The sequence below is a fragment of the Glycomyces tritici genome (assembly GCF_030403505.1).
Window position 1 is genome coordinate 284,962 of the sequence record NZ_JAUEMJ010000002.1, and the last position, 112,976, is coordinate 397,937.

Consider the following 112,976-nt stretch of genomic DNA (forward strand, 5'->3'; position numbering starts at 1 on the left):
CTTCGGCGAAGGCGTACCGGTCGAGGTCGGCGAGGGCGGGGCCGCGCCAGAGCGCGAGGGCGGCTTCGGCGCTCGCGCGGGCAGCGGCGGGCCGGTCCTCTCTGGATGCGGCTTCAGTGCGTGCGGCGAGTCGCTCGAAGTCCTCGATGTCGGTGGCGGCGGCGAGTCGGTAGCCGCCGTGGCCGCTTTCGAGGCGGTCGCCGAGGAGGCCGCGCAGTCGCGACAGCTGCGTGTGGAGGGCGCCGCCGGCATTGGCGGGCGGGTCCTCGGGCCAGACGGCGCCGATGAGCGCGGCGGCCGGGACCGGGCCGCGTTCGAGCGCGAGGCGGGCGAGGAGGGCGCGCTGGCGGCCGGCGGGGACCGGGACCTCGGCCCCGTCCTCGTCGAGCACTCGCAACGGTCCCAGCAGCTCCACTCGCATGCGGTCTATCTTGCCGCCCTTGCGAGGGCCGGGGCGACCCGGTCGGCGACGCCGCCTCCTGGACTCCCTAATGGAATCTGCTACTTGCATGAACAGGTTGTCACGGCATATCAGGGCCTTATCAGTGCATTTCTGTCAAGTTCCCGACTGATCGAACATACGGCCCGATCGCGCACGTACTGTCGTTCCCAAAACCCCGAAACAGTACGACCCCATGTGAGGTGCGGTGTCCGCCATGGCGATCAGTATCGATCACAAACACGATGCGCTGCCCCGCACCGCCGAGTCATGCGACCCGGAAGGAGAGCCCCCCATGAGTCCTGGCCCCGCCGGCGCGCACATCGCCGGCTACTGCGTCGAGTTCCGGCTCGAGACCCGGGACAACGGGACCCAGGTCCTCCTCGCCCACGACCCGGACGGCGTGGCCGCCGCCGTCGCCACGATCGTGGCGGCCGACCTGCTCCAGGTCGCGACCGCGCTCGTGCGCGACCGGCCCGGCTACGAACCCGGCGGCAGGCCCGACCACGGCCTCAAGATCATCGCGGACAAAGCCGCGGAGATCGGGGCCCTGGCCTACTTCGGGCCGGGCGGCGAGGACTACGGCCCCGGCGCCTGGGTCACCTTCTCGAGCGAACCACAGGCCCCGCACCTGCGGCTCTACCGCGACATGGACACGGCGAGCACGTTCCCGCCCGATGCGCACATCGCGTTGAGCACGCTGGCGCGCGCGGTGGAGGACTTCCGGGCCACGGGCGGCCTGCGCCCGTCCGGATGCATGTGGCGGCCCAGCACGGTGTGGTGACGCCGGTGTGGCGAGGGCCCTTGTGGCATTGACCGCCTGGCGGGATCGCGGCCCGGTACCGAGCCCGCCTCTGGATAGTCTTTGCTGTCATGAGCACCAGTGACGCCGTGACCGTGCGGTTCGCGCACGTCGGGGACGCGCCTGCGGCCAGCGCGATCCTCGACCACTACATCGCCGAGTCGACCAGCAACTTCCGCACGGAGCCGTACGCGCCCGGGGAGTGGGCGGAGCAGTTCGCGGCCAATGCGGACCGCTTCCCCTACCTCGTCGCGGAGTCCGGCGGGGCCGTGGCCGGGCTGGCGTACGCGAGCCCGTGGCGGCCGAAGCAGGCGTACGCGTGGACCGCCGAGTCGACGGTGTACGTCTCGCCCGACCACCAGGGCCGGGGCGTCGGCTCGCTCCTGTACGGGGATTTGCTCAAACGCCTTGAGCAGCAGGGTTTCCGCAGTGTCATGGCCCAGATCTCGCAGCCGAACCCCGGCAGTGAGGCGCTGCACGCCCGCTTCGGCTTCGAGCTGCTGGGCAGCATCCGCGACGCCGGGTTCAAGCACGGCTCCTGGGTCGGCGTGGGCATCTGGCAGAAGATCCTGGCCGAGCCGGAGCGCCCGCCCGCGCCGACGGCGCCCACGGTTCGCTAGGGCTCGGTGCGCGGTCGGCGGCGCTGAGGTTCCAATGAACCTCTAATCGTTCTCGCGTGGAATACAGAGGCCCCGTCCCTAATCTTCGGTGCAGGGGAAAGAAACCTCCTGAGGGGTGACGAGCCGCAAGGCGAGTCGAATCCAATTGATGGGTGTGGGGTAGTGATCGGGCCCGGAGCGGAAGCTCCGGGCCCGATCGCATTGCCGTGCGCTGACGGTGCTGCTTAGCGAACGCCGTAGAGGTGCTCGAGGGCGAGCTGGTCGAGGTGCTCGAAGGCCATGCCCTTGGCGGCGAGGCCTTCGACGTCGACCTTGACGTCCTTGAGGTCGGCCCAGGTCTCGCCTTCGGCGAGGGTGGGGGTCGCGAGCTCGGCGACGCGGGCGGCCGCGAGGGCCTCCTGGACCTCGGGGTCGGCGCGGAAGGCGCGGACCTTGGCCTGCAGGATCTTGTAGTTGCGCATGCAGGCGGCGGCCGAGACCCACACGCCGTTGTCGTCTTCGACGCGCGGGGGCTTGTAGTCGAAGTGGATGGGTCCGGTGTACTGGCCCTTGGCGATGCCCTCTTCGACGGCGTCGACGACCCAGAAGGCCCCGCCGACGTTGCCGGCGCCGAAGCGCAGGTCCTGGTCGAAGCGCGGGCCGGTCTGGCCGTTGAGGTCGATGTGGTAGAGCTTGCCGTGCCACATGGCCTGGCGGATGCCGGCGGCGAAGTCGAGGCCGGCCATCTCCTCGTGCCCGATCTCGGGGTTGATGCCGACCAGTTCGGGGCGCTCGAGTTCGTTGATGAACGCGAGGGCGTGGCCGAGGGTCGGGAGGAGGATGTTGCCGCGGGGCTCGTTCGGCTTGGGCTCGATGGCGAAGCGGATGTCGTAGCCCTGCTCGGTGACGTAGTCGCCGAGGGTGTCGAAGGCTTCCTTCATGCGGGCCATGGCGGACTGGACGTCCTTGGAGCCGCCGAACTCGGCGCCTTCGCGGCCGCCCCAGGCGACGTAGATCTCGGCGCCGAGTTCGGCGGCGAGGTCGATGTTGCGCATGACCTTCGCGATGGCGTAGCGGCGCACGTCGCGGTCGTTGTGGGTGAAGCCGCCGTCTTTGAAGATCGGGTGGCTGAAGAGGTTGGTGGTCGCGGTGGTGACCTTGAGGCCGGTCTCGTCGAGGGCCTTGCGGAACGCGCCGACCTTGGCGTCGCGCTCGGCTTCGGAGTCGTCGAAGCCGAACAGGTCGTTGTCGTGGAAGTTGACGCCGTAGGCGCCGAGCTCGGCGAGCTTGCGCACGGCGCGGTCGGCGGCCATGGCCTCGCGGGTGGCCGAGCCGAAGACGTCCTGAGCCGCCCAGCCGACCGTCCAGATGCCGAAGGAGAACTTGTCCTCAGGCACCGGTGCGTAATTGTCGGTCATGATCAGTCCTTTTCTCATTGGTGTGCGGCCCAGGACGAGGTCTCGTCCCTCAGGCTCGCGTACTGCTCGGACACGTTTGCGGCGGCCGTGCCGGTGAGCCGCGCGGTGTCGCCTGTCTGCCACTGCGGCGGGGTCGGCGTGCCGTGGAGGGCCCAGGCCGCCTGCTTGGCGGCCCCGAGGGCCACGTATTCGGCCGAGGGCGGGACCTCGACGTCGACGCCGAAGACACTCGGGGCGATGCGGCGCACGGCCTCGGAGGCGGAGGAGCCGCCGATGAGGAGGACGCGCTTGGCCGTGAGCCCCTGGGCGGCCATGGCGGCGAGGCCGTCGGCCTGGGCCGAGAGCATGCCTTCGACGGCGGCGCGGGCGAGGTCCTCGCGGGTCGACGCCGTGGTGAGCCCGCTGAGGACTCCGGTCGCGTTGGGGCGCTTGGGGGTCCGTTCGCCGTCGAGGTAGGGCAGGAGGGTGAGTCCTCCGGCGCCGGGGGCGGCGGCGAGCGCGAGCCGGTCGAACTCGGCGTGGTCGACGCCGAGGAGGGACCGGAAGGTGTCGAGGACGCGGGCGGCGTTGAGGGTGCAGACGAGCGGCAGGAAGCGGCCGGTGGCGTCGGCGAACCCGGCCACGAGCCCGGAGGCGTCGGCGGCGGGGACGTCGGAGACGCCGAAGACGGTGCCCGAGGTGCCGAGCGAGACGACCACGTCGCCGGGGCCGAGGCCCAGGCCGAGGGCGGCGCCGGCGTTGTCGCCGGTGCCCGGGGCGACCTTGGCGCCGGAGGCGGTGCGGCCGACGATCTCGTTCGGTGCGGCGACGCGCGGTAGGGCGAGGTCGCGGCCGAAGGCCTGGACGAGCCGGTCCCGCAGGTAGCCGCCCGTGCCGGGCGACCAGTAGCCGGTGCCGGAGGCGTCCGAGCGGTCGGTGGTCGCGTCGGCGGCGGTGGCCCCGCGGAGCTTCATGGTGAGCCAGTCGTGCGGCAGCATCACCGAAACTGTTTTCGCCGCGTTTTCAGGCTCGTTCTCGGCGAGCCAGGCGAGCTTCGTGGCGGTGAAGGAGGCCGCGAGGACCAGGCCGGTGTCGGCGGCCCAGGCCTCGGGGCCGCCGTGCTCGGCGGTGAGCCGCTCGGCCTGCGGGGCCGAGCGGGTGTCGTTCCACAGCAGTGCGGGGCGTACGACCTGGTCGTTCGCGTCGAGGGCGACCATGCCGTGCTGCTGCCCGGCGACGGCTACGGCCTCGGCGCGGTCCAGCAGGCCTTTGCCGGCCTCCTGGAGCGCCTCCCACCAGGCTTCGGGCGGGCACTCGGTCCCGTCCGGGTGGGAGGCGCGACCGGAGTCGACGATCTCGCCGGTCTCGGCTTCGACCAACAACACTTTCGTCGACTGCGTCGATGAGTCGACTCCGGCCACCAGGGTCATCTAGGTACGCTCCAGCTCCACGTTCGCGGGCTTGCCCGCAACATCCATGACGCTCACATTAGCGATATCCGCCGGCCCTGTCGACACCAGGGTCACAACAGTTTCTGAAACTGTTTCAACGGTCACGACGGTGTCGCCGTCGACGTCGCTGATCACGATGCCGCGGTCGGGGGTGCCCCACACCTCGAGCGTGATCGCCTCGAACGCGCCGTCGGCGATGGTCACGTCCGCGGCGATGCGCGGGATGATCGCGCCGTAGCGCACGAACACCGGGAAGGTCTCCAGGCCGTGCTTCGTGTCGATGTAGCGCCCGCCCTCGTGGACCTCCTTGGTCCAGAAGTCGATCCACCGGCCCTCGGGCAGGTACACCTTGCGCTCGCCCGACGGGTCGTTCACCGGGGCGACGAGGAGGTCCTTGCCGAAGCGGTACTCCTGGTCGGCGTTCCACGCGACCGGGTCGGAGGGGTTGTCCACATTGAGCGCGCGCAGCACCGGCTCGCCGGTGCGCGAGGCGTGCACGGCCGCCGAGTAGAGGTACGGCATCAGCGAGTACCGCAGCCGCAGCGACTCGACCGCGAGGCGCTCGGCCTCCTCCGAGAACTCCCACAGCTCGCGGGTCGTGGTCCCGTGGTAGCGCAGCAGCGGCGAGAGCGCGCCGAACTGGGCCCACCGGATGTACAGGTCGTCCGTCGGCGTGCCGTTGAAGCCGCCGGTGTCGTGCGACCAGAACGGGACGCCCGACAGGCCGTGCGAGAGGCCGCCGCGGATGGTGCCGCCCAGGCCCGCCCAGGTGGTCTGGACGTCGCCCGACCACTGCGCGGAGTGGCGCTGCCCGCCGAGGAACGACGAGCGGGCCCACACGAGCTCGTGCCCGTTGACCTCGCGGGTCACCTCGACCACCGCGTCGTTGTAGAGCAGGGTGTACACGTTGTGCAGCTCGGTGCCGCTCATGCCGTTGTGCGCCACCGCGTCAGCGGGCACGCCCTCGGCGAAGTCGGTCTTGTACAGGGCCGCGCCCGCCTGCAGCGGGCCGCGCAGCAGGTCCTTCCACCACGCGACCGCGTCGGGGTTGGTGAAGTCGACGATGCCGCTGGCCTGGTGCGAGCCGTGCCAGACGTCCGCCACGTAGGTCTCGCCCTTGGCGTTCTTCAGGAAGTAGCCGCGCTCGTCGCCCTCGGTGAAGACCGGCGACAGGGCCGAGATGTAGGAGTTCATCCACAGGCAGACCTTGAAGCCCTGCTCGGCCAGCTCGGCCAGCATCCGCTCCGGGTTCGGGAAGTTCTCCCGGTCCCACTGCATGTCGGACCAGTGCGGCTCGTGCTGCCAGAACGTGTCCAGGTGCAGCACGTCGCACGGGATGCCGCGCTCGCGGATCTTCTTGGCCCGCTCCATGACCCGCTCCTCGGAGTCCACGAAGAAGCCCGAGGAGATCCAGGTGCCGAAGGCCCACTTCGGAGGCAGCGACGGGCGGGAGGTGAGGCCGTCGAACCGGTCGAGGACCTCGACCGGGGTGCCGCCGAGCACGAAGTACTCGAGGGCGTCGTCGGGCACGATGAACTCGACGGCCGCGTGCGTCTGCTGCGCCATGTCGAACTCGACGGGCGCGCCGGAGTTGACGACGATCCCGTAGCCGCGGTCGGAGACGTAGATCGGGGCGTTCTTGTACATGCGGATCGACTCGGAGCCGAACGCGTCGAAGTTCCACATCAGCGGGCGCTGGCCGCGGGCGTTCAGCGGCGCGAAGCGCTCGCCGAACCCGGCGAAGGCCTCGTCCGGTGCGGCGGTGAACGACTCGTGGAACGCGACCGGCCGGCCGTCCACGAGGGACCGCCCGAACGGCAGGGTGCGCAGGCGCCCGGAGATGTCCTCCTCGCCCGCGTTCTGGGCGACGAGGGTCTTCCCCGCGGCGTCGGTGTACTTCAGGGACCAGGTGCCGAGGGTGGCGACGGCGCGCACGGAGCCGGCGTCCACGACGACCGTGTCGTCCTCGACCGAGACCTTCGCGTCGGCGTAGTCGCCGGCGTGGACCAGCTCGATGATCTTCTCGACGGCGGGGCGGGCGGCGGGGTCGGCGGACAGGCGGGCGCGCACGACGCCTTCGGCGACGGCACTGATGCCGATGTACAGCTCCTCCCCCGCACTCGTCTTGGCCTTCAGGAGCACGGAGGCGGGGCCGGTCTCGGCCACCTCGGCGCTGGTGACGGCCGACAGACCCTGCTCGCCGTCGGCTCGCTGGGGAAGCTCCGGGGGGTCGGCGACGAAGAATTCGCGGGCGACCAGCGGCGGGCGATAAGGCATTCGATGCTCCTGCCTGTTGAGGGAATGTACGACAGTGCGGGCCGGGTGGGGCGGCACGACGCTCATTAGTTTATCGACTATCCGAACAAATTGCGACCGGGGGCGACGAGATTCCGCGGGCCGCTTCGGCAGGCCCCCGAGCGCCCCGCATTCCACACCGGCGCCGCCCGGTGCGCCGAGTCGCCCACGCCGCGGGCGCGGGAAAGCTACCCTGGGCGGTGCGACCGCCCGAAAGCTCACGTCGCGCACCGCGTTCACGAGCCCAGTCCGATGCGAGGTACCGAGATGTCCACCGTCCGCTCCAGCCTTTCCGACGAGAACCGCGATACCACCGCGAAGGCCCTCCAGGGGGCGCTCGTCGACCTCATCGACCTCTCCCTCATCGGGAAGCAGGCGCACTGGAACGTCTACGGCAAGAACTTCCGCTCGCTCCACCTCCAGCTCGACGAGATCGTCGTGTCCGCGCGCAACGCCACCGACCTCGTCGCCGAGCGGGCCATCGCCATCGGCGTCAGCGCCGACGGCCGCGCGGCCACGGTCGCGGAGACCTCCTCGGTGCCGAAGATCCACGACGGCCAGATCAGCGACAACGAGGTCGTCTCGCTGTTCATCGAGGCCTACACCGCGATCATCGCCAACATGCGCGAGCGCATCGAGGTCACCGAGTCGGCCGACCCGGTCACCCAGGACCTCCTCATCGGCGTCACCGCCGAGCTCGAGAAGCAGAGCTGGATGTTCCAGGCCGAACTCGCCTAGGGCACCGCGAACGCGCGGCCGGGGCCGGGCGGAGCGGCTGATTCGCGAGCGCGGCGATGCCGCGCCCACCAGCTGCTCCGCCCGGCCCCGGCCTGTGCGAAGAGATCGGTCTAGGCGGGTGTGCAGGTCACCGCGGGCACCGACGCGGTCGAGCCGTCGGCCTTGGTGATGTTGAAACCGAACGTGGTCGACTGGCCGGCCGCGAGCGAGCCGTTGTAGCTCTCGTTCGAGCCGCTCACCGTCGCCCCCGTCAGCGTTCCCCTGACGCTCCAGGCGTTGGAGATGCGCTCCGAGCCCGGCCAGGTCCACGTCACCTTCCAGCCGCTCAGGTTCTGATTGGCCTTGACGGTGGCCGAGTACGTCGCTCCGGTGTTCCACGGGCTCGAGACGCTCAGCGTCACGGTGCAGCCCGAGCCGGGCGGCGGCGAGGTGGTCGTCGCCGGGTCCGAGGTGGCCGGGGTCGTGGTCGGGTTGCCGGTGCCGTCGCCGCCGAGCGCGTTCAGCACGGCGGTGTAGGCGGGCTTCTTCGAGTAGTCGTCGTTGTAGAGCAGCGGCGCCCCGGTGCCGGGGAAGGTGCCGGGCACCCACGAGTCGCCGTCGCGCAGGCCCCAGACGGTGACGCCGGAGCAGTCGACGAGCTCGGCGCACATCTCGACCACCCGCTGGTAGTCGTTCGCCTGCTGCTGCAGCTCGCTGCTGTCGGCCGGCAGGTTGATGCGGATGTCGAGCTCGGTGATGCGGACCTTCAGGCCGAGGTCCACGAAGCGCTGCAGGTTCGCCTCCATGGTGGAGGGCACCTGGCCGAGGATGAGGTGCGACTGGAAGCCGACGCCGTCCAGGATGTTCTGCGACTTCAGGCCCTGCGCGAGCCGGTAGATCGTGTCGGACTTGGCGTTGTCGGCCTCGATCGAGTAGTCGTTGATGTAGAGGTCGGCGTTCGGGTCGGCCGCGCGGGCGGTCTGGAACGCGGTGGTGATGTACCCCTCGCCCATGGTGCGCAGCCAGAACGAGTCGCGCATGGCGCCGTTGTTGTCGCTGACGACCTCGTTCACGACGTCCCAGGAGTCGACCCGGCCCTCGTAGCGGTTCGCCACGGTGTTGATGTGGTCGACCATGGCGGAGCGCATGGCCGTCGCGTTGAGGCTCTGCACCCAGTTCGGGGTCTGGGCGTGCCAGACGAAGGTGTGGCCGTGCACGGACTGGCCGTTGTCCTCGGCGAAGTCCACGATCGAGTCGGCCTGGGAGAACGTGTAGTTGCCGTCCGAGGGCTCGGTGGCGTCCCACTTCATCGCGTTCTCGGCGGTGAGCGAGTTGAACTCGCTGGCGACGGTGTTGCGGTACTGCGCGTTGCTCTGGAGCCTGTTGGCGTCGACCGCGACGCCGATGTCCTTGCCGATGGCGTCGGCGGCGCCGCGGAGCGTGGTGGCCTGGGCGCCCGCGAACTGCGTCGAGAGCCCGATGCCGAGGGCCGCGGTCGCGACGGTGACGGCCCCCGCGATCACCGCCCGACGGCGTTGACGGGTAAGCAGCACAGAAATCTCCTCAAGGTGGTGCCGCGCCGTGAGGGAACGAGGCTGTTCAAAGGGTGGTCCGCGCCGGAGCGAAGCGCTCCCAGCGAGGTGAGGCCCAGCCTAGCGAATGCATAGATGGCGGTCAATACTGAGAAAGATCGATGCTTGCGGCAACGGAGCGGGACCCCTCCCGGTGGGCCGCGATTAGCGTGACCGGCATGGCATCCGAAGAAGCACCACCGCCGAGCGAACGAACGCCCATGGCAGTGATCCTCGCCCTCACGCTGCTGGGACTGTTGGCGCTCCTGTGGCTCTCACCGACGGTCGACTACTGGTCCGAGATCGGGTACTACATCGAATCCGGCCAAGACCCGGTGTACCCCTTGGGCGTCGCAATCCTCTACACCTTGGCCACGACCGCCGCCGCGGTCGCGTTCTTCGGCTATCTCAAGCGCCGCTTCTGGGGCCGCGTGACCGGCATCGTCGTCGGCGGCGTCGGTCTCCTCGGCACGATCGCGACGCTGGGCAGCGTTGACGCCACGGCGGGCATCGTCGTACTCGGCCTGTTCGCCGCGGTCATCGGGCTGCTGTGCACGGCCCAGGCCAACGCCTGGTGCCCGCGGCCGAGCAGAAGGGCGCGGACCTGACGGCCCGCGCCCCACTGCATTGCTCGGCTATTTGGCGACGATCGAGACCATCTTGCCCGCCACCACGATGACCTTCTTGACGTCCTTGCCCGCCAGGTTCGCGGCGACCTTCTCCTCGGCCAGCGCGGCGGCCTTCACGGCCTCCTCGTCGGCGCCCGCGGCGACCTCGATGCGGCCGCGCACCTTGCCGTTGATCTGCACCGGGTACGTGACGGTGTCCTCGACCAGGTGGCGCTCGTCGGCGACCGGGAAGTCCACATAGGCGATGCCGCCTTCATGGCCCAGGCGCTCCCACAGCTCCTCGGCGATGTGCGGGGCGACCGGCGCGACCATGGCGACCAGGGCCTCGGCGGCCTCGCGCGGGACCGGGTTCAGGCCGGTCAGGTGGTTGTTCAGCGTGATCAGCTTGGCGACGGCGGTGTTCATGCGCAGGTGCTCGTAGTCCTCGCGGACGCCGGCGATGGCCTTGTGCAGCTCGCGCATCGTGGCCGGTTCGGGCGCGTCGTCGCCGACGCTGACCTTGCCGGTCTCCTCGTCGACGATGTTGCGCCACAGGCGCTGCAGGAACCGCTGCGAGCCGACGATGGCGCGGGTCTCCCAGGGCTTGGACTCGGCCAGGGGGCCCATGGACATCTCGTAGACGCGGAAGGTGTCCGCGCCGTACTCGGCGCAGATGCCGTCGGGGGTGACGACGTTCTTCAGGGACTTGCCGATCTTGCCGTACTCGCGGTTGACCCGCTGCCCGTTGAAGAAGTACTCGCCGTCGACCTCTTCGACCTCCTCGGCCGGGACGTACACGCCGCGGTCGTCGGTGTAGGCGTAGGCCTGGATGTAGCCCTGGTTGAACAGGCGGCGGAACGGCTCGCGGCTGGAGACGTGGCCCAGGTCGAACAGGACCTTCTGCCAGAAGCGGGCGTACAGCAGGTGCAGGACGGCGTGCTCGACGCCGCCGATGTACAGGTCGACGCCGCCGACGTCCTCGGCGTCCTGCGGGCCCATCCAGTAGGACTCGTTGGCGGGTTCGGCCAGCTTCGCGGCCGACCCGGGGTCGGTGTAGCGCAGTTCGTACCAGGAGGAGCCGGCCCAGTTGGGCATGGTGTTCAGCTCGCGGGTGTAGGTCTTGGGCCCGTCGCCCAGGTCCAGTTCGACCTCGACCCAGTCCTTGGCGCGGCCCAGGGGCGGCTCGGGGGCGGAGTCGGCGTCCTCGGGGTCGAAGGTCTTGGGCGAGAAGTCGTCCAGTTGGGGCAGTTCGACGGGCAGGTGCTCCTCGCTCAGGGCGACGGGCAGGCCGGTCTCGTCGTAGACGATCGGGAAGGGCTCGCCCCAGTAGCGCTGGCGGCTGAACAGCCAGTCGCGCAGGCGGAAGGTGGTGGCGCCTTCGCCGCGCCCGTGCTCGACCAGCCAGTCGATCATGCGGGCCTTGGCCTCGGCGACGCGCAGGCCGTCCAGGAAGCCGGAGTTGACGGCGGTGCCGTCGGCGGTGAAGGCGCTCTCGCGGTCCCACTCCCCCTCACCGGCGACGACCTGGACGATCGGGATGTCGAAGGCCTGGGCGAACGCGAAGTCGCGCTCGTCGTGGGCGGGGACGGCCATGATCGCGCCGGTGCCGTAGCCGGCCAGGACGTAGTCGGCGATGAAGACCGGCACGTTCTCGCCGTTGACGGGGTTCGTGGCGTAGCCGCCGGTGAAGACGCCGGTCTTCTCCTTGGCGTCGGCCTGGCGCTCCACGTCGGTCTTGGCCGCGGCCTGGGCGCGGTAGGCGCTGATGGCCCCGGCCGGGGTGTCGTGGCCGCCGGTCCAGGAGTCGGGGACGCCGGCGGGCCAGGACTCGGCGGTCAGGGACTCGACCAGGGGGTGCTCGGGGGCCAGGACCATGTAGGTGGCGCCGAACAGGGTGTCGGGGCGGGTGGTGAAGACGCGGATGTCCCCGGCGTAGGTGCCGAAGTCCACGTAGGCGCCGATGGACTTGCCGATCCAGTTGCGCTGCATCGACTTCAGGGACTCGGTCCAGTCCAGTCCGTCCAGGTCGGACAGCAGCCGGTCGGCGTAGGCGGTGATGCGCATCATCCACTGCTTCAGGGTGCGCGTGTAGACCGGGAAGTTGCCGCGCTCGGAGCGGCCCTCGGAGGTGACCTCCTCATTGGACAGCACGGTGCCCAGGCCGGGGCACCAGTTCACGGGGGCCTCGGTGACGTAGGCCAGGCGGTGGCCGTCGATGACGCGGCGGCGCTCGACCGCGCCCAGCTCCGACCAGGGGCGGCCGTCGGGGGTCTCGCGCTCACCGGACTCGAACGCGGCGATCAGCTCGTCGATCGGGCGGGCCCGGTCGGCCTCGGTGTCGTACCAGGAGTTGAAGATCTGCAGGAAGATCCACTGCGTCCACTTGAAGTAGTCGGGGTCGGTGGTGGCGAACTCGCGGCGCTTGTCGTAGCCCATGCCCAGGATGCGCAGCTGCTCGCGGTACCGCTCGATGTTCTCGGCGGTGATCTCGGCGGGCTGGCGGCCGGTGGCGATCGCGTACTGCTCGGTGGGCAGGCCGAACGCGTCGAAGCCCAGGGGGTGCAGCACGTTGTACCCGGCCATGCGCAGGTAGCGCGAGTAGGCGTCGGTGGCGATGTAGCCCAGCGGGTGGCCCACGTGCAGCCCGGCCCCGGAGGGGTAGGGGAACATGTCCATCACGAACTTCTTGGGCGCCCCGGCGCGCGGGTGGCCCGGCTCGGCCAGGTCCCCGGTCGGGTTGGGGGCGCGGAAGGTCTGCTCAGCGTCCCAGCGCTCCTGCCAGCGCGGTTCGATCCGGTTGGCCAGTTCGGCGTCGTAGCGGTGTGCGGGTTCGGTCATGGCTCGTCCTGTGGTCCTGTGGTGGCTCTGGGTTCGGGCTGCGTTTCCGGGTACTGACCCTAGACAGCAAAAAACCCCTGGCATGCAGGGGTGGCCGTGTCGGTTCTCTCCAACACGGCTATCTAAGGAGCGCGAAACGCCGGGACATGCGTTCAGTGTAGCGGAGGGCCGTCCCGATGGCGCGTGACATAGGCGCTGGGCGCGTCCGAGTAGGATGGCGGACAGGCGACCGTAACGCGGAACGGTGTGTCAGGTCGCCCTTTCCACAGACTTTGTCCCGGGAGGACCATTGACCTTCGAGTCGTCCCCAGGCCAGCCGCCTCAGGCCCCGGCGCCGCTCTCTCCCCAGGAGTTCAAGGCGACGGCCGAGGGCATCCTGACGAACGTCGAGTGGGTGATCGAGGGCAAGTCCCACACGATCAAGCTCGCGATCGCGGTGATGCTCGCGGAAGGCCACCTGCTGCTGGAGGACGTGCCGGGGGTCGGCAAGACCCAGCTGGCGAAGGCCCTGGCCCGCTCGGTCGACTGCTCGGTGCGGCGCATCCAGTTCACGCCGGACCTCCTGCCCTCCGACGTGACGGGCGTGAGCATCTTCGACCCGGAGAAGCGCGACTTCGTGTTCAAGCCGGGCGCGATCTTCGGGAACCTGATCCTCGGCGACGAGATCAACCGCGCCAGCCCCAAGACGCAGGCCGCGCTCCTGGAGTGCATGGAGGAGCGGCAGGTCACGGTCGACGGGAACACGTACAAGCTGCGCAGCCCGTTCATGGTCATCGCCACCCAGAACCCGGTGGAGATGGAGGGCACCTACCCGCTGCCCGAGGCGCAGCGCGACCGGTTCGCCGCGCGCCTGGCGATCGGGTACCCGGACGTCAACGCGGAGCTGGCGCTGCTGGACCGCCGCGAGGAGTACAACCCGCTCGACGCGCTCCGCCCGGTGGCGGACGCGGAGATGATCGTGCGGATGATCGCCGCGGCCCGCGCGGTGCACCTGGCCCCGGAGCTGAAGCGGTACGTGGTCGACCTGGTGACGGCCACGCGTTCGAACGCGCAGGTCCGGTTGGGTGCGAGCCCGCGTGCGACGCTGCAGCTGCTGCGGTGCACGCAGGTGCTCGCGGCGATGGACGGGCGTGACTTCGCGCTGCCGGACGACGTGCAGCAGCTGGCCGTGCCGGTGCTCGCGCACCGGCTCATCCCCACCACGGAGACGACGATGGGCGGCGGCGACACGAAGGCGATAGTCTCCGACATCCTTCGGCACGTCCCGGTGGTGTCCCACCCGGGGAGGTACTAGGCGTGGAGCTCACCGGGCGCGGCAAGACGCTGCTGGCGGTGAGCGTGGTCGTCGGCCTCGTCGCCTTGCTGGTGGGCGAGGGCGACCTGCTGCGCGCGGCGCTGCTGGCGCTCATCGCGCCGCTGGGCGGGCTGGTCATGCTGCGGTGGTCGCGCCCCTCGCTCGAGTCGAACCGGGTGCTCAACCCGCCGCAGGTCGAGGCGGGGCAGCCCACGCAGGTGCGCCTGGGCATCCAGAACACCGGCCGGGGCCGCCCGCCGGCGCTGATGCTGGAGGACCGCATCCCCTACCGGCTCGGGAACCGCCCGCGCCTGGTCCTGGAGCGGCTCGCGCCGGGCGCGCGGAGCGTCGTGAACTACACGATCACGCCCGGGACGCGCGGCGCGTACGAGCTGGGGCCGCTGACGGTGCGGACCTCGGACCCGTTCGGGCTGGCCGTCTCGGTGCAGGAGTTCCCGCTGACGACCGAGCTCATCGTGACCCCGCGCATCCAGCCGCTGCGCAGCCTGCTGCTGCCCGGCGGGGCCGGGATGTCCTCCGGGGAGTCCGCGGCGCACGCGGTCGCGATCACCGGCAACGACGACATCGCCGTGCGGGAGTACCGCCACGGGGACGACATGCGGCGCGTGCACTGGAAGGCCAGCGCCCACCGGGGCCAGCTCATGGTGCGCCGCGAGGAGCAGCCGTGGGAGAACAACGCGGCGCTCCTGCTCGACGTGCGCCGCGGCGCGCACCGCGGGGAGCTCTCGAGCTTCGAGTGGATGGTGGACGCGGCCGCGTCGGCGACGGTGCGGCTCTCGCGCGACGGGATCGACCCGTGGCTGATCACCGCGCACCGCGACTTCGAATGCCGCCAAGGCGATTACAGCCAGGCGATGCGCTACCTGGCGACGGTGGCCGCCGCCCCGGAGGCCCCGATCGCGCACCTGGTCGAGAAGGCGCAGCGGTCGCGGTCGGTCTCCGGGATCGTCGCGTTCCTGGGCCACCTGAGCGCCGAGGAGGCCGCCTCGCTGGGGCGGCTCGCCAAGCGCGGCGGGGCGTGCACGGCGCTCGTGGTCGACCCGGTGCGGTGGATCCCGAAGGCGCCCTCGAGCCGGCCCGACCCGCGCGAGCGGGCGTTCGCCGAGCAGCACGTCGCGGCCGTCTCGGCCCTGTCGAACGCGGGCTGGCAGGTGATCCCGGTGGTCGCCGGGACCGAGCTGCGCCGGGTGTGGACCCGCCTGGGCGCGTGGAGGACTCTCACATGAGCGGACAGCGGCACGCCACGATGGTCGCGGCGGCCACCCTGGCCTTGACGCTGACGCCGCTCATCGGCATCTTCGACGGCGTCGGGTGGGCGTTCCCGGTGCTGCTCACCATCGCGGTGATCGCCACCTGCGGGTCGCTCATGCGCGCGGCCGGGCGGGGGCAGGGCCTCCAGACCATCGCCATGTGCGCCGGGCTCCTGATCGTGCTCACCGCCGGGTTCGGCGGCGGCACCGGACTCCTGTTCGTCATCCCGCTGCCCGCCACGTTCGAGCACTTCGGCATGCTCGCGAACGAGGGTATCGCGGGGATCGTCACGAACACCCCGCCCGTGCCCGCCGAGGGCGGCATCCTGTTCCTCACCCTGCTCGGGATCGGGCTCGTCGCGATCCTGCACGACATGTTCGTGGTCGGCCTGCGGACCCCGGCGCTCGCGGGCCTGACGCTGCTCACCATGTACCTGGTGCCGGTCTCGGTCGCGCCGGACGCGACGGCGTGGTTCTGGTTCATCCTCCCGGCCGTCTCGTACCTGTGGCTCCTCGCGGACGACAACCTGCGGCGCGTCTCGGCGTTCGGCCACCGCTTCACCGGCTCGGGGCAGCTCGTGTCGCAGCGGTTCCCGTCCCCGATGGCCCGCACGGCCCGCTGGTCGGCGGTCGGGTTCATCGTGGTCACGCTCGTGTCCCTGACCGTGGTGCCCACCAACACCTCCGGGTTCATCGACCGGGTCGCCGAGGACTTCGAGGGCGGCGGCGACGCCGGGCTGGGCGACGTCAACCCGTGGGCGCAGCTGTCGGGTTCGCTCAACCGGCCCGAGGAGGTCGACGTCCTCCGCGTCTCGACCGACGACCCGAACCCGCGCTACATGCGGATGCACGTCCTCGACGAGCTCACCTCTGACGGCTTCGGCCCCAACGACTACGAAGGCGAGGACTCGCTCGGCGACCTGGGCTCCGGCGGGGAGGTGTACACCGCCGAGGTCGAGAACCTCGCCTTGGAGGCGCCGGTGCTGCCCGTCTACGGGAACCCGGCGAGCGTCGACGTCGACGGCGACTGGGCCGTCGACGAGGACACCGGCGTCATCATCGGCGACGGCTCCGACATGGGCGACGTCGAGTCGTACTCGTTCTCGTTCACCGACCCGGCGCCCGACGCCGCGACGCTCGCGAACGCCGGCGGCATGGACCCCGGCGACGCGCGGTGGCAGGACAACACCCGGCACCCGAACGTCCCCGAGATGACCGAGATCGTCGACCGGGAGCTCGGCGACGCCACGACGGTCCACGAGAAGGTCCTCGCGACCCTCGACTACCTGTCGGTCGCCAACGGTTTCCGGTACTCCCTCCAGACCACCGACGCGGGCAACGAGGAGGCCATCCTCGACTTCCTGGAGTCCCAGCAGGGCTACTGCCAGCAGTACGCGGCCGCGATGGCGTGGATGCTGCGCGAGGCCGACGTCGCCGCGCGCGTCGTCATCGGCATGTCCCAGGGCCGCCGCGACGGCTCCGAATGGGTCCTCAGCAGCCACGACTACCACGCGTGGGTCGAGGTGTACTACGAAGGGCCCGGCTGGGTCACGTTCGACCCGACCCCGTCCGCGGGCGTGCCCGGCGCGGTCACGTTCCCGTGGGCGACCGAACCGGCGCCCGAGGACGAGCAGACCCAGGACCCGGGCGCGACGACCGACCCGTCCGCCGCGCCCAGCGAAGCGCCCAGCAGCGCCGCGCCCGATGCGACCGCGGGCGTCGAGACGCCCACCGGCGGCCCCACCGCGCACGCCGGCGACGCCGGCCCGGGCGGCGGCCTCGCCTTCAACCCGCTGTGGCTGCCCCTCCTGCCGCTGGCGGCCCTCCCGTTCGTCCCTGCGGTGTGGCGCAGGCTCCTGCGCCGCTCGCGGCTCGACCCCGCGCGGCTCACCGCGAAGACCGCGTGGGACGAGGTGCTCGACCTCGCCCTCGACTACGGCGTGGGCGTCAGCGACTCGCTGACCCCCCGGCAGGCCGCCGGGGTCCTCGGCCAGGCCGCCCCCGGCGCCCGCGACGCGGCCACGGCCCTCGGTGCGGCCATGGCCCGCCACCGGTACTCCACGCAGGGAGTGGACCCGGCCGGGCTCGCCGACGCCGTGCGCGACCTCCACGCCGAACTGGACAAGCGCGCCGAGCCGCGCCGCCGCTACCGGGCCGTGTTCTGGCCCGCGTCGCTCCTGGCGCGGATCAGCGCGAAGCAGGCCGAGGAGAGCGCCCGCCTGGCCCGGCGCTCCGCCCGCGCCACCGACAGGATGCGGTCGGCGGTGCGGCGGCCGCGACGTTCGAACAGCCGCAAGGACCGGTCTGTCACAGGTCGCCCTTAGGGTGGCGTACATGTACAGACGCGGCGCTGCGAGCGACGGTGCACTCACCGATGGTGCATCGAACGCCGAAGGCTTCACCCAGCCGACCCTCGACAGCCTGGGGACCCCGCTCGCCGAGGTGACCTTCTGCGTCGTCGACCTCGAGACCACCGGCCTGGCCGCGGACGCGTGCGGCATCACCGAGATCGGCGCGGTCAAGGTCAAGGGCGGCGAGGTCATCGGCGAGTTCGGGACCCTCGTCAACCCCGGCGAGTCCATCGACCCGCGCGTCACCCGCCTCACGGGCATCACGGACGCGATGGTCGCCGACGCCCCCGGCATCGAGGCGGTCCTCCCCTCGTTCCTGGAGTTCGCGCGCGGGGCCACCCTCGTCGCCCACAACGCGGGCTTCGACATCGGGTTCCTGCGCCACGCCTGCGAGCTCACCGACACGCGCTGGCCCCGCCCGCCCGTGGTCGACACCGTGGTCCTGGCCCGGCGCCTCACCGAGAAGAGCGAGGTCCCCAACCGCCGCCTCGCCACCCTCGCGCGGCTCTTCGGCTCGCCGGTCACCCCGAACCACCGGGCCCTGGACGACGCCCGCGCCACCGTCACCGTGCTCCACGGCCTCATCGAACGCGCCTCCGGGCACGGCGTGACCACCGACGCGGAGCTCGCCGAGTTCTGCCGCGCCATCCCCTCCGAGCTGCAGCGCCGCAAGAAGCACCTGGCCGACGGCCTCCCGCACGCCCCGGGCGTCTACATCTTCCGCGACGCGGACGACCGGGCGCTCTACATCGGCGTCTCCGTGGACGTAGCGGCCCGCGTCCGCAGCTACTTCTCGGCCGCCGAGCAGCGCCGCCGCCTGCGCGACATGCTCGCCTCCGCCGAGCGCGTCGAGGTCGTCGAGTGCGCCCACCGGCTCGAGGCCGGGATCGCGGAACTGCGGCTCATCTCCGGCGGCAAGCCGCCCTACAACCGGGCCGCGAAGTTCCCCGAGCACCGGTCCTGGGTGCGCCTGTCCGACGAGCCCTACCCGCGCCTGCAGATCTCCCGCAACCCGCCCGGCCCGGGCACGCCCCGGCTCGGCCCGACCTCGGGCACGCAGGCGCAGGCGGCGATCGGCGCGATCGAGGCGGCGCTGCCGATCCGCTCGTGCCGGACCCGCTTGTCCCCCAAGCGGATGTCGCCCTCGTGCGTGCTCGGCGAGATCGGCAGGTGCGTCGAGCCGTGCCGTCACAGCGTGAGCGTCGAGGAGTACACGGCCGTCGCCGATCGCGCCGCCCGCGCCATGGACGGCGACCCGTCCCCCATCGCCGCGGCCGTCACCGAGCGCCTCGCCGAGCTCGCCGCGGCCGAGCGCTTCGAGGCCGCCGCCGAACGCCGGGACGAACTCGGCGCCTACCTCCAGCTCGCCGCGGCCACGCACCGCACCAGGAGCCTCGTGGCCGCCGGGGAGATCGTGGCCGCGGGCCGGGCCAAGGGCGGCGGCTGGGAGATCGCCGTGATCCGCCACGGCCTGCTCGCCGGGGCCGCCCGCACCCCGCCCCGGGCCGATCCGATGCCGCACATCGCGAAACTGCGCGAGACCTCCCGCGTCGTCGACCCGGTCGAGGACGTCGCCGACGCCGCCCACGCCGCCGAGACCCGGCTCCTCCTGGAATGGCTCGCCCGCCCCGACGTCCGGCTCGTCATGGTCGAGCGCCCCTGGGCGAGCCGCCTCGACGGGGCCGAGCGCTGGAGCGGCGCGATCCCCCACGACCCGTCCGCGTGGCGCCGCGGGAACGGCGAACGCTGAACCGCACTCGTCTTCCCCGGCGTGTCACACCCTTCCGGCATCATCGAAACCGGGGGCGGTCCAGCGCCGACACACCCGACCCCGGGGGCCGCAGCCTTCCACATGCTGAGATCCCGCCTCGAACCCTCCGCTGTCCCAACGCAACCCACCGTGCCAGCCTCCGGGACCGCCCCAACCCGGCGAATCGGACGTGAGTCGTCTCGCATCCATTTGCGGCGCTTGAGGTTTCCACCGGCAGGCCCGCGCGGGTACTGTGTGTCATCCGCCGGTGGCGGCGGCCCAGCCGAAATCCGACAGTGTCTAGTGTCGATTCTCTCCAAGAATCGTTGTACATCTAGAATGCGGTCAACCTTGGGCATCGGAGGCTTTCATGTTGCGCGCATTGCTTTCCGCTACTCGATCTGCCAAACCTGACGATCCGTGGGACCTCGCGGGCAAAGTGGCGCAGCTCGAAGCCGCCCACCGTGCCCATTACGAGCAGCCCGACATGCTCCTGGTCCGCCGCGCCTACCGCATCGCCGAGCAGATGCACCGCGGGCAGGCCCGCCGCTCGGGCGAGCCCTACATCACCCACCCGATCGCGGTCTCCACCATCCTCGCCGAACTCGGCGTCGACACCGCCACCATCGCGGCCGGGCTCCTCCACGACACGGTCGAGGACACCAGCTACTCCCTCGAGGCGCTCCGCGGCGACTTCGGCGACGAGATCGCCGTGATGGTCGACGGCGTCACCAAGCTCGACAAGATCCACCTCGGGTCGGCCGCCGAGGCCGAGACGTTCCGCAAGCTCGTGCTCACCGCCGGGCGCGACATCCGCGTCATGGTCATCAAGCTCGCCGACCGCCTCCACAACATGCGGACCATCAAGTTCAAGAAGCGCCCCAGCCAGATCCGCATCGCCGAGGCCACCAAGGACGTCCTCATCCCCCTCGCCGACCGCCTCGGCCTCTACGTGATCAAGCGCGAGCTCGAGGACATCGTCCTGGAGACCCTCGAACCGGAGGTCTTCCAGGCCATCCGCGAGCACCTCGGCTCCGACACCGACCGCAACCGCCAGGTCGCCGTCATCGCCCCCCAGGTCCGCCGGGCCCTGCGCGAGTTCAAGGTCGCCGCCCGCCTCCTGGACCGTCCCCGGCACCCGTACTCGATCTACCGCGAGATGCAGAAGCACCCCGGCACCGGCCCGGCCGACCCGCCGCGCATGGTCATCGTCGTCGAGGGCCCCGCCACCGACTGCTACGCCGCGCTCGGGGCGATCCACAAGCTCTGGAAGCCCATCGGCGGCAAGTTCCGCGACCTCATCGCGGCCCGGAAGTTCAACCTGTACCAGTCGATCCACACCGCCGTGGCCGGCCCCGGCGGCACCCCCATCGAGTTCCTCATCCGCACCAAGGAGATGCACGAGACCGCCGAGGTCGGCATCGTCGCCGGCCTGCGCCAGTCCGGCGCCAACCCGGTCGAGATCCAGCTCCCCTGGCTCCAGCGCCTCCTCGAATGGCAGAACGACGTCGCCGACTCCGGCCAGTTCCTCGACTCCCTCCGCTGCGACCTCGCCGACCAGGACATCATCGTCTTCACCCGCGACGGCGGGCAGCTCATGGTCCCCAAGGCCTCCACCCCCGTCGACGTCGCCTACTGCTCCGGCCCCTCCAAGGGCCACCGGCTCATCGCCGCGTACGTCAACGGCGAGATCGCCCCCCTCGCCCAGAGCCTGCGCGACGGCGACACCGTCGAGCTCGTCCTCACCAACGAGCAGCCCTACGGCCCCTCGAAGCAGTGGCTCGACCACGCCAAGACCCCCGAGGCCCAGCTCCACATCAACGACTGGTTCGGGTCCATGGAGGACATCGACTCCACCGGGGAACTCCCGATCATCCCCATGCAGCGCTTCGAGGACGAACTGAAGGCCGGAAAGAACCGCCTGTGGCGGTCCCTGATCGCCCGCGGGCGCGGACTGTCAGGGGAGCAACCGCTCCACGGCGTCGCCTCGTCTCTGGGCTTCCCAGACCTCGACTCGCTCTATCTGGCCCTCGCCCGCGAGAAGCTCGACCCGGACGAGCTCGCCGAGAAGCTCATCACCACCGTCGACCGCTTCTGACCCGGCACCGGACGCAGCGAGAGCGGGGCCGCACCTTCCGGTGCGGCCCCGCTCTTCACTCGTTCGCTAGTGCTTGCCCGACTCGATCTCGTCGCGCCGCTCGGCGCGGCCGTCCTCGGACGGCTCCTCGATCGACTTGAAGAAGCCCTTGTCGGCGGGCGGCAGCGCGCCGATGCGGTTCATCTTCTTCGGGACCACCCAACCGTTGTACTCCAGCTCGGTGTGGCCGTGCTCGTCCGGCTCCGCGAGGGGCTGGTGCACCTCGTAGAAGCGGCCGTTCGGGTCGCGCATCAGGATGCCCGTCTCCAGGCCGTGCGCGAGGACCTCGCGGTCGTGCTGCTGCAGGCCCAGGCAGATCCGGTACGTCACGTAGTACGCGATGATCGGCAGGACCACGAGTCCGATGCGGCCCGCCCAGGTCATGGCGTTCAGGCTGATGTCGAACTTCTCGGCGAACACGTCGTTGCCGCCGGAGATCACGCCGATGATCCAGAAGACCACGACCATGACGCCGAGGCTGGTGCGGCCCGCGTTGTCGCGGGGACGCTGCAGCAGGTTGTGGTGCCCGCGGTCCTTGGTGAACCGCCGCTCCAGCGCCGGGTACAGCAGCGGCAGCACGACCGACAGGCCCATGCCCACGATGCCCGGCCAGAACACCGGCGGCAGCGTGAAGTACGGCGGGATGCGCAGTTCCCATGCGGGGAACAGGCGGATCAGGCCGTCCAGGTACATGACGTAGAAGTCGGGCTGCGAGGCCGAGGACACGACCGAGACCTCGTAGGGGCCGAAGAGCCAGATCGGGTTGATCTGGAACAGGCCCGCCATCGCGCCGAGGACGCCCCAGATGAACAGCATGAAGCCGACCTGCTTCATGACGTAGTTCGGGAACATCCGGAAGCCGACCACGTTGTGCTCGGTGCGGCCCGGTCCGGGCCACTGGGTGTGCTTCTGCGCGAACACGAGCCCGATGTGGACCACGATGAGGCCCAGGATCAGCAGCGGGAACACGAACACGTGGATGATGTAGAGCATCGAGATCACGCTCGTGCCCGGGAACTGGCCGCCGAAGAGCGCCGCCGAGGCCCAGGGCCCGATGAACGGGATCGAGACGGTCATGCCCTCCATGATGCGAAGGCCGGTGCCCGAGAGGCCGTCGTCCGGCAGCGAGTAGCCGAAGAAGCCCTCGAAGAAGCCGAGCCAGAACAGCAGGATGCCGATCATCCAGTTCGTCTCGCGCGGCGCGCGGAACGCGCCGGTGAAGAAGATCCGGAGCATGTGGACCAGGATCGACGCCATGAACAGCAGGGTCGACCAGTGGTGCATCTGGCGCATGAACAGGCCGCCGCGCACCTCGAACGAGAGGTCGAGGGCCGAGGCGTAGGCCTGCGACATCTCGACGCCCTGCAGCGGCACGTACGCGCCGTGGTAGGTCACCTCGACCATGGACGGCTCGAAGAACAGCGCCAGGAAGGTGCCCGAGAGCAGCAGGAGGATGAACGAGAACAGCGCGATCTCGCCCAGGAGGAAGGACCAGTGGTCCGGGAACACCTTGTTGAACAGGATCCGGGCCGGACCCGCGAGCTTGAAGCGGTCGTCGAGCTCGCCGCCCGCCTTGGTCAGCAGGCTGTCACTCGTGCCTTTGCGGCGTTTCACTTCTCATCCTCCTCGGGGAGGGACGGGCGGTTCCAGAACGCCGGCCCCGGGGGCACCAGGAAGTCCGACTTCGCGATGAAGAAGCCCTCTTCGTCGACGGTGAACGGCAGCATCGGCAGGTGCCGGGTCGCCGGGCCGAAGACCGGTGCGGCGTTGTCCACCACGTTGAACTGCGACTGGTGGCACGGGCACAGCAGGCGCTGGCTCTGCTGCTCGTAAAGGCTGGTCGGGCAGCCGACGTGGGTGCAGATCTTCGAGTAGGCGACGAAGTTGCCCCACAGCGCGTCGGCGTCCTGGTACATCGGGTACAGGTTCTCGCGCAGGATCGCTGCGTCCGCGTCACGCAGGTGGATCAGCAGGACCGGCGAGGTCGGGTACTTGTTGGTCGCGCCGTGGTCGATGGCCGGGTAGACGGTGATCTGACCGCCGACCGAGACCATGTCCGGGCGCACCATGGCGCCGTCGCGCATCATGAAGCGGACGGGCTCGCCGTCGTTGTGCCGCTCGGCGTTCCAGCCGGTGACGGTGAGCATGTCGCCCGGGTCCTTGATGAGCGCGCCCAGCGGGGCGATCGCGGCCAGGCCGAGCGGCGCGGCGCCCAGGAGGGCGGCCTTCACCAGGAACGGCCGGCGCTTGAGGCCCATGTCCTCGACCATGTTGTCCACGGTGGCCTCGGCGATCTTGCGGTCGTCCGAAGAGGATCCGCCGTCGTGGCGGTCCTGCACCAGCTCCTCGACCGGGAGCAGCTTCTTCGCCCAGGTGAGCACGCCGACTGCGAAGAACAGCAGCGAGAAGCCGAGCGTGGTGCCGAGCACCGGCGTGTACCAGGTCTGGAGGTCGCGCCAGGTGGCGGCGCCCTCGTACTCCCAGGGCCAGAAGATGTACGCCGCCACGAACGCGGTCGCGAACAGCCCCGAGACCAGGAACAGACCGCCGACGATGCGCTCCATGCGCTTCTCGAGCTTGGTCCCCGGCTTGGCGAAGCGCGGCTCGTAGTGAATGATCTCGATGTCGTCGCGACGCAGGCCCTCGGTGTAGACCTCGAAGCGGCTGAGCTTCGGGTTGCTCAGGTCCACCGGTTCGGGCGGGTTGCTGTCGTTGTGGGCACTCACGATTTACCTGCAATCCAGAGCGTGGTCAGCAGGAGCGCGGTCATGCCGACCAGGAAGATGGCCAGTCCTTCGGTGGCCGGTCCGAAACGGCCGAGAGTGAACACCCCGCCCGGGTCCTTGTCGTCGTTCACCAGGTACTGGGCGTAGGCGATGAGCTCGGCCTTCTGCTCAGGGGTGAGCTCGTTGTCGGCGAAGACCGGCATGTTCTGCGGGCCGGTCAGCATCGCCTGGTAGATCTCCTCGTTGCTGACGCCTTCCAGGGACGGCGCGTGCGCGCCCGAGGAGAGGGCGCCGCCGCCGCCGGCGTAGCCGTGGCAGGAGGAGCAGTTCACGCGGTAGAGCTCGCCGCCGGCGGCCACGTCGGCCTCTTCGACCATCGCGTCGAGGTCGTCGGGAGTGCCGGCGCCGCCGCCGAGGTACTCGATGTAGGCACCGAGCCACGCGGCCTCTTCTTCGGTGAAGACCGGGTACTCCGTGCTCGGGGCCTGCGCGCCCTGCGCGGCCATCGGCATGCGGCCGGTGTTCACCTGGAACTCGACGGCCGCGGATCCGACGCCGATGAGGCTCGGTCCGCGCCCTTCGACGCCTTCGCCGTTATCGCCGTGGCAGGAGATGCAGCTGGTGTCGTAGAGCTCCTGGCCCTTGACGGCCTCGGAGTCGATCGCGTTGGACTCGGCCTCCTGCGCGTACAGGCTCGGGGAGAACGCCGAGTAGAGCCCTCCGACGATGACCAGTGCGCCGGTGAACCTGGCCAGCGCGCCGAGGCGCTTGCGCCAGCCTCGCCGGCGTTTCGCTGATGCAGCCACGGTTGTTGCCTCACCTTTATCTAGCTCTCGGACCGGACCGGGCCCGTTGTGGTCCCGGTTCGGCCGGCGGCCGCCTCCGGGGGGCGGCCGTCGCAATTCTCGGATAGGGCTCCGGTGGAACCGGAGCCTGACTTGCTGTGGGTCAGTTCAGGAGCGAACCGGCCGGAGTGTTTCAGTACTGGGCCATCGGAAGGAAGTAGATCACGGCGAACAGCGCGATCCAGACCACGTCGACGAAGTGCCAGTAGTAGGACACCACGATGGACGCGGTGGCCTGGGCCGGGCTGAAGCGTCCCATCGTCGTGCGGATGAGGTAGACGATGAACGCGATGAGGCCGCCGGTGACGTGGAGGCCGTGGAAGCCGGTGGTCAGGAAGAACATCGTCCAGTAGCCGTCGGCCGAGATCGAGTGGCCTTCGGTGACCAGGTTCCGGTACTCGTTCACCTGGCCGAGGACGAAGACGAGTCCCATCACGAACGTGACCGCGAACCAGAGCCGCAGCTTGTAGACGTCGCCCCGCTCAGCGGCGAAGACGCCCAGCTGGCAGGTGACCGACGAGGCCACGAGGATCACGGTGAACACCAGCGCGTACGGGATCTCGAGGTGGTGGTAGCCCTCCTCGTACATCGCGGGCGCGGAGGCCTGGATGGAGAAGTACATCGCGAACAGGCCCGCAAAGAACATCAGTTCGCTGCTCAACCACACGATGGTGCCGACACTGACGACGTTGGGCCGCGTCAGTGAGTGGATACGGCTGGGGTCGATAGTTGCTTCGGCGGCAGTCACGCGCACATTATTACGGCCCGGCGGGCCCAAGCTGCGCATGGGGTGTGTTTTTCGCGCGTGTCGCGCGGTTGTAGGCTCCCAGGCTTCTCACACCGTGTGCCCAGGTCATTCAAGGTTCGGCCAATGTGGGCACTCGGTTCCGGGGAAGTGGCCGCGCCGCTCTTCCCATTTCAGTGTGGCCGGTTTAATATGCGAGGCGTGACTACCTCAACGTCTGAGTACGCGGTCCTGCTGTACAGCCATCGACCCGCGGTCATCGAGCAGATGCGCTCGGCGATCGGCGAGGAGCCGGTGGAGGGGGTGAAGATCGAGTACGCCGTCGCGGGCGAGTACGACGAGGCGGTGGCGCTGATCGACAAGTACGCCGTGGACCTGGTGCTGCTCGACGGCGAGGCGCAGCCCGCCGGCGGACTGGGGATCGCCCGGCAGTTGCGGGACGAGTTCGACGAGCCGCCGCTCCTGGCGGTCGTGGTGGCCCGGGCGGCGGACCGGTGGCTGGCGGCGTGGTCGCGGGCGGATGCGGTGCTCATGTACCCCCTCAATCCCGTGACTACGGGGCAGACGGTAGTAGACTTGCTGGTCAGCCGCGCAGAAGGCGTGGCGCCGGCGCAGCGCGCCGCCTGACCTCCCCCTTTTCAGGAGTCCTTATGTCTAGTGCGACCTGGCCTGACGTCCTCGGGCGCCTTTCCAACGGCGACCACCTCGACGAGGCCAGCGCGGACTGGGCGATGGCCGAGATCATGGCGGGCAACGCCGATCCGGCCCAGTTGGCGGCGTTCGCGGTGCTCCTGCGCTCAAAGGGTGAGACGCCCGAGGAGATCGGGGCGATCGCGGGCCGGATGCTGGCGGAGACCACGCGTCTGGACCTGTCGGACCTGGGCGTCGCGGTGGACATCGTGGGCACCGGGGGCGACGGCTCGAACTCGGTGAACATCTCGACGATGGCGGCGATCGTGGTCGCGGCCGCGGGCGTGCCGGTGATCAAGCACGGGAACCGGTCGGCGTCGTCGAACGTGGGCTCGGCGGATCTGCTCGAGGCGCTGGGCGTGGACCTGGAGGCGACGGCCGAGCGGGTCGAGGCCTCGGTGCGGGAGATCGGCATCGGGTTCTGCTTCGCGCGCACGTTCCACCCCGGGATGCGGCACGCCGGTCCGGTGCGGGCGGCGCTCGGCATTCCGACGGTGTTCAACCTGCTCGGGCCGCTGACGAACCCGGGCCAGCCGGCGGCGGGCCTGATCGGCTGCGCGGACCCGGTGAAGGCACCGCTCATGGCGCAGGTGTTCGCGGCGCGGGGCGCTTCGGTGTTCGTGGTGCGCGGCGACGACGGCCTGGACGAGATCTCGACGTCGGCGACGACCTCGGAGTGGGTCGTGTCGGGCGGGCGGGTCTCGCAGGGTTCGATCGACATCGAGGAGTTCGGCCTGGTGCAGGCCGGGCCGGAGGCGCTGCGCGGCGGCGACATCGTGTTCAACACGAAGGTGGCGCGCGAGGTGTTCGCGGGCGGGAACCGGCCGGTGCGCGACGCGGTGCTCATCAACGCGGCGGCGGCGCTGGCCTCGCGGCAGGGCTTGATCGACGGCGTCGACCTGCACGACGTCAAGACCCGCAAGGGCCTGCTGGAGTCGAACCTCCTCCTCGCCGCGAAGGCCATCGACGACGGCAAGGCGACCGAGCTGATCGAGCGCTGGGCCGAGTTCAGCAAGTCGGCGTGACGCGAGCGGATCCCCTCCGCGAGCGTGAGCCGCTGGGGACCGGAAGTGTCGCGGCCGCTCCGTAGGTCGGCAACGCTGCAGGTCTACGGCTCATGAGCTTCGCCGAGGCCGGGTCCCCGTGACCGCACCTATCGCTTCGGTCGTTTGCGAGACGTCAAGGGCGGGAGGCGCATGGCGCCTCCCGCCCTTTCGCTTGCGCTACGTGTACTTCTTGAGTTCGTCCTCGGAGCCGAGCGAGGTCGGCTTCGACTGCGGCAGTTCGGTTCTGATGAGGATGCAGTTGCACTCCTCGCAGCGGATGACCTCGTCGATCGGGGCGGACTTGATCGGGATCATGTCGGCCGGGGACTTCTCGAGCCGGCAGGAGCCGCAGCGGCGGCCGACGAGTTCGGCGGCGGCGATGGGCTGCTTGGCGTGGAGGCGCTCGTAGAGCTCCACGAGCCGGTCGGGGATGTTGATCGCGAGCGCCTCGCGGGTGGAGGTCGCGTCGGCGGTCTCGGCGTCGATCTCGCCGATCTGGCGGCCGCGGTCGGCCTCGGCGTCGGCCAGGACCTGGCGCGACTCCTCGACCTGGCGGCGGACCTCGCCGAGTTCGGCGTCGAGGACCTCGCGGCGCTCCATGAGCTCGAGCTGGTCGTCCTCGAGGGTGCGCTGGCGGCGGGCGAGGGACTCGAGTTCGCTCTGCAGCCCTTCGAGTTCCTTCGCGGTGGCCGCGCCGGAGGCCATGCGGGTGCGGTCGGATTCGGCGCGCTTGGTGACGAGCTCGACCTCGCGCTCGACGCGTTCGATGTCGCGGTCGAGGTCGGCGAGGTCGCCGGTCAGGTTCGCGGCCTTGTCGGCGAGGGCGCGCTGGCGCTGCACGGCGGTCGCGTAGACCGGGTCGGCGTCGAGCTTCTTGCGGCGCTGGCCCAGCTGGGTGAGCTGGGTGTCGACCGCCTGGAGTTCGAGCAGTCGGCGCTGATCGAAAAGGTCGGCTTTCAACCTAGTTCACCCCGGTTTTCTGGTGGATGGTCCACGGATCGGTGTCGAGGTCGGAGACGAGGACGTCGTCGACCAGACGAGACAGTTGCTCGGCAACGATATCGAGCCACGGTCGCTCGGTGGCCCAGTGGGCGGCGTCGATGAGTGCCGGGCCGCTCCGGGCGAGGTGCTCGCTGGCCGGGTGGTGGCGCAGATCGGCGGTCAGGTAGGCGTTCGCGCCGGCCGCGGCGGCGTCCGCGAGGTAGGAGTCGCCCGCGCCGCCGCAGACGGCCACGGTGCTGATGAGCCGGCCGCCGTCGCCCGCGGCGCGGACGCCGCCGACGGTGGCCGGGAGGGCCGCCACGGCGTGTGCGACCAGTGCGTCGAGGGTGAGCGGTGCGGGGAGGCGGCCGATGCGGCCGATGCCGCGGCCGGTGCCGTGGTGCTCGGCGTCGGCGAGCGGGCGCAGGGGCCTGAGGTCGACGAGGCCGAGCCGTTCGGCGAGGGCGTCGGAGACCCCTGGGTTGGCGACGTCGGCGTTGGTGTGGGCGACGTAGAGGCCCATGCCGGACTCGATGAGGGTGTGGACGAGGTCGCCCTTGTAGTCGGCGGCGGGGTCGAGGCTGGAGACGCCGCGCAGCAGGAGGGGGTGGTGGGCGACGATGAGGTCGCAGTCGTTCTCGATGGCTTCGATGACGGTGGCGGGCACGACGTCGACGACGCACAGGATCCTGCGGACCGAGTTGCCGCCGCGGCCGCAGACGAGCCCGACCCGGTCCCAGTCCTCGGCCCAGTGGCGCGGGTACAGGTCGTCGAGTGCAGCGGTGATCTCGCTGAGCGTGCGCATGCTTGGAGTTTAGGGCGGTGCCCGGAGCTCGAGCAGCGTGGCTCCGGACACCGTTCCACCCTCGGCGAAGCCTGCGGGCCGTGAATGCTCAGTTCAGGGCGCCGACCTCCTCTGCGAGGCGGCGCAGGTCCTGGGCGGGTTCGCCTTTGGTGCGGTGGAGGATCTGGTCGATGAGCTCGATCGCGACCGGGCGGCAGCGGACTTCGGCCGGGGCGTGGCGGTCGGCCGTCACCAGGTGGCGGCTCGCCCGTTCCATGTCCCCCACCTGGACGCACGCCCGCGTCATGTCGAGGTGGTGGTGCGCGCGCCGTTCGGCCACGAGGTCGGCCAGCGCGGCGGGCGGGATGCGGTCGTGGACGGCGAGGGCGTCGGCGCCTTCGCCGAGTTCGACGAACGCGGCGGCGCGGTGGAGCAGGACGTTGGTCGGTCCGAAGGACGTGTAGTAGTAGTTGGCGTCGCGGCCGAGGATGCTGGCGGCGCGGGAGGCGCTGTCGAGCAGGTCGTCGCTGGTGGTGCTGTCGCCGGCGAGCGCGGCGGCCATGGCGCCTTGGAGGAGCAGCGCGCCGTAGACGCTGATCTGGGCGGGCGAGGAGTGCTCGCCGCCGCATTCGGAGATGAGGCCGTGGGCGACTTGGACGTTGAGGTCGAGTGCGGCCTGGTGGCGTCCGAGTGCCCTGAGCGCGTTGGCGACCCGGGTGGTGGCGATGCCGGCGAGGAGCGGGTCGTTGCCGCGGTTGGCGGCGGAGATGGCGCGGTCGGCGGCGAGCCAGGCGAGTTGGGCCTCGCCGAGTTTGCGCAGGACCGTGGAGGCGATCTGGTAGACCTGCGTCATGAGTTCGGCGGCGTCGGCGCTGGTGCCGCCGACGGGCCGGTCCTCGGCGACGGGCGTGTCGCGCAGGAGCTGGATGAGCGAGCGGGCGACGACCGGGTAGTGGCCTTTCTCGAAGGCGAGCCAGCAGTAGTTGACGGCTCCGCGGAGTTCGGGGATCGGGGTGGATTCGATCGGCGCGGCTTCGAGGAAGCGTCCGAGGCGTTCGTAGCGTTCGAGGGATTGGCGGATGGATTCGACCTCGACCTGGTCGAGGCAGCCGCCGAGTCCTGGGCGGCGTTTGGGTTCGCGGCCGAGCAGCTGCCCGGCGTCGATGCTGAGGGCTTCGGCGAGTTCGGTGATGACCGAGTACTTGTCGAGGCGGCGGACGCCGCGTTCGATCTTGTCGACCCAGCTCTTGGACTTGCCGATGCGGTCGGCGAAGACCTGCTGGGACATGCCGCGGCGTTGTCGCCAATAGGCGACGCGCCGCCCCATGGGCTGCGTTTCGGACTCCATGTCAGACCCCACCGTCTATAGGAGTTGGATGCGGATTGTCGGGACGTGCCGTGCTGTTCGGTTGTGGCGGCCGTTCCTCCGGCCGAGAGGTACGGCCGCCGTGTCGGTTCGCCGGCGGTTGTCAGCTGTGCCCGGTTGTCTTGACCCTGCACGACCCGGTCCTCTTCGAGCGGTGCTCTTTGGAGGCTCGGGATTGTCGCCTTTGGCGTTCCGACACTAACTGTTTACCGTCTTTTCCCTTCAGGCACAACGGCCGCCAACTGCCAAGATGACGCTGTGCTCGAAGCCGCTTACAGTCTTGCTCGGTCGCGGAGGCGGTCAGCCGGTTATCTGGGGTTATGCCGGGTTTCGGTCGCTCGAACGCGGGAAATCTGCACATGCAACGTGTCGATTCAAGGCCCTGCATCGTTGTGTCAGATATGAGACACAACAGAGTCATCGCGCGCCGCGAACATCGACGCGCGTTCCGCAGGGCCTTCCTGGCGGCCGCGTTCGCCACCGCGGCGGCGACCGCACTGGGGTACGCGATCGCCTTCTCGCCGCTCGCCGGCTGGGTGACGATGGGCCTCGCGGCCGCCGTCGTCGCGACCGCCTGGGTGGAGTCGCGCGCCGGGCGCGCCGCGACGGCGCCGCCGGTCACCCCCGTCTACTTCATGAAGGAATGAGGCGGGTGCACGGTCAGCGGCGGCCGCACCACCAGGCGGCCGCCGCGTTCCGGTCGGCGATCAGTTGAGGCGGACGACCAGGCACTTGCCGCCCTGGTACACGCCGCCGTCGACGTTGAGCACGAGCCCGTCGCAGTAGCGGCGGGCCTGCGTCACCTGGCTGGGTGCGAGTTCGGTCGTGTCGGGGATCGTGGAGTGGCCGTGCACGAGCTCCTCGCCGCCGAACGAGCGGAGCATCCCGCGCACCCGCGCGGGCCCGTCGGGGCCCATGAACTCGTGGCGGCGGGTCAGCTCCCGGAACAGCTGCCACCACTCCTCCGGCTCGTCGCCGGCCATGATCGTGCGGATCGCCGAGTTCACCGCCTCCTCGCTGCGGCCGTAGCCCAGGTACGACTCGGTGTCGGCGTGCACGAGGAGCACGTTCCCCGCGACGTGGAGCACGCGCCGCGTCTCGAGCCACTTCACCTCGTCGTCGGTGAGGTCGCCCAGCTCGTCTTCGAAGCCGCCGTTGAGGACCCACCAGTGGAGGAACTGGCGGTCCTGGCCGTCGACGTCGGTGAAGGCCACGTCGCCGAAGCGGCGCGAGCCGAGCAGCAGCACCTCGTGGTTGCCGATGAGCGTGTCCACGTGCCCGCCCTCGGCGGCGGCCTGCCCGGCGAGCCGGCGCAGCAGCCGCACGACCGCCACGCCCTCCTCGCCGCGGTCGAAGAGGTCGCCGAGTATCCACAGGCGAGCATCGCCGCCGGTCCACTTGGCGTCCCCGTCCACCAGTCCCCGGCCTCGCAGCGACTCGACGAGCGCGTCGTAATGGCCGTGGATGTCGCTGGCCACGTATAGCGGACTGGTTTCAGACATGGGCTCGATATTAATCCTGCGGGCGACCGTTCGGTGAAGTTGCGGGCCGCTCTGTTCGCGGATCCGGCCGCCCGGCGGGCCGCCGAACGTATCGCGCTTGCCGGACGGCTAGGGCCCGGAATAGGATTCGGCCACCGCCATTCTTTTCGGCGGCACAGCCGTCGTGCCCGACCCACGGGCCCGCCGCCCGCCGCTACTGCCAGCGCCGGTTCGACCGCAGCGAGGAGCCTTCGTGACCGAGAACCCGTTCCTGTCCCCTTCCGACCTCCCCTATCAGCTCCCGCCGTTCGCGGCGGTCGCGACCGAGCACTACCTGCCCGCGTTCGAGCAGGGCATGGCCGAGCAGCTCAAGGCCGTCGACGACATCGTCGCCGACCCGGAGCCGCCGACCTTCGCGAACACCGTGGTGGCCCTGGAGCGGTCCGGTCTCGGCACGCTCAAGCGGGTCGCGCTCGTGTTCTTCAACAAGAACTCCTCGGACACCGACGACGACCTGAACGCGATCGAGTCCGAGATCAGCCCCAAGCTCGCCGCGCACGCGGACAAGATCCTGCTGAACGCGGCGCTGTTCGCGCGCATCGAGGCGGTCTGGGAGCAGCGCGGGCAGCTGGGCCTGGACGAGCAGGACGAGCGGCTGCTGGAGCGGTACCGGACCGAGTTCGTGCGCGGCGGCGCCGCGCTCGACGCGGACGGGAAGGCGCGGCTGTCGGCGATCAACACCGAGCTGGCCGAGCTGGCCTCCAAGTTCAACCAGCAGATCCTCAGCGACATCAACGACTCGGCCGTGCACGTGACCGACCGCGCGGAGCTCGACGGGCTCGGCGAGGACCAGATCGGGGCCGCCGCGTCGGCCGCGAAGGAGCGCGGCCTCGAGGGCTGGCTCATCACGCAGTCGAACTTCTCGCGCCACCCGCTCCTGGAGGACCTGAAGGACCGGGGCCTGCGCGAGCGCCTGTACAAGGCCACGATCGGGCGCGGCGCGGGGAACGCCGAGACGCTGCTGCGGATGGTGCGGCTGCGCGCCGAGAAGGCGCAGCTGCTCGGGTTCGAGCACTTCGCCGCGTACATCGCCGCGGACCAGACGGCCGGGAACGCCGGGGTCATCGCCGAGCGCCTCGCCGGGCTCGCCGAGGCCTCGGTGCGCAACGCGCGCCGGGAGGCCGCGGAGCTGCAGGAGGTCATCGACGGCGACGGCGGCGGCTTCGAGCTGGCGGCCTGGGACTGGTCGTTCTACTCCAAGCAGGTGCGCCAGGCCAAGTTCGGTTTCGACGCCGAAGCGCTGAAGCCGTACCTCGAACTCGACCGGGTCCTCGTCGACGGCGTCTTCCACGCCGCCGAGCAGGAGTTCGGACTGACCTTCGAGGAGCGCAAGGACCTGGAGGGCTACCACCCCGAGGCCCGCGTGTGGGAGGTCTTCGACGACGGTGCGCCGCTGGGCCTGTTCGTGGGCGACTTCTTCACGCGCGACTCGAAGAAGGGCGGCGCGTGGATGAACCCGCTCGTCGTCCAGTCCGAGCTCACGGGCGACAAGCCCGTGGTGGTCAACAACCTCAACATCGTGAAGCCCTCCGACGGACAGCCGGCGCTGGTCACGGTGGACAACGTGACGACGCTGTTCCACGAGTTCGGGCACGCCCTCCACGGGCTGCTCTCGGCCTGCCGCTACCCGAAGACCTCGATGACCTCGACGCCGCGCGACTTCGTCGAGTACCCGTCGCAGGTCAACGAGATGTGGGAGGACTGGCCGGAGGTCACCGCGAACTACATGCGCCACTACGAGACCGGTGAGGCCGCGCCGGCCGAGCTGATCGCGCAGTGGAAGGCGGCCGGGAAGTTCGGCGAGGGCTTCGCCTCGACCGAGTACCTGGGTGCGGCCCTGCTCGACCAGGCCTGGCACCGGCTCACCCCGGACGAGGTGCCGGACGGCGGCGACGACCCGCACGCGGTCGTGGAGGCCTTCGAGCGCAAGGCGCTCGAGGACGCCGGGATCTACATGCCCGAGATCGCCCCGCGCTACCGCTCGGGGTACTTTGCGCACATCTCGATCGGCTACGCCGCCGGGTACTACTCGTACATCTGGTCGGAGATCCTCGACGCCGACACCGTGGAGTGGTTCAAGGAGAACGGCGGCCTGACCCGCGAGAACGGCGACCACTTCCGCGCCACCCTGCTCAGCAAGGGCGGCTCGATCGACCCGATGGAGTCCTACCGCCGCTTCCGCGGCCGGGACGCCGTGATCGACCCGCTGCTGGAGCGACGCGGACTGAAGTAAGCGCACGGTGAAGGGCCCGAAGCGTTCGCTTCGGGCCCTTCGCATTTCCGACTTTTCCGATATGTCCCCCTAGGGGACCCCTGATTTCACACTACGCGACAGGTACGACACTCACCGTTCGCGAGAAGTCTTCACCAACCCGCACGACTACGGGGGAAGTCGTGCGGGTCAGTTGCGCCTAGAACGCCATGGCCTTCTCCCAAGGCGACCGCACCGGGAAGTACGACTCGAGGAAGCGCCGCATCATGTTCGAGCGCTCCTCGGCCTGGCCCTCGGGGAGCCCGGCGTCGTTGATGCAGAACGTGTCGCGGTCGCGGCGCTCCAGGAGCAGCTCCAGCCGCTCGGCCGCGTCGGGCATCCCCAGCTCCACGTAGGCGTCCTGCGCCTCGCCGTGGACCGCGCGGCCGGTGAAGCACGCGTAGTAGTGCTGCAGGGTCACCGTCGAGACGTCAGTGACGTTGCGGAAGGCGCTCTGCGCGGTCCGCGCCAGGTCCTCCCCGAACTCCTTCTCGACCTCGGCGAGCACGCTGCGCTGCAACGGGTACGGCACGTGCTTCATCATCCGCGAGATGGTCCGCCCGAAGGCCCGCTGCAGCAGCGCCCGGTCGTTCTTGAACGCCGCGTTCGGCGGCGAGTCCGCCGTGCTGACCGGGTCCATCCCGATGAACGTCTGCGCCGGGAAGAACCGCGCGATCCCGCTGGGCTCGAAGAACAGGCGCGGGTCGACCGGCTTCCCGACGAACATGTCGTCGTTGAAGTACAGGAAGTGCTCCGAGAGCCCCTCGATGCGGTGCAGCTGCGTCTCGATCGCGTGCGAGTTGAAGGTGGGCAGGCAGTCCGGGTCGTCGAACAGGTCCCGGTGGTCCACCACGGTGATCCCCGGGGCGTCCGCGTCGAGCCAGTGCGGGCGCTGCCGGTCGGTCACCAGGTACACGTGCCGCACCCACGGCGCGTTCAGGTGCAGGGAGCGCAGCGAGAACCGCAGCTCCTCGCGGTCGTGGAAGCGGGCCGCGTTCGCCGACTCGGCGTGGTACGGCGACTGGTCGGCCTCGGCGCGGCGGCGCAGCCACGCGTGGTCGGCGCCGTCCACCCACGTGTACACGACGTCGATCGGGAAGTCGACGAGGTCGAGCCCGGGGCGGGCGAACTCAGGCCGGGTCGAGACGCGCGGGAGGTCGGCGCGGGGGCCGGCCGCCAGTGCCGTGAAGAGGCGCCCGGGTGCTGAGACCCGGGCGCCGTCGTCGCGGACGACGGGACTGATGCGGTTGTGCCTGGGTGCCAGGAGGTGGCCGTCGCCGGTGCCGGTCCAGAACTCGACGTCGCAGCCGCTGTCGGCGCCGAAGAGGAGGTCGCGGCCGGCGTCGGTCCAGAGCCAGGAGGCGCGGACGAGCGGCACGTCGCCCATGTCGGCGCTGCGGGCCCACTGCGGGCGGTCCAGGCCGAGTTCGGACTCGCGGAAGGCCGGTTCGGGCACCGAGAGCCGCCCGCCGGTGGCGTCGCACAGGATCGCGAGCGCGGTGCACGCGCGCTGGCGGTCGGCGGCGTTGACGGCCAGGACGGGGCGGGTGAGGCTGTAACCGGGCACGGCGAAGTGGTCGACGCCGGCGGCGGTGAGGATCGCGGTGACGATCTCGAGGTTGCGGCGCCAGACTTCGAGCGGCGTGGATTCGGCGAGCGTGTAGGCGGGGCGGATCTCGCCCTGGTGGAGGAGGTGGGCGACGTCGAGGTCGCTGAAGTACCCGTACGGTTCGCTGACCTGGGTGCGGGTCTTCGCAGCGGGCGGCTCGACGAGTCGGGGGTCGGCGAGTTCCGCCGCTTCGTCAAACGGGGGAAGGAATTCCGTAGCTCGGGTTGCGATGCGACGGTCATTGTCTGCGAACAAATCGACACCTCCTGACACGTACGGCGTACGCCGTTGCGGGGTGGACCGGGACTGGTACCGGCAGGGTGAAGGCAGGTCGTCGCTGACCACGCCTGAACGTCACGTGGCCGGACATTGACACTGTTACCAACAGTAGGCCACATGCCAGTGACAGAATGGTGTCAGATTCGCTTCCGGTGCGTCAACCGCAACGGGCGCCGCCTGAGGCGACGCCCGTTCACAGATTGAGATCCCTACTCCCCCAAGGGGATTCGAGCAATGTGTTCCCAGGTGTAGGTGGAGGCGCCGTCGGATTGGATGACTCGGACGAGATCCACTCCACTGACGGTGATTTCGGTCCTACCCGGTCGAACGTCGCGGAGCTTGTTCTGGATGGCGCCGCGGCTGGTGTCGGCGTCGACGTCGGCGGACCGGTAGGAGAGCGAGACGTGCCCGGGACCGCCGCAGGGGCGGCCGTAGTCGCCCTCGACGATCTCGTTGACGGCGTCCACGCAGGTGTTCACGAGCCTGCGGAACTCGGTGTCGGGGAAGGTGTCGAGCATGATCGCGCCGGTCGCGGCCAGCGCGGGGCCGATGGTCAGCGGGAAGGCCTTGATCTCGGCGGCCTTCTCGCGGAGCCGGCCGATGAGCTTCTCGCGGGTGGAGTCGTCGATCGATGCGGCGTCGCATTCGACGGAGGCGATGGTGGCGTGGAGCCATTCGAGCGGGACGTGCCGGTCGCCGTCGGCCCGGTCGAGGACGTCGCGGTAGGACTCGGCGACCGCCTTGACCTGGTCGAGATCGGTCAGGTACACGTGGAGTTTGGTCCACCCTGCGGGCCAGCGCTGCCCCGAGTGCGGGGCTTTCGGTCCGGTTGCGGGTGCAGATGTGTTCACTGCTGCATCAATGCCTTAGCGCGATTCAGGTGTGACGGGCGCCCGGACGGGCGCCGTCGGTCGTTTCCACCGGCACGTCGTTTGAAGTACGCGTCCGGGTAGCACCGTTCCGGGAGTCTACCCAGGGGGAGCCACGCCCAATAGACGGTTGTCCGGCGCGTCACGTCGCGGTGTCGGGACCGGGCCGTGCAGGTGCACGACGCGGTCGACGACGCCCTCGGGCAGCGGCCGGTGCGTGATGACGATGGTGGTCTTGCCTTCAAGAGCGGCGGCGGCGGTGCGGAGTACACGTTCGGCGGTGGCGGCGTCCAGGTGCGCGTCGGGTTCGTCGAGGACGAGCACTTCGCGGTCGGCGAGGAGGCATCGGGCGAGGGCGATGCGGCCGCGCTCGCCGCCGGAGACGGCGCGGCCGTGCTCGCCCAGGCGGGTCTGGAGGCCCTCGGGGAGGGCTTCGAGCCAGTCGCGGAGGCCGGCCCAGCGCAGGGCGCGGGCGAGGTCCTCGTCGGCGGCGGAGGGCCTGGCGAGGCGCAGGTTCTCGGCGAGCGTGGTGTCGAAGACGTGGGCGTCCTGGGAGCAGAGTCCGACGGTGCGGCGGAGGTCGTCGCCGTCGTACTCGGCGAGTTCGACGCCGCCGAAGCGGAGGGTCCCCTCGTAGGGCAGGAAGCCCATGAGGGCGGCGGCGAGCGTCGACTTGCCGGAGCCGGACGGGCCCATGACGGCGACGCGCTCGCCGGGCTGGACGGTGAGGTCGAAGCCGTGCAGCGCGGGCGCGTCCGCACCGGGCCAGGTGACGGAGAGCCGCTTGATCTCGATGTACGGCGGGCCGCCGAGCGGGTTCGGTTCGTACTCCATGGGTTCGAGCGGGTCGGGGCGCGGCTCGGGCGCCTGGGTGATCTCCAGGAGGCGCCGGCCGCAGGCCTTGGCGACGGCGGTCTGCTGGGCGGCGGCGGGCAGCGCGAGCACGGGCTCGAACGCGGCGAGCGGGACGAGCGCGACGACGGCGAGCAGGACCCCGTCGAGCGTCCCGGCGGCGACGGCCGGGATGCCGGTGGCGAGTGCGCCGGTGACGGCGGCCGCGAGGGCGAGGAGTCCGGCGGCCTCGCCGAGTCCGGCGGTCCAGGCGATGCGGGCGTGGGCGCGGCGGAGCCGGTCGTCGCCTTCCAGGACGTGCGCCAGGGCCGTGGCGTCGGTGCCGGCGGCGACGAGCTCCTCGCGGCCGTGCAGGAGGGCGCGGACGCCTTCGGTGAGGTCGCCGCGGGCGCTGGCGGTGGTCCGCGCCGCGTACCGGGAGGTCCAGGTCGCGAGTGCCGGCCCGGCGAGTGCGGCGGCGAGCAGGCAGGCGGCGAGGACGGCTCCGGCGGCGGGCAGCAGCGCGGTCTGCAGGACGACCGCGCAGACGGCGACGATGACCGCCGAGGCGAGCGGCAGGGCGCCGCGCAGCCACCGGTCCCCCACGCCGTCGACGTCGTCGATGAGGCGGGCCTGGAGGTCGCCGGAGCGCCACACGGGGACTCCGGCGGGTGCGAGGCGAACGAGCTTGCGCCACACGGCGGTCCGCAGCCGTTCGAGGCCGCGGAAGGCCGCATCGTGCGAGACGAGGCGTTCGGTGTAGCGGAGCACGCCGCGGCTGATGCCGAAGAGCCGCACCGAGGTGATGGCGACCATCAGGTACAGGATCGGCGGCTGCTCCCAGGCGCGCGAGATGAGGTAGCCGGAGACGGCCAGGAGCGCGAGGGCGCTGAGCTGGGCCAGGGCGCCGAGTGTCGCGCCGAGGCCGAGCCTCAGGGCGATCGGGTTGCGTGCGGAGCTCACCAGTCAACCTCTCTGTCGGCGATCGCGCGCACCGCGGGGCGGTGGGAGGCGATCAGCACGGTTCGCTGTGCGCGGTAGGGCGCGAACGAGTCGAGTACGGCCTGTTCGGTGTCGGAGTCGAGGTGCGCGGTCGGCTCGTCGAGGAGGAGCACCGGCGGGTCGAGCAGGTCGACGCGCAGCAGCAGGCGGGCCAGGCCGACCCGGGCGGCCTCCCCGGCGGAGAGCCCGGAGCCGTCGGCGGCGACGGTGCGGGTCGCGGCGGGCGCGTGGGCGGCGGCGATCGCCTTCGCCACAGCCGGGTCCGAAGCGCCGTCCGGGACGGCGAGGCGCACGTTCTCGGCGACCGTGCCGTCGATGAGGACCGGCCGCTGCGGGAGCCACGCGATCGAGCGGCGCACTGCGGCGAGGTCGAGATCGGTCAATGCGGTGTCGTCGAACGCGATCGAGCCGGAGACCGGCTGCCGGAAGCCCACGAGGGCCGCCATGAGGGTCGACTTCCCGGCGCCGGAGCGCGCGGTGAGGACCGTGGTCTGCCCGGCCGGGACCGTCAGGCTCAGTTCCGGCAGCGGCTGGCGGTCCGGGTAGGCGAAGACGGTGCGGCGGAACATGATCGTGGGCGCGCGCCCCAGTGGGGTGCGCATGGTGCGGGACGCGGTGATCGCGGCGGAGCCGTGCTTGCCGGCGGGCCGCTCCGGGGCGCCCGCACGGCCGGACCAGCGCGCCAGTGCCGAAGCGGCCGTCCCGGTCGGCTCCGGTTCGGGCGCGGTCTCGGCGTGCTCGGGGGTGTCGCCGAGGATCGCGAAGACCTGCTCGGCGGCGGCCAGGCCCTCGGCGCTGGCGTGGTAGTGCGCGCCCGCGTTGCGCAGCGGCAGGTACGCCTCGGGGGCGAGGATCAGGACCAGCAGTGCGGTCTTGAGCCCGGCCTCGCCGGTGAGGCCGCCCTCGACCAGGTCGACGCCCACGGTGACGGCCACGAGGGCGACGGAGAGGCTCGCGGCGAGCTCCAGGACGAGCGCCGAGCAGAACGCCACGCGCAGCAGCGACATCGACCGGCGCCGGTACGCGCCGGTGGTGACCTCGATGGCCCCCGCCTGCTTCGAGGCGCGGCCGAAGGCCTTGAGCGTCGGCAGCCCGGCCACGAGGTCCGCGAAGTGGTGCGCGAGATGGGAGGTGGCCTCCCACTGGCGTTCGGCGCGCGAGCGCGTGTACAGGCCGATGAGGATGCCGAACAGCGGGATGAGCGGCAGCGTGAGCAGGACGATGAGCGCGGCGGCCGGGTAGGCGGCGAGCATGACCGCGAGGACGCCGACCGGCACGACCACCGCGAGCACGAGCTGCGGCAGGTAGCGGGCGAAGTAGCCGTCGAGCGCGTCGATCCCGCGCACCAGCAGCGCGGCGGTCGCCCCGGTGTGGCGTTTCCCCGAAGGCAGGCGCATGAGCTGCTCCAGCGCCTGGCGCCGCAGGCCGGACTTGACGCCCGCGCTCGCGCGGTGCGCGGCGGCCTCCTGCACGGAGGCCAGGAGCGCCCGCAGCGCGAGTACGGCGGCGAGCGCGATGAGCTGCGGCGCCAGCGAATCGAGACTGCGGCCGCCGGCGAACGCGCCGGCGATCACGCTCGCGGTGAGCCACGCGCCGGCGACGACGCACGCGGTGCGGGCGACGCCGAGGGCGGCGCAGACGCCGATGAAGACCGCGGCCCCGCGGGCGCGGTGGAGGAGGCGCCGGTCGACGCCTGCGGGTTTGGGTGCGAGGGTCGTCATGCGACCGGAATCCTCTCGACGATGACGCGCTTGCGGAAGACCCAGTAGGTCCACCCCTGGTAGAGCAGGATGAGCGGCAGGAAGATCACGGCGGCCCAGGTCATGATGCCGAGCGTCTTCTGCGTCGCGGCGGCGTTCTCGTGCGTGAGGCTGTTCGCCGCATCCGAAGTGGACGGCAGCACGTTCGGCCACAGGGCGCAGAACAGCGCCGTGGAGGCCAGTGCGATCGTCAGCGCGGTGGCGGCGAACGCCCAGCCGCCGCGGCCGGTGTAGTCGAGCGCCAGGCCCGCCGCCAGCGCGATCACCGCGAGCACGATGAGGACCATGGTGGTCCAGTTCCCGTGCGCGGCCTGCGTCCAGACCAGGAACGCCAGCGCCGGGACCGTGGTGGCGGCCCCGAGCCGCAGGCCCGTGGTGCGGGCCCGCTCGGCGAGGCCGCCGGTGGTGCGCAGGTGCAGGAAGTACGCGCCGTGCGTCGCGAAGAGCAGCAGGGTGGTCAGGCCGCCCAGGAGCGCGTAGCCGTTGAGCAGGCCCCAGATCGAGCCGGTGTAGTCGAAGTTCGCGTCCAGCGGCACGCCGCGCACGAGGTTCGCGACCACGACGCCCCAGCAGAACGCCGGGATCGCCGAGCCGACGATGATGCAGCGGTCCCAGCCCCGCCGCCACCGGTCGGTGTCGCCCTTGCCGCGGTACTCGAAGGCGGTGCCGCGGATGATGAGTCCGATGAGGATCGCGAAGAGCAGCAGGTAGAACCCGGAGAAGAGGCTGGCGTACCAGTGCGGGAACGCGGCGAACATCGCCCCGCCGGCGGTGATGACCCAGACCTCGTTGCCGTCCCAGACCGGGCCGATCGTGTTGATGAGCGCGCGCCGCTCCCGCTCTTCGCGGCCGAGCACCGGCAGCAGCATCCCGACCCCGAAGTCGAAGCCCTCGAGGATGAAGTACCCGGTGAACAGGACCGCGATGGCGATGAACCAGATCGTCGTCAAATCCATGCTGTGCACCCCAGTGTTCTCGGTCGGCGGTCAGTACGCGAAGGCCATCGGCTTGTCGGGGTCGTCGGAGGGGCTGGAGGTCGCCAGCGCGCCCTCCTCGTCCGGCGGTCCCGCCTTGGCGTACTTCAGGAACAGTTTGAGCGCGAGCACCGCCAGGACCAGGTAGACGAGGGTGAAGCCGATGAGCGATGCGGCGACCGTGGGCACGCCGACGCGCGGCGAGACCGCCTCGCTCGTCTCGTAGAGGCTGAACACCACCCACGGCTGGCGGCCCATCTCGGTGAAGATCCAGCCCGCCGAGTTGGCCAGGAACGGAGCCGCGGCCATCCACATCGCCACGGGCCAGAACAGGCGGTGCCGGGGCATCCGGCCGCGGCGCGTGCACCACCAGACGATCACCGCCATGGCGACCGCGAGCATGCCGAAGCCGATCATCGCCCGGAAGGACCAGTACGTGAGCGGGATGTACGGCGCGTACTCCCCCGGCCCGTACAGGGACTGGTACTGGGCGTTGAGGTCGTTGATGCCCTGCACCTCGCCCTGGAACGAGCCGGTGGCGAGGAACGAGAGCAGGCCCGGGATCTCGATGATCGGCGTCCCGTGGCTGCCGTCGAGCGGGCCGATGGTGAGCACGGAGAACGGCGCGTTGTACGTGGTCTGGTAGAGCGCCTCGGCGGCGGCCATCTTCATCGGCTGCGTCGCGGTCATGACCTTGCCGAGCGAGTCGCCCGAGAGGACCAGGCCGATGCCGCCCACGAGGGTGGTGAGGATGCCCAGGCGCATCGCGGGCCGGTGCACGTCCAGGTCGCGGCGGTGCATGAAGTGGTAGCCGGAGACGGCGATGACGATCGTGCCGGCGGTGAGCCAGGAGGCGAAGATCGTGTGCGGGAACGCGGCGAGCGCGACCGGGTTGGTGAGGACGGCGCCGAAGTCGGTGAGCTCGGCGCGTCCGGCGGTCTCGTTGAGCTGGTAGCCGACCGGGTTCTGCATGAACGCGTTGGCGGCGAGGATGAAGTAGGCGCTGGCCAGCCCGCCGATGGCGACGAGCCAGATGGCGGCGAGGTGGAGCCCGGGTTTGAGGCGGTCCCAGCCGAAGATCCACACGCCGATGAACGTCGATTCGAGGAAGAACGCGACGAGCGCCTCGAACGCGAGCGGCGCGCCGAAGACGTCGCCGACGAACCGCGAGTAGGCCGACCAGTTCATGCCGAACTGGAACTCCTGGACGATGCCGGTGACGACGCCCATGGCGATGTTGATGAGGAAGAGCTTGCCCCAGAACTTGGTGGCGCGCAGGTACGCGCTCTTGCCGGTGGTGCGCCACAGGGTCTGGAGGATCGCGACGAGGAGCGAGAGGCCGATGGTGACGGGCACGAAGAGGAAGTGGTAGACGGTCGTGACCCCGAACTGCAGCCGTGCCAGGTCCAGAACGTCCATATCGCCCCAATCGCGCATTGAGTGCCTGAGTGTGATTATCGTGGCAGCTCACCCGGTCCCAGGGGTTGAAACGCGCGAGTGCACGGGTTTTCGAGGCGCCGGTCCGCGAGGGACAATTGCCGGGGCCATCGAACGGGAGGAGTGCTAATGCGGACAGTCGCGGTGCTGGGTGCGGGCAAGATGGGGCAGGCGATCGTGTCGGGCCTGCTGCGGGCCGGCTGGTCGGGCGAGTCGGTGACGGCGACGGCGCGCAGCGCCGAGCGGGCCGCCGAGCTGCGCGAGTCGTACGGGATCCGGGTCGAGCCGAACGCCGAGGCGGTGCGGCACGCCGACGTCGTGGTGGTCGCGGTGAAGCCGCAGGACGCCGGGTCGCTCCTGGAGGAGCTGGCCGGGGTGTTCGACGGCGGCGCGCCCGTCGTGAGCATCTGCGCGGGGCTTCCGGTGGCGTTCTTCGAGAAGCGCCTGCCCGACCAGACGCCGGTGATCCGGGCGATGCCGAACACGCCCGCGCTCGTCGACGAGGCGATGACCGTGCTCTCCCCCGGGACGCATGCGAGTGCGGCCCACCTGGCGGCGGTGGAGGAGCTGTTCAAGCCGCTCGGGCGCACCCTCGTGGTCGACGAGAAGCACCAGGACGCGGTCACGGCGATCTCCGGTTCGGGTCCGGCGTACTTCTACTACCTGGCCGAGGCGATGACCGAGGCGGGCGTCCTCATGGGACTGCCGCGGGCGATCGCGAAGGAGCTGGTGACGCAGACGTCGCTGGGCGCGGCCCGGATGCTGCGCGAGAGCGGCCAGTCGGCGGTGGACCTGCGCGAGGCCGTCGAGTCCCCGGCGGGCACGACGATCAGCGCGGTGCGGCAGTTGGAGAACCACCGGGCGCGGTCGGCGGTGACCGACGCGATCGAGGCCGCGCGGGACCGGGCCAGGGAGATCGCGGAGGAGTATGCGTAACCGGCGGGGCATCTCGGGAAGGACGGGCGCGTGAGCGGGATCAAGCGGGGGACGTTCGCGGAGCTGGACGGCGCGACGGTGTTCGCGCTGGCGCGGCTGCGGCAGGCGGTGTTCGTCGTCGAGCAGGAGTGCGCCTACCCGGACCTGGACGACTACGACCTGGACCCGGAGACCGTGCATTTCTGGGTCGAGGGCGAGGCGCCGACCGAAGCGGTCGCGTGCCTGAGGGTCCTGCGCGATCGCACCGCAGGCGGTGGGGTTGCGGACGGCAAGGGCGCCTGGAAGATCGGCCGGGTCTGCACCGCACCGCCGGCGCGCGGGACCGGCTTGAGCGCCGAGCTGTTCAGCGAAGCACTGGACTTCCTCGGCCCGGAGTCGGAGGTGACCCTCGGCGCGCAGACGTACGCGGCGGGCTTCTACCGCAGGTTCGGGTTCACCGAGGAGGGCGAGGAGTACGACGAGGACGGCATCATGCACATCGAGATGCGCCGCCCCGCAACCTGAGATCAAGCAGATCCGCAATAGCGGACGTATCCCTCCTCAAGCGAGGTCCCGCGAGTCGTCGCCGCGAAGGCGTGCTCGACGCCGGCTCGTAGGGGTCGGTGAGAAGCGTTGCGCTGCTCCCGCCTCGGCCGGCGGCGTGCCCCGGGTGGTCGCCAGGTGCCGTCCACGATGAGCACGGCTTCCTTCGCGAACCCCTCCTGGGGCGCAAGCGCCGGTTTCGGGCCCAGGTCTCCCGCCCTGCTCAACTCGTGACCAGAATGATAATCTGGTCATGAGTTGGCGATGCGGGAGGCGAGCATGACCAAGACCCAGCGAACCGATCTTCGCCAGCGCGCTGACGCACTGCTCGACGCCACCGCGGCACTGCTGACCGCCGGCGGATCGCGCCAGATCCGCATCGAGGAGGTCGCGCGCTGCGCGGGCGTCGGGAAGGGCACGGTCTACCTGCACTGGCAAAGCCGCGACCACCTGCTGCTCGCCGTGGGCGCCCGCGAGGCCGCCGCGATGACCGACGCCGTTGTCGCCGCGATCCGCGCCGACCCCTTCGAAGCCGCACCGCACCGCTACCTGCGGCGGCACTTCCTCGAAGCGATGCGACGGCCGATCCTGCGGTTGATCTTCAGCGCCGACGGCGCCGAACTCGCCGCCTTCGCCGGTCAGCGGCCTCGCTCCGGGCTCGCCGCGACCAAACTGATCACCTCCCGCGACTACCTCACCGCGCTCGCCGACCACGACCTCCTGCGCCCGGGCATCGAGCTGTCCGATGTCGACCACGGACTCCAGGCGGTCGCCTACGGGTTCTTCGCCGCGGGTCCGTTCCTGCCGGAGGACCCGCAAACCGCGCTCGAGCACCGAGCCGGTCAGCTCGCCGAGATCATCCGCCGCTCCTTCGAACCCGATCCGACACCAGCGCCGGACCGCTACGGCGCCGCCGCACCCCGCGTCGTCGACGCGTTCACGCGCCTCGCCGACGAATACCGCCGCACCGCCTACGGCGCAGCGGCCGCCTGAAGCCGTCCACTCCCCTGCGAAAGGCCCACCAGCATGGCCCCCAGCGACATCACCGACCTCCACCACGTCGGCCTCATCGTCCGCGACATGGACGCCGCCCTCACCGCATTCAGGCGATTCGGCTTCAACGTCGGCGCCCCGGCCTACCCCGCGCTCCCCCCGGCCCCGGGCGAGGAGCCCGAACCGGTCGGGGCCGGCAACTCCCACGCCGACTTCCCACGGAACTTCATCGAACTCCTCGCTCGCACCCGAAGAGCGGGAACACCTTCCCTCGGGCGCCAAGCTCGTCCCGCTCCACGTCCCCGACGACCAGCTCGCCGCGACCAGGACGGCGATCCAGCACACGATCGCGGGCCTCGCAGGGCGGCTCGACACCGCCGAGGGCGCTCACATCCTGGTCTTCGCCACCCGCGACGCCGAACAGACCGCGATCCGGCTCGACCAGGCCGGCGTCCGCCACGGCGGAGCCCGCGCCCTGCAGCGGCCCGTCACCACCGCCGAGGGCACCGAACTCGCCCCCATCAAGTTCCTCGAGATCAGCGACGACGATCCGGCCGCACCCCCGAACATGGTCCCCGAGGGCCGCGTCGGTGCCGCCGAAGACGCACCGCACGAACTCCTCGACGCCCAGACCGGCCTCGCCCATCCCAACGGCGCCACCGGTTTGACCGAGTGCGTCCTCTGCGTCGGCGACAGTGACCTCCAGGCCGCCGGCGAACGCTACGAGCGCTACCTGGGTCTGCCCGCGTCGCTGGATCGCTCGACCTCGAGCTTCACGCTCGACTCCAGCCGCCTGACGCTGACCACCCCAGACGGCCTGGCGGCACTGCTGCCGGGCGAACGGCCGCTCACCGCACCGGGCATCAGCGCCTACACCGTCGAAGTCGCCGACCTGGCCGCCGCCGAAGCGCACCTGCGCGCCCAGAACGTCGAATTCGGCCGCTCCGCAGACGGTCGGCCCTTCATTCCCGCCAAGGCCGCCTTCGGCACCGCGCTCGTCTTCCAGCAGTCCCAGGAGACCGCCTGACACTCCACACCGAGATCAGGTTGCGGGAACGCGGCAGGACCGGCGATGCAGCGTAGAGCGCCGATGGGGCTGCCCCTGAGGGACCTCCGGCACCACGGTAGGCCTGGTGCGACACTTCCCCCGGCGTGTCGCTCACGCCTCCGATTGAGAGCCCGGGAGCGGAATCCCGGATCTGTCATTCCGCTCCCGGACGACTTGCCCCCGTTACGCCTCAGGCATCGGCTCGAGCTTGGTCGGGTCGACCACGCCCCAGTAGGCCGCCTTCGCCTGGAGGCGGTCGTCGAAGAACAGCGGCGCCTCGTGCGGGCGCGAGACCGGCCAGCTCCGCAGCCACGAGACCGCGTCGTACAGGCCCCACATCGTCACGGACTCGAGGTCGTCGGCGCGCTCGCGGAGCACTTCGAAGAGCTCCTTGTAGTACCAGCCCTGAGCGATCAAACGCTCGGGCGGCGTCGCCGGGAGGCTCTCGGTCATCTCGTTGGAGACCGAGACGTCGAGCTCGGTGACCGCCTGGAGCACCCGCAGCTCCCTGAACATGTCGATCGACTCGCCCAGCAGGGCCGGGTCGCGCCGGTAGTCCACGTGCGCCTGGTGCCCGATGCCGTCGACCGGCACGCCCTCGCACTTGAGGTGCTGCACCAGGTTGAACATCGCCTCCCGCTTGTCGGGGAACTCGGTGTTGTAGTCGTTGATGAAGAGCTTCACCTTGCGCGGGAAGGCCTTGCGGGCGATCTTGAACGCCTTCTCGATGTACTTGGGGCCGCCGAAGACCTCGTACCAGCGCGAGTGGCGCAGGCCGTCGGACTCCTCGGGGTCGAGCACCTCGTTCACGACGTCCCAGGCCCACACGCGGTCGCCGTAGTGCGCCGCGATCGCCTTGACATGGGTCTCCAGGCGCCGCAGCAGCAGCGTCTGGTGGGCGCGGGTCCTGCGCAGCGGCTCGCCGTCCTCGTCGAGGAACCACCAGGCCGGGGTCTGGTTGTGCCACAGGAGGGTGTGCCCCCAGATCTTCATCCCGTTGGCCTCGGCGAAGTCGACGATCTGGTCGGCCCTGCTGAAGTCGAAGACGCCCTCGGTGGGCTGGATCGCCTCGGGCTTCATCTGATTGCCGGTGGTGACCTGGGCGAAATGCTTCGCCAGGAGTTCGGCGGGCTTGCCGACCACCTCCGGTGGCTCGACGGCGCAGCCGAAGGTGAAGTCGTCGGCGAGGAAGTCCTTGAGCGGCGGCAAGTCTTGGATCTCCGGTTCTGCGATGCGGGTGAGGGTGAAGGCGTCGAGGAGGATCGGGGTGAGGCTGGAGTCGGATTCCACGTAGAACTGCAGCTGGTCGGCGGCCTGGCTGATCGAGTACGTGCCGGAGAACTCGGTCCAGGCGGCGTCGGTGACGGCGGTGTTCCACTTGACGCCCTCGTAGTTCGAGACGCCGCCGACGTCGCGCTGCACGGTGGTGCGCAGGTCGGCGGCGGTCGCGCCTGCGGGCAGGCGCAGGTACACCTTGAGCTGGTAGCGGACGCCGACCTCGATGTGCGGGGTGATGTCGATGGCGGCGCCGTTCCAGGTGGCGGTGCGTCCGTCGATGCCGAGGCAGGGGCTGAGGAGCGGCTCCTCGGAGGTGACGGCGACGGTCGCGTCGCCGCGGCCGAACCAGCCTTCGGTGGTGCCGGAGGAGAAGTCCGTCGAGAGCAGCAGGTCGTCGGCGTGCGCGGGGCTCGCCGCGAGGGTGATGAAGCCGGCCGGGAGGAGTGCCGCACCGCCGGCCGCGGCGGCGGCCGAGAGCACCGTGCGGCGGCTCGCTGCGGGCGTGGAGGAGGTGGTCGTCATTGATGGCGCTCCTTCTGAAACGAGGGGCCGGCCGCTCCATCACGGGGTCGAGGAGCGGCCGGAGACTGCTGCAGATTCCGAAACTCTCGGAAACTTTCATTCAAAGTATTGATATGTTACGATCCTCTCGTCGGGGCTGTCAAGGCGCCGACCCACCACTGTGGCGGAGATGTGAGGGGCTCTGCCGCATTGAAGAAAGGGGACCGGCCGCAAGGCCGGTCCCCTCAAGGTTCTGTTGCGCCCTAAGCGCTCTCAGGCTGCTCGATGAGCGACTGGATGTACAGCGCCTCGCCGATCTTCTCGATGATCTCCAGCTGCGTGTCCAGGTAGTCGATGTGGTGCTCCTCGTCCTCGAGGATGCTCTTGAAGAGGTCCCGCGAGACGTAGTCCTTGACCGACTCCATGTGCTCGATGCCGCGCTTGAGGCGGTCGATCGCCTCCACCTCGATGAGGCGGTCGCACTCGAAGATCTCCTTGACCGACTGGCCGATGCGCAGCGGGAACAGCCGCTGGTAGTTCGGCATGCCGTCCAGGAAGAGAATCCGGTCGGTCAGGACCTCGGCGTGGCGCATCTCGTCGATCGACTCGGACTTGGTGTACTTCGCGAGCTTGGTGTAGCCCCAGTTCTCCTGCATCTTGGCGTGCAGGAAGTACTGGTTGATAGCGGTGAGCTCCGCCGTCAGCTGTTCGTTGAGGAATTCGATGACCTGCTTGTCGCCCTGCATTGCAATCCGTCCTTCGCGGTCCGTCAAGTGCCGGCTCCGTGTCCGACGATCTCAGCCTAGGACCAGGTGGGGGCCCATTTCCAGCCAGGAATGCCTAAAATAGGACAACCTATCCTAACGGAGGACAACCTAAAGCGTCCGTCATTTCCGTAGAATCCGGCGATTGAGGCCGGGCTTGCGAAGACCGCGCTCAGGCCGCTGCGGGCACCGAGGACGTGAAGTAGCTCTCGATCATGTCGACCAGGCGCTCATGGCAGGTGCCGCAGCTCGTGCCGGCGTCGCAGGCCTCGCCGATGGCCTCTTCGGTGTGCGCGCCCGCGGTGATGCAGTCACGGACTTCGTTCTCGTGGACTGCATGGCAGATGCAGGCGTACATGCACCGACCTCCGGGCAGGTAAGGCTTGACTAATGAAGGCATGCCTAACCTACCCTGGGTTTCCGCCGATCGGCAACCCCCGTCCGGAGGATCACCCGGACCCGAACGGGCGACCCGCCCGGTGTCAGCGGACGAGGGTGCCGAGGACCTTCACCGCGTGCTCGATGCCGGCGTCGTCCACGTCGAGGTGGGTGACCATCCGGCCCCAGTCCGGGCCGAGCACGGAGATCAGCACGCCCTGCTCGGCGGCGGCCTTGGCGACCTGTGCGATGTCGCGGACGCGCAGGAGCACGATGTTGGTCTCGACCTGGGCCGCCTCGCAGACCCCGAAGGGCTCGAGCGAGCGCGCCAGGTGCTGCGCGCGGGCGTGATCCTCGGCCAGGCGGTCGATGTGGTTCGCGAGGGCGTAGCGGCCGGCAGCGGCGAGGAACCCGGCCTGGCGCATGCCGCCGCCCAGGCGCTTGCGGATGACGCGGGCGCGTTCGATGCGTTCGGCGTCGGCGATGAGCAGCGAGCCGACGGGCGCGCCGAGGCCCTTGGAGAGGCAGACCGAGACGGTGTCGAAGAGGGCGCCGTATTCGGCGAACGGGACGCCGGTGGCGGCGTGGGCGTTCCAGATGCGGGCGCCGTCGAGGTGGAGCCCCAGGTCGTGGGCGTCGGCGAGGGCCCGCAGCGCGCGCAGCTCATCGATGGGCTGGACGGTGCCGCCGCCCATGTTGTGGGTGTTCTCGACGGCGATCGCGCGGGTGGTCGTCGAATAGGGGTGCGGGCGGTTGATCATCGGCTCGACGAGCGCGGTGTCGAGACGGCCGTTCACCGAGGTCCAGGTGCGGGAGCTGATGCCGCCGAGCGCGGCGGCGGCGCCCATCTCGAAGTTGACGACGTGGGCCTTGACGTCGCAGAGGAGCTCGTCGCCGGGGCGCACGAGCAGCTGCAGGCCGATCTGGTTGGCCATGGAGCCGGTCGGGGTGAAGACCGCGGCCTCCCTGCCGAAGAGCGCGGCGGCCTCGGCTTCGAGGGCGTTGACGGACGGGTCCTCGCCGTACACGTCGTCGCCGACGTCGGCGCTGGTCATGGCTTCGAGCATGGCCGGGGTCGGCCGGGTCACGGTGTCGGAGCGGAGATCGACGATCATGGGACGACCCTACTGCGGCCGGAGTCCGGGACGCGCTCAGCCGGGTTCGCGGACGAGCCCCTCGAGCACCAGGTCGAGCAGGAGGCCTTGGGCGCGTTCGGGTTCCCAGGAGTGGTGGCGGCGCAGGTGCACGTAGGGCCAGCAGACGGTGTTGAAGACGAGGTCGCCCGCCTCCTCGGCGTCGGCCTGGGGCGTGAGCGACCCGTCCGCGGCCCCGTCGAGGATGAGCCGCACGAGCGGGGCGACCACGTCCTCGAACGGCTCGGAGAACAGGCCGGTCTCGTGGAAGGCCGTGTCGAACGCCGACAAGAGCGCGAGGTGGCGGTCGAAGACCCCGCACATCGCCTCGAGCGCCCGGCGAAGCCGCACGCGGCCGGTGCCGGCGGCGGTGAGGACGGGCCACAGCGAGTCGCGGTAGTCGAGGAGGAGGCGCCGGATCAGCTCCCGGCGCAGCTCCTCCTTGCCGCCGACCTGGCGCCACAGGGTCGCGCGGGAGACGCCGGCGCGGTCGGCCACCTCGCCCAAGGTGAGCCGGTCCCAGCCGGTCGAACCGAGCACGTCGGTGGCGGCGGCCAGCAGCTTCTCGTCCATCGTGGTCCTCCCGTGCGCGTCGCGCGCCATCTTCCCATGAAACACCGTGTTGCACCGTCTGGAACGGTCGGTATCATCAGAGCATGTCCCTCCGGAACCACCTCGTCGACACCACCCCCTTGCGGATCAGCCGCGACTTCCGCTGGCTCTACATCGGCCGCACCGGCCTCCTCGTCGGCGCCATGCTCACCGAGACCGCCCTGATCTGGCAGATCTACCAGCTCAGCGGCTCGAACCTGGCCGTGGGCGCGGCCGCCGCCTCCGGCGGCATCGGCATCGTCGCCGGGCTCCTCGTCGGCGGCGTCCTCGCCGACCGCTTCGACCGGCGCCGCATCCTCGTCACCGTGCGCGTGCCCGGGCTCCTGGTCGCACTGGCGCTCTTGGTGAACGCCCTCCAGGACGAGCCGCTGCTGTGGTTCCTGTTCGCGGCCGTCATCGCCGACACGTTCCTCGCCGGCCTCAGCATCCCCGCCTCCTTCGCGGCCGTCCCCTCCCTCGTCGGCCAGGAGAACGTCGCCAGCGCCTCGGCCCTGAACGGCCTCACGGGCCAGCTCGCCGGCGTCGCCGGGCCGGCCCTGGCGGGCGTGGTCATCGCGGCCGGCGGCACCGAGTGGTGCTACGGCCTCAACGTGGTCGGCTTCGTGGTCTTCGCCGTGGCGATGGTATTCGTCGGACCGATGCCGCCCGACCACGGCGGCGAGGACGAGCAGGAGTCGGGCTCGTACTCGCTCAAGGACGCGTTCGCGTTCGTGCGGCGCAACAAGGTCGTGGCCGGGGTGCTGCTCATCGACATCATGCCGATGCTGTTCGCGTACCCCAAGGGCCTGTTCCCGGCGCTCGCGACCGAGCAGTTCCACGGCGGTTCGGTGGCGTTCGGGCTGCTCTCGGCGGCCGCCGGGGTCGGCGCGTTCCTCGCCGCCGCGTTCAGCGGGAAGGTCACGAAGTCCAAGCGGCCCGGCCTCGTCGTGATCATCGCGGCGAGCATGTGGGGTGCGGCGATGGTGGGCTTGGCGCTGTCGCCTTGGCTCGCATTGGGGCTCGTGTTCCTGGCGGTCTCAGGGGCGAGCGACCTCGTCTCGGAGGTGCTGCGGACGGGGCTGCTGCAGAACCACACGCCGGACCGGCTGCGCGGGCGCGTCACGAGCCTGTGGCTGGCTCAGGCGACGGTGTCGCCGGCGCTGGGCAACCTGCAGGCCGGGGCGCTCGCGGGCCCGCTGGGGCTCGGCGGCGCGATCCTGGCGGGCGGCGTCGCGTGCGTCGCCGGTGTGGCGGTCGTGGGCTGGCGGCTCCCGGCGTTCCGGCGCGCGAGCATGGAGGCGCCGCAGCCGGAGGCCGCAGCGGTCTAGCGGGCGCCGCCTAGTACGGGTTGTCGCCGTTGCCGATGCCGAGCACGGGCAGGTACATCCGCTCGCCGTCGGCGGTGAAGCCGTCGTAGACGATGTCGAACAGGTCCTGGATGCCGAAGGCGCGCAAGGCGTCGACCATCATGTGGGCGGCCTGGTTGGTAGCGGTGCGGTCGGTCGAGTTGAAGCTGCGCGACCAGTTCGGCTGGGTGCCGCTGGGGGCGCGGAAGCCCATGCTCGGCAGGTTCGAGAGGCCGGAGCGCCAGGCGCCGCTCACGGCGGCGCTGGCTTCCACGCGCAGGCCGCCGTCGACGAACGCGGCCACGTACCGGGCCGACCAGTCGCCGGTGCGCAGGAGCACGGTGCCGGCGGTGTCGACCACGGGCACGTCGGCGGCCATGTCGGCCAGCAGGGACGAGAGCCGCTCGGTGAACTCGCCCATGTCCTGGCAGGCGGGCTCGGGCGGGCGCTGGCCGGTGCGGGCGTAGGCGGCCCAGCCGGAGACGTCGCCCTTGCCGACGGCGTGCGCTTCGAGCTGCTCGAAGAGTTCGGGCGAGAGCAGGCGGAGGGTGACGCCGCCGTGGAAGCGGCGCAGGTGGAGTTCGAAGATGAGGCCGTCGCGGTACCAGCGGATCCAGGGGCCGCCGTCGCCGCCGCGGATCTCGGGGGCGCCGAGCTCGCTCATCATGGTGCGCAGGACTTCGCGGAAGATGAGGGTGCGGTGCTGCTCGCCTTGGCGGCCGCGTTCGGCCGAGCGCAGGACCATGACCTCGATGGAGTAGAAGTCGGCGCGGCCGGCGACCGGGGTCTGGGGCGGGACGGAGTCGGCGATGGCGTTGCCGGTGTCGTAGCCGGTCTCGGCGCGCCACATGCCGATGTCGACTTCGGCGGAGCGCACCTGCCAGCCGAGGTCGGTCATGGCGCGCTGCAGGTCCGCCTTGTTCCAGCGCCCGAAGTCGGTCTTTCTGGCCCGGCGGAGCAGGTCTACAAGCTGCGCTTCACTGATCCGGTGTGTGCCGAGCATCCGTTACCGTGCCAATCCGTCCGTAGGTGGGGCTGCGGGCGAAGCCCGGCGTGCCACTGCGGTTAGGGTAGCCTTGCCTGCGGTAGCGGGTCGAGAGGTGAGGGTTGGCAGTTGTCCGATACTGTGCGGCAAGACACGCTTGTCAGCCTACTAGGCGGCAGGCGCGGTGCCTTCGACGCCACCGCTCCGGTGGTGGTGTTCATCCTCACTTGGATGATCGCCGGTAACTCGATCGCCTGGGCCGCAGGGGCTTCGCTACTTTCGGCAGGGTTGATCGCATTCGCCCGCTTCAAGCAGCGCCAGAAACCGCGGGCGGTCGTCCTCGGCCTCTTGAGCGTCGCGGTCGCGTGCCTGATCGTCCTCTACACCGGACGCGCGCAGGACATCCTCCTCCCCCGCATCGTCTCCAACGCCGCCAGCGCCCTCGTCTGGGCGGGCTTCATCGTGTTCCGCCGCCCGCTCCTCGGCCTCATCGTCGGCGGCCTCCTGGGCCAGAAGACCCGCTGGCGCCTTGACCCGCACCTCCTCCGCGCCTACAGCGCGGCCTCCTGGGTCTGGGTGGCGATGTACGCGCTCCGCGTGGCGATCCTGACCCCGTTCTGGAACAGCGACGAGGAGCGCCTCGCCGTCGTCGCGGGCGGGGTCGCGCAGGTGGCGCTCTCCTGGCCCCTGCTCGTCCTCTGCCTCATCGTGAGCGGCTGGGTCATCCGCGTGATCCTCCCGAACGACCACCCGGGCATCCGACACCCCGTCGACCCGGCGGCGTCGCCCGCACCGGAGACGACCGCGCCGTAACGCGGTTCCCTTCCGCCCCAACCGAAACGAATTCCGGTCGGTTTTCCGACAGACCGCGTTTCGCTGACCCGCTTTCGTTGTGTGCACCAATACACTCAACTCTATGGAAGACAGGGCACAAGGTCTGTGGAACCCGCTACTCAGCGCTGAGGACCAGGACGCACTCAAGCCGGAGGCGCACGCGGTCTCGTACCCGAAGGGTGCGACGCTGATGAAGATCAACGAGCATTCGGACTACGTGGTCTACCTCCGCTCTGGCCATGTGAAGTCCTGTACACCGGGGACGATCTTCGGCATCCACGGCCCGGGCTCGATGATCGGCGAGCTCGCTCCCCTCACCGGAGAACCCCGGGCCGCCGACCTTGTCGCACTCACCCCCATCGAAGTCCTGCACATCCCCGGCGATGTATTCCTCAAGCTCCTCGAGTCGAATCCGCAGATCCACCTGGCGTTGACGCGACGACTCGCGAAGCGGGTCCGCGAGCTGGGAGAGGCGCAGGAGGAGTCCTTCCTGACGAGCGAACGGCGACTTGCACGGGCGATCCTCAGGATCATGGATTCGGGAATCGGCACCGAGAGCGAGGACGGACTCGTCATCGCCGGATTCACCCAGAGCGACCTCGCCGATCTGGCCCGCATCTCCAGGGAGTCGGTCTCGGCCGTGATGCAGCAGTTCAAAGCGCGCAAGACCATCTCGACCGGGCGTGTCAAGTTCACCGTCCGCGACACCACCGCGATCGAGGCGCTGGCCATGCGTCGGGATCGCTCGCTCATTTAGCACCCGGAACGGACTGATCCGCGATGTCGGACATTGACTTCAACACCCTCGAGCTCCTGGTAGCGGTAGTCAGCGCGGTCGCCGCCGTGGCAGGCGTGGTCATTCAGGTCAAGTCGAGCAGGCTGGACAAGGGCAAGCAGGAGGACCGGACGCTCCCCCGGTCGCCGGGCCACCAGAAGCAACCGACAGATGGGAAACCGCCGCAGTGAGCGTTGTCCACGACGGCTTCGAACTGATCGAACTGCTGCATAGACATGTTCCGTCGGATTTCAATCCCGATGACTTCGTGATCGCCGGGAGCGCCCGCCTGATCGCGCACGGCATCGCACAGCCGTTCACCGACCTCGATCTCCTGGTCCGGCCGGGCAGCAAGACTTGGCAGCGGGCTCTCGAGCTCGCATTCGAGCATGCGTCGGAGTACGAGCACGTACCGCTGAAGACGAGCAGCTATACGGGGGCGAAGATCGCCCTGCTCTACGGCGGGGCGATCGAGGTCTGCGAGACATGGGTGCTTCCTGGAAGCACCGAGGAGCTGCTCGCCGAAGCGGAGGAGATCGACGGGCTGAAATACCTGCCGATGAGGGAGGTCATCGCGTACAAGCTGACGATGAACCGCAAGAAGGACGTCGCCGATCTTGCGGCGATCTGCGGCCGCCCGCTGGCCAGTCACGGGAGATTCCCGATCCTCAGCGAATTGTGAGAAACTGTTGTCCAGCAATCGAGTTCATGGAGATTGTCATGGGAAACCCACCGCCCGAGACGGCCAGGATCGCGCTCGACGAGGTCTACCGGCAGATCGAACATGCGCGGGTCAATGTGTCCCAGGCCGATACGAAGGCGGCGCTCTTGGCCGCAGGGGCCATTCCGATCACCGCACTGCTGCTCGCTGCGCCGTCGTTAACTGAGGGCGTCAACGTCGCCAGCGTCTTCGGGTGGCTGGGTGCGGCGTCCATGCTCTTCGGCATCGCGTTCCTGGGGGCCGCCGTGTGGCCGCGGCTTTCCGGGCGCACCGGGATCAGGTCGGGAGCCCGTCGATCCCCGGACGAGATCGTCGCAGCGACCCTGCTCACCTCGAAAGACCCCGACCAGCAGCTTCTCGATGCGGCCGAAGAACTCTCGATGCTGGCCACGCTGGCACTGGGCAAGTTCCGAAAGGTTCGCACGGCGATGTTCTGCTTCGCCGTCGCGGCGCCGCTCATGGCGGCGGCCGCGATCGGGTTCGCCGTCTCCGGGTGATCCGGTCAGGCGATGAACTCGGTGAGCTTCGCCGTGAAGAGGTCCGGGTACTGAAGGTTCCAGATGTGGCCCGCTTCGGGGATCAAGTCGAGGCGGGCGTCTGGGAGGGTGGCGGCGAGTTCCTCGGCGGGTTTGAGGTTCTCCTTGTCCTTGGTGCCGCACAGCACGAGGGCGGGGGTCTTGAGGTCGGCGAGGCGGGGGCGGAGGTCGAGGGCGCCCAGTTCGGCGAGGCCGGTGACGAACGCCTGCTTGCCGGCTTTGCGGAGGTCTTCGGCCGCTTGGGGTTTGCGCTCGGGGCGGCCGCCGGCGTACATGCCGGACATCAGGGCGGTGATCATGCCGGTGGGCATGAGGCGCATGAGGTTGCGCTGGAGGGCGACGCCGGGGGCGTGGGCGGCGCCGCCTGAAACGACGAGGCCGGCGATCCGGGACGGGTCGTCGAGGGCCGCGAGCATGGCGACGGTGGCGCCGACGGAGATGCCCACGAGGTGGACGGACTCCGGTTCGTGGGCGATGAGGTCGGCGATCGCGAAGGCCGCCGGCTCGAGGCCGAACGGGCCGGGCTCGGCGCCGTGGCCGGGGAGGTCGGGGGCGAGCACCTTGTGGCGCTCGCCGAGCGCCTCGATCTGCGGCCGCCAGGCGCGCGAGCTCGAACCCAGGGCGTGGACGAAGACGATCGTGGACATCAGGGGTTCCTCCGTGGGTGCTGCGGGGTCCCTGTGACAGTAGTCGACGGGTGCGACGTTCACCCTTCGCGAATCACCGCGCACTCACCGGGTTTGAGGGAGAGCATCGGCGCCCATGCCTTGCCGGTGAGGAGGTTGCGGCCGGTGGCCGGGACCTTGGCGGGGTCCTTGCCGTGGTTGATCGCGAAGACGTAGCCGCGGCCGTCCTCATGGGAGCGCCGGACCAGTTCGAGGTCGGCGGGGGCCCCGGGGAAGTCGGGTGCGACGCCGACGCGGTCGAAGAACGGGTCGAGCTCGGTGAGGCGGGTCGCGAGGTACCAGACCTCGCCGCGGCCGAGCTTGCGGCGGAAGACGGCCCCGGTCTCCGGGTAGCCCTTGAAGGAGGCGATCGTCTCGGCGTCCACCGCGTGGGCGACCTCCGACCAGGTCTCGCCGACCCAGCCGTTGTCCAGGTCCGCGGTCTCGCCCTCCCAGATCGGGCGGAACTCCTCGACGCGGACGCCCATGAGGTCCCCCAGCGCTCCGGGGAGGCCGGGGTGGACGCGGTCGTTGCCGTCCACGATGCCCGAGTACGGGCCGACGACGAGGGTGCCGCCGCCTTCGACGTACGCGCGGAGGTTCGCGTCGTCCTCGAGAAGGTACAGGTGCGGTGCGAAGACGTACTCGTAGCCGCTGAGGTCCCATGCGGGGTTCGCGAGGTCGGTGGTGACGCCGCGCCGCCAGAGCGCCGCGTGCCAGCGCCGCAGTTCGGGGTAGGTGTCCATGTCGGCGGACGGCTGGCCGGGGGTCTTGGCGGCCCAGACCGAGTTGAAGTCGAGGAGGATCGCGGCGCGTGCGTCGACGGTGGAGCCCTTGACCTCGGCGAGGTCCTTGAGCCAGGCGCCGAGTTGCTTGACCTCGCGGAAGACCCTGGAGTCGGCGCCGGCGTGGGGCACCATCGCGGCGTGGTAGCGCTCGGTGCCGTAGCGGGAGGCCCGCCACTGGAAGAACATGGCGCCTTCGGAGCCGCGGGCGACGTAGGAGAGCGAGTGGCGGACGAGGTCCCCGGGCCGCTTGGCGAAGCCGCCGCGGCGCCAGGCCGAGGAGTTCGTGGACTGCTCCATGAGGAGCCAGGGGCTGCCGGCGGCGAGGCCGCGGGAGGCGTCGGCGCCGAAGGCGGCCTGGATCGACCACGGGATGCCGTCGGCCTGTTCGGGGATGAGGTAGTGGTCGGTGGCGATGAGGCGGTTCGGTCCGGTCGTGTGCTCGCCCCAGCGGTGGTAGTCGAGGCCGTTGAAGTTGCCGGTGACCATGAGGTTCGTCGTGATGGGCTTGTCGGAGCCGTGCCGCTCGATCGCGTCGGCCTCGGCGCGGAAGAGCTTGAGGAGCGCGTCGGAGCAGAACCGCTGCCAGTCGAGGACCTGGCCGGGATTCGGGGTTTCGGCGCTGGCGCGCGGCGGCATGACCTGGGGCCAGTCGGTGAAGGTCTGGGACCAGAAGGTAGTGCCCCAGGCGCTGTTGAGGCCGTCGAGGTCGCCGTAGCGCTCCCGGAGCCAGTCGCGGAACGCGGCGGCGGAGTCGTCGCAGTAGCAGGAGCGATAGTACTCGTTGCCGACATGCCACATGGCGAGTGCGGGGTGGTTCGCGTAGCGTTCGGCCAGTTTCGCGGCCATCTCGACGACGGCGGCCTGGTAGGCGGGCGCGTTCGGGCAGTATTCGGCGCGGGCGCCGTAGTTGAGCCTGACGCCTTCGGCGTTGACCGGGAGGGTCTCGGGGTGGGCCTGGGAGAACCACGGGGGCGGTGAGGCGGTCGAGGTGGCCAGGTCGGCTTTGATCCCGCCCGCCGCGAGGAGGTCCATGATGGCGTCGAGCCGTTCGAAGTCCCATTCGCCCGGGCCGGGGTTGATGCCGGCCCAGGAGAAGACGTTGACGGTGGCCACGTTGACGCCGGCCTCCCGCATGAGGCGGACGTCCTCGTCCCAGACCTCCCTCGGCCACTGCTCGGGGTTGTAGTCGCCGCCGTAGGCGAGGCCGGGGATCGTGGGGATGATGTCCGTGTTCCGTTGTGCCACAAGTGGTCCTTCGGGTTTTGCCGCAGCGGGGAAGGTTGTCCGCACCGGGGTGACAGCGCTTTCCAAACGGTCTGAAGGATTCTGCCGCCACCGCGCACCGCAAGTCAAGGGCTGCGGGCGGGGAATGTCGGGTTACAGCCGCTCGCGGTGGGCCGGCATGCCGCGCTTGTACGCGTCCCAGAGGCTGCGCATCACGAAGATCTTCTCGTCGAGCTCGTCGTCGGTGGAGAGCACGCGGCCCGAGTACGGGGCCTGGAGCCGCCACGGCTTCTGCTCGGGGTCGAGGAGGTACACGACCGGCACGGTGCGGCTCGCGCGCCTCTCGGCCCGGATGTCGGCGATGTCCGTCCAGGCCGCATAGCGCTCGGTGTACTTCTGGGACGCAACGGCTTTGAGCGGGTGGATGCCGCGCTCGTCGAGCACCACCCCGCGGCCGCGCGCCCCCGCGTAGGCGGCCCCGAGGGCGACGCCGATCGCGAAGAGGAACAGCGCGAGCAGCAGGTAGCGGTACCAGTGCCCGACGGCGAGCATGTACGCGACGGCCGGGACGAGGGCGGCGAACAGCGAGAGGCCGGAGAGGAACAGCGCCCGACCGAGCACCTGGCGCGTCGTCGGACGGAATGTGATCTTGACGGCCACGTTCACCCCCACCAGGCTTGTGCCGCTGCTGTACAGCTGATCGTGCCACGTTCCGCGGGCACGTCAAGCGACAATCCGACAGAAACCGGACCGGCCACTTTGCGTCCCCCGCGCCCGGGTGTGTCAGGCTGGTGCCATGACGAGTTCCGATGCCTCCACCGGACCGATCCTCGGCGGCCCGCGCGGCAGCCGCAGGCTGCGGATCCGCCGCCCGGCGGCGGTCACCGGCGCGGCCTTCGTCGCCTGGCTGACGGTGCTGCCGCTCTCCGTGTCGCTCATCGTCGAACGGCCGTTCCTGGGCGCGTTCTCGGCGGTGGCGGGCCTCGCGCTCATGCTCGTGCCGGTCGCGGTCTCCCTGTGGGCCTGGCGCTCGGGGATCGACGTCACCCGCGAGGGCATCGCGATCCGCGGTCTCTTCAGCAGCCGCACGATCGCCTGGAAGCACATCGACGGGTTCGCCCACGGCCATGAGGGCGTGGCGGCCATATTGGACGATCAGTCCCAGGTCCGCCTCCACCCGCTCAAGCCCGAGAACCTGCCCCAGGTGCTCGCCATCGGCGGCCAGGACCTGCGGACGGGCGATGAGGGCTAGTACCCGTCGCTGACCACGTTCTCCAGCGGCTCCCCCGCCGCGAACCGGCGGATCTGCGGGCCGATGGGCGCGTAGGCGCGGTCCAGGGTGCCGTCCACTGAAGCGCCGGCGTGCGGGGTGATGAGCGCGCCTTCGAGGTCCCACAGCGGGTGGTCCGCCGGGAGCGGCTCGGGGTCGACCACGTCGACGGCGCAGCGCAGCCGCCCGGACGCGACCTCCGCGACCAGAGCGTCCGTATCCACGATCGGGCCGCGCGCGGCGTTGACCAGGAGCGCGCCGTCCTTCATGCGGGACAGGAACTTCGCGTCCACGAGGCCGCGCGTGGCGTCGGTGAGCGGCAGGATCAGGATCACCACGTCGAACTCGGGCAGCAGCGTCTCGACCGCATCGATCGGGTGCACGCCCGGGCGTCCGCGCCGGGCCACCTTCTCGACCTCGACGCCGAGGACGGTGAGCACCTCGGCGACCTTCTCGCCGATGTCGCCCGCGCCCACGACGAGGGCGCGCTTGCCCACGACGGTGGTGGTCCACTCGACCTTCCACTCGTGGCGGGTCTGCTTGCGCGCGAACACGTCGAAGCCGCGCATGGAGGCGATGACCGCGCCGACGGTCCACTCGGCGGTCACGCCGGTGTGCACGCCGCGGGCGTCGCAGAGCAGCACCCCGGGCGGCACGGCCGGCACCCATACCTCGGCCCCGGCGCTCAGGAGCTGGATCGCCTTGAGCGAGGCCATGTCCCGCAGCGGGGTCGTGACCTTCGACTGGGCCAGGAACGGCGGGACCCAGAAGTCGAGCGTCGCCGGATCGGAGGGGTAGTCGCCGCGCCCGTCGTAGACCTCGACCTCGACGCCTTCGGGAAGCGGGCCGAGCAGCGCGCGGCCCTCCTCGTGTGCGATCCAAACCTTCACGGCCACAGCCTATCCTCCCGGTCGACCGCCGTAATCCTATAGGATCTCGCATTCACGTCGAAAGCGGTTAGCCGCGTCCGAATCGGGGAACCGTGGGGCGTGGAAAACAGCGCCGCCGCCCCGTCGGCACCGACCTATACTCTTGGGGCCATGCGCAGGTTGCTCTCGGCCGCGGCGGCCACAGCCGCCGCACTCACGCTCGCCTCATGCTCCTTCGGCGAGCCGCCCGAGCCCGAGTCCGGCGAACCCCCGAACCTCCCCACCCCCAGCGGCGAACCCCAGGAGCAGACCTCGTTCATGGACGTCGTCGCCGAAGACCTCGAAGCCCCCTGGGGCCTCGACTTCCTCCCCGACGGCACCGCGATCGTCGGCGAGCGCGCGACCGGACGCCTCCTCACCATCCCCCTCGCCGAGGACGGCACCGCCGGCGAACCCCAGGAGCTCCGCACCGTCGACATCGCCGACCTCGGCGAAGGCGGCCTCCTCGGACTCGCCGTCTCCCCCGAGTACGACACCGACTCCACGGTGTACGCGTACTACACGACCGCCGCCGACAACCGCATCGCCAAGATCGACACGAGCACCGACGCCGCACCCGAACCGATCCTCACCGGCATCCCCACCGGGCCCGACTACAACGGCGGCGCCCTCGAGTTCGGCCCCGACGGCTTCCTCTACGCCGCCACCGGCGACGGCGGCGACGGCTACAACGCGCAGGACCCGGAGTCCCTGGGCGGCAAGATCCTCCGCATCACCCCCGAAGGCGAGCCCGCCCCCGGCAACCCCGACCCCGGCTCCCCCGTCTTCACCCTCGGCCACCGCAACATCGAAGGGCTCGCCTGGAACAGCGACGGCCGGCTCTACGCCACCGAGGTCGGCCTGGAGGCGGCCGACGAGGTCAACCTCATCGAACCGGGCGGCAACTACGGCTGGCCCCACTTCGAGGGCGCCGCCGCCGAGGACGCCTACACCGACCCCGTCCTCACCTGGGAGCCCTTCGAGGCCGCGTGCGCCGGCGCGGTCTTCCTCGAGGACACCCTCGTCACCGCCTGCCTTCGCGGCCAGCGCCTCTGGACCGTCCGGTTCGACACCGACGGAGCGCCCGCGGCCGAGCCGCAAGCCACCGCGGTCAACGAGTTCGGTCGGCTACGATCGGTCACCATGGGCCCCGACGGCATGCTCTGGGTGACCACCTCGAACCGCGACGGCCAATGCACCGAAGAGCGCGGCTGCACCCCGCACGAGACCGACGACCGGATCATCCGGTTCGCCACCGGCTACGCGGCCCAGGGCAGGGTCTGAGCCGCATGACACCCGAACCAGCCGCGCGAGAAAGGCACTAGATGAACGACCGGCTCGCCGCCGCACTGCACCGCACCGAGGACGCCTTCCGATCCGCCGGGAGGCGCGTGAAGTCCTTGTGGGGCAGATCGAGAGCGGGCTGGTCGCGGCTGCGGCGCTCCGGCCGGGCGAGGCGGTTCGCCGTCATCGCCGCCATCCTGTTCGTGGGCACCGGCGCCGCCGCCGGCGGCCTCGCGCTCGTGGGCGGCACCAAGGCCGACATCGGGCCCTTCGACACGACCGTGTCGCTCCACCCGGACCTCTCCGGCGAGACCGTGGTGACCATCCCTCCGCTCGGCGACGTCATCTTCGACAGCCACGACGGCCCCGTGGGCCTCAACCTCAGCCTCGACTCGGTCGACCCGAACGAGGCGCAGGACATCATCAACACCCCCGGCGGCGTCACCAGCGCCTCCAAGAGCCTCGCCTCCGACGTCACCGACGCCGTGGTGCGGGTCGTCGTCGAGGCCCTGGCGATCGTCACCCTGTGCGGGCTGCTCGTGGGCGCACTGGCGTTCCGCACGATGCGGCGCGCGCTGCTCACCGGCGTCACCTCGCTCGCGGTCACGGCCGCGCTCATGGGGTACGCCGCCACGACACTGCGCACCGAGTCGATCTCGCAGCCGCGCTACGAGGGCCTGCTCGCCTACGCGCCCAGCGTGGTCGGCAACGCCGAGGACATCGCCGTGAACTACGAGGAGTACGTGGCGAACCTGCAGAAGTTCGTCACGAACATCTCGGAGTTCTACGCGCTGGCGATGGACATGCCGCAGCTGGGCATCCAGGACGACTCGATCCGGGTCCTGCACGTCTCCGACATCCACCTGAACCCCTCGGCCTGGCACCTCATGGAGTCGGTCGTCGACCAGTTCGACATCAACGCGGTGGCCGACACCGGCGACATGAACGACTGGGGCTCGGAGCAGGAGGCCGAGATCTTCTCGCAGGGGGTGGAGCAGATCAACGTGCCGTACGTGTTCGTGAAGGGCAACCACGACTCGGTGACGACGGTGGCGGCGCTCTCGGCCTACGACAACGTGATCGTGCTCGACGGCGAGGTGCAGGAGATCGAGGGCCTGCGGTTCGGCGGGGTCGCCGACCCGCGGTTCACGCCGGACAAGGGCGCGCAGCCGTCGAGCGAGTACGCGCAGCAGATGCTCACCGCGTCCGGGGAGCGGCTGGCGCAGGAGATCACCGCCGCGGGCGGTGCCGATCTGGCGATGGTGCACGAGCCGCCGATGGCGGACCCGCTCGCGGGCGTGGTGCCGCTGGTGCTGGCCGGGCACACGCACGAGCGGGCGGTGCACGACCTCGGCGACGGCACGACGCTCATGGTCGAGGGCTCGACGGGTGCGGCCGGGCTGCGGAACTTCCAGTCCGACGACCCGATGCGCATGGAGATGGACGTCCTCTACTTCGACCCGGTCACGAAGGCGCTCACCGCATACGACTCGATCTCGGTCGGATCGGGCACCGAGACGGACGTGACCCTCGACCGGACGGTGATCCCGACCGAGGACCAGGTCAACGAGGCCGAGATACAGGGCAGTACGGAACCGGCTGCGCCGCAGCGGGACTGAACAGACCGAAGACCCAGAAGCTCGGCTTCTGGGCCTTTCGCTTGGCGCTGTCAGCCGGTGAGCGCGGGGCCGAGGACCAGCGCGGCGACCGAGAAGTAGATGAGCAGGCCGGTCGCGTCGCACAGGGTCGAGACCATCGGGGCCGACACGAGGGCCGGGTCGATGCCCACCTTCTTCGCCAGCAGCGGCAGCAGCGAGCCGACGAACGTCGACCAGGTGCAGATGACCAGGAGTGTCACCGCGATGATGAGCCCGATGTCCCAGCCGTAGACGAAGCCGACCACCGGTCCGCCGACGACCGCGAGCATGGCGCCGAGCAGGAACCCCACCCGCGATTCGCGCCAGGTGATCCTGAAGGCGTCCGAGAAGCGGACCTCGCCGACGGCCATGGCGCGGATGATCGTCACCGACGCCTGCGAACCGGAGTTGCCGCCGGTGCCGGTGAGCAGCGAGATGAACACCGCCAGGACGGTGACGTTCGCCAGGTAGGTCTCGTAGTAGTTGAGGACCGTGACGGTGAGGGACGCCGAGACGGCCAGGATGAGCAGCCACACGGCGCGCTTGCGCGCCAGCATGAACACGCCGGCCGAGAGGTAGGGCCGTTCGAGCGGTTCGGCGGCACCGGCGCGGGCGGCGTCCTCGGTGTCCTCGGCTTCGAGGATCTCCATGGCGTCGTCCCAGGTGATGAGGCCGACGAGCCGGTCCTCGTGGTCGACCACCGAGAGCGCGATGAGGTTGGCCTCCTGAATGAGTCGGGCGGCCTCTTCCTGGTCGGTGTCGGTGGAGACCTGGTAGTGCTCGTCCGCGATGAGGTCGCTGACGGGCAGGTCGGGGTCGGCGCTCACGAGGTCGGCGAGCGTGACGGTGCCGAGGAGCTTGCGGTGCCCGTCGGTCACCGGCAGGACGTCGATGTTCCGGGGCCGTTCGCGCAGGTGCCGGATGCGCTCGATCGCGGCCGCGGCGGACATCGAGGCGCGCAGCGACACGTAGTCGGGGGTCATGATGCGCCCGGCGGATTCGGGTTCGTACCCGAGCAGCTGCGCGGTGATCCGCCGGTCGGCGGCGTTCAGCTGGGACTGGAACCGGGTGGCGACCTTGGCGGGCATCTCGTCGAAGAGCTTGGCCCGGTCGTCGGCCTCCATCGAGTCGAGCAGTTCGCGGACCGTGTCGGTCTTGAGCCCGTCGATGAGTTCCTGCTGGTGGACGGTGTCGAGCTCTTCGAAGACGGCGAGGGCGCGGTCTTTGGGGAGGAGCCGGAACCGGAGGGCCTGTTCGGCCAGGTCCATGCGGGGCAGCTCTTCGGCGAGCACGACGGTCGAGGTGTCGGCGAGTTCCAGGCGGAGCGCCGCGAGCTCGTCTACCGCCGCGGGCGAAATGGGCTGGATGACTTGAGCCATGGCAGCCACCTCCATTACATGAGGAAAGGGCCGTGCCCCGACCTCACGCAGCGGCGGTACTTTCGCCGCAGGTCAGGCTGCCCGCTTCACTGTAAGAAGACGCGGAGCACGGTAAAGGGAAAATGGGAAGAACGCGTCGGTATCTCGACTAGATCCGGGGTCGTCGCCCATGGCCCTCACCTCCTCCGGTCGCGGGTGAGCCTTGCGCGGTCAAGGGTAGCAATGTTCTGTGAACAACATCGCTTACTGGGGTGCCCAAAGACTCGCGGCTCACACCGGCATTGAACGGACAGTGAACGCAAAAGGGCCGGACGTGGGTCCGGCCCTCCTTGCTCGCGTGGTCTTAGCTCAGCTTGTCCAGGATGATCTGGCGGACCGTGCCGGCGTCGGCCTGGCCCTTGGTGGCCTTCATGACCGCGCCGATGAGGACGCCGGCGGCGGCGTGGGTGCCGCCGCGGATCTTGTCGGCGACGGCCGGGTTGGCGGCGATGGCCTCCTCGACGGCGGCTTCGAGCGCGCCGGTGTCGGAGACGACCTCGAGGCCGCGCTTGGCGGCGACGTCGGCCGGGTCGCCTTCACCGGCGATGACGCCGTCGATGACCTGGCGCGCCAGCTTGTCGTTCAGGCGGCCGTCGTCGACCATGCCCTGGAGCTGCGCGACCTGGGCGGGCGTGATCGCCAGCGCGGCGAGTTCCTCGCCGGACTCGTTGGCGCGGCGCGAGAGCTCGCCGAGCCACCACTTGACGGCGCCGGACGGCGTGGTGCCGGCGGCGACGGTGGCCTCGATGAGCTCGATGGCGTCGGCGTTGACGACCGACTGCATCTCCTTGTCGCCCAGGGACCATTCGGCCTGGAGGCGCTCGCGGCGCTTGCGCGGGGGCTCGGGCAGCTCGGACCGGAGCCGCTCGACCCATTCGCGGGACGGCTCCATGACGGCGAGGTCGGGTTCGGGGAAGTACCGGTAGTCGGTGGCCTCCTCTTTGGAGCGTCCGGCGCGGGTCTCGCCGGTGGCCTCCTGGAAGTGGCGGGTCTCCTGGAAGATCCGCTCGCCGGCGTCCAGGAGCGCGGACTGGCGGCGCACTTCGTAGCGGACGGCGCGTTCGACCGAGCGCAGGGAGTTGACGTTCTTCGTCTCGGTGCGGGTGCCCCACGGCTGGCCCGGCAGGTTGAGCGAGAGGTTGACGTCGCAGCGCAGCGACCCCTGCTCCATGCGCACGTCGGAGACGCCGAGGGCGCGCACGATGTCGCGCAGTTCGGCGGTGTAGGCGCGGGCGACCTCGGGGGCGAGGGCGCCGGTGCCGGGCACGGGGCGGGTGACGATCTCCACGAGCGGGATGCCGGCCCGGTTGTAGTCCACGAGGGACTCGGTGGCGCCGTGGATGCGGCCGGTCGCGCCGCCGACGTGGAGGGTCTTGCCGGTGTCCTCCTCGAGGTGCACGCGCTCGATCTCGATGCGGTACTCCTTGCCCTCCACGACCACGTCGACGTAGCCGTTCTCGCAGAGCGGCTCCTCGTACTGGCTGGTCTGGAAGTTCTTCGGCATGTCCGGGTAGAAGTAGTTCTTCCGGGCGAAGCGGGTCCACTCGGCGATGTGGCAGTTGAGGGCCAGGCCGATCTTGATGGTGGCCTCGACCGCGGCCTTGTTCGCGACGGGCAGGGCGCCGGGCAGGGCCAGGCAGACCGGGCAGGTCTGCGTGTTGGGCTCGGCGCCGAAGGTCGTGGAGCAGCCGCAGAACATCTTGGTGTTCGTGTCGAGCTCGATGTGGGTCTCGAGGCCGAGGACGGGCTCGTAGGTCTCGACGGCCTTGTCGTAGTCGTTCAGCTTGGTCATCGGGCTACTTCCCTTCGGGCTCGGGCGCGGTGTCGGCGAGCAGGGTGTCCTGCGTGGACTCCAGGGCGGCCGCGACGCGGTAGGTGATGTCGTCGCCCATGACCGGGCCCATGACCTGCAGGCCGACGGGCATGCCCTCGGAGAGGCCCACGGGCACCGAGACGCCCGGGCCGCCGTAGAGGTTGGTCGGGATCGTGTACAGGTCGGCGAGGTACATCTGGTACGGGTCGCCGGTGCGCTCGCCGAACTTGAAGGCGATGAACGGCGTGGTCGGGCTGATGATCGCGTCGACCTGCTCGAACGCCTTCTCGAAGTCCTGCTTGATGAGCGTGCGCACGAGCTGGGCCTTGCCGTAGAACGCGTCCACGTACCCGGCGCTGAGCGCGTAAGTGCCGAGGATGATGCGGCGCTTGACCTCCGGGCCGAAGCCGGCTTCGCGGGTGAGGCTCATGACCTCTTCGAGCGAGTGCTTGCCGTCGTCCCCGGCGCGCAGGCCGTAGCGGACGCCGTCGTAGCGGGCCAGGTTCGAGGAGGCCTCGGACGGCGCGATGAGGTAGTAGGTGGGCAGCGCGTAGGTGAAGGACGGGCAGGAGACCTCGACGATCTCGGCCCCGAGCTTCACGAGCTGCTCCACACCGGCCTCGTAGGCGGCGATGACGCCGGGCTCGGCGGCGTCGGCGCCTTCGGCGAACTCCTTGACGATGCCGAGCTTGACACCCGAGAGGTCCCCGGTGGCGCCGGCCTTGGCGGCGGCGACCACGGGCGGGACGGGCGCGTCGATCGCGGTGGAGTCGCGCGGGTCGTAGCCGGAGATGACCTCGTGGAGCAGCGCGCCGTCGAGGGCGTTGCGGGACACGGGGCCCGGGGTGTCCAGCGAGGACGAGAACGCGATGAGGCCGTACCGGGAGTTGGACCCGTAGGTGGGCTTGGCGCCGAACGTGCCGGTCACCGCGCCGGGCTGGCGGATGGAGCCGCCGGTGTCGGTGCCGATCGCGAGCGGGGCCATCTTCGCGGCCACGGCCGCGGCCGAGCCGCCGCCGGAGCCGCCGGGGATGCGCCCGGTGTCCCACGGGTTCAGGGTCGCGCCGAAGGCCGAGTACTCGGTGGAGGAGCCCATGGCGAACTCGTCCATGTTCGTCTTGCCGAGGATCGGCATCTTCGCGGCCTTGATGCGCTCGGTGATCGTCGCGTCGTAGGGCGGGATCCAGCCTTCGAGGATCTTCGAAGCGGCGGTGGTCGGCAGGCCCTTGGTGACCACGACGTCCTTGACGGCGATCGGAACGCCGGCGAGCGGACCGAGCTTCTCGCCTCGGGCGATGGCCTCGTCCACCTCGCGCGCGGTCGCGAGGGCGCCGTCGCGGTCGATGTGGAGGAACGCCTTGATCGAGCCGTCGACGGCGTCGATGCGGTCGAGGAACGCGGTGGTGACCTCGACGGAGGTGGTCCGGCCTTCGCGGATGTCCGCGGCCAGTTCGGCGGCGGTCCGGTCGATGATGCGGCTCATGTCTAGGCCTCCTCGTCCAGGATGCGCGGAACGCGGAAGCGGTCCTCGAAGGTGTCGGGCCCGCCCGCGAGCGCCGCGTCGCGGGGCAGGGACGGCTGGGGCTGGTCTTCCCGGAAGACGTTCACCAGCGGCACCGCGTGCGAGGTCGGCTGGACGCCGTCCGTGTTCACTTCGGCGAGCGTCTTCATCGATTCGAGGATGACGTCGAGCTGGCCAGCGAAGGCGTCGAGCTCGTCATCGGTGACTTCGAGGCGGGCCAGTCGCGCCAGGTGCGCGACTTCCTCGCGTGAAATCGTACTCACGACAGGTGTTTCCTAACGGTTACTAGCTGCGGGAAGACCTGTCGAGTCTAGGCCGTGCGCGGTCGGCGCCCGAGGCGGGCACCGCCCAGTGTGGGGCGATCTGCTCAGCGGTTGCCGCGGGGTGTGACGGACGGATCGCGAAATTCGATCGACACCGGGGGTGTGAGCCTGAAACAGCCCCCTAGCCACTGGAGATGTGACGTGATACTCTTTCGTCACTGGTTCGGAACGGGTTTCCTGGTTTCCTTTCTGTTTCCTTGCTAAGAACGAGTCGGTGGGTGTTCCGACTTGTGGTGGTGTTCTCGAGCCAGTACAGGCCCCGGGCGGAAGCCCGGGGCCTGGTTCATTTTGTGCTACAAGGTATTCGTTGCAGCGGCGAACTCGCCCTCCGAAGCCGGCTCGGCCGTGTTCCCCTCGGATTTACGGCTCGATCCCTCACCGTGCTCTATAGATTTACGGCTCGATCCCTCGCCGTGCTCTATAGATTTACGGCTCGATCCCTCGCCGTGCCAGGCCCGCCAGAGCGCGGCGTAGTGGCCGTCGAGCGCGATCAGCTCGTCATGGCTGCCCAACTCGGCGACCCGGCCGTCCTCCACCACCGCGATGCGGTCCGCGTCGTGCGCGGTGTGGAGCCGGTGCGCGATCGCGATCACGGTGCGGCCCTCCAGGACGGCGCCGAGCGCGCGCTCGGTGTCGCGGGCGGCGCGCGGGTCGAGCATCGCCGTCGCCTCGTCGAGGATCACCACGTCGGGGTCGGCCAGGATGATCCGCGCCAGCGCGATCTGCTGGGCGCTCGCCGCGTCCAGCTCCCGGTTCTTGCCGCCCAGCGGCGTGTCGAGCCCTTCGGGCAGGTCGAAGGCCCAGTCCGCGCCGACTGCGGCCAGGGCGGCCTGCAGCTCCTCGTCGCTCGCCTCCGCTTTGGCGAGGATCAGGTTGTCGCGCAAGGAGGCCGTGAAGACGTGGTGCTCCTGGGTCACGAGGGTGACGCGCTTGCGGCGCTCGTCGAGCGGCAGCGCGGCGACGTCGACGCCGCCGATCGCGGCGCGGCCCTCGCGGGGCACGTCGGAGCCTGAGATCAGGCGCGCGAGCGTGGATTTGCCGGCGCCGGAAGGGCCCACGACGGCGAGTCGCTGGCCGGCGGGGACGGTCAGGGTGACGCCGTGGAGCACGTCCCGGGGGCTGGTCGGGTAGGCGTAGCGGACCTCGGTGAGGTCCACGGTGCCGTCGGTGGGGCGCTCGGTGGTGGCGTCCGCTTCGGCGTCCTCGGCTTCGGCGACGCCCTCGATGCGGGACATGGCCGCGAAGCCGCGCTGGACCTTCTCGACCCACATGAGGATGTGGTCGATCGGGAACATGATCTGGCGGGTCAGGACCGCGCAGGACGCGACCGTGCCGAGGGAGACCGATCCGTCGAAGTAGAACGCGCCGCCCACGAGGAGCACGGTCGCGGTCGGCAGGGCGTACGCGCCGTCGAGGAACGGGAAGTAGACGCTGCGCAGGAAGAGCGTGTAGCGGGCGGCCTTCCAGTGCTTGGCGACCGTGGCGTCGCCGGCGGCGTCGCGCTGCTCGCGGAGCCGGTAGGCCTCGGTGGTGCGGGCGCCGTCCGCGGAGGCGCCGATCGTGTCGCCGATGGCGGATTCGGCGGCGCGCTCGGCGAGGTAGCCGTCGCGGCCGCGCTTGAGGTACCAGCGGGTGCCGACGACCAGGGGCGGGACGACGACGAGCATGCACAGGCCGAGCAGCGGGCTCGCGATGAGCATGGCGCCGAAGAAGACCAGCACCTTCAGGATCGAGACGGTGACCTGCGGGAGGCCGTCGCGGAACAGGACGCCGGCCTCGGGGACGTCCGCCGAGGAGCGGGTCATGAGGTCGCCGGAGCCGGCCTGCTCGACCACCGGCATCGGCAGGCGCAGGGCGCGTTCGACGAACTGGACGCGCATGCGGGCCGAGAGGCGCTCGCCCAGGCGGTAGGACACGTACGTGCCGGCCCAGGTGAAGGCGACGACCACGACGATCGCGGCCACGATGCCGAGCGCGAGCCGGTCGATCTCGGCCGCGCCGGAGCCGGCGGTCAGCTGGTCAAGCATGTCCCCCAGCAGGATCGGCGCGACGGCCGCGGCGACGGCGGCCACCAGGTGGAGGCTGACCGCGACGATCGCGCGGCGGCGCTCGGAGCCGAGGAGCCGGAGGAACGCGCGGCGGACCGTCCGGGTGTCGGCGATCGGCAGCTGGTTCGTCTTCTTTTCGGGCGTGGCGGTGGCGGTCATTCAGTTCCCCGGGTGACGAGTGCGCGGTAGTCGGAGTGCTCGGCGACCAGTTCGCGGTGCGTGCCGCGGGCGACGACCTTGCCGCCCTGGACGAACGCGACCGTGTCGGCGCGGCCGAGCCACAGCGGCGAGGTCGTCGCGATGGCGGTGGCGCGGCCGCCGCGGGTCTCGGCGAGGCGCTCGACGATGCGGGCCTCGGTGTGGGAGTCGACCGCGGAGGTCGGCTCGTGCAGGAGCAGGGCTTCGGGGTCGGCGGCGATGGCGCGGGCGAGCCGCAGGCGCTGGCGCTGGCCGCCCGAGAGGGTGCGGGCCTGGTTCTCGACCTCGGTGTCGAGGCCTTCGGGGAGGGCTTCGACGACGTCGTGCGCCGAGGCGGCCTCGATGGCGGCGTCCACGCGGTCGATGCCGTCGCGGGCGGCGACCGCGGCGGCGACGGTGCCCGCGAAGAGGTAGGCGTCGTGGTCGGCGACGAGCACGCGGCGGCGCAGTTCGTCCCGGTCCAGTTGCGCCACAGGCACGGTGCCGAAGCGGGCTTCGGACTCGGTGAACCCGCCGAGCCGGTCGAAGACGGCGGCGACCTGCTCGGAGTCGGAGGAGGCGATGGCGAGGAGTTCACCGCCGGCGACGGTGAGGCCGGACTCGGGGTCGTGGAGTTCGGCGCCTTCGCGGGGGCCGGGCAGGGTCGCGGCGGAGGTCTCGCGTTCGGGGGTGTTGAGCAGTTCGCAGACCTTGCCGGCGGCGACGCGGCCCTCGATGATCCGGTAGGTGCAGCCGATGAGCCAGTGCACGGGCAGCAGCAGCGCGCCGGTGTAGCCGAACGCGGCGACCATCTGGCCCGGTGTCAGGTCCCCGGAGGCGACCTGGCGTGCGGAGATCCAGATGACGACGCCGAGGAGGATCGCGGGCGTGCCTTCGCCGAGGGAGTTGAGCCAGGCGGTGGGGCCGGCGACCTTGTAGCCGGCGGTGCGCAGGGCGTCCGAGTCGCGCCGGTAGGAGGCGTTGAAGCGGGCCTCGCCGCCGATGCCGCGCAGCACGCGCAGGCCCGAGACGATGTCGGAGGCGCGCTCGGTGATGTCGCCGACGCGTTCGCGGTACTGCTCCTGGCGGTCCTGGAGGCGGGTGAGCAGCGGGCCGGTGACGAGGCCGACGGCGAACACGCCGATGAAGATGGTGAGGCCCAGGGCGACCGAGGTGTTGAACAGGAGGACGCCGACCGCGATGAGGCCGACGAGGCAGCCCGCGGTGGGGGCGAGCGAGTCGACGGCCCACGAGATGCGGTTGATGTCGGTGGCGCCGACGCTCACGACCTCGCCGGTGGTGACCTTCTTGCGCAGGTCGTCGCCGAGGCGGTTGACCTTCCTGGTGGCGAGCTGCAGGACCCGGTAGGAGGCGTCGGCGCGCCAGAACACGGTGAGCCGGTGCGACCAGACGATCATCCCGGCGGTGGCGAACCCGGCGAGGACCATGCCGAGGGACCAGAACGCGAGGGCGTTCCAGTCGCGTTCGCGCAGACCGTGGTCGACGGCGCCGGTGAGGAAGAACGGGAGCACGGGCAGGGAGCCGAGCGCGATCCCGGAGGTGATGAGCGCCGCGAGCATGAGGCCCTTGCGGCGGGTGGCCAGCCATATGAGGAGCCGCCAGGGCGTGCCCGGCGGCTGCTCGGCCGTTGCGAGGGACGACGGGTCGCCCCTCGTCCCTTCGGGGAGCAACGGGTTGTCCAATGGCAGCTCGGGGGCGCGGAGGAACCTCACTAGCCGAGCGTAAAGGGAGGGTCCGACATCCGGCAATCGATTAACCCCCCGAAAGGGTGCCTGCCAGCGGTTTTCACCGTGCGTCGCGCTTCGTGCGAGACCGAGATCTCCCATTGCCGGGGACGAATCGGACCCACCGGAAATTTGGCTCACATCAGCTCGTAGACTCTGCGCGTCGCACCGGTATCAGATATCGCCGAGGAGGACCGCCATCCTGCAGCAGCACGGCCCCGACGGACCGCTGTCGGCGGACCCTCGATCGCGACACCGCTCCCTTTCCCTTGCGCCGCAACACCTGCGGTGCGCCTGACCCTGCCCTGCCCGGCCGACGACACCGCCCAGGACCTTTTCGCCGACCACCCGACAGGAGCCTCCGCCATGCCGGCGCTGCGTTTCGAAGACCTCCTCAAAGACCCCGACCGCGAGCGCGACGGCGACCGCTGGGGCGCCGAAGGCCGCCCGGTCCTCCTCCTCAACGAAGCCGGGGCCGACCGCTCGGCCTGGTGGCCCGTCGCCGCCCGCCTCGCCGACGAGCACGCCGTCGCCGTCCTGGACCTCCCCCCGGGCCGCTCGCTCGCGGCCCGCGCCGAGACCCTCGCCGCCTATGTCGCCGCCATGGGCACCCGCGCCCCGGTGATCGCCGGCCACGGCCCCGCGGCCCTGGTCGCCTCCCTCTTCGCGGCCCGCTACCTCGCCCACGCCGTCGTCAGCATCGAACAGCGCCTTGACGAACCGCACCACGACCCCGACACCGAACGCGCCCTCCACGAGATCACCGGCGGCCCCCGCCGGCTCCGATGCCGCTATCTGGCGATCTTCGCCGACGCCCCGCAGCCCGGCTATGAAGCCTGGCTCGGGCAGCGCATCCCCGGGGCCGCCTGCGCGGCCTACCGCACCGAAGGCGACCATCCCCACCTGAGCGACCCCGAGCGCTTCAGCGACGACATCAAGGCGATCGCCGCCTGACCCGAGGGCTGGGTCAAGGGGCGGTCAGGCGCCGCTGCACCGCTCGCAGGCGCCGTCGGTCCACTCCGGACTCGGTGAGGTAGGCGGTGACGCCCTGGTGCTCGCGGTCGAAGTGGTCGAGGAGGTCCCGCATGGTCTGCGGATCGGTGCCTTCGGTGAGTGCGTAGTCGGCGACGATGTCCTCGTGGGCCGCTCCCGCTGCGGCGAGGGCGAGCGCGGTGAGGATGCCGGTGCGGTCGCGGCCGCCGTGGCAGTGGATGAGGACCGGTCCCGGTGGGGCATCGGCGAGGGCGGTGAAGGCGGCGGCGACGCGTTCGGGCGCGTGCTCGACCTCGGGGCGGTAATCGTCGGGGGCAGTGGGGTCGAAGCCGGGGTAGACGCCGAGCAGCGGCAGGTTCAGGTAGATCTCGTCGTCCTCGAACGGGCTCGGGAACTCCCGGGCCTCCCAGCCGTGGCGCAGGTCGAGGATGCGGGCTACACCGAGTTCGCGGACGGCGGCGATGCCGTCCGCGGTGAGGAGGTCGTGATTGTCCGAGCGCAGCAGCGCCCGCATTCGGACGGTGGCGCCCCCGGCGAGCGGGGTGCCGCCGAGGTCGCGGGCGTTGACGCAGTCGGGCAGGTCCAGCAGCGGCATGTCGCTCCAAAGAGGCCGGAGACGGTGCCGCCGATGCTACCGGTGGTGCGGTGCGGCGTCCATTTGCAGGGCCGCAGCGGTTTCGGGGTCGGCGGGGAAGAACGATTCGATGGCGAGCTCGGCCACGGTGATGTCCATGGGGGTGCCGAAGACCGTGGTGGTGCTGAAGAAGGAGAGGACGCCGCTGCCGGTGTCGATCCGGAGCGGGACGACGAGGCTGTGCTGCGGGGCCGTGTCGACGCCGCCCGGGTACCCCCGCAGCTCTGCGCGCAGGCGCTCCAGATCGGGGTCCCCGGTGGCGCGGATCTGGTGGTCGAGGCGGGAGAGGATGTGGGCGCGCCACTGCGGGAGGTTGCGGATGCGGGGGGCGGCGCCTTGCGGGTGCAGGCTCAGGCGCAGGACGTTGACGGGCGGCTCGAGCAGGTCGGGCGCGCTGCCGGCGATGAGCCGGTCGATCGCGGGGTTCGCGTCGACCATGTTCCACTGCCGGTCGACCACGACGGCGGGGTAGGGCATGTGGCCGTCGAGGATCTGGATGAGGGCCTGGCCGATGCTTCCCATGGAGGGCTGGTCCAGTGAGGACTCGGTGTAGGCCGGGGCGTGGCCCGCGGCCATGAGGATGTCGTTGCGGTCGCGCAGGGGGACGTCCAGTTCCTCGCAGATCTTCAGGACCATCGCCGAGGTCGGCCGGGAGCGGCCGGTCTCGATGAAGCTCAGGTGGCGCGAGGAGATGCGGCACTGGATCGCCAGTTCCTGCTGCGTCAGGTGGCGCTGCGTGCGCCAGTGCCGGATGAGGTCGCCCGGGGTTCGGCGGGCTGCGTTGTCGGAGAGCGGTACTGCCATGCGGCCAGCCTAAACCCACAGGTAGCGCGGCTCATTACCTCCGAGGTAATCGACGGGAGGCGCGAACGGGGCGAAGCTTATGTCGTTCCCGGGAGACGCCGGGGCACCGAGAGACAGGGAATGACATGACCGACTTCAACGCCATCGCCGCCCAGTACATCAACGCCTTCAACGCGACCGACGAGACCGAGCGCAAGCGCCTCATCGCCGACGTGTTCACCACGGACGTCAGCTACATCGACCCCATGGCGGACGTCGAGGGCCACGACGGCGTCGACGCCTTCATCACCGGTGCGCACCAGCAGTTCCCCGGCTGGGTCTTCACCCTCATCGGCCCGGTCGACGGCCACGGGCAGCAGGCCCGCTTCACCTGGGGCCTCGGCCCCGAGGGCGTGGAGCCGCCGGTCGTGGGCTTCGACGTGGTCGTGGTCGACGGCGAGGGCCGCATCGGCCAGGTGCTCGGCTTCCTCGACAAGGTGCCCGGCGCGTAGCCGGTTCCGGGGGCGGGCGTCGGCCCGCCCCCGCACAGCTAGTGCAGATCGACGACGACGGCCGTGGCGTCGTCGTGCCGCTTGCCTTCCCACCGCTCAGGATCGGGGTCGGTGAGTTCGGCCCCGCGCACGGCGTCGATGAGCGCTTCGGGGCCGCGGTTGGTGGTCGCGAGGGTCATCAGATCGGCGTCGCGGTAGTCGTACCGGTTCGTCAAGCGTGTGATCCCGTTGGTGCACAGCAGGATGCGGCGCAGCTCAGCGATCGGCAGCCGGCCGGTGAAGGCGTGGTCGGCCGCTTCGGGCACCGCGCCGGCGAACCAGGCCCCGCCGGGCCGATTGCGGTACCGGGCGATGTACGCCTCGAGCCCGTCGGGGGTGTCCGGCGGTTCGGGGAGTTCGTCGACGCGGGTGTCGGTCTCGACGGCCACCCGGCCGGTCGTGTCCTCGAAGAGCACCGCGGCGTCACCGAGCACCAGCCATTCGAGGTCGTCGCGGACCAGGCGGGCCAGCGCCACGGTGGCTCCGGGCGACCGCGGGTGCGCCGTGTCGCACTCCGGGCCGTGGTCGGCGACCGTGGCGCTGACGGCCTCGCGCAGGATCGCTGCGAGCGTGCCCGCGCCCTGGTCGAGACCGTCGCGGAGGTGGGCGCCGAGCCGGTCGACGATCCAGGCGACGCCGTGGCCGCACCCGACGTCAACGCCCGCAGGCGGATTCGCGCCGTCGAGCACGAGAGCCCAGTCCGCGCCGGTCAAGGCCAGGTCCTGGTTCTCCGCTCCGGACCCGATGGCGGTGCCGTGCTTCGCTTCGAAGGTCATGCCGGACTCTGCCTGCTCAAGACGTGCCCCTTCACGATGTCAGGCACTCGTGCCGTGCCAGGTGTTCCAGAGGCGAGCATAGGTCCCGTTCGCTTGCAGGAGTGCATCGTGGCTGCCGAGTTCGGCGAGGACGCCGTCTTCGATGACGGCGATGCGGTCGGCGTCGTGCGCGGTGTGCAGGCGGTGGGCGATGCCGATCACGGTGCGGCCCTGCAGGACGGCTGCGAGCGCGCGCTCGGTGTCGCGGGCGGCGCGGGGGTCGAGCATCGCCGTGGCCTCGTCGAGGATCACGACGTCGGGGTCGGCGAGGATGATCCGCGCGAGGGCGATCTGCTGCGCGGCGGCCGGGTCGAGTGCCTTTGCGGTGCCGCCGAGTTCGGCGTCGAGGTCATCGGCCCACGCGGCGCCCACGGTCGTGAGCGCCTGGCGCAGTTCGGCATCGTCCGCGTCGGGCTTGGCGAGCGTGAGGTTGTCGCGGAGGGTCGCGGTGAAGACGTGGTGCTCCTGGGTCACGAGGGTGACGTGGCCGCGGCGCTCGCCCAGCGGGAGCGACGCGACGTCCACTCCCCCGATCTGGACCCGGCCCGAGGTGGGGGCGTCGATGCCCGAGACGAGTCGCGCGATGGTCGACTTGCCGGCACCGCTCGGGCCGACGACCGCGAGGCGCTCGCCCGCGGGGATCACCAGGTCGACGCCGTGGAGCACTTCGGGGCCGGTCGGATAGGCGAAGTGGACCGAGCCGAGTGCCACCGTGCCGTCGGCCGGGACGGCCGCGGCGGTGGCCGCCTCCTCGGTCTCGATGGCGGCCACGCCTTCGACCCGGGCGAACGACGCGAAGCCGCGCTGGAGCCATTCGACCATCATGAGCAGGAAGTTCATCGGGGTCATGATCTGGCGCGAGAGCACCGCGCACGCGGCGACCTCGCCGAGGCTCACGGTGCCGTGGAAGTACATCGCGCCGCCGAGCACGAGCACGGCCGACGCGGGGAGCACATAGGAGCTTTCGAGGGTCAGGAAGTAGATGCTGCGCAGGTAGAGCGTGTACTTGTTGGCGGCCCAGTGCGCGGCGATCGTGTCGTCGCCGTGGGCGATGCGCTCGGCTTCGAGGCGGTGCAGCTCGGCGGTGCGGGCGCCGTCGGCGGTCGCGGCGAGGGCCTCGCCGGAGCGGGACTCGGCGCGGGCCTGCGTCAGGTACCCGGCGCGGGCGCGCTTGAGGTACCAGCGGGCGCCCACCGCGATGAGCGGGACGGCCAGGAGCATGCACAGGGCGAGGAGGGCGTTCACCCAGACCATCGCTCCGATGTAGACGAGCGCCGTCAGGATGGCCACGGCCGCTTTCGGAAGCGCGTCGCGGATGAGGTTGCCCGACTGCGGGACGTCGACGGAGGCGCGGGTCATGAGGTCGCCCGACCCGGCCTGCTCGGCGGTGTGCAGTGGCAGGCGCAGGCACTGCTCGACGAAGCGCTCGCGCAGGCGCGCCGAGAGGCGTTCGCCGACGCGGTTCGCGGTGAAGCTCGCGAGCCAGGTCAGCGCGACCGCGGCGGCGATGGCCGCGGCCATGCCGGCGGCGAGCAGGTCGATGTCGCCGATGCCCTCGCCGCGGGAGAGGGCGTCGATCATGCGGCCCATCAGGAGCGGCGCGGCGGTCGAGGCCCCCGCGGCGGCCACGCGCAGAGCGATGGCGACGCCGACACGGGTGCGCTCGGAGAGCAGCAGCGCGACGAAGGCCCGGCGGACCCGGTCGGGCTCGGCGACGGGCAGTTCGGTCGGGTCGGCTTCGAAGGTCCGGGGTTCGGCGCCTTGGTTTTTCGAGCCTGAGTGCTTCGAGTCTGAGTTGTCTGAGGCTGGGTGTTTGGAACCTGGGTGTGTCGAGCCTGGGTGTGTTGAGCGCCGTCCGGTGGTCATGAGAGCTCCCGGTTCACTAGGGCCCGGTAGTCGGGGCGGGACGCGGTGAGCTCGGCGTGGGTGCCGGTCGCGGCGACCTCGCCGTCCTGGACGAAGGCCACCCGGTCGGCGCGGCCGAGCCAGAGCGGGGAGGCGCTGACGACCGCAGTGGTGCGGCCGTGGCGGAACCCGGTGAGGCGCTCGGTGATGCGGGCTTCGGTGTGGGAGTCCACTGCGGAGGTCGGTTCGAGGAGGAGCAGGACCTCGGGGTCGGCCGCGAGGGCGCGGGCGAGGCGCAGCCGTTGGCGCTGGCCTCCCGAGAGGGTGCGGGCCTGGTCGTCCATCTCGGCGTCGAGCCCGCCGGGGAGGGCGTCCACCACATCGTCCGCGGCGGCCGTGGTGACGGCGGCCTTCGCGTCGCCGCCGACGACGGCGGCGAGGGTCCCGGCGAAGAGGTAGGCGTCGTGGTCGCCCGGGAGGATGCGGCGGCGAAGCTCGTCAGTGTCCATGCGCGCCACTGGGGTTCGGCCGAACACGGCCGCAGAGGGGGCGAGGCCCGCGAGGCGGTCGAAGATCGCGGCGGCGGCGTCGGTGTCGGCGGTCGCGACGGCGGTCAGCCCCGGGGCGAGGGTGAGCCCGGATTCGGGGTCGTGGAGTTCGGCGCCGCTCTCGGGCCCCCGCAAGGGGTCCCGCGGCGCTTCGCGTTCGGGGAGGGCGAGGAGTTCGCAGACCTTCGCGCAGGCGACCTCGCCCTGGATGATGGTCATGGCGGTGCCCATGAGCCAGCGCACCGGCATGAGCAGCGCGGCGGTGTACCCGAATGCGGCGACCATCTGGCCGACGGTGATCTCGTCGGCGGCCACGAGGCGGGCGGCGATCCAGACGACCGCGCCGAGCAGGATCGCCGGTGCGCCTTCGGAGATCGCGTCGATCCAGGCGCCCGGGGCGGCGAGGCCGAAGCCGGACCGCTTGAGGCGCTGGGAGTCGCGGCGGTAGGCGGCGTTGAAGCGGTCCTCGCCGCCGACGCCGCGCAGCACGCGCAGGCCCGAGACGATGTCGGCGGCGCGTTCGGTGACGGCGCCGACGTCGCGGCGGTAGGTGCCGTACCGGGACTGGAGGCGGCGGAGCATCGGGCCGGTGAGCGCGGCGACGGCGATGACGCCGGTGAAGACGGTGAGGCCGAGGGCCGCGGACATGCCGAAGAGCAGCACGGCGACCGCGACGATGCCGGTGACGCAGCCGACGGTGGGCGCGAGCGATTCGATGGCGCGGCCGATCGAGACGACGTCGGTGACGCCGACGCTGACGACCGAGCCGGTGGTGGTCTGGCGGCGCAGGCGCGAGCCGAGGCGGGCGGTCTTGCGGGTGGCGAGCTGGAGGACCCGGTACTGGGCGTCGTGCCGCCACCAGACGGTCAGGCGGTGGTGGAGCACGATGCTCACGGCCGCAACGGATCCGGCGAGAGTGAGCGCTCCGGCCCAGGCGAGGAGGGCGCCCCAGTCGCGGCCGCGGATGCCGTCGTCCACTGCGCCGGTGAGGAAGATCGGCATGACGGGGACGAGGCCGAGGGAGAAGACCGCCGAGACGAGGACGGCCGCGGCGAGGCCTCTGCGGCGGGTGGCGAGCCAGGTGAAGAGCCGCCAGGAGGTGGTGGGCGGTTCGCCGGGGTCGTCTACGGGGAGTTCGGGTGCGCGGAGGAGTGACACAGGGCCAACGTAGCCACGCGCCGATCCGGTTGGCAAACGCTTAACAAGTTCAGTTCCCGGTGAGGCGCCCCAGCCAGCTCGAGCCGTTGCCCGAGGACTGCTGCTCGCGGCGGTCGCCGACGAACTCGACCACGATGTCCACCAGTTGCTCCGGGCTGTTCGTGGCGGTGATCGCGCGCGGGTGGAGGGCGGTGTGCGCGCCGGGGTGGTCGGAGTAGTACACGGCGGGCGTGGGGATGCCCGCGGCGACCATGCGGTCGAGAAGGCGCGTCCCGGCGGTGTCGCCCTCCGGCTCGGCTTCGCGACGCATGTCGGTGATGACGAGGTCGTACGAGCGCTTCGCCAAGGCGCGCATGGCTTCGTCAGTGGAGACGACGGGGTCCACAGTGATCCCGGCGGTGCGGAAGAGCCGGATCAGCGGCTCGTTCCACTCCTGGTTGTCGTCGGCCCACAGGATCGCGCCGCCTTGCAGGTCGCCGGCGGCGAGCGCGAGCTTCGTCGCGGCGCGCAGACTGCGGTTGTCCGGTTGGGCGGCCGGGTACGCGGGCGGCTGCTGGTATGCCGCAGGCAGTGGCTGGGCCCAGTAGGGGGCGTTCTGGCCCGGCGCGTAGTAGGCGCTGCCGTTGCCGGGCGGGACCGCGATCACCGGGTAGGTGGGCGGGATGTTGGGGATCTGCTGATTCGGGGCGGTCACCGTGGCGTGCGGATCGGGATCGGTCTGCACGGTGTCGGCGGGCGCGTCGGCCGGCGGGGTGGCGAGGAGGTCCGGCTTGGCTTCGGCGGGCGGCTCGGTGTGCACGGGCTCGTCGGCGTCGGCCGGTTCGTACTCCTCGTCGGCGGGCTCCTTGGCCGACGGGGACAGCGGCGGGTCGGTGCCGATCCCGTAGACCACGCCGTTCCCCGGGCGGACCTGCTGGGTCGGCAGGGGGTAGAGCGCGGCCCAGTCCGGTTCGACCGGCGGCGGCTGGAGCTGCTGCGCCGGGCCGCGGACGGCGGCCTGCTCGATGGCCTGCTGAGCGAGTTCCACAGTGACCCAAGGGGTCTCGACCTTGGTCATGCGCGGGGCCTGGGCGGTGAAGACCCGTTTGGCGATGGCCAGCGCGATGAAGCCGAACGCGACCCACAGGAAGGCCGGGAGCACCTTGATCAGTTCGATCCAGATGGCTTCGCTCATCATGGGCTCCAAAGAAGGGGTACCGGGGCCGGGCATCTCTACCTTAAACGGCCGACACCTCAGCCCCGGTACCGCAGGCGCCTCAACGGGTGAGGGCCTTGAAGAGCGCGATCCAGGCGTCCGGAGGGACGTGGCCGACGACTTGGTCGCGCGCGATGCCGGCTTCGGCGCAGGCCTGGTGCGCCACGCGTCTGGGGACGACGCGGCACAGGGACGCGGCGAGGGCGCCGCCGACGCCGGTGAAGCCGAGGTCCACGAGGTCGCGGTAGTCGGGCATGTCGCGGGGCCGGAGCAGGGGCTCGGGGCGGCGGCGGAGGTGGATCACGGCGGCGTCGACCTGCGGCACGGGCCGGAATTCGCGGCGGTCGATGCGCATGCCGATCGCGAACGCGAACTCGGGCCAGTGCTCGACGGTGAGGCGGCTCCAGCGGCCGTAGTCGCCGGTGTGCTTGCGGGCGAACTCGAGTTGCGTGACCAACGCGGCCGAGGTGAGGGTGCGGGCCCGGAGGCACCACCGGACGATGTCGGTGGTGATCCCGAAGGGCGCGTTGGCGACCACGCTGAAGGGTTCGCGCGGGGGCGTGACGTCGCGGAAGTCGGCCTCGTGGCAGCGGAAGTGCCCGTGGTGGCCGAGCCTTGAGCGCAGGCGTTCGACGAAGTGGCCGTCCTTCTCGTAGGCGGTGACGCGGCGGGCGCGGTCGAGCAGCGCCCTTGTGACCATGCCGTCGCCGGGGCCGACCTCGATCACGTGGTCGTCGGGGCAAAGGCCGGCGGTGTCGACGAAGGCGCGCGCGGTGTGCGCGTCGCGCAGGAAGTTCTGGGACAGTGCTTTGCGGTTGGAGAGGTTCCGTTGCTCTCGGGCACGCGGGAATTGGCTGCGGGACATGGGAAGTGCTCCATGGGACGAGTCGAATCAGGACGATCGATTCGCCTAGGCCCGCGCAGGGCGCAGCCGCTGGAGGACAGCGGTCGAGTTGCAGCGCTTGCGGTGGCCTAGGCCGCCGCGCGCAGCCGAATGAAGCTCGGGCAGCACGCGAACGCCGCGAACTGCCCTGGTGACCCGTACATGCCCGCGAGGCTATCCGGTTTCGTCCGGAGCGTCCACCCGGTTCCCGCGCCGCGCGCGCGGGATCGCGCCGGTGTCGCCGGAGGAGTAGCGGCCGGGCACGTGGAGGCGCAGGACGGCCTCGCTGGCCCAGTCGGGGACCGAGCCGGGCCGGGACGCGGCGATCATGACGGTGAACGCGAGCGGGACCGTCCACAGTGCGGGTTGTGCGAGGAGGACCGACACGATGCCGGGCTCCAAGTCGAGGACCACCGAGGCGAGCGCCGCGCCGGTGGAGGTGCCCGCGCCGACGAGCAGGCCCGCCGTCGCGCCGGTCGCGGTGAGGCCGCGCCACCAGATGCCGAGGGTGAGCAGCGGGCAGAACGTGGAGGCGGCCACTGCGAAGGCCCACCCCACGAGCACGTTGATGTCCACGTCGGCCGCCGGGAGCGAGAGTGCGACGGCGAGGGCCGTGCCGACGACGACGCCCAGGCGCAGCCGCGAGAGCGAGCCGCCGAACAGGTCGTGCGAGAGGCCCCCGGCCAGCGCGAGGAGCAGCCCGGAGGAGGTGGAGAGGAAGGCGGCGAACGCGCCGGCGGCGACCAGGGCCGTGAGGACCGCGCCCGCCGTGCCGGGGACGATCGCGCTGGGGACGAGGAGCGGGACGACGTCGGTCTCCTCGGGGTCGGGCGTGGTGACGCGGCCGAGGAGCCCGTAAACGATCGGCCACAGGTAGAAGAGGCTGAGCAGGACGATCACGGAGACGGCGACACGGCGCGCCGCGCGGGCGCCGGCGACGGTGTGGAAGCGCATCACGACGTGCGGGAGCCCCATGGCGCCCAAGGTGGTCGCGACCAGGACCGAGATGGTGGCCAGGAGCGGGTGCCCGGAGCCGTCGAGGTCCAGGAGCGGGCGGGACCAGTCCGCGTCGGCGCTCGGGTCGAGGGCCGCTTCGCGCCGCTCGGGCCCGGCGAGGGCGATGAGGAAGACCGCGGGGCCGGCGATGAACGCGAGCTTCACCAGGTAGTGGAAGGCCTGCACGTACGTCGCCGAGCGCATCCCGCCGACGGCGATCGTGGAGGAGACCACGAGCCCGGCGCCGACCACGCCGATCCAGTAGGGGATGCCGGAGACGAGTTCGAGCACGACGCCGGCCGCTTTGAACTGCGGCAGCAGGTAGAGCAGCATGATGACGAGCACGACGAGGCCGCACATGCGCCGGATGCGCGGCGAGCCCAGGCGGTACTCGGCGAAGTCGGGCACGGTGTAGGCGCCGCTGCGGCGCATCGGCCCGGCCGCGAGGGCGGCGACGAGCACGTACCCGGCGGTGAAGCCCACGGCGTACCACATCGCGCCCACGCCGTTCTTGACGATGAGCCCGGCCAGGCCCAGTACCGAGGCGGCGGAGACGTACTCGCCCGCGATGGCGAGGGCGTTCCAGCCGGGCACGATGCTGCGGGAGGCCACCAGGAAGTCCGGTGTGGAGCGTGCGGCGCGCACGCCCCAGACGCCGATGACGACGCTGGAGGCGAGCACCAGGCTGATGGCGGCCAGGCCGAGCATCAGTCGTCCTCGCAGTACTCGGCCTCGATGCGCTCGGCCCGGCGCACGTGGACCGCGGCCAGGAGCAGCAGGACCGGGTAGGGCGCGAAGAAGAGCACGGCCCAGCCGAGGCGGCCGGGGGTGAGCGCCGCGGCGGTGAGCAGGGCGGCGAGGGCGAACAACAGGAGGGTCGCGGTGCGGACGGCGAGGCGGCGCTGGCGGCGGAGGGCGCGTTCGGCGTCGTCGAGGTCGATCGCGCTGCGGCCCACCTGCGGGTGACCGGTGAGGCGGCTGAGGCGGCGCGTGGCGTCGGACCGGCGGCGGAGGGCGAGCCGGGTCTGGGGGCTGGTGACGCGTACGCGCTGGTTCACCGGTGCGCGCCGCCTTCCCTCGCGGCCTGGAGGAGCCGTTCGCGCAGGAGCCGGGAGTGGCGGCGGCTGACGGGGACCTCGCCGGGTTCGGTGACGGCGACGAGTCCGGCGGTGGAGGTCACGCGCAGTTCGGTGACCGCGGCGAGGTTGATGAGGAAGGACCGGTGCGCGCGCACGAAACCCGCTGCGTCCCAAACTTGTTCGAGGTAGGTGAGGGACTGGCGCAGGAGGTGCGAGCCCTGGTTGGAGTGGAGGCGGACGTAGTCGCCGTGCGCTTCGGCGTAGGCGATGTCGTCGCGGCGCACGAAGACGGTGCGCCCGGCGAGCTCGACCTGGACGACGGCGAGGTCGTCGGCCTTGTCCCCCACCACCGGTCCGGAGCGGCGGCCGCCGATGCGGGCCACGGCCTCGGCGAGGCGCTCGGGCCGGAAGGGCTTGAGGAGGTAGTCGGCGGCGCCGAGGCCGAAGGCCTCCACCGCGTGGTTGTCGTAGGCGGTGACGAAGACGATCTCGGGCGGGTCCGAGAGGCGCCGGAGGATGCGGGCCACGTCCATGCCGGTGAGGCCGGGCATCGCGATGTCGAGGAACGCGGCGTCGAACGAGCCGGAGCCGAGGAGTCGCACGGCCTCGTCGCCGCCGGCGGCGGCCACGACCTCGCCGACGGCGGGCAGCTCGGCGAGCTGCCCGGCGAGTTCGATGCGGGTGGAGGGCTCGTCTTCGACGACGAGCACGCGCAGCAGGCTCATCAGCGTCTCCGGTTCGGGGGAAGGGCCGCGAAGCGGACCGGATGGGAGGAGGCGGTGCGGTCGAACACCCGCCGGGCGCGAATGGCGCTCGCGTTCGACGGCATGTCGGACCCGTGTGGGAGGGTCGTCCTATTTCCCCGGTTGGTCGGAGGCGGATGCGGGTGGGAAGGGGCATGCCCTACGGCCGCATCGAAGGAGCGGGTCATACGTGCACCCCTCTCGCGTACCGCGGGATCCGCACCGTGGCCTTGGTGCCCTCGCCCGGGGCGGTGTCGAGCCACAGGCCGTACTCGGGGCCGTAGACCGCGCGCAAACGTCGGTCCACATTGGCCAGACCGATGCGGCCGGCGCCCTGGCGGCTGCCCGTGAGGATCGCCTTCGCCGTCTCCGGCTCCATGCCCGCGCCGTCGTCCTCGACCTCGATGACGCACAGCGCGCCCTCGGAGAACCCGCGCACCGCGATGTGCCCGGTGCCGGGCTTGGACTCGAAGCCGTGGCGCACCGCGTTCTCCACGATCGGCTGCACCACCAGGAACGGGATGGGCACGGGCAGGACCTCCGGGGCGATGCGGACGGTGATGTCGAGGCGGTCGTCGAACCGGGCCCGCTGCAGCTCGAGGTAGGTCTGCACCGCCTGCAGCTCGTCCGCGACCGTGGCGTAGTCGCCGGTGTTCGCGAACGAGTACCGCAGGTAGTCCGAGAAGTCGGTGAGCAGTTCACGGGCCCGCTCGGGGTCGGTGCGGGTGTGGGCGCTGATCGCGGCGAGCGCGTTGTGCATGAAGTGCGGCGAGATCTGGGCCCGGAGCGTGCGCAGGTCCGCCGCCGCGATCCGCTCGCGGGCCCGGTCCAGGTCCGCGTGGTCGAGCGCGGTCGCCACGAGGTGCGCAGCCTCGGCGACCTCCGCGTCGCTCACGTCCCCCGCCACGAGCAGGCACCCGGCCAGGTCCCCCGAGACGATCAGCGGCGAGGACCGCAGCGGCGGGGCCGTGACCGGCTCGAGCACGTCCAGGGTCTCCACCAGCAGGCTCTGGGCCGCGACCGGGTCCAGGCCCCCGGCGACGGCGATGACCCGCTCGCAGTCGGCCAGCGCCACCGCGTCGGCCGCGAGGAGCTTCGCGAGGCGGCGGGCCGCGAGCGGCGCGCCCTTGCCGTTCAGGCCGTCCGCGAGGGATTCGCCGATCTGGCGGGAGAGCCGCAGGGCGGCGAGCGCCCCGGAGCCCAGCGCGCGTCGGCGCGTCGAGGCGAGCCTCGAAGCGCGGATCGAAGCGGAAAGGCGACCGGGGATCACGTGTTCACTGTAACGGGGCCCACAATAAGAGCGGGGAGGGCCGCCCGGCCCTCCCCGCTCATGGGGCGGCTCAGTGCTCCGCGGCCCGCTCAGCCCCCGCACCGGTGAGCGCCCGCACTTGCATGGACGCGAACCGGTTCGGGTTCGATTCGGAGCTCATCAGCGTGCCGACCACGGCGCAGATGAGACCCAGCGGAATGGAGACCAAGCCGGGGTTCGACAACGGGAACCATGCGATGTCGACCCCTTCGCCGAGCAGCGAAGTCGGAGTGCTCGAGAACGTCGGCGAGAAGATCACCAGGCCGATCGAGCTGATGAGGCCGCCGTAGATGCCGGCGACGGCCCCGGCCGTGTTGAACCGCTTCCAGAAGAGGCTGAACAGCAGGGTCGGGAGGTTGGCGGAGGCGGCCACCGCGAAGGCGAGCGCCACCAGGAACGCGACGTTGAGGTCCTGCGCGAACACCGCGATGATGACGGCGATCGCGCCGACGCCGACCGCCGCGAACTTCGCGAACACGACCTCCTGGTGCCCGCTGGCCTTGCCGCGCTTGAAGACCCCGTTGTAGAGGTCGTGGGCGAGCGAGGACGAGCAGGCGATGATGAGCCCCGCGACCACCGACAGGATCGCCGCGAACGCCGCCGACGCGATGAGCGCCAGCATGATCGCGCCGCCCGTCGAGCCCGCGATGTTCTCGCCGATGACCTGGGAGAGCTGCGGTGCGGCGGAGTTGCCGGCCGGGTTCTCGGCGATGATCGCCTCCTGGCCGACCATCGCGGCGGCGCCGAAGCCGAGCACGAGGGTGAGCAGGTAGAACATGCCGATCAGGCCGATGGCCCAGTTGACGGACTTGCGGGCGGTCTTGCCGTCCGGGGTCGTGTAGAAGCGGATGAGCACGTGCGGCAGGCCCGCGGTGCCCAGCACCAGGGCGAGCCCGAGGCTGATGAGGTCGAGCTTGTTCCACAGCGTCTGCAGCGAGTCCCCCGCCACCTCGGTGCCGTAGCGCAGCCCCGGTTCGAGGAAGGCCGCGCCCTGGCCCGAGGCCTGGGCGGCGTCGCCCATGAGCGCCGAGAGGTTGAAGTTGTACTCGGCGAGGACGAGGATCGCCAGGACGAACGCGAGGCCGATCTTCACGCAGGCCTGGAAGATCTGGACCCAGGTCGTGCCCTTCATGCCGCCGAACGCGACATAGGCGACCATGAGCAGGCCGGTGACGACGATGCCGGCGACCTTCGCCGAGCCCGAGTCCATCCCGAGGAAGGTCTCCCCCTCCTTGATGCCCAGGAGCAGTGTCACGAGCGCGCCCGTGCCGACCATCTGGGCGAGAAGGTAGAAGATCGAGATGCTCAGGGTGGCGACGGCGGCGGCGGTGCGGACGGGCCGCTGCTTCATGCGGTACGAGAGGGCGTCCGCGACGGTGAACCGGCCGGAGTTGCGCAGCGATTCCGCGACCAGCAGGAGCGCGACGAGCCACGCGACGAGGAACCCGATGGAGTACAGGAACCCGTCGTAGCCGTAGAGGGCGATGGTGCCGGCGATGCCGAGGAACGAGGCCGCGGAGACGTAGTCGCCGGCGACCGCAAAGCCGTTCTGCATCGCGGAGAAGCCGCGCCCGCCGGAGTGGAAGTCGGTGGCGTCCTTGGTCTTGCGCCCGCCCTGGATGGTGATGCCGATGGTGATCAGCACCATGACCATGAACAGGGCGATGGTCAGGATGCGGTTGGAGTCGCTCATCTCCTGCGCGAGCGTGTTCATCCCTTGCCCCCGTTCATGATGTCTTCACGCAGCTCGGCGGATTGCTGGTCGAACTTGCGCGCGGTGAACCGGGAATAGGCGATCGTCACCCAGAAGGTCACGACGAACTGGCTGAGCCCCAGGACGAGCCCGAGGTTGATGTTGCCGAAGAGGACGATGCCCATGAAATCGCGCGCGTACGCGCACAGCAGCACGTACACCAGGTACCAGGCGAGCGCGGCGAGCAGGACCGGCACGGTGAAGCGGAACAAGGTGCGCTTGAGCTCGACGAACCGGGGGTCGTCGTGCATCGCGGCGATCTGGTCTTCAGTGACGTCCGGCGGGGCCGGTCCATCACTGTCGGGGGTCGTAGCCATCGGGCCGTTCCTCCTTGAAGGGCTTGATGCGGGGCGTCGTCCCAGGGCTGACCGGCGCCGATGTTGCTGGCTCGAGTCGGTCCGGTCACGGGCTTACATGCAACTTAAGAGGCGGGAGCGGCAGAGTGAAGCATTGCTGTGACGCGTGTCGCTAGGGGGTCGCCATCCTGCGTTGAGAGCGCCGACGAGCGGTCGGCGAACGGTCCGCGAGCGGTCGCGCCGGGTTTTCTCGACGCGAACGATGAATCCCGCGTAGGGATCTCGTCTGTACTGGTGAAGGCAATGGGACACCGAAAGGACCGCGCGATGGCGAACAAGATGATCTTCCTGAACCTGCCCGTGAACGACCTCGACGCTGCGAAGACGTTCTACGAGGCGCTCGGCTGGAGCATCAACCCCGACTTCACCGACGAGAACGCCGCCTGCGTCGTCGTCGACGACAACATCTGCCTGATGCTGCTGACGAAGGAGTTCTACGCGACGTTCGCCGAGCGCCCGATCGCCGACACCGCCGCGTTCTCGGCCGCCGCGTACGCGCTGGCGCTGCCGAGCCGCGAGGCCGTGGACGAGCTCACCGACGCCGCGCTCAAGGCCGGCGGCACCGAGGAGTCCTCCAGGCAGGACCGCCGCGCCCAGGAGGCCGAGGTCGGGATGTACGGCCGGACCTTCCTCGACCTCGACGGCCACCAGTGGGAGCCGTTCTACATGCCCTACCCGCAGTAGTACGCAGGCCGATGGGCCGCCGCGCATCGCGCGGCGGCCCATCGGCCTGCTGTCAGCGTGGTCGCTGCTGGTTCGCCGGAGGGGTTCGGGTGGGAACCGCGGCGGTCGCGCCGGGGCGGTACGGCGGCCTTCGGGGCCGCCGGGCCGGGTGGCCCAGCCAGGCCCCTACGAGTGGACGCAGAACTCGTTGCCCTCCGGGTCCTGCATGACGATCCACTGGGCGGGGCCTTCGGAGAGGCGCTCGCCGGCGCGGGTGGCGCCGAGGGACTCCAGGCGCTCGGCTTCGGCGTCGATGTTGTCGAGGCCCACATGGAGGTCGAGGTGCAGGCGGTTCTTGACCGTCTTGGGCTCGGGGACGAGCTGGAACAGGACGCGCATGCCCTGGCCGGCGTCGGAGGCCGCGTCGAAGGGGTCGTCCGGGTTGCGGATCGCGGCGAGGGTCTTCCAGGCGTGGTGGCCGTCGACCTCCGTGAGGTGGTCTTCGGTGATGATCCCCTTGGCGAGCAGGCCCGCGATGAACGGCGAGTGGTCCTCGACCCGGTAGTCCATGGCCTCGGCCCAGAAGGCCGCGAGTCGGTGCGGGTCGGCGCAGTCGATGACGATCTTGAAGTGAACAGGCATACCGACACGGTAAGCCGGGGGTCCGACAGCCGCCCCGTTCCTGCGCGAAACAGTCGCGGGGCAGCGCTCGGACTACTCGCGGTACTCGTTCGGGAGCCCGAAGAGCGGGAACAGCTTCGGGGTGTCCAGGAAGTAGTTGAGGCCCGAGATCTTGCCGCCCTCGAGTTCGAGGACGGTGATCGACCACGGCTCCCACAGGCCGGGCGTGCCGCTCGGCTTGTAGTGGCCGAAGGCCGGGAGGCCGTTGGCGCTGACCGGGACGAGCTTGGAGCCCTCGCAGCCCTTGCCTGCGGTGAGCATGAACTCGGCGACGCTCGCGTGCCCCTGGACCCACAGCGGGATCGGCGGCATCGAGAGGGCCACGTCCTTGGTGCACAGGGCCGTGAGCGCGTCCATGTCGTACGCCTCGAAGGCGCTCACGTAGCCGTCCACGAGCTTGCGGAGCTCGGCGTCGTCGATCGTGTAGGACTCGTCGGGCTTGGCGTGGACCTGCTCCATGGTGGCCTTGGCGCGCTGCAGCGCCGAGTTGACGCTGGCGGGGCTCAGCTGGAGGGCCTCGGCGGTCTCGGCGGCCGAGAAGCGCAGCACCTCGCGCATGAGCATCACCGCGCGCTGCTTGGCGGGCAGGTGCTGCACGGCGGCGACGAACGCGAGCCGGAGCGTGTCCTTGGCCTCCGCCGCGGCGGCCGGGTCGGCCCCGAACGCCATCGAGTCCGGGATCGGCTCGACCCACAGGTAGTCGGGCTCCGGCGCGGGCAGGGGCGTGCCGGCGTCCGAGGCGGGGGCCAGGTCCATCGGGCGGGCCCGGCGCTGCGGGCCCTTGAGCATGTCCAGGCACACGTTCGTGGTGATCTTGTAGAGCCACGAGCGCAGGGAGGAGCGGCCCTCGAAGGCGTCGTAGGACTTCCACGCCCGCGTGAAGGCGTCCTGCACGGCGTCCTCGGCCTCGAACGAGGAGCCGAGCATGCGGTAGGCGTACGCGCAGAGTTCACGCCGGTGGGGTTCGAACTCGGCCAGTACGTCGTCTTTAGTCGCAACGTTCATGGTCACAGCCTCGCATAGGCCACCGACATTCGCCGAGACGGTTTCGGAAATCTGATTCGCCAGGATGCAAGGCGCCCGAATACACCCTTGTGGTGCAACGAAAGACTATTTGTCCCGTCGGTGGTCGACCATCCACCGCTCGAACGCGTCGGCGTCCATCGGCCGGGCGAAGTGCCAGCCCTGCCCGGCGTGGCAGTTCCAGTCCTCCAGCTGCTTGCGGACCTTCTCGTCCTCCACGCCCTCGGCGACGACCTCGACGTCCAGCGCCCGGCCCAGGTCGATCGTGGTCGAGACGATCGCGGCGTTGTCCGGGTCGTCGATCAGCGTGGTCACGAAGGACTTGTCGATCTTGATCTCGGTCACGGGCAGTCGCCGCAGGTGCTGCATCGAGGAGAACCCGGTGCCGAAGTCGTCGAGGCTGATGCCCACGCCGAGGTCGGAGAGGCGCTGCACGTTGACGACGACGCGGCGCGGGTCGGCCATGAGCGCGGACTCGGTGATCTCCAGCTGGAGCTTCGCCGCGTTCACCCCGTAGGCGTCGATCCGCTCGGTGAGGAAGTCCGTGAACTCCGGCGACTGCAGGTCGCGCACCGAGACGTTCACGGCCATGCGCAGGTCGTAGCCCGATTCGTTCCAGGACCGGAGCTGGCGCAGGGCGATGTCGACGACCCGCTCGGTGAGCATCCGCATCACCGAGGAGTGCTCGGCGGTCTCGATGATCTCGGCGGGGTTGACGATCCCGCGCTCGGGGTGGTGGTAGCGCAGCAGGGCCTCGGCGCCGATGACCTCGCCGTCGGCCAGGCGCACCTGCGGCTGGTAGTAGAGGTTCACGCCGGGCGAGTCCGGGTGGTCGAGGGTGCGGCGCACGTCGCCGAGGAGCAGCAGCCGCTCGGGCGAGTTGTGGTCGAACTCGGGCGCGTAGCGGGCGAACGAGGAGGCGCGCTGCTTCGACTCGTACATCGCGATGTCCGCGTGGCGGAACAGGGTCTGGAAGTCCGAGCCGTCGTCGGGGAAGACCGCGACGCCTACCGAGCCGTCCACTTCGATGCTGGCGTCGCCGAGGACGATCGGGGCGTCCAGGCGGGCGCGGATCTCGCGGGCGCACTCCATCGGGTCGGTCATGCCGTCCAGTTCCGACCACATGAACGCGAACTCGTCGCCGCCCAGGCGCGCGATGGCCTTGCCCTTGGGCTTGTCGGCCTCGAAGCGGTGCGCGAGCTCGGTGAGGAGCTGGTCGCCGACGGCGTGGCCGAGCGCCGAGTTGACGTCGGCGAAGCGGTCCAGGTCGAGGATGAGGATCGCGACGGCGGTGCTCGTCTCGGCCGCGTCCGTGAGCTTGCCGTCGACGGCCTGCTGGAAGCCCTTGCGGTTGAGCAGGCCCGTGAGCGGGTCGTGGTCGGCCTGGCGCTCGCGGTCGGCGGCGGTCTGGAGGATGCGGTACACCGCGAAGATCGGGATGGCCGAGGCCGCCACGAGCCACCAGGAGGACATCGCCGCAGTGGCGACGATGGGCGCGATCGCGACCTGCGTGGCGCGCAGCGCCCATTCGCTCTTGAACCACTGCCAGAACAGGACGGGCCATCCGACGCCGGTGCGCAGGCTCTGGCGGCCCGCGACGAGCGCGAAGCTCGTCAGGGTCCAGACCGAGCCGGCCGCGAAGATGGCGAGCAGCTGCGATGCCGTGCCCGACCAGGCCACCGGGCCGGTGAGGGCCGCCCAGACGCCCCAGGCCAGCACCAGCGCGACGCCCTGCTGGGCGATGTTGAAGACCGCCCGCCACAGGGAGGCCTTGAGCTGGACCATCAGCATGCCGATGGCCGCCGACTGGATGATCAGCGCGGGGAGGAACCCCCAGGTGATCATCGTGGCGAGGACGTACACGAGGTAGATCGAGGCCATCGGCGACATCCACAGCCCGCCCCAGCGGGTCGGGCGCAGCTCGGCGACCAGGGCGAGGCCCGCGGTGAGCCAGAAGGCGAAGGGCACGCCGAACCAGCCGCCCTCGGGCGCGCTGCTCGTCACGGTCACGGCGACCGAACCGGCGATCGCGAATATCGCGACCACCGACATGAAGCCGTGATACCGGCCCGGATGCTCCTTAGGCGCAGTGTTGCGCATGAGCGTCGTGGCCATTTCGCTCCTCCCACTGCCGCGCCGTCTCGGGGAGACGCGCCAGAATCCCCCGGGGCCGGTCGCGGCCGACTCCTCTGTCATATCGCGAATTCCGCTCCCACACAACGCCGGGAGCACATGCGGCACACTTGTGACCAGGCGCGACATGCCAATTACAGAAACCGTTATCCGGTGTTCACTGCAGCGTCTCCCGTGGTCGGTTCCAGGCTCGGCGGCCCTTTCGGGCGATGGGTGCCGAGCCGTTGGTACGACGCGGGGCAAGCATCCACGGGATGACTCTGCCTTGATCTAACGAGCCTCCCCCCGTAAAGGAATACGGATCGTTACTAACTTGTGATCATTCTGGTTCGCTCTCGGCATCAGAAGTTTCCGGTGCCGACAACCCCTCTTCGAGGAACGCCGCGAACGCCTCGCCCCGCACGATCGGGACGCCGAGCTCCACGGCCTTGTCGTACTTCGAACCGGGCTTGTCCCCCGCGACGACCGCGCCGGTCTTCTTGGACACCGAACCGGAGACCTTGCCGCCGCGCGCCTTCACCGCAGCGGCGGCGCCCTCGCGGGTGTGGTCGGGGATGCCGCCGGTGATGACCACCGTGAGGCCCTCAAGGGTCTGCGGGAGCGCCTCGGAGGGGTCGGGGGCGTCGTCCTGCATCCGCACCCCCGCCTCGCGCCAGCGCTCGACGATCGCGCGGTGCCAGTCGACGGCGAACCAGTCCTTGATGGCCGCGGCGATGACGGGTCCGACGCCGTCCACAGCGGCCATCTCGGCTTCGTCGGCGTCGGCGATGCGGTCGAGGTCGCGGAAGTGCTCGGCGAGGGCCTGGGCGGACACCGGGCCGACGTGGCGGATCGAGAGCGCGTTGACGACGCGCCACAGGGGCTGCCGCTTGGCGGTCTCGAGGTTCTCGAGCATCTGGACGGCGGTCTTCTTGGGCTCGCCGTTCTTGTTGGCGAAGTAGGCGACGACCTTGTCCTCGCCGGTCTTCGGGTCGGGTTTGGGCAGGCCCGTGTCGGGGTCGCGCACGACGACCTGGATGGGCAGGAGGTCCTCCATCTTCAGGTCGAAGACGCCGCCTTCGTCGACCAGGACGGGGTCGGCGCCGAGCGGTTCGACGAGCGCGGCGCAGGCGATGTAGCCCATGCGGTCGACGTCGAAGCAGGAGCGGCCCGAGAGGTAGGCGAGGCGCTCGCGCAGCTGGCCCGGGCAGGTCTGGGCGTTGGGGCAGCGCAGGTCCACGTCGCCTTCGGCCGCCGGGGCGAGCACGGAGTCGCATTCGGGGCAGCGCTCGGGCATCACGAACTCGGTCTCGTCGCCGGTGCGTGCGGCTTCGACGGGCGCGACGACCTCGGGGATGACGTCGCCGGCCTTGCGGACGACGACGGTGTCGCCGATCCTGACGCCCTTGGCCTTGACCTGGTCGGCGTTGTGGAGGGTCGCGAACTCGACTTCGGAGCCGGCGACGCGCACGGGTGCGAGCACGGCGTAGGGGGTGGCGCGGCCGGTGCGTCCGATGGAGACCTTGATGTCGAGGAGCTTGGTGTTGACCTCCTCGGGCGGGAACTTGTACGCGACGGCCCAGCGGGGGGTGCGGGAGGTCGCGCCGAGGCGGCGCTGCACGGCGATCTGGTCCATCTTGATGACGACGCCGTCGATCTCGTGGACGAGCTCGTGGCGCTTCTCGCCGTACTCGGCGATGTAGTCGAAGGCCTCGGCGATGGTGCCGACGACGCGCCAGTAGGGGCTGGTGGGCAGGCCCCAGGCGTCGAGCGCGGCGTAGGAGTGGGACTGCGAGTCGGGCTCGAAGCCGCGCAGGGCGCCGAGGCCGTGGGCGATGAAGCTGAGGGGGCGCTCGGCGGTCTTCGCGGCGTCCTTCTGGCGCAGGGAGCCGGCGGCGGCGTTGCGCGGGTTGGCGAACGGGGCCTTGCCGGCGGCGACCTGGGACTCGTTGAGGCGCTCGAAGTCGGCGCTCGGGAAGTAGACCTCGCCGCGGACTTCGAGGAGTTCGGGCACGTCGTAGCCTTCGGCGGCGGTGAGCCGCTGCGGCACGGCGCTGATGGTGGCGACGTTCGCGGTGACGTCCTCGCCGGTGACGCCGTCGCCGCGGGTGGCGGCGCGGGCGAGGCGGCCGTTCTCGTAGACGAGGTCGACGGCGAGGCCGTCGATCTTGACCTCGCAGAGGTAGGGCTCGTCGGGGACCTCGGCGGTGATCCTGTCCGCCCAGGTCTGGACCTCTTCGAGGCTGAACACGTCTTGGAGGCTGAGCAGCTTCTCGAGGTGGGTGACGGGTGCGAACGCCTCGGAGAAGGTGCCGACCTGCTGCGTGGGCGAGTCGTTGCTCTGCAGCTCCGGGTAGGCCGTCTCGATGTCGATGAGCTCGTGGAAGAGCTCGTCGAACTGGCTGTCGGAGATCGTGGGCTCGGCGAGGTAGTACCGCTTCCGATGCTCGGTGATCTCCGCGGCCAGGGTCTCGTGGCGCTCGCGGGCGCGGGAGAACTCGGGGTCTGCGGTCCGGTCGGTGCCGTCCAGGTCTGCGTCAGTCGTGCTCACGGCCCCATTGTGTCAGCTGGGTCCGACGTTTCGGGGAGGCCGAAGCCTTATGCAACCGGTCACCTCGCGTTCACGTCGTGATTGCCTCACTCACCCCGGGGACCGGAAGGATCGGCCGCGTACGGCCCGTACAGCCCCTGAAAACGCCCCCTGAAGCCCCGTCTCGAAGGAGTCCGGCATGGCGACACTCTCGATCGGCGGCTCGAACCGCCGCAGCTTCCTGCGCCGAGGCGCGACCGCCGCCGGTGCGAGCCTCTTCGCGGTCGCCGCGATGGAGGGCCTGTCGATCCGCGCGGCGAACGCGAAGGACGGCGAGAAGGACCGCGGCTGCCCCGACAACGGCGGCTACGGCGAGCTGCGGGAGCGCACGCGCACCGATCCGGAGACCGGGTTCTCGCAGACCCTCTGGCTCCCTGAGGACTTCGACTTCAAGGTGTTCGCGGTGGCCGCGTCCCCGATGCGGGACGGCAACCGCACCCCGCTCGCGCACGACGGCATGGCCTGCTTCCCGACCGGGCGGCGCGGCGAATGGCGGCTCGTGCGCAACCACGAGGAGCGCAACGACCCCGGTGTGGGCGTCCCGGCCGGGAGCATTGCGCATCGCTACGACGTGCTCGCGGGCGGCGGGACCACGACGATGCGCGTGCGCTGGGACCGCGGCGAGCCGCATTTCGAGGAGGCCTGGCAGTCGCTGTCGGGCACGATCGTGAATTGCGCGGGCGGTCCGACCCCGTGGGGTTCGTGGCTCTCGTGCGAGGAGACCACGGCCGGGACGGGCGCCGGCTGGGCGGCCGAGCACGGGTACGTGTTCGAGGTGCCCTCCGCTGCGGAGGGCGAGACGGTGCCGGTGCCGCTCAAGGCGATGGGCCGGTTCGTGCACGAGGCGGTGGCCGTGGACCCGCGCTCGGGCGTGGTCTACGAGACCGAGGACCAGAACACGGCCGGGTTCTACCGGTTCCTGCCGAACGTGCCCGGCGACCTCGCCGCGGGCGGGCAACTGCAGATGCTCAAGATCGCCGACGAGTGGAACTACGACACCCGCACCGGCCAGCGCGCCGGGAAGGGCCTGTACGTGGAGTGGGTGGACATCGACGACCCGGACCCGGCCGATGCCGAGGAGGACCCGCTCGCGGTGTTCAACCAGGGCTGGGCGCGGGGCGCGGCGGTGTTCGGGCGGCTCGAGGGCTGCTTCTACGGCGACGGCGCGGTCTACATCGCGTCCACTTCGGGCGGTGACGAGGGCGAGGGCCAGCTGTGGGAGTACCGGCCTCGCGGGCACAAGGGCGGCACGATCAAGCTGGTGTTCGAGTCGCCTGACGCGGAGCTGCTGTCCTATCCGGACAACATCACGGTCTCGCCGGGCGGGAACCTGATCCTGTGCGAGGACACGAGCCGGGACCTGCCCGCGATGCGGGGCCTGACGCGGGACGGCGAGATCTTCCCGCTGGTGTACCACGAGGGGAGGACCGAGTGGTGCGGGGCGACGTTCTCGCCTGACGGCAAGGTGCTGTTCGCGAACATGCAGGGCGCGACGCGCGGCGAGCTGGGCGATCCGGCGTTGGAGCCGGGGCGCACGATCGCGATCTGGGGTCCTTGGAGCATGGGCGTCCTCTAGGCCGTGTCCGGTAGGTCGCGGAGCCGGTCGACGATCATGGCGACGTGGACAGTGGCGAGGTAGCGGACGGCGGGTTTGTCGTAGCGGGTCGCGAGGGCGCGGTGCTGTTCGAGGCGGGCGATGGTGCGCTCTATCGAGGACCGGTCCCTGTAGCGGTCGGCGTCGAATGCCGGCGGCCTGCCGCCTCGGGCGCCGCGCCGTTAGTCGTCGCCGGCGTCCTCGGCGGCGGTGAGCGGGGCCTCGGCCAGTTCGGCAGCCCACCGCCGCGACCACTCGATGACCGGAGCGAGGGATTCGCGGGCGTCGTGGCCGAGCGCGGTGAGAGTGTAGGCGCCGTCGTGCAGCACCTCGGCGAGCCGAGCCTCTTGGAGCTCTTTGAGCCGCTGCTGTAGGACGCTCGACGACATGCCGTCGCAGCGCCGCTGCAGGAGCCGGAAGCCGAGCGGCTCGTCCCCCAGTTCCCAGATGATGCGCAGGGTCCAGCGGCGCCCGAACAGGTCCAGTGCCGCCATCAACGATCGTCCCGAGGTGGAACCGCGGACCGGCCGGCCCGGCATGGGCGTCGGCGACGCGTTCATGGCCCTCCGTCGACTCTTGTGCTTCGGATTCAGAACCGGTAGTGTCGCACACCGCAGCAATGCTTCGAATTTCGAAGCACTCATTCCGATACTGGAGGTTCCATGTCCAAGGGCTACTGGGTCAGCGTCTACCCGACCATCGAGGACCCCGAAACGCTCAGCGACTACAACGAACTGGCCGGTCAGGCCGTCAGGGCCGCAGGCGGGCGGGTGCTCGCCAGCATCGGCGGCCGGGTCGTCGCACACGAAGCCGGAATCGCCGAGCGCGTCGTCCTGATCGAGTTCGACAGCTTCGAACAGGCGGTCGCCGCATACGAGAGCGAGGTCTACCGGAAGGCACTCGCCGAACTCCCCAGCGGCTTCCAGCGCGACTTCCGCATCATCGAAGGCCGCGACTGACGATCGAGGCCGCGTCGGCGTCGAACACGAGGCCGACCGACGCCGGTATGCCTCCGGCCCATCTATTGCAGCGCAACAGATGCTGCCGGAGGCTTCCTCGATTCCCGAACAGGGCCCAGTACTGCGATGCCCCGGTCCGACTGCGCGCATCGTCCAGTCTTGGCGACGCTTGCGAGCCATCGACGGGCGATTCGCGGTCGGGCCGCTTTTTTGCTGCCCTGAGCAGGTCTTGAGTGGGACACTGGAGGTAATTCACTAGTCGATGAATTCATGGTACGGTGAATTCATCAATCGTTGAATTACTGGAGGCTCCCATGCCACCCACCCCAGCGGCCGCCATCGCGATCGACGACCTCGTCGTCGACCGCGGCGGGCAGCCCGTCCTCAAGAGCGTCTCGACCCGCATCTCGGCCGGGTCCGTCACCGGCCTGCTCGGGCCCTCGGGCTCGGGCAAGACCACGTTCATCCGCGCCGTCGTGGGCACGCAGCGGGTCAAGTCCGGCACCGTGCAAGTGCTCGGCCACCCGGCCGGAACCAAGCCGCTGCGCAGCCGGGTCGCCTACGTGACCCAGGACGCCTCGATCTACCTCGACCTCTCCGTGAAGGCCAATGTGGCCTACTTCGCGGCGCTCTACGGCCGAAGCCGCGGCGAGGCCATGGCCGCCATCGAGCGCGTCGGCATGGGCGGCCACGCGAACAAGCTCGCCGGGAACCTCTCCGGCGGCCAGAAGACCCGCACCTCGCTCGCGTGCGCGCTCGTCATCGAACCGGAGGTGCTCGTCCTGGACGAGCCCACGGTCGGGCTCGACCCGGTGATCCGCGAGGAGCTGTGGGACCAGTTCCGCATCCTCGCGAAGCAGGGGGCGACGCTGCTCGTCTCCAGCCACGTGATGGACGAGGCCGACCGGTGCGACCGGCTCCTGCTGCTGCGCGAGGGCCGCTTCATCGCCGACGACACCCCGGCCGACCTGCGCGCCGCCACCGGCACCGCGAACCTCGAGGCGGCGTTCCTCCACCTCATCCGCGAACTCGAGAAGGCGAGCTGAAATGTCGCTGCGCATCACCTTCATCACCGCCGGGCGCATCCTGCGCCAGCTCCGGGGCGACCACCGCACGGTGGTGCTCATCCTCGCCGTGCCGAGCCTGATGATCGCGCTCATCAGCGCCATCATGGACTCCTCGCCGCAGGCGTTCAATGCGGTCGGGCTGATCCTGCTGGCGTTCTTCCCGTTCATGATGATGTTCATGATCACCTCGATCACGCTGCTGCGCGAGCGCACCGGCGGGACCCTGGAGCGGCTCATGACGACGCCGACGGGGAAGCTCGACCTGGTGGGCGGCTACGCGATCGCGTTCGGTGTGGCCGCCGCGAGCCAGACCGCGATCGCCGCCACGGTCGCGTACGTCCTGCTCGGACTGGAGACGGCCGGCCCGGCGTGGGCGGTGTTCCTCATCGCGATCGTGGCCTCGCTGTTCGGGATGGCGTTGGGGCTGTTCGTGTCCGCGTTCGCGACGACCGAGTTCCAGGCGATCCAGTTCATGCCGGTGTTCGTGGTCCCGCAGCTGCTGCTGTGCGGGCTGATCTGGCCGCGCGACCAGATGGCCGGCTGGCTGCAGGGGGTCTCGGACGCGCTGCCGGTGACCTACGCGGTCAAGGCGCTCACCGAGGTGCAGGTCCATCCCGAGATCACTGCGGACATGTGGGGCGACCTCGCGGTCGTGGCCGCTGCGGTGCTCGTCGCAACGGCACTCGGAGCCGCGACGCTGCGGCGGCGCACGAACTAGGGTGCACTCGTGGCCAGAACGAAGCGCGCCGGACGGCGGACAGGCAATCCCGACACCAGAGCCGAGATCCTGGCCGCCGCCCGGCGGCTGTTCGCCGAAGAGGGGTTCGAATCGATCTCCATGCGGCGCATCGCTTCCGAGGCCGGGGTGGACCCTTCGCTGATCCACCACTACTTCGGGTCGAAGGACGACCTGTTCCTGGCCGCGATCGAGCTGCCCATGGACCCGGCCCCCGAGGTCGCGGCGGTGCTCTCGCAGGGCGGCGTCGAGGGCGCGGGCGGGCGGCTCATGCACGCGTTCGTGACGATCTGGGACGGCCCGCACCAGGACAAGCTCCTCGCCGTGGTCCGCACGAGCCTCTCGAAGCCCGCGATGTCGTTCGTACTGCGGCAGCTGTTCGAGCACCGGATCGTGAAGACCGTGGAGAGCATCCTCGGCGACCAGGTCGACCACGTCCCGGCGCGCGCGAGCTTCATCGCCAGCCAGGTGTTCGGACTGGTCGTGGCCCGGTACATCCTCAAACTCGAACCTGTCGCCTCACTGAGCGCGGACCAGCTCGCAGTGACCGTGGGACCGAACATCGACCGGTACCTGACCATGCCGATCGAGCACCTCTTGGCCGAGAACGAAACGTGAGCCGCGTTCGCGCGGTTCCGGGCCGGGAGCGGCACGCCCCTAGACTGGTCGCATGCCGATCGTCGACAGCGCCATCTACCGCAAGGGCGTGCGCGAGTCGCACCACGTGACCCTCGACCAGACCTTCGAGGACCTCCACGAGCACGGCGGCTTCGCCTGGATCGGGCTGTACCGGCCCACAGAGGCCGAGCTCGCGGCCGTCGCGGAGGAGTTCGAGCTGCACCACCTCGCGATCCACAACGCCACCACCGGACACCAGCGCCCCAAACTCGAGCGGTTCGGCGACAACACGTTCGTGGTCCTGCGCCCCGCCCGGTACCTGGAGGCGACCGAGCAGGTCGAGTTCGGCGAGGTGCACCTGTTCATCGGCCCGAACTTCGCCATCACCGTCCGCCACGCCAAATCCCCGGACCTCGCGCAGGTCCGCAGGCGGCTCGAGGCCGACCCGGACCTGCTGGCGCTCGGGCCGCAGGCGGTCCTGTACGCGGTGCTGGACGAGATCGTGAACGGCTACAACCCGGTCGTCGACGGCATGGAGGACGACATCGACGAGATCGAGGACGAGCTGTTCTCCGGCGATCCCGACGTCGCCCGCCGCATCTACGAGCTGGCCCGGGAGGCCATGGCGTTCCAGCGGGCCACGCACCCGCTCGTGCGGATGTTCCGGTCCCTGGAGGCCGGGTACGACAAGTTCAACGTCGACATCGAGCTGCGGCGGGACATGCGGGACGTGCTCGACCACGTGCTGCGCATCGTGGAGCGCGCCGACACGTTCCGGGCGCTGCTGGAGAACGCGCTCACCGTCCACTCCACCCTCGTGACGCAGGCGCAGAACGAGGAGATGCGCCAGCTCTCGCACGCGAGCATCGAGCAGGGCGACCAGGTCAAGAAGATCTCCTCGTGGGCGGCGATCCTGTTCACGCCGGGCCTGGTGGCCGGGATCTACGGCATGAACTTCACGCACATGCCGGAGCTGTCGTGGGTGCTCGGCTACCCGATGGCCATGGGGCTGATGCTGCTGTCAGCGGGGCTGCTGTACCTGGTCTTCAAGCGGCACAACTGGCTCTAGGTCCGGGCAGGCCCTAGGCCGTGGCGACGCCGAAGGCGGAGCCGATCAGGTAGGTCGCGGCCATCGTGGCCGCGCCGACCGCCATGACCCGCAGCATCGCCTTGCCGCGCGGCGCGCCGCCGAGCTTCGCCGAGGTGAACCCGGTGAGCGCCAGCGCCGCGATGACCGCGACCGCGCAGCCGATGACGCGAATGCCTTGGGGCAGCAAGGTGATCGCCAGCAGCGGCAGGAGCGCGCCGCAGGTGAAGGCGAGGAACGAGGAGAGCGCGGCCTGCCACGGGTTCGTGAGCTCGTCGGGGTCGAGTCCGTATTCGACCACCGCGTGCGCGCGCAGCGGGTTGCGGCGCGACAGCTCGCGGGCCGCGTTCTGGGCGGTCTCCTCGGAGAGGCCGCGGTCCTGCAGGCTGGTGGCGAGTTCGGCCTCGGCGGCCTCGGGCCGCTCCTCGAGTTCGCGCTTCTCGGCTTCGACCAGGCTCGCCTCGGTGTCGCGCTGGGTCGAGACGGAGGTGTACTCGCCGCCGGCCATGGAGAACGCGCCCGCGACGAGGCCGGCGACGCCGGAGACGAGGATCGTCGTCCTGTCGGCGGTCGCGCCGGCGACGCCGATGACGATGCCCGCGACCGAGACGATGCCGTCGTTCGCGCCGAGGACGCCCGCCCGGAGCCAGTTGAGCCGGTTGCCTATCGAGCCGGGGCCGCCGCCGTTGTGGGCCCCGTTCTCGTGTTCGTGTTCGTCGTGTCCGCTTTGCGCCATCACGATTCCAGTGAACCACACGGTTGCACCCGGTGTGAGTTCTCACAAGAGCCAGAGAATTGCGGGGGCTTGGGGGAATTGTCCGCCACTTTCCTGCGACGCTCTGTAGTGGACACTTCCCCTGGTCGACGACGGCCGCTATTGTCGGCACTCCCTCCGAAGAGAAGGGGCTCATTTGATGAGCGATCCCGCTGACTCCCCAGCTCCCAGGCCCGAAGACGCCGAAACGGCGCAGGCCGGCACGCCGAGCGAGACTCCCCAGGATGCGGCGCCGAGCGAAGCGGCCCGGCCCGAGACGCCGATGGGCGACTCCCGCCCCGAAGCCGCTGCGGATCCCGAACCCGTTCCCGCGCAAGCGGCTCCGGAGCCTCCGGCCGCGGCCGAACCGGCTCCCCCGCAAGCCGCTCCGCAGCAGGCCGCCGAAGCCGGGCCCGCCGCGGCACCGGTCGAGCAGGCCCGGTCGACCCGGGCGCCCGCGCACGTCGGCGCACCGCCGCCGCAGGCACCGCAGTATCACCCCGCCGCGCAGCAGACCATCGCCGAGTACCACCGGCAGGCGTACTACCAGCAGCGGCCGCCGCAGCAGATGCTGCCGCCCAACCCGCGCTGGCACCGCCCCGAAGCGGTCCCGAAGCCGGCCGTCGTGGTCCTGGTCGTCGCCGTCGCCCTGTTCGGCGGCTGGGCCGCGTTCCACTCCACGGGCGTCGGCATCGGCCTGTCGCTCACCGGCATCGCCCTCCTGGCCGTGCCGCTGGCCGCGGGCGACCGGGCGGACCTGGTGCCGCGCCTGCCGGGCGCGGTGATCGTCGCGGCCCTGTACGCGGTCGCGGCGATCCGGGACGCCGGCTGGGTCGTGCTCCTGTGCACGGCCGCCGCGGTCGTCCTCACGCCGCTGGTCCTCGCCCCGCAGCGGCGCTTCAGCGGCACCGCGATCACGCTGTTCATGGGCTGGCTCGAAGGCCTGGCCGAAGCGTTCCGCTGGGCCAAGCGGAGCCGCCGCTCCAAAGACGGCGGCCGCGACGGCCGCAACGCCGCCGGCATGCGCAACCTGTGGGTCGCGCTCATCACCGCCGTGCTGCTCGTCGTCTTCGGCGGGCTCTTCGCCGCCGCCGACAGCACGTTCGCCGACCTCGTCGTCAAGCTGCTGCCCGAAGTCGATGCGGCCGAGTTCATCCTGCGGCTGCTCTTCGCCGCGTTCCTCTTCCCGCTCGCGCTCCTGTGGGCCTACACCGCGGTGGCGAAGCCGAACTACGACGCCGCGACCCCCGAGGGCGCGCACCGCACGGTCTCGCGATTCGAGCTTCTGGTCCCGCTGGGGGCGTTGAACCTGCTGTTCATCGCGTTCATCGCGGTCCAACTGCGGGTGTTCTTCGGCGGCGAAGCGTACGTCATGGAGACCAACGGGCTCACCTTCGCCGAGTACGCCCGCAAGGGCTTCTGGCAGTTGAGCTTCGTGGCGGCCCTCGCGCTCGTGGTGATCGCGGTCGCGGCCTGGCTCGCGCCCAAGCGCGCGAAGGCCGACCGGTGGGTGGCCCGCATCCTGCTCGGCACCCTCTGCGTCCTGTCCATGGTAGTCATCGCCTCGGCGCTGTACCGCATGTCCACGTACGCCGAGACCTTCGGCCTCACCCGGATGCGCGTGTGGATCTTCACCGTCGAGATCTGGTTGGCGGTCCTGTTCGCACTGGTCATCGTGAGCTGCTGGAAGCTCCGCGCCACGTGGCTGCCGCGCGCCGCGCTCGCCTCGGGCGCGCTGGCGCTGCTGGGCATGGCCGCGGCGAACCCCGATGCGCTCATCGCCCGCTACAACATCGAGCACGACCGCCTGCTCGACATCGACTACCTCAGCGGGCTCTCCGACGACGCGGTACCCGAGCTCATGGCCCTGGAGGGCGACGAGCGCGACTGCGCGCTCCAGCAGCCGTGGAACGGCGGCGACGGCGACGAGCGCGACCTCATGGCCTGGAACCTCGGCTACCAGCGCGCCGCCGGCATCCTGAAGCGGTACGAAAAAAGCGACCTCTGCGACTCGGACGACGTGTACGGCCTCGGTGAGGACGAGCTCGACGAGGCGTTCGACGACGACCGGTACGGCGACCCGCCGTCCGAGGACGCGCAGCAGACGGTCGCGCCGGAGGACGCCGCGCCCCCGCCCGCAGCCGGGTTCTTCCAGGTCGAGACCTGCGAATCGCTCGACCACGGCAAGACGGGCGAGTGGTTCGGGAGCGAGTTGGGCGAGTTCGGCCTCGAACCGGGCACCTCGGACGCGTTCCTCACCGAGGACTCGCCGGTGACCGCGTGGCTCACCTGCGGGTACTTCAGCAACGGCATCGCGATCGAAGCGAAGCTCGAGTACACGGCGTCCCCGCTCGCGGCCTCGGACCAGGTCCAGAACGCGATCGACGCCCATGGCGACGGCGAGTGGCTCATCCAGGAGCGCACGACCGGCTACGTCCTCTCGCAAGGGGACGGCGCCGAACGCCAGTTCCAGTACTACCGGGCCACCGGCCACCTGATCCTCTACGCGATGGTCACGGGCGTCGCGCGCGACGCGGTGTCCGAGGCGGCCGTCGGCGACCTCACCGGCCAGATGGAGACCCTGTACGCGACGTTTGCCTGAGCGAATGTCCAATGTCACCCTGGGTGGCGCGGCGGCCAGTGAGCTGCCGCGCCGCCCGCCCGCTCGCCGTCCCGTCTAGACGCAAGCGCGCATCACCATTGCCTGTCCCCTTGCGGCCGAATAGTTTCGAACGATGCTGCGAGTAATCGGCGCGGGACTCCCGCGCACAGGAACCATGACCCTCAAGAACGCCCTCGAAACCCTCCTCGGCGCGCCCTGCCACCACATGGCGGAGGTGTTCCGCAACCGCGCCGAGACCGACCCGCCGACCTTCTTGGCCGCCGCGCAAGGCGACTACCCCGACTGGGACGAGCTGTTCGCGGGCTACGCCGCCGCCGTCGACTGGCCGTCATCGGCGTTCTACGCCGAACTGGCCGCGCACTACCCCGACGCCGTCGTCGTGCTCTCCAGGCGCGACGGCTTCGACACCTGGTGGAAGAGCGCCAACAACACGATCCTCAAGGACATGCACGCCGCCGCCGACCTCATCGGCCCGGTTTGGATGAGCATGATCGACGCCATCTGGGACAAGACGTTCGAGGGCGCACCACGCGACGACCGGGACGCCGTGGAGGCCGCGTACCACCGCTACCACGACCGGGTGCGCGAGACGGTTCCCGCCGGGCGGCTGATCGAGTTCGAGACCGGCGCCGGGTGGCTGCCGCTGTGCGAGGCGCTGGACCTGCCGGTCCCCGATGCGCCGTTCCCCTACCTGAACACGACCAAGGACTGGAACGACCGCGCGAACGCGGTGCCGCCCGGCGGAGTGCCCGCGGACGACCGGCAGTCCTGAAGCGAGGGTCAGCCGCGGAGCCGCTCGGCGGCTTCGCGGCTGGCCTCCATGGCGAACCGCGCGTAGTCCGGGCTCGCTCCGGCCATGCCGCACGTGGTCGACACGCTCACCTGCCGCGGCAGCTGCTCGGGGCTGAATCCGAGCCGGTTCCACAGGCCCTGAACGCGATCGGCCGCCTCCTTGGCGATGCCCGGGTGGGGCTTGCCGAGCGCGGGCACCACGCCGGCGATGAGGCGGCCGCCGCCGTCGAGGTACTCCCCCAACGCGTCGACCTTCGGCACGTCGTCGAGGTCCACCAGCGTCAAGTCCACCGAGAGCGCCTGCGCCCCGGCCTCCTGCAGCAGTTTCACCGGCACGTCCGGCGCGCAGCAGTGCACGACCACCGGGACGCCGACCTGCTCGGTCAGCTCCCGCAGCCGCTCGCGCGCGACCTCGACCGGCACGCGGCGGTAGAAGTCCAGGCCCGACTCGGTGTTCACGCGGCCCGCCAGCGCCGCCGGGAGGCTCGGCTCGTCGATCTGGATCGACAAGGCGGCGTTCGGCATCCGCGCCTGCGCGGCCGCGACGTGGTTCCGCAGCCCCTCGGCGAGGGAGGCGGTGAGGTCGGCGACCGCGCCCGGGTCGGCGAGCATCGCGCCGCCGGTGCGCCGCCACAGGTTGGCGGCGAGGGTGAACGGGCCGACGGCGGTCAGGCGGACCGGGCCGCGGGCGTTCACTTCGTGGAGGGCGTCGAGGTCGCGTTCGAGGAAGTCGAGGGCGCGCCGGGCGTCGCGGCCGGGCAGGTCGGCCAGTTCCCAGCGGAACGCCCACCACTGCACGGGCAGGCCTTCGAGGAGGACCGCGCCGCGGCCGATCATGTCCGCGCCGAGGCCGCGGTCGGGCAGCTCGGGCAGGAGGGGCCATTCGGGGAGCTCCCCGAAGACGATGTTGACGGCTTCTCGGGCGTCCGTCCCCGGCATGGAGCCGACGCCCGTGGCGATCCCCGTGGGGAGTGCGGTCTCGACGTCGAGGTCAGGCACGCGCGGCCTCGCCCGGCTCGGCTCCCGCGGCGGCGAGTCCCTCCGCGGCGTCGATCGTGCCGGACGCGAGGACCGCGTCGCCTTGGGCCGCATCGGGGTCGTAGACGACGAGGGCCTGGCCGGCGGCGACGCCGAACGCGGGCTTGTGGAGCCGGGCCGTGAGCCCGCCGTCCTCGGGGGTCACCGTGGCCGGGTAGACCTCGCCGTGGGCGCGGAGCTGGACCTCGGCTTCGAAGGGGCCGGTGCGCTCCTCGGCGAGCCATACAGGCGCGCCGGTGCGGATGCGGTCGACGCGCAGGGCCTCGCGGGGCCCGACCTTGACGCGGTTGTCGACCGGCGTGATCGAGAGGACGTAGCGGGGCTTGCCGTCGGCGGCGGGCCGCTTGAGGCCGAGGCCGTGGCGCTGGCCGATGGTGAACTGGTGGGAGCCGTCGTGGCTGCCGAGGACCTCGCCGGAGGCGGCGTCGACGATCTCGCCCTCCTTCACGCCCAGCTTGTTCTTGAGGAAGCCGGAGGTGTCGCCGTCGGCGATGAAGCAGATGTCGTGGCTGTCGGGCTTCTTGGCGACGGCGAGGCCGCGGGTCTCGGCCTCGACGCGGACCTGGTCCTTCGGGGTGTCGCCGAGCGGGAACATCGATCCGGCGAGCTGGGCCGGGGTGAGCACGCCGAGCACGTACGACTGGTCCTTGCCGGGGTCGACGGCGCGGCGCAGGAGGCCGTCGTCGCCCTTGCGGGCGTAGTGGCCGGTGACGACGGCGTCGAAGCCGAGGGCCATGGCGCGGTCGAGGACGGCGGCGAACTTGATCTTCTCGTTGCAGCGCAGGCACGGGTTCGGGGTGCGCCCGGCCGCGTACTCGGCGTAGAAGTCCTCCACGACGTCCTCGTGGAAGCGCTCGGCCATGTCCCAGATGTAGAAGGGGATGCCGATGACGTCGGCGGCGCGGCGGGCGTCGCGGGAGTCCTCGATCGTGCAGCAGCCGCGGGCCCCGGTCCGGTAGGTCTGGGGGTTCTTGGACAGCGCCAGGTGGACGCCGGTGACGTCGTGCCCGGCCTCGACGGCGCGGGCGGCGGCGACGGCCGAGTCGACTCCGCCGCTCATGGCGGCCAGTACTCGCAGTTTCACGCCTTCAACCTTAGGCCGGTGATCCGCGGACGCTAGGAGAGCCCGGCGGTCTTCGCGCGGCGCACGGCCTCGGGCAGGGCCGCCACGAGGGCGTCGACGTCGGCCTTGGTGGTGGGCCAGCCGAGCGTGAACCGCAGGGAGGAGCGGGCGTCGTCGGCGTCGGTGCCCATCGCGAGGAGCACGTGCGAGGGCTGCGCGATGCCGGCCGAGCAGGCCGAGCCTGTGGCGCATTCGACACCGGCGGCGTCCAGGAGCATGAGGAGGGCGTCGCCTTCGCAGCCGGGGAACGAGAAGTGCGCGTTCCCGGGCAGGCGCGCCTCGGGGTCGCCGTTGTAGACCGCCTCGGGGACCGTGGCGCGGATGCGGGCGACGAGGTCGTCCCGCAGCAGGGCGAGCCGCTCGGACTCGACCTCCTGGGTGCGCACGGCGTGGGCGACCGCTTCGGCGAGCGCGGCGATGCCGGGCACGTCGAGGGTGCCGGAGCGGATCTCGCGCTCCTGGCCGCCGCCGTGGAGGAGCGGGACGGCCTTCACGTCGCGGCGCAGGATGAGCGCGCCCGTGCCGGTGGGGCCGCCGAGCTTGTGGCCCGAGAGGGCGAGGCCGGCGGCGCCGGAGGCGGCGAAGTCGACCGGGACGTGGCCGACGGCCTGGATCGCGTCGGTGTGCACGGGGATGCCGTGGGCGGCGGCGAGCGCGGCGATCTCGGCTATGGGCTGGAGGGTGCCGACCTCGTTGTTCGCCCACATGCACGTGAGGACCGTGATCTGGGGGCCGTGCTCGGCGAGGAGTTCGGCGAGGGCGGCGGTGTCGACGCGGCCGAGCTTGTCGACCGGGAGTTCGCTGATGTCGGCGCGCTCGTGGTCGCCGAGCCAGGCGACGGCGTCGGCCACGGCGTGGTGCTCGATCGCGGTGGTGACCACGCGGTTGCGCTCCGGCGTGCGGCGGGACCAGTGGACGCCCTTGACGGCGAGGTTGTCGGCCTCGGTGCCGGAGCCGGTGAAGATGACCTCCCCCGGTTTGGCGCCCAGGGCTTCGGCGATGCGCTCGCGGGCCTCCTCCACCGTGCGGCGGGCGGTGCGCCCGGAGCCGTGCAGGGACGAGGCGTTGCCGAGGGCGCGGGCGGTGCGCACGTAAGCGTCGAGCGCCTGGGGGAGCATCGGCGTGGTCGCGGCGTGATCGAGGTAAGCCATGGCCCCTCCAGTCTACGTTCGATGCGCGGCCCGCAGGCTTCGCCGTGGCTGGCGCGCTCCAGCTCACTCGGGCGGGGCGCGGCGGCGTTCCGGAGCAGGGGTCTGCGCCGTTCCGAGGGGTGGGATTCGAGCACCGACATCTTCCGTGTTAGTCGGCGTAATGCGTCGTGGTGCCCGCGAGATAGAATCTGACGAATCCTCCTACCTTTCCGATCAAAAGGGGTCGCCGCCCCGGGACCGGTGCCGAAGAAGGTCGAGTCTTCGACGCCCGTGTCGAGAGAAAGTGTGTGTGCCGATGACGCCTGAGCTCGCCGAAGCGCTACGTGCCGGGCCGTTCCACACTGCCCTGCGGGTGGCCATCCAGACCAGCGGGCTCGGTCTCGACCGCATCCGCCACCGCCTCGCCATGCGCGGCATCACCGTGTCGACCACGAGCCTGAGCTACTGGCAGTCGGGCCGGTCCCGGCCCGAGCGCGCCGAGTCCCTCGCCGCCGTCACCGCCCTCGAAGACCTCCTCGAGCTCCCCGCCGGGTCCCTGCGGGTGCTCCTGGGCCCCAAGCGGGCCCGCGGCCCGCGCTCGATCCGGGGCCAGCTCCCCCGGCCCGACGCGGTGCTCGGCGGCGACGCGGTCCGCGAACTGTGCGACCAGGTGCCGGCCTCCCGCGAGCACACCCTGGACATCCTCAGCCAGCAGGTGATCGTCCATGTCGACTCCGACTGGCAGGAGTCGGTGTTCGAACTCTCGATGCTGGTGCGCGCGAGGCGCGACGACGTGGACCGCTACATCCTGCTGTACCGCGGCGACGAGGGCTGCGACATCGACGACATCGAGTTCAAGCCGGTGCGCGACTGCTCGGTGCCGAACATCCTGCGCCACCCCGACGCGCCGGTCGCGCTGGCGGAGATCGTGTTCGACACGCCGCTGCCGCGCGGAGCGACGCACCTGTTCGAGATCGTGGTGCAGGGCAACGGCGGCACCTCGAGCGGGCACGGCAACGCGTTCCGGTACCCGGTGGACCAGTACTCGCTGCAGGTGCGGTTCGCGCCGGACGCGATCCCGAAGCGCGTGTACCGCTTCGCGCAGTCGAGCCTGCAGCGGGAGAAGCGCGAGACCGGGGACCTGCAGCTGGGCCCGAACCGGACGGTCGCTCTGGCCGAGCCGGTGCCGCGGCCGGGCGCGCTGGGCATCGGCTGGGAGATCGAATAGGGCTCGACCCGATCGACTTATGGCATGGGAAAGGGCGCCAGCGGCTTTCGGCCGCTGGCGCCCTTCCTTGGTCCGGTCTAGTGCTCCGCGTTGCGGAACTTGTTGACGAGCGCCCAGGTGCCCGGCAGGAGCAGGGCGGCCACGACGAGCTTGACGGCGTCCCCCGCGAGGAACGGGGTCATGCCGGCGGCGACCGCGTCGGCGGCACCCATGTCGAGCGCGAACGCGAGGTAGGGCACGCCGAAGGCGTACATGAGCACGTTGCCGACGACCATGAGCCCCACGGTCTTCGGGATCGTGCGGTCCCCGCCGCGCTTGGCGAGGAAGCCGACCGCCACGGAGGCGGCCAGGAAGCCGATGATGTAGCCGAAGGTCGGCATCGCGAAGCCGGAGGTCCCCTCGGTGAACCACGGGACGCCCGCCGCGCCGGCGGCGAGGTAGAGCGCGAGGGTCAGGCCCGCCCGGAGCGGCCCGTAGGCGGCGCCGAGGAGCAGCACGGTGAACGTGGTGAGCACGAACGGGACCGGGCTGATCTGCGGGATGGTGATCGCGACCTGCGCGGAGGCGCCGACGGCGGCGGCACCGCCGAGCACGAGCACGGCGTCGCGCGCGTAGGCGGCGGCCTTCGTGCGAGCGGGCAGGAGATCAGCGAGAACGCTTGGCGCGGCAATCGCGGCAGCTGGGGCGGCCATGTGCGGATTCCTCCAACATCGTATGTAGGTTCTATATAACGAGAGGCTGCCACGAAGCGTAACGCACGGTTGTTACGACGCCGTGAAGCCCCCGGCGGGCAGCCGGCGGTCCGACCCCCTTGGCGCGCTCGACCGGGCCGCCCGCCGAACACGGACGCGGCCCGACCGCCCCTTCCGGGGCTGCCGGGCCGCATCACGTTCGCCTACTTGCGCTTCTCGATGGCCTCGAGCGCTTGCGGGAGCACCTGGAACAGGTCGCCCACGACGCCGAAGTCGGCCATGCCGAAGATCGGCGCGTCCGCGTCCTTGTTGACCGCGACGATGACCCGCGAGGTCTGCATGCCGGCGCGGTGCTGGATCGCGCCCGAGATGCCGGCCGCGACGTACAGCTGCGGGCTCACCGTCGTACCGGTCTGGCCCACCTGGAACTTGTGCGGGTAGTACCCCGCGTCGGTCGCGGCGCGCGACGCGCCCACCGCGCCGCCCAGCGCGTCGGCCACGCGCTCGATGAGCGCGAAGTCCTCCGCCGAGCCCACACCCCGGCCACCGGAGACCACGACACGGGCCTCGGCCAGGTTCGGCCGGTCCCCCGCGGGCTCGTCGACCCGCTCGGTGACCCGCACGCGCTGGTCCGCTTCGGCCACCGTCGCGGCGACGGCCTCGACGGCGGGAGCGCCCGGGGCGGGGGCGGGCTCGGTCGCGCCGGCCTTCACCGTCGCGAGCGTGAACCCCTTGGTGGCCTTGGACTTCACGACCGTGGCGCCCGCGAAGGCGTCCTGCGTCGCGGTCCCGTCGGCCTCCAGGCCCGAGACGTCGGTCAGCAGGCCGTTCTCCAGCGCCACCGCCACGCGGGCCGCGAGGGCCTTGCCCTCGTCGGTGCTCGGCAGCAGGAAGAAGCCCGGCGCGGCGGAGCGCGCCAGGTCGATGAGGACGGTCGCCTTCGGGTCCACGAAGTAGTCGTCGATGCCGGCGGCGTCGACGCGGTAGACCTTCGCCGCGCCGTATTCGCCCGCCAGCGCCGCCGCGGCGTCGTCGAAGGCGATGGCCGAGACGTCGCCGAGGGTGCGTCCCAGCGTGAGGACCTCGGCGGCGTGCTTGCCCGAGTTCGGTACGTACACAAGGATGTCAGTCATCATCGGCTCCTAGATGAACTTCTCGGCGGCGAGGAACTCGGCGAGCGCGTCGCCGCCCTGGCCGTCGTCGGCGACGATCTGGCCCGCGGTGCGGGCGGGGCGCTCGGCGGCGCTCAGCACCTCGTTGCGCGCGTCGGCGGGCCCGGCCTCGGTGACGCCGAGGTCGGCGAGGGCGAGGGTCTCGACGGGCTTGCGCTTGGCGGCCATGATGCCCTTGAGCGACGGGTAGCGCGGCGTGTTGATGGTGTCCCAGACGGAGACGATCGCCGGGAG

Annotated in this window: 99 protein-coding genes and 1 pseudogene (2 of these 100 only partly in view); 39 read left to right on the forward strand and 61 right to left on the reverse strand. The window is 70.7% G+C overall.

Features of this window, described 5'->3' with window-relative positions; genetic code table 11:
- Positions 1-415, reverse strand: partial view of an ATP-binding protein gene (locus QWI33_RS06540; protein ID WP_289956084.1) — the 5' end (the start) only. Its footprint begins 2,468 nt before the window's first position; only the first 415 of its 2,883 coding nucleotides appear in the window; the start codon lies at positions 413-415; its stop codon lies off the left edge, out of view.
- Positions 416-734: 319 nt separating this feature from the next.
- Between QWI33_RS06540 and QWI33_RS06545 the strand changes: the two genes are divergently transcribed.
- Together QWI33_RS06545 and QWI33_RS06550 are read left to right on the forward strand one after the other, a co-directional pair.
- Positions 735-1,223, forward strand: a complete 489-nt coding sequence (locus QWI33_RS06545) for an Imm1 family immunity protein (protein WP_289956085.1) — start codon at positions 735-737, stop codon at positions 1,221-1,223.
- An 89-nt stretch (positions 1,224-1,312) separates the two neighbouring features.
- Positions 1,313-1,861 carry a GNAT family N-acetyltransferase gene (locus QWI33_RS06550; protein WP_289956086.1) on the forward strand — a complete coding sequence of 183 codons (549 nt, stop codon included), beginning with the start codon at positions 1,313-1,315 and terminating at the stop codon, positions 1,859-1,861.
- 224 nt (positions 1,862-2,085) lie between these two features.
- Here the strand turns inward: QWI33_RS06550 and xylA are convergent, their stop codons facing one another.
- From xylA to QWI33_RS06565, 3 genes are read right to left on the reverse strand one after another with little or no spacing between them, the layout of a single operon-like run.
- Entirely contained in the window at positions 2,086-3,258 is a 1,173-nt protein-coding gene (gene xylA / locus QWI33_RS06555) for a xylose isomerase (RefSeq protein WP_289956088.1), read from the reverse strand.
- Between the two features lie 14 nt (positions 3,259-3,272).
- Positions 3,273-4,667, reverse strand: coding sequence for a xylulokinase (gene xylB, locus QWI33_RS06560; protein WP_289956090.1), 1,395 nt, complete (start codon positions 4,665-4,667; stop codon positions 3,273-3,275).
- Complete coding sequence (locus QWI33_RS06565) at positions 4,668-6,965, reverse strand: TIM-barrel domain-containing protein (protein WP_289956092.1); 2,298 nt, start codon at positions 6,963-6,965, stop codon at positions 4,668-4,670.
- A 285-nt stretch (positions 6,966-7,250) separates the two neighbouring features.
- Between QWI33_RS06565 and QWI33_RS06570 the strand changes: the two genes are divergently transcribed.
- Positions 7,251-7,721 (forward strand): Dps family protein, encoded by a 471-nt coding sequence (locus QWI33_RS06570; RefSeq protein WP_289956093.1) that lies wholly within the window; start codon positions 7,251-7,253, stop codon positions 7,719-7,721.
- Between the two features lie 110 nt (positions 7,722-7,831).
- On the opposite strand, the gene QWI33_RS06575 is transcribed toward QWI33_RS06570, so the two are convergent.
- Positions 7,832-9,253: an endo-1,4-beta-xylanase gene (locus QWI33_RS06575; protein ID WP_289956094.1), complete on the reverse strand. Its 1,422-nt coding sequence runs from the start codon at positions 9,251-9,253 to the stop codon at positions 7,832-7,834.
- A 239-nt stretch (positions 9,254-9,492) separates the two neighbouring features.
- Between QWI33_RS06575 and QWI33_RS06580 the strand changes: the two genes are divergently transcribed.
- Complete coding sequence (locus tag QWI33_RS06580; RefSeq protein WP_289956096.1) at positions 9,493-9,879, forward strand: hypothetical protein; 387 nt, start codon at positions 9,493-9,495, stop codon at positions 9,877-9,879.
- A gap of 27 nt (positions 9,880-9,906) precedes the next feature.
- On the opposite strand, the gene leuS is transcribed toward QWI33_RS06580, so the two are convergent.
- The gene (gene leuS / locus QWI33_RS06585) at positions 9,907-12,717 is read right to left on the reverse strand and encodes a leucine--tRNA ligase (RefSeq protein ID WP_289956097.1); all 2,811 of its coding nucleotides are present in this window, start codon (positions 12,715-12,717) and stop codon (positions 9,907-9,909) included.
- Positions 12,718-13,006: 289 nt separating this feature from the next.
- Between leuS and QWI33_RS06590 the strand changes: the two genes are divergently transcribed.
- From QWI33_RS06590 to QWI33_RS06610, 5 genes are all read left to right on the forward strand, one after another.
- A complete protein-coding gene (locus QWI33_RS06590) occupies positions 13,007-14,011 on the forward strand; it encodes an AAA family ATPase (RefSeq protein WP_289956099.1) in 1,005 nt (334 codons plus the stop codon).
- A gap of 2 nt (positions 14,012-14,013) precedes the next feature.
- On the forward strand, positions 14,014-15,258 hold the full coding sequence (locus QWI33_RS06595; protein WP_289956101.1) for a DUF58 domain-containing protein: 1,245 nt from the start codon (positions 14,014-14,016) through the stop codon (positions 15,256-15,258).
- Positions 15,255-17,606, forward strand: coding sequence for a transglutaminase TgpA family protein (locus QWI33_RS06600; RefSeq protein ID WP_289956103.1), 2,352 nt, complete (start codon positions 15,255-15,257; stop codon positions 17,604-17,606). The genes QWI33_RS06595 and QWI33_RS06600 overlap by 4 nt, the downstream gene beginning before the upstream one ends.
- A gap of 10 nt (positions 17,607-17,616) precedes the next feature.
- The gene (locus QWI33_RS06605) at positions 17,617-19,383 is read left to right on the forward strand and encodes a DEDD exonuclease domain-containing protein (protein ID WP_289956105.1); all 1,767 of its coding nucleotides are present in this window, start codon (positions 17,617-17,619) and stop codon (positions 19,381-19,383) included.
- 382 nt (positions 19,384-19,765) lie between these two features.
- Entirely contained in the window at positions 19,766-21,481 is a 1,716-nt protein-coding gene (locus QWI33_RS06610) for a RelA/SpoT family protein (RefSeq protein WP_289956106.1), read from the forward strand.
- 66 nt (positions 21,482-21,547) lie between these two features.
- On the opposite strand, the gene qcrB is transcribed toward QWI33_RS06610, so the two are convergent.
- The 4 genes from qcrB to ctaE all read right to left on the reverse strand — a co-directional run bounded on the left by qcrB (position 21,548) and on the right by ctaE (position 25,839).
- A complete protein-coding gene (gene qcrB, locus QWI33_RS06615; RefSeq protein WP_289956108.1) occupies positions 21,548-23,134 on the reverse strand; it encodes a cytochrome bc1 complex cytochrome b subunit in 1,587 nt (528 codons plus the stop codon).
- On the reverse strand, positions 23,131-24,246 hold the full coding sequence (gene qcrA / locus QWI33_RS06620) for a cytochrome bc1 complex Rieske iron-sulfur subunit (protein ID WP_289956109.1): 1,116 nt from the start codon (positions 24,244-24,246) through the stop codon (positions 23,131-23,133). Before qcrA ends, qcrB begins: the two co-directional genes overlap by 4 nt.
- The gene (gene qcrC, locus QWI33_RS06625) at positions 24,243-25,052 is read right to left on the reverse strand and encodes a cytochrome bc1 complex diheme cytochrome c subunit (RefSeq protein WP_289956111.1); all 810 of its coding nucleotides are present in this window, start codon (positions 25,050-25,052) and stop codon (positions 24,243-24,245) included. Before qcrC ends, qcrA begins: the two co-directional genes overlap by 4 nt.
- 172 nt (positions 25,053-25,224) lie before the next feature.
- Positions 25,225-25,839 carry an aa3-type cytochrome oxidase subunit III gene (gene ctaE, locus QWI33_RS06630; protein WP_289956113.1) on the reverse strand — a complete coding sequence of 205 codons (615 nt, stop codon included), beginning with the start codon at positions 25,837-25,839 and terminating at the stop codon, positions 25,225-25,227.
- A gap of 264 nt (positions 25,840-26,103) precedes the next feature.
- Here ctaE and QWI33_RS06635 point away from each other — a divergent pair, with 264 nt between their 5' ends.
- Entirely contained in the window at positions 26,104-26,463 is a 360-nt protein-coding gene (locus QWI33_RS06635; protein WP_353895423.1) for a hypothetical protein, read from the forward strand.
- 23 nt (positions 26,464-26,486) lie between these two features.
- Positions 26,487-27,551 (forward strand): anthranilate phosphoribosyltransferase, encoded by a 1,065-nt coding sequence (gene trpD, locus QWI33_RS06640; RefSeq protein ID WP_289956117.1) that lies wholly within the window; start codon positions 26,487-26,489, stop codon positions 27,549-27,551.
- 198 nt (positions 27,552-27,749) lie between these two features.
- On the opposite strand, the gene QWI33_RS06645 is transcribed toward trpD, so the two are convergent.
- From QWI33_RS06645 to QWI33_RS06655, 3 genes are all read right to left on the reverse strand, one after another.
- Positions 27,750-28,532 carry a zinc ribbon domain-containing protein gene (locus tag QWI33_RS06645; RefSeq protein ID WP_289956119.1) on the reverse strand — a complete coding sequence of 261 codons (783 nt, stop codon included), beginning with the start codon at positions 28,530-28,532 and terminating at the stop codon, positions 27,750-27,752.
- 1 nt (position 28,533) lies between these two features.
- Positions 28,534-29,358, reverse strand: coding sequence for a Nif3-like dinuclear metal center hexameric protein (locus tag QWI33_RS06650; RefSeq protein ID WP_289956120.1), 825 nt, complete (start codon positions 29,356-29,358; stop codon positions 28,534-28,536).
- Between the two features lie 88 nt (positions 29,359-29,446).
- A complete protein-coding gene (locus QWI33_RS06655; protein ID WP_289956122.1) occupies positions 29,447-30,685 on the reverse strand; it encodes a helix-turn-helix domain-containing protein in 1,239 nt (412 codons plus the stop codon).
- A 419-nt stretch (positions 30,686-31,104) separates the two neighbouring features.
- Here QWI33_RS06655 and QWI33_RS06660 point away from each other — a divergent pair, with 419 nt between their 5' ends.
- The gene (locus tag QWI33_RS06660) at positions 31,105-31,350 is read left to right on the forward strand and encodes a hypothetical protein (RefSeq protein ID WP_289956125.1); all 246 of its coding nucleotides are present in this window, start codon (positions 31,105-31,107) and stop codon (positions 31,348-31,350) included.
- 60 nt (positions 31,351-31,410) lie between these two features.
- On the opposite strand, the gene QWI33_RS06665 is transcribed toward QWI33_RS06660, so the two are convergent.
- Entirely contained in the window at positions 31,411-32,205 is a 795-nt protein-coding gene (locus tag QWI33_RS06665; protein WP_289956127.1) for a metallophosphoesterase, read from the reverse strand.
- A gap of 232 nt (positions 32,206-32,437) precedes the next feature.
- On the opposite strand from QWI33_RS06665, the gene QWI33_RS06670 reads away from it, so the two are divergent.
- Positions 32,438-34,477 (forward strand): M3 family metallopeptidase, encoded by a 2,040-nt coding sequence (locus QWI33_RS06670; protein WP_289956128.1) that lies wholly within the window; start codon positions 32,438-32,440, stop codon positions 34,475-34,477.
- A gap of 178 nt (positions 34,478-34,655) precedes the next feature.
- On the opposite strand, the gene QWI33_RS06675 is transcribed toward QWI33_RS06670, so the two are convergent.
- The 6 genes from QWI33_RS06675 to QWI33_RS06700 all read right to left on the reverse strand — a co-directional run bounded on the left by QWI33_RS06675 (position 34,656) and on the right by QWI33_RS06700 (position 43,238).
- Positions 34,656-36,359, reverse strand: a complete 1,704-nt coding sequence (locus QWI33_RS06675; protein WP_289956130.1) for a stealth family protein — start codon at positions 36,357-36,359, stop codon at positions 34,656-34,658.
- A gap of 233 nt (positions 36,360-36,592) precedes the next feature.
- Positions 36,593-37,234, reverse strand: a complete 642-nt coding sequence (locus tag QWI33_RS06680) for a 2'-5' RNA ligase family protein (RefSeq protein WP_289956131.1) — start codon at positions 37,232-37,234, stop codon at positions 36,593-36,595.
- A gap of 117 nt (positions 37,235-37,351) precedes the next feature.
- On the reverse strand, positions 37,352-39,046 hold the full coding sequence (gene cydC / locus QWI33_RS06685) for a thiol reductant ABC exporter subunit CydC (RefSeq protein ID WP_289956133.1): 1,695 nt from the start codon (positions 39,044-39,046) through the stop codon (positions 37,352-37,354).
- Positions 39,043-40,806: a thiol reductant ABC exporter subunit CydD gene (gene cydD, locus QWI33_RS06690; RefSeq protein ID WP_289956134.1), complete on the reverse strand. Its 1,764-nt coding sequence runs from the start codon at positions 40,804-40,806 to the stop codon at positions 39,043-39,045. Before cydD ends, cydC begins: the two co-directional genes overlap by 4 nt.
- Positions 40,803-41,801 (reverse strand): cytochrome d ubiquinol oxidase subunit II, encoded by a 999-nt coding sequence (gene cydB / locus QWI33_RS06695; protein WP_289956137.1) that lies wholly within the window; start codon positions 41,799-41,801, stop codon positions 40,803-40,805. Before cydB ends, cydD begins: the two co-directional genes overlap by 4 nt.
- Before the next feature lie 30 nt (positions 41,802-41,831).
- Positions 41,832-43,238 (reverse strand): cytochrome ubiquinol oxidase subunit I, encoded by a 1,407-nt coding sequence (locus QWI33_RS06700; RefSeq protein WP_289956139.1) that lies wholly within the window; start codon positions 43,236-43,238, stop codon positions 41,832-41,834.
- Positions 43,239-43,385: 147 nt separating this feature from the next.
- On the opposite strand from QWI33_RS06700, the gene proC reads away from it, so the two are divergent.
- The 5 genes and pseudogenes from proC to QWI33_RS06720 all read left to right on the forward strand — a co-directional run bounded on the left by proC (position 43,386) and on the right by QWI33_RS06720 (position 46,734).
- A complete protein-coding gene (proC, locus tag QWI33_RS06705) occupies positions 43,386-44,192 on the forward strand; it encodes a pyrroline-5-carboxylate reductase (RefSeq protein WP_289956141.1) in 807 nt (268 codons plus the stop codon).
- 30 nt (positions 44,193-44,222) lie between these two features.
- Entirely contained in the window at positions 44,223-44,696 is a 474-nt protein-coding gene (locus tag QWI33_RS06710) for a GNAT family N-acetyltransferase (RefSeq protein WP_289956143.1), read from the forward strand.
- A 297-nt stretch (positions 44,697-44,993) separates the two neighbouring features.
- On the forward strand, positions 44,994-45,707 hold the full coding sequence (locus QWI33_RS06715) for a TetR/AcrR family transcriptional regulator (RefSeq protein ID WP_289956145.1): 714 nt from the start codon (positions 44,994-44,996) through the stop codon (positions 45,705-45,707).
- A gap of 87 nt (positions 45,708-45,794) precedes the next feature.
- Positions 45,795-45,923, forward strand: a pseudogene (locus tag QWI33_RS29325) (VOC family protein); the annotation flags it as partial.
- Between the two features lie 178 nt (positions 45,924-46,101).
- Positions 46,102-46,734, forward strand: coding sequence for a VOC family protein (locus tag QWI33_RS06720; protein ID WP_289957198.1), 633 nt, complete (start codon positions 46,102-46,104; stop codon positions 46,732-46,734).
- Positions 46,735-46,938: 204 nt separating this feature from the next.
- Here the strand turns inward: QWI33_RS06720 and QWI33_RS06725 are convergent, their stop codons facing one another.
- The 5 genes from QWI33_RS06725 to QWI33_RS06745 all read right to left on the reverse strand — a co-directional run bounded on the left by QWI33_RS06725 (position 46,939) and on the right by QWI33_RS06745 (position 51,412).
- Positions 46,939-48,555 (reverse strand): endo-1,4-beta-xylanase, encoded by a 1,617-nt coding sequence (locus QWI33_RS06725; protein ID WP_289956147.1) that lies wholly within the window; start codon positions 48,553-48,555, stop codon positions 46,939-46,941.
- Positions 48,556-48,797: 242 nt separating this feature from the next.
- Positions 48,798-49,280, reverse strand: coding sequence for a bacterioferritin (bfr, locus tag QWI33_RS06730; RefSeq protein WP_289956149.1), 483 nt, complete (start codon positions 49,278-49,280; stop codon positions 48,798-48,800).
- Positions 49,281-49,470: 190 nt separating this feature from the next.
- Positions 49,471-49,656, reverse strand: a complete 186-nt coding sequence (locus QWI33_RS06735) for a (2Fe-2S)-binding protein (RefSeq protein ID WP_270116018.1) — start codon at positions 49,654-49,656, stop codon at positions 49,471-49,473.
- 124 nt (positions 49,657-49,780) lie between these two features.
- Positions 49,781-50,788, reverse strand: a complete 1,008-nt coding sequence (locus QWI33_RS06740) for a threonine aldolase family protein (protein WP_353895424.1) — start codon at positions 50,786-50,788, stop codon at positions 49,781-49,783.
- Between the two features lie 39 nt (positions 50,789-50,827).
- On the reverse strand, positions 50,828-51,412 hold the full coding sequence (locus QWI33_RS06745; protein WP_289956158.1) for a TetR/AcrR family transcriptional regulator: 585 nt from the start codon (positions 51,410-51,412) through the stop codon (positions 50,828-50,830).
- Positions 51,413-51,465: 53 nt separating this feature from the next.
- Between QWI33_RS06745 and QWI33_RS06750 the strand changes: the two genes are divergently transcribed.
- Positions 51,466-52,728: an MFS transporter gene (locus QWI33_RS06750; RefSeq protein ID WP_289956161.1), complete on the forward strand. Its 1,263-nt coding sequence runs from the start codon at positions 51,466-51,468 to the stop codon at positions 52,726-52,728.
- A 10-nt stretch (positions 52,729-52,738) separates the two neighbouring features.
- Here the strand turns inward: QWI33_RS06750 and QWI33_RS06755 are convergent, their stop codons facing one another.
- The gene (locus QWI33_RS06755; protein WP_289956163.1) at positions 52,739-53,749 is read right to left on the reverse strand and encodes a TY-Chap domain-containing protein; all 1,011 of its coding nucleotides are present in this window, start codon (positions 53,747-53,749) and stop codon (positions 52,739-52,741) included.
- A gap of 123 nt (positions 53,750-53,872) precedes the next feature.
- On the opposite strand from QWI33_RS06755, the gene QWI33_RS06760 reads away from it, so the two are divergent.
- The 5 genes from QWI33_RS06760 (at position 53,873) to QWI33_RS06780 (ending at position 56,558) form a co-directional block, all read left to right on the forward strand.
- Positions 53,873-54,544 carry a DUF3159 domain-containing protein gene (locus tag QWI33_RS06760; RefSeq protein ID WP_289957199.1) on the forward strand — a complete coding sequence of 224 codons (672 nt, stop codon included), beginning with the start codon at positions 53,873-53,875 and terminating at the stop codon, positions 54,542-54,544.
- 103 nt (positions 54,545-54,647) lie between these two features.
- Complete coding sequence (locus QWI33_RS06765) at positions 54,648-55,322, forward strand: Crp/Fnr family transcriptional regulator (RefSeq protein ID WP_289956165.1); 675 nt, start codon at positions 54,648-54,650, stop codon at positions 55,320-55,322.
- A 23-nt stretch (positions 55,323-55,345) separates the two neighbouring features.
- Positions 55,346-55,531: a hypothetical protein gene (locus tag QWI33_RS06770; protein WP_289956167.1), complete on the forward strand. Its 186-nt coding sequence runs from the start codon at positions 55,346-55,348 to the stop codon at positions 55,529-55,531.
- Positions 55,528-56,022, forward strand: a complete 495-nt coding sequence (locus QWI33_RS06775; RefSeq protein ID WP_289956171.1) for a hypothetical protein — start codon at positions 55,528-55,530, stop codon at positions 56,020-56,022. Before QWI33_RS06770 ends, QWI33_RS06775 begins: the two co-directional genes overlap by 4 nt.
- Before the next feature lie 26 nt (positions 56,023-56,048).
- Entirely contained in the window at positions 56,049-56,558 is a 510-nt protein-coding gene (locus tag QWI33_RS06780) for a Pycsar system effector family protein (protein ID WP_289956176.1), read from the forward strand.
- A 5-nt stretch (positions 56,559-56,563) separates the two neighbouring features.
- Here QWI33_RS06780 and QWI33_RS06785 read toward each other — a convergent pair whose 3' ends face one another.
- The 3 genes from QWI33_RS06785 to QWI33_RS06795 form a co-directional block, all read right to left on the reverse strand.
- Positions 56,564-57,244: an alpha/beta fold hydrolase gene (locus QWI33_RS06785; protein WP_289956177.1), complete on the reverse strand. Its 681-nt coding sequence runs from the start codon at positions 57,242-57,244 to the stop codon at positions 56,564-56,566.
- A gap of 59 nt (positions 57,245-57,303) precedes the next feature.
- Positions 57,304-59,295, reverse strand: coding sequence for a beta-galactosidase (locus QWI33_RS06790; RefSeq protein WP_289956178.1), 1,992 nt, complete (start codon positions 59,293-59,295; stop codon positions 57,304-57,306).
- Between the two features lie 132 nt (positions 59,296-59,427).
- Positions 59,428-59,940, reverse strand: coding sequence for a hypothetical protein (locus tag QWI33_RS06795; protein WP_289956181.1), 513 nt, complete (start codon positions 59,938-59,940; stop codon positions 59,428-59,430).
- A 130-nt stretch (positions 59,941-60,070) separates the two neighbouring features.
- Here QWI33_RS06795 and QWI33_RS06800 point away from each other — a divergent pair, with 130 nt between their 5' ends.
- Positions 60,071-60,526: a hypothetical protein gene (locus QWI33_RS06800; protein ID WP_289956182.1), complete on the forward strand. Its 456-nt coding sequence runs from the start codon at positions 60,071-60,073 to the stop codon at positions 60,524-60,526.
- Here the strand turns inward: QWI33_RS06800 and QWI33_RS06805 are convergent.
- The gene (locus QWI33_RS06805; RefSeq protein ID WP_289956184.1) at positions 60,523-61,434 is read right to left on the reverse strand and encodes a 2-hydroxyacid dehydrogenase; all 912 of its coding nucleotides are present in this window, start codon (positions 61,432-61,434) and stop codon (positions 60,523-60,525) included. The two genes, QWI33_RS06800 and QWI33_RS06805, sit on opposite strands and share 4 nt — an antisense overlap.
- Positions 61,435-61,584: 150 nt before the next feature.
- Between QWI33_RS06805 and QWI33_RS06810 the strand changes: the two genes are divergently transcribed.
- On the forward strand, positions 61,585-62,736 hold the full coding sequence (locus QWI33_RS06810) for a PQQ-dependent sugar dehydrogenase (protein ID WP_289956185.1): 1,152 nt from the start codon (positions 61,585-61,587) through the stop codon (positions 62,734-62,736).
- Between the two features lie 41 nt (positions 62,737-62,777).
- Positions 62,778-64,355, forward strand: coding sequence for a metallophosphoesterase family protein (locus QWI33_RS06815; protein WP_289956188.1), 1,578 nt, complete (start codon positions 62,778-62,780; stop codon positions 64,353-64,355).
- 50 nt (positions 64,356-64,405) lie between these two features.
- On the opposite strand, the gene mgtE is transcribed toward QWI33_RS06815, so the two are convergent.
- The 6 genes from mgtE to QWI33_RS06845 all read right to left on the reverse strand — a co-directional run bounded on the left by mgtE (position 64,406) and on the right by QWI33_RS06845 (position 73,407).
- Entirely contained in the window at positions 64,406-65,752 is a 1,347-nt protein-coding gene (gene mgtE / locus QWI33_RS06820; RefSeq protein WP_289956189.1) for a magnesium transporter, read from the reverse strand.
- Between the two features lie 343 nt (positions 65,753-66,095).
- Positions 66,096-67,583, reverse strand: a complete 1,488-nt coding sequence (gene gatB / locus QWI33_RS06825; RefSeq protein ID WP_289956192.1) for an Asp-tRNA(Asn)/Glu-tRNA(Gln) amidotransferase subunit GatB — start codon at positions 67,581-67,583, stop codon at positions 66,096-66,098.
- A gap of 4 nt (positions 67,584-67,587) precedes the next feature.
- Entirely contained in the window at positions 67,588-69,087 is a 1,500-nt protein-coding gene (gene gatA / locus QWI33_RS06830) for an Asp-tRNA(Asn)/Glu-tRNA(Gln) amidotransferase subunit GatA (RefSeq protein WP_289956194.1), read from the reverse strand.
- Between the two features lie 2 nt (positions 69,088-69,089).
- Positions 69,090-69,389 carry an Asp-tRNA(Asn)/Glu-tRNA(Gln) amidotransferase subunit GatC gene (gatC, locus tag QWI33_RS06835; RefSeq protein WP_289956196.1) on the reverse strand — a complete coding sequence of 100 codons (300 nt, stop codon included), beginning with the start codon at positions 69,387-69,389 and terminating at the stop codon, positions 69,090-69,092.
- Between the two features lie 353 nt (positions 69,390-69,742).
- A complete protein-coding gene (locus QWI33_RS06840; protein WP_289956197.1) occupies positions 69,743-71,656 on the reverse strand; it encodes an ABC transporter ATP-binding protein in 1,914 nt (637 codons plus the stop codon).
- Positions 71,653-73,407 carry an ABC transporter ATP-binding protein gene (locus tag QWI33_RS06845; RefSeq protein ID WP_289956199.1) on the reverse strand — a complete coding sequence of 585 codons (1,755 nt, stop codon included), beginning with the start codon at positions 73,405-73,407 and terminating at the stop codon, positions 71,653-71,655. The genes QWI33_RS06840 and QWI33_RS06845 overlap by 4 nt, the downstream gene beginning before the upstream one ends.
- Positions 73,408-73,785: 378 nt before the next feature.
- Here QWI33_RS06845 and QWI33_RS06850 point away from each other — a divergent pair, with 378 nt between their 5' ends.
- A complete protein-coding gene (locus tag QWI33_RS06850; RefSeq protein ID WP_289956200.1) occupies positions 73,786-74,373 on the forward strand; it encodes an alpha/beta fold hydrolase in 588 nt (195 codons plus the stop codon).
- Positions 74,374-74,386: 13 nt separating this feature from the next.
- Here QWI33_RS06850 and QWI33_RS06855 read toward each other — a convergent pair whose 3' ends face one another.
- Both QWI33_RS06855 and QWI33_RS06860 read right to left on the reverse strand, forming a co-directional pair.
- On the reverse strand, positions 74,387-75,007 hold the full coding sequence (locus tag QWI33_RS06855; protein ID WP_289956202.1) for a tyrosine-protein phosphatase: 621 nt from the start codon (positions 75,005-75,007) through the stop codon (positions 74,387-74,389).
- A 36-nt stretch (positions 75,008-75,043) separates the two neighbouring features.
- Positions 75,044-75,850 (reverse strand): helix-turn-helix domain-containing protein, encoded by an 807-nt coding sequence (locus QWI33_RS06860; RefSeq protein ID WP_289956203.1) that lies wholly within the window; start codon positions 75,848-75,850, stop codon positions 75,044-75,046.
- Positions 75,851-75,975: 125 nt separating this feature from the next.
- On the opposite strand from QWI33_RS06860, the gene QWI33_RS06865 reads away from it, so the two are divergent.
- On the forward strand, positions 75,976-76,341 hold the full coding sequence (locus QWI33_RS06865; RefSeq protein ID WP_289956205.1) for a nuclear transport factor 2 family protein: 366 nt from the start codon (positions 75,976-75,978) through the stop codon (positions 76,339-76,341).
- Between the two features lie 38 nt (positions 76,342-76,379).
- On the opposite strand, the gene QWI33_RS06870 is transcribed toward QWI33_RS06865, so the two are convergent.
- The 11 genes from QWI33_RS06870 to QWI33_RS06920 form a co-directional block, all read right to left on the reverse strand.
- Positions 76,380-77,156 (reverse strand): protein phosphatase 2C domain-containing protein, encoded by a 777-nt coding sequence (locus QWI33_RS06870; protein ID WP_289956206.1) that lies wholly within the window; start codon positions 77,154-77,156, stop codon positions 76,380-76,382.
- Positions 77,157-77,195: 39 nt separating this feature from the next.
- Entirely contained in the window at positions 77,196-78,917 is a 1,722-nt protein-coding gene (locus tag QWI33_RS06875) for an ABC transporter ATP-binding protein (protein WP_289957200.1), read from the reverse strand.
- A gap of 140 nt (positions 78,918-79,057) precedes the next feature.
- A complete protein-coding gene (locus QWI33_RS06880; RefSeq protein WP_289956209.1) occupies positions 79,058-80,746 on the reverse strand; it encodes an ABC transporter transmembrane domain-containing protein in 1,689 nt (562 codons plus the stop codon).
- 49 nt (positions 80,747-80,795) lie between these two features.
- On the reverse strand, positions 80,796-81,920 hold the full coding sequence (locus QWI33_RS06885; RefSeq protein ID WP_289956211.1) for a hypothetical protein: 1,125 nt from the start codon (positions 81,918-81,920) through the stop codon (positions 80,796-80,798).
- Between the two features lie 82 nt (positions 81,921-82,002).
- Entirely contained in the window at positions 82,003-82,806 is an 804-nt protein-coding gene (gene erm / locus QWI33_RS06890; RefSeq protein ID WP_289956212.1) for a 23S ribosomal RNA methyltransferase Erm, read from the reverse strand.
- 192 nt (positions 82,807-82,998) lie between these two features.
- Positions 82,999-84,528, reverse strand: a complete 1,530-nt coding sequence (locus tag QWI33_RS06895; RefSeq protein WP_289956214.1) for a sodium/solute symporter — start codon at positions 84,526-84,528, stop codon at positions 82,999-83,001.
- The gene (locus QWI33_RS06900; RefSeq protein ID WP_289956216.1) at positions 84,528-84,878 is read right to left on the reverse strand and encodes a hypothetical protein; all 351 of its coding nucleotides are present in this window, start codon (positions 84,876-84,878) and stop codon (positions 84,528-84,530) included. Before QWI33_RS06900 ends, QWI33_RS06895 begins: the two co-directional genes overlap by 1 nt.
- Positions 84,875-85,624, reverse strand: a complete 750-nt coding sequence (locus tag QWI33_RS06905; RefSeq protein WP_289956217.1) for a LytR/AlgR family response regulator transcription factor — start codon at positions 85,622-85,624, stop codon at positions 84,875-84,877. Before QWI33_RS06905 ends, QWI33_RS06900 begins: the two co-directional genes overlap by 4 nt.
- Before the next feature lie 202 nt (positions 85,625-85,826).
- A complete protein-coding gene (locus tag QWI33_RS06910; RefSeq protein WP_353895426.1) occupies positions 85,827-86,822 on the reverse strand; it encodes a sensor histidine kinase in 996 nt (331 codons plus the stop codon).
- A gap of 160 nt (positions 86,823-86,982) precedes the next feature.
- Positions 86,983-88,665: a monocarboxylic acid transporter gene (locus tag QWI33_RS06915; protein ID WP_289956221.1), complete on the reverse strand. Its 1,683-nt coding sequence runs from the start codon at positions 88,663-88,665 to the stop codon at positions 86,983-86,985.
- Positions 88,662-89,021 (reverse strand): DUF485 domain-containing protein, encoded by a 360-nt coding sequence (locus QWI33_RS06920; RefSeq protein WP_289956223.1) that lies wholly within the window; start codon positions 89,019-89,021, stop codon positions 88,662-88,664. Before QWI33_RS06920 ends, QWI33_RS06915 begins: the two co-directional genes overlap by 4 nt.
- Before the next feature lie 306 nt (positions 89,022-89,327).
- Between QWI33_RS06920 and QWI33_RS06925 the strand changes: the two genes are divergently transcribed.
- Positions 89,328-89,744: a VOC family protein gene (locus QWI33_RS06925; RefSeq protein WP_289956224.1), complete on the forward strand. Its 417-nt coding sequence runs from the start codon at positions 89,328-89,330 to the stop codon at positions 89,742-89,744.
- Positions 89,745-89,909: 165 nt separating this feature from the next.
- On the opposite strand, the gene QWI33_RS06930 is transcribed toward QWI33_RS06925, so the two are convergent.
- The 4 genes from QWI33_RS06930 to ligA all read right to left on the reverse strand — a co-directional run bounded on the left by QWI33_RS06930 (position 89,910) and on the right by ligA (position 96,090).
- Entirely contained in the window at positions 89,910-90,365 is a 456-nt protein-coding gene (locus tag QWI33_RS06930) for a VOC family protein (RefSeq protein ID WP_289956227.1), read from the reverse strand.
- Positions 90,366-90,437: 72 nt separating this feature from the next.
- Positions 90,438-91,409 (reverse strand): sigma-70 family RNA polymerase sigma factor, encoded by a 972-nt coding sequence (locus QWI33_RS06935; protein WP_289956230.1) that lies wholly within the window; start codon positions 91,407-91,409, stop codon positions 90,438-90,440.
- Positions 91,410-91,514: 105 nt separating this feature from the next.
- Positions 91,515-93,542, reverse strand: a complete 2,028-nt coding sequence (locus tag QWI33_RS06940; RefSeq protein WP_289956232.1) for a putative bifunctional diguanylate cyclase/phosphodiesterase — start codon at positions 93,540-93,542, stop codon at positions 91,515-91,517.
- 337 nt (positions 93,543-93,879) lie between these two features.
- Positions 93,880-96,090: an NAD-dependent DNA ligase LigA gene (gene ligA / locus QWI33_RS06945; RefSeq protein ID WP_289956235.1), complete on the reverse strand. Its 2,211-nt coding sequence runs from the start codon at positions 96,088-96,090 to the stop codon at positions 93,880-93,882.
- Between the two features lie 178 nt (positions 96,091-96,268).
- On the opposite strand from ligA, the gene QWI33_RS06950 reads away from it, so the two are divergent.
- Entirely contained in the window at positions 96,269-97,705 is a 1,437-nt protein-coding gene (locus QWI33_RS06950; RefSeq protein WP_289956237.1) for an alkaline phosphatase PhoX, read from the forward strand.
- Positions 97,706-97,905: 200 nt separating this feature from the next.
- Here QWI33_RS06950 and QWI33_RS06960 read toward each other — a convergent pair whose 3' ends face one another.
- Positions 97,906-98,217, reverse strand: coding sequence for a winged helix-turn-helix transcriptional regulator (locus tag QWI33_RS06960; RefSeq protein ID WP_289956240.1), 312 nt, complete (start codon positions 98,215-98,217; stop codon positions 97,906-97,908).
- A gap of 168 nt (positions 98,218-98,385) precedes the next feature.
- Between QWI33_RS06960 and QWI33_RS06965 the strand changes: the two genes are divergently transcribed.
- The 5 genes from QWI33_RS06965 to QWI33_RS06985 all read left to right on the forward strand — a co-directional run bounded on the left by QWI33_RS06965 (position 98,386) and on the right by QWI33_RS06985 (position 102,172).
- On the forward strand, positions 98,386-98,682 hold the full coding sequence (locus QWI33_RS06965; protein WP_289956242.1) for a DUF1330 domain-containing protein: 297 nt from the start codon (positions 98,386-98,388) through the stop codon (positions 98,680-98,682).
- Between the two features lie 314 nt (positions 98,683-98,996).
- Positions 98,997-99,728, forward strand: coding sequence for an ABC transporter ATP-binding protein (locus QWI33_RS06970; protein ID WP_289956245.1), 732 nt, complete (start codon positions 98,997-98,999; stop codon positions 99,726-99,728).
- A gap of 1 nt (position 99,729) precedes the next feature.
- Positions 99,730-100,467, forward strand: a complete 738-nt coding sequence (locus QWI33_RS06975; protein WP_289956247.1) for an ABC transporter permease — start codon at positions 99,730-99,732, stop codon at positions 100,465-100,467.
- Between the two features lie 9 nt (positions 100,468-100,476).
- Positions 100,477-101,103: a TetR/AcrR family transcriptional regulator gene (locus tag QWI33_RS06980; RefSeq protein ID WP_289956249.1), complete on the forward strand. Its 627-nt coding sequence runs from the start codon at positions 100,477-100,479 to the stop codon at positions 101,101-101,103.
- Positions 101,104-101,155: 52 nt separating this feature from the next.
- Complete coding sequence (locus QWI33_RS06985) at positions 101,156-102,172, forward strand: magnesium and cobalt transport protein CorA (RefSeq protein WP_289956250.1); 1,017 nt, start codon at positions 101,156-101,158, stop codon at positions 102,170-102,172.
- 13 nt (positions 102,173-102,185) lie between these two features.
- Here the strand turns inward: QWI33_RS06985 and QWI33_RS06990 are convergent, their stop codons facing one another.
- Positions 102,186-102,926, reverse strand: a complete 741-nt coding sequence (locus tag QWI33_RS06990) for a VIT1/CCC1 transporter family protein (RefSeq protein WP_289956252.1) — start codon at positions 102,924-102,926, stop codon at positions 102,186-102,188.
- 178 nt (positions 102,927-103,104) lie between these two features.
- Here QWI33_RS06990 and QWI33_RS06995 point away from each other — a divergent pair, with 178 nt between their 5' ends.
- Positions 103,105-105,546 carry a DUF4153 domain-containing protein gene (locus QWI33_RS06995; protein ID WP_289956254.1) on the forward strand — a complete coding sequence of 814 codons (2,442 nt, stop codon included), beginning with the start codon at positions 103,105-103,107 and terminating at the stop codon, positions 105,544-105,546.
- Positions 105,547-105,679: 133 nt separating this feature from the next.
- Positions 105,680-106,339 carry a sulfotransferase family protein gene (locus tag QWI33_RS07000; RefSeq protein ID WP_289956257.1) on the forward strand — a complete coding sequence of 220 codons (660 nt, stop codon included), beginning with the start codon at positions 105,680-105,682 and terminating at the stop codon, positions 106,337-106,339.
- Positions 106,340-106,347: 8 nt separating this feature from the next.
- Here the strand turns inward: QWI33_RS07000 and QWI33_RS07005 are convergent, their stop codons facing one another.
- From QWI33_RS07005 to QWI33_RS07015, 3 genes are read right to left on the reverse strand one after another with little or no spacing between them, the layout of a single operon-like run.
- Positions 106,348-107,358 carry a methionine synthase gene (locus tag QWI33_RS07005; protein WP_289956259.1) on the reverse strand — a complete coding sequence of 337 codons (1,011 nt, stop codon included), beginning with the start codon at positions 107,356-107,358 and terminating at the stop codon, positions 106,348-106,350.
- Entirely contained in the window at positions 107,351-108,475 is a 1,125-nt protein-coding gene (mnmA, locus tag QWI33_RS07010) for a tRNA 2-thiouridine(34) synthase MnmA (protein ID WP_353895427.1), read from the reverse strand. The genes QWI33_RS07005 and mnmA overlap by 8 nt, the downstream gene beginning before the upstream one ends.
- Positions 108,476-108,513: 38 nt before the next feature.
- Positions 108,514-109,671: a cysteine desulfurase family protein gene (locus tag QWI33_RS07015; protein WP_289956262.1), complete on the reverse strand. Its 1,158-nt coding sequence runs from the start codon at positions 109,669-109,671 to the stop codon at positions 108,514-108,516.
- A gap of 295 nt (positions 109,672-109,966) precedes the next feature.
- On the opposite strand from QWI33_RS07015, the gene QWI33_RS07020 reads away from it, so the two are divergent.
- Positions 109,967-110,878: a hypothetical protein gene (locus QWI33_RS07020; RefSeq protein WP_289956264.1), complete on the forward strand. Its 912-nt coding sequence runs from the start codon at positions 109,967-109,969 to the stop codon at positions 110,876-110,878.
- A 77-nt stretch (positions 110,879-110,955) separates the two neighbouring features.
- Here the strand turns inward: QWI33_RS07020 and QWI33_RS07025 are convergent, their stop codons facing one another.
- The 3 genes from QWI33_RS07025 to QWI33_RS07035 all read right to left on the reverse strand — a co-directional run.
- Positions 110,956-111,570 carry a biotin transporter BioY gene (locus QWI33_RS07025; RefSeq protein WP_289956265.1) on the reverse strand — a complete coding sequence of 205 codons (615 nt, stop codon included), beginning with the start codon at positions 111,568-111,570 and terminating at the stop codon, positions 110,956-110,958.
- 203 nt (positions 111,571-111,773) lie between these two features.
- Positions 111,774-112,703: an electron transfer flavoprotein subunit alpha/FixB family protein gene (locus tag QWI33_RS07030; protein WP_289956267.1), complete on the reverse strand. Its 930-nt coding sequence runs from the start codon at positions 112,701-112,703 to the stop codon at positions 111,774-111,776.
- A 9-nt stretch (positions 112,704-112,712) separates the two neighbouring features.
- Positions 112,713-112,976: the end of an electron transfer flavoprotein subunit beta/FixA family protein gene (locus QWI33_RS07035; protein WP_289956269.1), read on the reverse strand. It continues 507 nt past the right edge of the window; 264 of the gene's 771 nt are visible here — the last part of the coding sequence; its start codon lies off the right edge, out of view; its stop codon occupies positions 112,713-112,715.

Excerpts from the sequence above, each read along its gene's own strand:
- QWI33_RS06545 (WP_289956085.1), top strand. The coding sequence starts at position 735 with ATGAGTCCTGGCCCCGCCGGCGCGCACATCGCCGGCTACTGCGTCGAG.
- QWI33_RS06550 (WP_289956086.1), top strand. The coding sequence starts at position 1,313 with ATGAGCACCAGTGACGCCGTGACCGTGCGGTTCGCGCACGTCGGGGAC.
- xylA (WP_289956088.1), bottom strand. The coding sequence starts at position 3,258 with ATGACCGACAATTACGCACCGGTGCCTGAGGACAAGTTCTCCTTCGGC.
- xylB (WP_289956090.1), bottom strand. The coding sequence starts at position 4,667 with ATGACCCTGGTGGCCGGAGTCGACTCATCGACGCAGTCGACGAAAGTG.
- QWI33_RS06565 (WP_289956092.1), bottom strand. The coding sequence starts at position 6,965 with ATGCCTTATCGCCCGCCGCTGGTCGCCCGCGAATTCTTCGTCGCCGAC.
- QWI33_RS06570 (WP_289956093.1), top strand. The coding sequence starts at position 7,251 with ATGTCCACCGTCCGCTCCAGCCTTTCCGACGAGAACCGCGATACCACC.
- QWI33_RS06580 (WP_289956096.1), top strand. The coding sequence starts at position 9,493 with ATGGCAGTGATCCTCGCCCTCACGCTGCTGGGACTGTTGGCGCTCCTG.
- leuS (WP_289956097.1), bottom strand. The coding sequence starts at position 12,717 with ATGACCGAACCCGCACACCGCTACGACGCCGAACTGGCCAACCGGATC.
- QWI33_RS06600 (WP_289956103.1), top strand. The coding sequence starts at position 15,255 with ATGAGCGGACAGCGGCACGCCACGATGGTCGCGGCGGCCACCCTGGCC.
- QWI33_RS06605 (WP_289956105.1), top strand. The coding sequence starts at position 17,617 with ATGTACAGACGCGGCGCTGCGAGCGACGGTGCACTCACCGATGGTGCA.
- QWI33_RS06635 (WP_353895423.1), top strand. The coding sequence starts at position 26,104 with ATGCGCTCGGCGATCGGCGAGGAGCCGGTGGAGGGGGTGAAGATCGAG.
- trpD (WP_289956117.1), top strand. The coding sequence starts at position 26,487 with ATGTCTAGTGCGACCTGGCCTGACGTCCTCGGGCGCCTTTCCAACGGC.
- QWI33_RS06650 (WP_289956120.1), bottom strand. The coding sequence starts at position 29,358 with ATGCGCACGCTCAGCGAGATCACCGCTGCACTCGACGACCTGTACCCG.
- QWI33_RS06655 (WP_289956122.1), bottom strand. The coding sequence starts at position 30,685 with ATGGAGTCCGAAACGCAGCCCATGGGGCGGCGCGTCGCCTATTGGCGA.
- QWI33_RS06660 (WP_289956125.1), top strand. The coding sequence starts at position 31,105 with ATGAGACACAACAGAGTCATCGCGCGCCGCGAACATCGACGCGCGTTC.
- QWI33_RS06665 (WP_289956127.1), bottom strand. The coding sequence starts at position 32,205 with ATGTCTGAAACCAGTCCGCTATACGTGGCCAGCGACATCCACGGCCAT.
- cydD (WP_289956134.1), bottom strand. The coding sequence starts at position 40,806 with ATGACGACCCTCGCACCCAAACCCGCAGGCGTCGACCGGCGCCTCCTC.
- cydB (WP_289956137.1), bottom strand. The coding sequence starts at position 41,801 with ATGGATTTGACGACGATCTGGTTCATCGCCATCGCGGTCCTGTTCACC.
- QWI33_RS06700 (WP_289956139.1), bottom strand. The coding sequence starts at position 43,238 with ATGGACGTTCTGGACCTGGCACGGCTGCAGTTCGGGGTCACGACCGTC.
- proC (WP_289956141.1), top strand. The coding sequence starts at position 43,386 with ATGCGGACAGTCGCGGTGCTGGGTGCGGGCAAGATGGGGCAGGCGATC.
- QWI33_RS06715 (WP_289956145.1), top strand. The coding sequence starts at position 44,994 with ATGACCAAGACCCAGCGAACCGATCTTCGCCAGCGCGCTGACGCACTG.
- QWI33_RS06725 (WP_289956147.1), bottom strand. The coding sequence starts at position 48,555 with ATGACGACCACCTCCTCCACGCCCGCAGCGAGCCGCCGCACGGTGCTC.
- bfr (WP_289956149.1), bottom strand. The coding sequence starts at position 49,280 with ATGCAGGGCGACAAGCAGGTCATCGAATTCCTCAACGAACAGCTGACG.
- QWI33_RS06735 (WP_270116018.1), bottom strand. The coding sequence starts at position 49,656 with ATGTACGCCTGCATCTGCCATGCAGTCCACGAGAACGAAGTCCGTGAC.
- QWI33_RS06745 (WP_289956158.1), bottom strand. The coding sequence starts at position 51,412 with ATGGCGCGCGACGCGCACGGGAGGACCACGATGGACGAGAAGCTGCTG.
- QWI33_RS06750 (WP_289956161.1), top strand. The coding sequence starts at position 51,466 with ATGTCCCTCCGGAACCACCTCGTCGACACCACCCCCTTGCGGATCAGC.
- QWI33_RS06755 (WP_289956163.1), bottom strand. The coding sequence starts at position 53,749 with ATGCTCGGCACACACCGGATCAGTGAAGCGCAGCTTGTAGACCTGCTC.
- QWI33_RS06765 (WP_289956165.1), top strand. The coding sequence starts at position 54,648 with ATGGAAGACAGGGCACAAGGTCTGTGGAACCCGCTACTCAGCGCTGAG.
- QWI33_RS06770 (WP_289956167.1), top strand. The coding sequence starts at position 55,346 with ATGTCGGACATTGACTTCAACACCCTCGAGCTCCTGGTAGCGGTAGTC.
- QWI33_RS06780 (WP_289956176.1), top strand. The coding sequence starts at position 56,049 with ATGGAGATTGTCATGGGAAACCCACCGCCCGAGACGGCCAGGATCGCG.
- QWI33_RS06785 (WP_289956177.1), bottom strand. The coding sequence starts at position 57,244 with ATGTCCACGATCGTCTTCGTCCACGCCCTGGGTTCGAGCTCGCGCGCC.
- QWI33_RS06800 (WP_289956182.1), top strand. The coding sequence starts at position 60,071 with ATGACGAGTTCCGATGCCTCCACCGGACCGATCCTCGGCGGCCCGCGC.
- QWI33_RS06810 (WP_289956185.1), top strand. The coding sequence starts at position 61,585 with ATGCGCAGGTTGCTCTCGGCCGCGGCGGCCACAGCCGCCGCACTCACG.
- QWI33_RS06815 (WP_289956188.1), top strand. The coding sequence starts at position 62,778 with ATGAACGACCGGCTCGCCGCCGCACTGCACCGCACCGAGGACGCCTTC.
- mgtE (WP_289956189.1), bottom strand. The coding sequence starts at position 65,752 with ATGGCTCAAGTCATCCAGCCCATTTCGCCCGCGGCGGTAGACGAGCTC.
- gatB (WP_289956192.1), bottom strand. The coding sequence starts at position 67,583 with ATGACCAAGCTGAACGACTACGACAAGGCCGTCGAGACCTACGAGCCC.
- gatA (WP_289956194.1), bottom strand. The coding sequence starts at position 69,087 with ATGAGCCGCATCATCGACCGGACCGCCGCCGAACTGGCCGCGGACATC.
- QWI33_RS06840 (WP_289956197.1), bottom strand. The coding sequence starts at position 71,656 with ATGACCGCCACCGCCACGCCCGAAAAGAAGACGAACCAGCTGCCGATC.
- QWI33_RS06850 (WP_289956200.1), top strand. The coding sequence starts at position 73,786 with ATGCCGGCGCTGCGTTTCGAAGACCTCCTCAAAGACCCCGACCGCGAG.
- QWI33_RS06855 (WP_289956202.1), bottom strand. The coding sequence starts at position 75,007 with ATGCCGCTGCTGGACCTGCCCGACTGCGTCAACGCCCGCGACCTCGGC.
- QWI33_RS06860 (WP_289956203.1), bottom strand. The coding sequence starts at position 75,850 with ATGGCAGTACCGCTCTCCGACAACGCAGCCCGCCGAACCCCGGGCGAC.
- QWI33_RS06865 (WP_289956205.1), top strand. The coding sequence starts at position 75,976 with ATGACCGACTTCAACGCCATCGCCGCCCAGTACATCAACGCCTTCAAC.
- QWI33_RS06870 (WP_289956206.1), bottom strand. The coding sequence starts at position 77,156 with ATGACCTTCGAAGCGAAGCACGGCACCGCCATCGGGTCCGGAGCGGAG.
- QWI33_RS06885 (WP_289956211.1), bottom strand. The coding sequence starts at position 81,920 with ATGAGCGAAGCCATCTGGATCGAACTGATCAAGGTGCTCCCGGCCTTC.
- erm (WP_289956212.1), bottom strand. The coding sequence starts at position 82,806 with ATGTCCCGCAGCCAATTCCCGCGTGCCCGAGAGCAACGGAACCTCTCC.
- QWI33_RS06895 (WP_289956214.1), bottom strand. The coding sequence starts at position 84,528 with ATGCTCGGCCTGGCCGCCATCAGCCTGGTGCTCGCCTCCAGCGTCGTC.
- QWI33_RS06905 (WP_289956217.1), bottom strand. The coding sequence starts at position 85,624 with ATGAGCCTGCTGCGCGTGCTCGTCGTCGAAGACGAGCCCTCCACCCGC.
- QWI33_RS06915 (WP_289956221.1), bottom strand. The coding sequence starts at position 88,665 with ATGAACACGCTCGCGCAGGAGATGAGCGACTCCAACCGCATCCTGACC.
- QWI33_RS06920 (WP_289956223.1), bottom strand. The coding sequence starts at position 89,021 with ATGGCTACGACCCCCGACAGTGATGGACCGGCCCCGCCGGACGTCACT.
- QWI33_RS06925 (WP_289956224.1), top strand. The coding sequence starts at position 89,328 with ATGGCGAACAAGATGATCTTCCTGAACCTGCCCGTGAACGACCTCGAC.
- QWI33_RS06930 (WP_289956227.1), bottom strand. The coding sequence starts at position 90,365 with ATGCCTGTTCACTTCAAGATCGTCATCGACTGCGCCGACCCGCACCGA.
- QWI33_RS06935 (WP_289956230.1), bottom strand. The coding sequence starts at position 91,409 with ATGAACGTTGCGACTAAAGACGACGTACTGGCCGAGTTCGAACCCCAC.
- QWI33_RS06940 (WP_289956232.1), bottom strand. The coding sequence starts at position 93,542 with ATGGCCACGACGCTCATGCGCAACACTGCGCCTAAGGAGCATCCGGGC.
- QWI33_RS06950 (WP_289956237.1), top strand. The coding sequence starts at position 96,269 with ATGGCGACACTCTCGATCGGCGGCTCGAACCGCCGCAGCTTCCTGCGC.
- QWI33_RS06960 (WP_289956240.1), bottom strand. The coding sequence starts at position 98,217 with ATGGCGGCACTGGACCTGTTCGGGCGCCGCTGGACCCTGCGCATCATC.
- QWI33_RS06965 (WP_289956242.1), top strand. The coding sequence starts at position 98,386 with ATGTCCAAGGGCTACTGGGTCAGCGTCTACCCGACCATCGAGGACCCC.
- QWI33_RS06970 (WP_289956245.1), top strand. The coding sequence starts at position 98,997 with ATGCCACCCACCCCAGCGGCCGCCATCGCGATCGACGACCTCGTCGTC.
- QWI33_RS06975 (WP_289956247.1), top strand. The coding sequence starts at position 99,730 with ATGTCGCTGCGCATCACCTTCATCACCGCCGGGCGCATCCTGCGCCAG.
- QWI33_RS06985 (WP_289956250.1), top strand. The coding sequence starts at position 101,156 with ATGCCGATCGTCGACAGCGCCATCTACCGCAAGGGCGTGCGCGAGTCG.
- QWI33_RS06990 (WP_289956252.1), bottom strand. The coding sequence starts at position 102,926 with ATGGCGCAAAGCGGACACGACGAACACGAACACGAGAACGGGGCCCAC.
- QWI33_RS06995 (WP_289956254.1), top strand. The coding sequence starts at position 103,105 with ATGAGCGATCCCGCTGACTCCCCAGCTCCCAGGCCCGAAGACGCCGAA.
- QWI33_RS07000 (WP_289956257.1), top strand. The coding sequence starts at position 105,680 with ATGCTGCGAGTAATCGGCGCGGGACTCCCGCGCACAGGAACCATGACC.
- QWI33_RS07015 (WP_289956262.1), bottom strand. The coding sequence starts at position 109,671 with ATGGCTTACCTCGATCACGCCGCGACCACGCCGATGCTCCCCCAGGCG.
- QWI33_RS07020 (WP_289956264.1), top strand. The coding sequence starts at position 109,967 with ATGACGCCTGAGCTCGCCGAAGCGCTACGTGCCGGGCCGTTCCACACT.
- QWI33_RS07025 (WP_289956265.1), bottom strand. The coding sequence starts at position 111,570 with ATGGCCGCCCCAGCTGCCGCGATTGCCGCGCCAAGCGTTCTCGCTGAT.
- QWI33_RS07030 (WP_289956267.1), bottom strand. The coding sequence starts at position 112,703 with ATGACTGACATCCTTGTGTACGTACCGAACTCGGGCAAGCACGCCGCC.